Source organism: Rhodococcus ruitaii, assembly GCF_055230935.1.
In genome coordinates, this window is the sequence record NZ_JBUYWC010000011.1 from 1 (window position 1) to 113,388 (window position 113,388).

A 113,388-nucleotide genomic window follows, 5' to 3' on the forward strand; every position below is an offset into this window, starting at 1 on the left:
CCCCGGAGGGGCGTTCGTGTCGGGACCGACACACCGCCGGTCCCCGTGTCCATCGATAGGGAGATCAGCTGTCCGTCAGCGGGGACGAACGTGTCCGTCTACAGGGAGGTTGGCATGTCCGCTAGCAGGCAGCGGCGCGTCAGCCGATGTTGCTGCCGAACTGAGCACCCATTGTCGAGTTCTTCGATGTGCCCCCTACCCGATCCGTCGACCTACACTCGGGCACGCCGGTGCTGCCGTCTCGAGGAGGTCCCTGTATGAACCACGACGTACGTCCCGCCGCACCCTCGGATCTGGACTGCGCCACCCGGGTCCTCACGGCAGCATTCGACAGGTACCCGTGGACGCGATGGGCTCTGCCCGAGGACCGATACGCCGAGCGTCTCGACGAGATCCAGCGACTCTACCTCGGTCACGCATTCACCCACGGTCTCGTACTGGTGGACGAGCAGGTGCGCGCAGTCGCGGCATTCCTGCCGCCGGATACTCCCGCACCGACCGAGCAGGTCCAGCAGCGAATCGTCGAGCTGCATGGCTCCCGCTTCGCTGCACTGTCGGCTCTGTCTCTACCCGATCCTGCTGCTCGATCCTGGACGCTAGAGACGGTCGGAGTCGATCCGGCCCATCAAGGATCGGGACGGGGGACAGCGGTGACGGCGGAAGGTCTCGCGCTGCTGGACCAGAAGGGAGCGCCTGTCGCGCTCGAGACTTCGGACGAGCGGAATGTGCGGTTGTACCATCGGCTCGGATTCATCATCTCCGCGACGACGATGATCCCGGACGGCCCCATCGTGTATTCGATGACCCGCGCCGCGCAGTCCCGGTAGACGATTCCTCACTGGACCATCCCGGGTCTGATGCACACATTGCTATTTGTGTGCGACCGGTTGATCAGCACGGTGGTTAGCGTCAATACTGTTCAGTTAGTCACGAGGATGCTGCACTCCGCGGGATAGATGGGCTGCGGATGACGTTGGTGATGTGCACGTTTCGCCGACCACTCGAGGACTTTGCGTTTGACGACGCGGGGATTGGACCGGAGTCGGCGCGGCGGGTTGCTCCGCCGGTGGAGTGTGCCGATCGCGCAGCGCCACAATGCCGCGACTACAATACGGTCGCGAGGGGGAAAAGCGCTGTGCGACAGCGATCGGCGGGTGATCCGCAGGGCAGCGACGAACGACATCCGGTCCGGATCGTGCCCGCCGGCGCGGCGGCGTCGACCATCAAGGTGCGGATCGCATAATGACAACACAGGTGCCCCCAGATGGGCACCGTCGGCTACATACCCCAGGACGGCATCGACGCCTTCGTCCCTGACCGCACCGTCGGTGAGCAACTGCGGACACTCGAGCAGCAGCAGGGCAAGGGTACTGTCGCTCAAGCCTGTGAGGCGGCCCACTATCCCGTGGACGCACTCGAGTCTTTGCCGATACACAATTCGGCTGGGCAGATCCAGCGCGCGGCTATCGCTGCAGCCCTGCTCGTTGCTCCCGACATCTTGATCGCGGACGGGCCGACCGCCTCTCTGGACCGGGAGACCGCGTTCGGCGTGTGGAAATCGCTTCGCGAGTGCGCTGACAGCGGGGCGGCCCTGCTCGTGGTCACCGGCGATGTCCCAATGCTTACCGCCACCGGCTACGCAGATCTGATTGCGATCGTCGAAGAGGGACGGTTGCTCGCTACTGGGACTATGGAGGAACTGGCGGATTCCGCGAACCCGCAGGTGCAGATGTACTTCCGGCCGACAAGTGCACGATAGTCGACGCGGCCGACCAGCCCGTCGTCAGGGGACTGATCGCCATCGTGGCTGCGCGGATGCGTCGCGACGCAATCGAGAATCCGCTCGACGTTCCGGTGGAGATCCCACAGAGAACGACCCGGAGAAGAACGTTGCCGACGAGAGTCCCGCGTCTCCGGTGGGGACGCACTAGGGTGCGACCATGCCTGCCCTGCTGCACCTCGATTCGTCCGCCGACCTGCATGCGTCGGTGTCCCGGAGTCTGACCGGGCTGTTCGCCGACACATGGCGTGCGCTCGGTGCCGAGCACACAGTGCTCGTGCGGGATCTGCACTGCTCGCCGCTACCCCACCTGCCGGACGCAGGGCTGCACTACGCAGCGCGACTGCGCACCAGCGCGGAGCAACCCGATCCCGAGGCCGAGGCGTTGCAGGCCGAACTGATCGCGGAGGTCACGAACGCGGATGTCGTCGTGATCGGTGCACCGATGTACAACTGGTCGATGCCGTCGACACTCAAAGCCTGGATCGACTACATCCACGTGCTCGGCACCACCGTGCCGTTCGACACTCCGGATGCGCCGTTCGCAGGTAAGCCAGTGGTGATCGTGTCGAGTCGCGGCAATACCTATGCACCCGGCACACCGAGCGAGGGAACCGACTCGGTCATCCCGCCGCTCCAGCAGACGCTGGCCACCTCGCTCGGGATGTCGGTGTCGGTGGTGACGGCCGAACTCACGCTTGCCGAGAGAATTCCACCGCTGGCCTCGCTCGCCGGGCAGGCCGCAGCGAGTCTCGCCGCCGCACAGGACAGGGTGCGTGCCCTCGCAACGAAGCTGGGTTCCTGACCCGTCATTCGAATCGGTGCGTGGTCTGGCCGTGCGGCTTCTTGGCGAAGACCAGCACCTTACGAGGCGGGATGCGGAACACCCAGGCGAACGCGTCGGCGATGCCGAAGCCTCCCTCGCCGACCTCGAAGCGCCACGCTTCGCCGTACTTGTCGAAGTAGGTGGCGGCGATCGCGGTGAGCGCATCGTGGTCGGTGACACGCACGGCCTTGCCTTCGAGCACCACGTCGGTGCCGGTATCCCATTCGTTGTGGCCGGTGGTGACGGCAACTCTGCAATCTCGCGCGAGGTTGAGGGCCTTCTGCTCGCCCGGCCCCACCGTCAGGTGGAAGGCGCCGTCGTGCCAGACGCCGACGAGCGGCGCCACGTGTGGTCGACCGGTCGTATGTATGGTGCTGACCCAATACAACGGCGCCGACGCGAACAGGGCCTCGGTCTCGGACCATGACGTGGGTTCGGCGTCGGGCTCGCCGTAACGAGTGTCGATCGTGGTGGTCACTGCAGCTCTTTTCATACCGCTACAGACCCGCGGCAGACGGCGAACTCATCGCGACGGCGATAATCGTGCGGTGAGCGCAACCCTACGTATCAGCGACCTGTCGGCCTCCCGCGGCGAACGCACCCTGTTCGACGGGCTGGACCTGACGGTCGCACCCGGAGACGTGATCGGCCTGGTGGGCGCCAACGGCGCCGGCAAGTCGACCCTGCTCACGACCCTCGCAGGCACGGGCAGCGCCGACATCACCGGCTCGGTCACGTTGAGCCCACCCGACGCGACCATCGGCTACCTCGCGCAGGAACCCGAGCGCGTGCCCGGCGAAACCATCCTCGGGTTCCTGGGGCGCCGCACCGGCGTCACCGACGCCGAACAGGCCATGAACACGGCAGCCGAAGCGCTGGGGACTTCCGATGTCGACGACTACACCCCGGCACTCGAACGGTGGCTCACGCTCGGCGGCGCCGACCTCGCGGAGCGCGCCGAGAAGGTCGTCGCCGATCTCGGTCTCGATGTGGGGCTCGAAGCCCCGATGGTGGGACTATCGGGCGGGCAGGCTGCCCGCGCCGGACTGGCGGCACTGTTGCTGTCGCGCTACGACGTGCTCTTGCTCGACGAGCCGACGAACGATCTGGACCTGGCCGGCCTCGAACAGCTCGAGCAGTTCGTCGCCGACACCCGCACCGCGCTGATGGTCATCAGTCACGATCGGGAGTTCCTGGCGCGCACGGTGACGGGGATCGTCGAACTCGATCCTGTGCAGCAACAGATCTCGGTGTACGACGGGGGTTACGAGGCGTATCTCGTCGAACGCGACGTCGCGCGTCGACACGCCCGCGAACAGTACGAAGAGTACGCCGACACCAAATCTGCGCTCGAGGACCGCGCGCAGATGCAGCGCAATTGGCTCGAACACGGCGTGCGCAACGCGCGCCGCAAGTCGAAGGACAACGACAAGGCCGGGCGGAAGGTCCGTGCCGAATCCACCGAGAAGCAAGCGGCGAAGGCACGGCAGACCCAGCGGCGGATCGAGCGTCTCGAAGTGGTCGAGGAACCCCGGAAGGAATGGGAACTGCGCATGTCGATCGCTGCGGCACCGCGCAGCGGCACGATGGTCGCCTCGCTCGACGGCACAGTTGTGACGCGCGGAGGGTTCACGCTCGGTCCCGTCACCACGCAGGTCGAGTGGGGTGATCGGATCATCGTCACCGGCCCGAACGGTGCCGGGAAGACGACCCTGCTCCGCATGCTCCTCGGCACCCTCACACCGGATTCGGGACGTGCAACCCTCGGCTCCGGTGTCCTCATCGGTGAAATCGACCAGGCACGAGAACTTTTCGAGGGAGATGAGCCGCTCGTCGAGGCGTTCGGCCACCAAGTACCCCAGTGGCCGGACGCCGACGTGCGGACGCTGCTCGCGAAGTTCGCGCTCAAAGGCCACCACGTCCTGCGACCGGCCGCATCGCTGTCGCCGGGTGAACGAACCCGCGCGGGGCTGGCGTTGCTGCAGGCGCGCGGGGTGAATCTGCTGGTCCTCGACGAACCCACCAACCACCTCGACCTCCCTGCGATCGAACAGCTCGAGGAGGCCATCGAAAGTTTCGACGGCACACTGTTGCTGGTGACACACGACCGACGCATGCTGGAGAACACCCGTGCAACGCGCAGGTGGAGACTGGAAGGCGGGAAATTGAGCGAGGAGTTGCTGTAGATGGGCGGAAGCGTACGAGTCGACAGCTGGACGTGGTCGGTGCGGTTGTTCAAGACCCGATCGGCCGCGGCGAGCGCGTGCCGGGGCGGACACGTGCGCGTCGACGGAGTGACCGCGAAGCCGTCGACCCCCGTCACGATCGGCGCCGAAGTGCGGGTGCGCGTGCACGGGTTGGAGAAGATCGTCGAGGTCGCGCAACTCGTGAACAAGCGGGTGGGCGCACCGGTCGCGGCAACCGCGTACATCGATCACAGCCCTCCGCCGCCCCCGAAGGAAGTTCTGGCGTCGATTCCACGTCGCGACCGCGGCGCGGGACGGCCGACCAAGAAGGAGCGCCGCGAGATGGATCGCCTCCGCGGCTTCAACGAGGACTGACACCGCCCAGCACTCCCCCCATTCGGAGCGAATGAATCCTTCGTCTCGTCAGATCGAATCGGTGCGCCATTCGTTCGGGTAGGGGTGCATCGCACCGTTGCCAGGCTTGACAAAATGTTGTGTTTTTACAACACTTTGTTTTATGAGTCCGGTCCGTCGTGGGGAAACACTCCCCATCTACAACCGCATCCGCGTCCTGCGTGCGGAGCGTGGCATGAGCCGCGCACAGCTCGCCGAGCTCATCGACGTGAACCCGCAAACCGTGGGCGCGCTCGAACGCGGCAACCACTACCCGAGTCTCGACCTCGCGTTTCGCATCTGCGACGTGTTCTCGCTCCCGGTAGAGGCCGTCTTCTCTCGCACCGAGTTCACCCCACTGTCGACCGAGCTCTACAAGCCCCGGAAGGAGGCCTGACATGTCCGCCCCGTCGCTCCTCGACCGCTACGAGGACTACCGCACCCGTCGCTTCCTGGAAAATGAGCAGTTGACCGCGCACTGGCTGCCGAGGTGGCGCACTCGTCGTCGCCGTCGCGGTATCGCCATCGCCGTGCTCACGCTGATCGCCGCCATGTTCATCGTCGCCGTCACCTCGTATTTCACGATGATCGTGGCGATCGCATGGATCCCCGTAACAGCTACGTTCCTGGTGGTGTGGACATCGCTGCAGATTGTTTCGGGACGCCAGTCCGACGCACCCCGCCATGCACTCGACGAACGCGAAATCGCCGAGCGGAACAGCGCGCGATCGATCGGGCTCTCCGTGGCCCAAACACTCCTTCTTCTCCCGATCTTCGCCCTCGTCGGTGGAGCTGCAATCGATTCGATCGACCACCAGTCGCTCGCGTACTCGGCAGGCGGATTCGCACTCGCGTCGATACTCTTCAGCGGGTGCCTGCCCGCCGTTCTGCTCGCCTGGAACCGCCCCGACGACGACCCGGAGGACCAACCATGACCCTGACCATCGACACTCTCACGAAACGCTATGGCAGCACGGTCGCTCTCGACGGGGCGAGCTTCGACGTCCACCCGGGCGAGTTGTTCGGTTTCGTCGGTAGCAACGGTGCCGGCAAGACCACCACGATGCGCATCATCCTCGGCGTTCTCGCCGCCGACTCCGGCGAGGTGCGGCTCGATGGCGAAACCATCGACCTCAACGTGCGCCGCACCATCGGGTACATGCCGGAAGAACGTGGCCTGTACCCGAAAATGAAGGTGGGAAAACAACTTTCCTATCTCGCACAGCTGCACGGACTGCCGAGGCCGCAGGCCACCTCCGCAGTGCAGCGGTGGACCGAGCGCCTGGGAATCGCCGAACGCGTCGACGACACTGTCGATTCGCTCTCGCTCGGCAATCAGCAGAGGGTCCAGCTGGCAGCCGCACTCGTCCACGACCCGAAGGTCCTCGTCCTCGACGAGCCGTTCTCCGGACTCGACCCCGTCGCCGTGGATGTCATGAGTGACGTTCTCGTAGAGAAGGCGAACGAGGGTGTACCCGTGGTCTTCTCGAGTCACCAGCTCGATCTCGTCCAGCGCCTGTGCCATCGTGTGGGCATCATTTCCCAGGGGCGGATGCGCGCGGTGGGGACCGTCGACGAGTTGCGCTCCGGTGGGGAATCCCGTCTCGTGGTGCACGCCCCCCAGGCTCCGGCCGGCTGGGCGAACGGGCTCCCGGGTGTCACTACCGTCGAGCACACCGACGAGCGCACCGTCCTGTCGGTCCTGCCCGGTGTGGACGATCAGCAGATTCTCAAGACCGCACTCGAAACCGGTCCCGTCCACGAGTTCTCCTTGCACCAGCCGTCCCTGACCGATCTGTTCCGAGAGGTTGTCTCCGCATGAGTGCCCCTTTGTCCGCTCCACGGGCCATCGCGCTCGTCGCCGGCCGTGAATTCCAGACCCAGGTCCAGAAGAAGAGCTTCCTGATCAGTAACGGGATCATCCTGGTCGCGATCGTCGTCGGCATCGTGGCAATGTCGCTCTTCGGTGGCGGCGACGAGGACCGGCCCAACGTCGGTGTCGTCGGAGCATCGAGCCTGAGCGCCACCCTCGGCACCCTCGGTGAGGCAACAGGAAGCCCTCTGGACATCTCCGAACTCCCCGACGCGGAAGCGGGCCGGTCGCAGGTCACCGACGGGACACTGGATGTCGTCCTGGTACCCGGCGACGGAGGAAGCATCACCGCCCTCACCGAGTCCGACATCGACGCCACCTTGAAGACTCTGATCGACACTGCCGTCGCGCAGGAGGCACAGTCTGCTGCGCTGACCGATCAAGGCGTCGATCCGGCCGATATCGCGGCCGCGACAGCCGAGGTCACTGTCACCGTCGAGGCCATCGATCCGCCCGACCCCGAGCAGGGTGAACGCATGATCCTGGCAATCGTCGCCGTCATCCTGCTCTACATGCAGATTCTGATGTTCGGCATGTACGTCGCGATGGGTGTCGTCGAGGAGAAGTCGTCGCGCGTGGTCGAGCTGCTGCTGTCGACGCTGCGCCCGCTGCAGCTGCTGTGGGGCAAGATCTTCGGCATCGGCGCCGTCGGTCTGCTCCAGCTCACGGCCTACGGAGCCGTCGGCGTCGGCGCCGCCTTGGCCACCGACACCCTCACCATCACCGGTACCGCGATCAGCGTGTTCGCCAGCACGCTCGGCTGGTTCGTCCTCGGATTCGCGTTCTTCGCGGTGCTCTACGCTGCGGCCGGGTCCATGGTGTCGCGTCAGGAAGACGTCAACGCCACCTCCGGTCCCTTGATGTTCATCATTCTCGCGATGTTCTTCGCCGCGTTCTCGTCGATCGACAACCCCGAGGCCACGTGGAGCACGGTGCTCAGCTGGATTCCACCGTTCTCCGCGATCCTCATGCCGCTGCGGATCGCAGCGGGTGTCGCGTCGCCGTTCCAGATCGTGGGCACCATCGTGCTGATGATCGTCGTCACCGCGCTCCTCGGGGTGGTAGCCGCCAAGATCTACCAGCGCTCGATTCTGCGCATCGGCCGCACGGTCACGTGGAAGGAAGCGCTGGGTCGCTAGCGCCAATCCGAGGGGGAGGTTGTGTGCGAGGTTCTCGTAGGAATCGCACACAACCTCCCGTTCGCCGTCGTAGGAAACCTCGTAGAGTCTCCGGTGGACTTGCAGACAAGGAGGCGATGTGGCCGGCAGCAGGATCTCGGCACAGCAGTTCATCGATGCGGTGCTCGACGAGGGCAGTTTCGTCTCGTGGGACGAAACCCCGGTCGACGTCCACCCCGACGACTCCTACTGCGCTGAGCTCGAACGTGCCGCGGAGAAGTCCGGGGTCGACGAGTCGGTACTCACAGGAGTCGGCACCGTCCACGGACGCCGGGTCGCGCTGATCGCCTGCGAGTTCGCCTTCCTCGCCGGATCGATCGGTGTCGCGGCGTCCGAACGCATCGTCTCGGCGATCGAGCGCGCGACCACGGAACGACTCCCCCTACTCGCGTCTCCCACGTCGGGCGGCACGAGAATGCAGGAAGGCACGCTCGCGTTCGTGCAGATGGTCAAGATCGCCGCGGCCGTGTCAGCGCACAAGGCGGCGCATCTCGGCTACCTCGTCTACCTGCGCAACCCCACGACGGGTGGGGTGTTCGCGTCGTGGGGGTCGCTCGGGCATGTCACCGCGGCAGAGCCGGGCGCACTCGTCGGTTTCCTCGGGCCGCGCGTCTACAAGGCCCTGTACCAGGAGGACTTCCCCGAAGGGGTTCAGACCGCGGAGAACCTCCATCGGCGCGGCGTGATCGACGGAGTGATCCCGCTCGAGGGTATCCGACGGGTGGTGCACAGACTGCTGCGCGTTCTCGTCGAACCGAATCACCCCGACACCTCTGCCGAGCCTGCTCTCACCGAGGTCGACGAGGTGCCCGACATTCCGGCCTGGCAGTCGGTGATCCTCACCCGCCGCCCTGAGCGCCCCGGAATCCGCCAACTGCTGCGACACGCGGCATCGGCGCAGGTGCCGTTGTCCGGCACCGGCGAAGGTGAAACCGACTCCACTGTGATGTTGTCACTCGCACGCTTCCGCGGTGTGTCGTGTGTGCTGTTCGGTCAGGATCGCAGCGGTCAGTCGGCGGCAGCACCCATGGGCCCCGGTGCGCTGCGAGAGGCGCGACGCGCGATGCGCCTCGCCGACGAACTACGGCTTCCGCTCGTCCTCGTCATCGATACGCTTGGAGCGGCGCTGTCGAAGGAGGCCGAGGAACGTGGTCTCGCACCCGAGATCGCCCGCTGCCTTGCGGATCTGGTGACCTTGCAGACGCCGACCGTGTCGGTGCTGCTCGGCCAGGGCACCGGAGGCGGCGCCCTCGCGTTGCTTCCGGCGGATCGGGTGCTGTGCGCGCAGCACGGCTGGCTCGCACCGCTACCGCCGGAAGGTGCAAGCGCCATTGTGCACCGCGACACCACCCACGCCCCTCAGATGGCCGCAGCGCAGGGGATTCGGTCGAGGGATCTGTTGCGCGACAGGATCATCGATGGTGTCATTCCTGAACGCCACGATGCCGCAGACGATCCGATCGGGTTCCTCAAACGCGTGGGCGCTGCGGTCGCGCGCGAATTGTCCTCCCTCGCGGATGAGTCCGCCGACGATCGTTACCGCCGACGAGTCGACCGATTCCGCAATCTGGGACTACCCACCTGACCGGGGTCGCTCAGCTGCTCGCCACCACCGCGGGCACGGTGACGGCCACGATTACCGCGGTGTTCACCGCATCGACCGCCTGACGAACAGCCTTACCTGCCCACTCTCCCTCCGCTATTCCCTTGGCGCGCTTGGCAACCTGCTTCCTGTCGGCATCCGGGAAGATCTTCGGCGTCAATTTCGTGGCCGAGAGCAAAGAGATCAACGCTGCCGTATGCTGCGACGGCGTCACCCCGTCGACCAGTACGGAATACAGCTCGCTGCGCACCTGCCGTTCATGACTCTCGTCGACGGCAGGCCAGCGGCGCGTCGGGAACAGCCCGAGGACCTTGCCGCGTTCCTCGCGAACCCACCCATTCGCCACGACACGCTCCAGCATGACGTCCCACAGGTTCTTACTCAGCTTCTCGATCGCTGCTGCCGGCTTCATCGGCTTCCTGCCACCGAGAAGCGCCACCGAATCGGCCAACAACGGATCGGCGGGCGCAGTACCGCCGACCACCACTCGACCCTTCTTGCCCTTCACTCCCCCTTCATCGAGGAGGACGGCGCCCGCGAGCGCCAATTCAAGGAGCACGGCGCCAGCGAGCGCACGGGGCAGGGTGATGCTGTCGACGATCGCCTTTCCCGACTTGTCATCGAGCGCAAGAAGCAGCAGGTCGTCCGCAAGCAGTGGCATGCCCACACGGTACGTCCGTTCACCGATCGATCGATACCACCCGGCGCAGACGCTCCCGATCCTGTCCCGCGTGGCCAACGACGTCGAATAAGGTGGTCGCGGTCACGTCGACGTCGAGGAAGGACATGAACCGATGAGCTCGTACCAGGACGCGTTCCGGCGAAGTGTGGACGATCCGGAGTCGTTCTGGCTCGCCGCCGCGCAGGACATCGAGTGGGACACCGCACCGACCCGCGCGCTCGACGACGCGCAGGCTCCGTCGTACAAGTGGTTTCCCGATGGCAGTCTCAACACCAGCGTGAACGCCCTCGACCGGCACGTCCGCGCCGGTCACGGCGACCGACCGGCACTGATCTGGGATTCGGCGATGGTGCCCGCCAAGCGCACCTACACATACTCGGAACTACTCGACGAGGTCGCCGCATTTGCGGGGGCGCTGCGCGACCAGGGGGTCGTCGCCGGAGACCGCGTCATCATCTACATGCCGATGATCCCTGAGGCCGCCATCGCGATGCTCGCGTGCGCCCGCATCGGAGCTGTGCATTCGGTGGTGTTCGGCGGGTTCGCGGCGAAAGAACTCGCGACCCGCATCGACGACGCGCAGCCGGTACTGCTGGTGACGGCGTCCGGCGGTCTCGAGCCGGGTCGCACCATCGAGTACCTGCCCATGGTCGAACAGGCACTGACGTTGTCGCAGACGCCGCCGCACTCCGTGATCGTGAAGAACCGCGAGCAGATTCCCGGTTCCGCAGCCGACTACAAGACGTCCTCGGCCGCGTGGTTCGACTGGAACGCACTCATCGCCGACGCGACCCCGGCCGAGCCGGTGACCGTGGCTGCGACCGATCCGCTCTACATCCTGTACACCTCGGGTACCACTGGGAAGCCGAAGGGGGTCGTCCGCGACAACGGCGGGCACGCCGTTGCACTCGCCTGGTCGATGCGCAACATCTACGACATTGCCGCCGGCGACGTCTGGTGGACCGCTTCCGACGTCGGGTGGGTGGTCGGCCACTCGTACATCGTGTACGGACCGCTCTTGGTCGGGGCGACCACGATCATGTACGAAGGCAAGCCCGTCGGGACCCCCGACGCGGGTGCGTTCTGGCGGATCATCTCCGAGTACGGAGTCAAGGCACTGTTCACCGCCCCCACCGCCATCCGGGCGGTGCGTAAGGCCGATCCGGACGCCGAGGAATTGAAGAAGTACTCCGTCGACTCTCTGAACACGCTCTTCGCTGCCGGCGAGCGCCTGGACCCCGACACGTACGAATGGGCGACGAAGGTGCTCGACCGTCCGGTTGTGGACCACTGGTGGCAGACGGAGACCGGTTGGGCGATCGCTGCGAATCTGCGCGGTCTCGACCCGATGCCGCTGAAGGCAGGCTCCCCCACCGTCCCTGTCCCGGGATACCGCGTCGAGGTCGTCGACGGTGAGGGCAAGCGGGTCGGGGCCGACTCCGAGGGCAATATCGTCGTGAGGTTACCGTTGCCGCCCGGCACTCTCACCGGGCTGTGGCGCGACGACGACCGCTACCGCCGCTCGTATCTCGACACCTTCCCCGGCTATTACCTCACGGGCGACTCAGGATTCATCGACGGTGACGGCTACGTGTTCGTGCTCGGACGCTCCGACGACGTCATCAACGTCGCCGGCCACCGCCTGTCCACCGGCAGTATGGAGGCCGTGGTGGCCTCGCATCCCGCAGTCGCCGAGTGCGCCGTCGTCGGTATCCGCGACGAACTCAAGGGTCAACGCCCGTCCGGATACGTCGTGCTCAAGGCCGGTGTCGACATCGACCACGACACGCTTCGCCAGGAACTCGTGGCGATGGTCCGCGACCAGATCGGCGCGGTCGCGACGTTCCGCGACGTGACGGTGGTGGAGGCGCTCCCGAAGACCCGATCCGGAAAGATCCTGCGAAAGACCATGCGGCAGATTGCCGATCATGAAAAGTACACCGTGCCGTCGACGATCGAGGATCCTGCGGTACTCGAAGTCCTGAAGAAGCAGATCGGCGGCTGACGGCTCGACGTCGCCGCTGTTCGAGTCAGCGGCGACCTCTCCAGACGATCAGTGCGACGGCCACGATCAACGCAGCCAGCAACGGGTCGAGCGTGGTCGCCAAGCCCAGGACGCCGGCTGCGATGAGGGTGACGAGCCCCAGGTACAACAGGAGCGCTCCCGCGCCGAACACTCCCACTCCGATTCCGATACGGCTGCCCTTCGATTTCACTTCGTCGAGGGCATGGGTGACCTCAGTAGCACCAGTGTGGACACCTGTTCGGTGAGGCGCTCAGTGAGTTCCACGGCGGACAAATCCGATGGTTGCTCCGCGACGTGGCATGGGCGGTGGGAGTGCGCAGTCATGGTTTGCTTCGTTCCGTATTACGGCCGGCTTCGCTACTGCGGGCGGTATCGGGAGCGCCGTGCCCCGCTCGCAGCCGTCGGCCTTGTTCGATGAGGTCCCGATGCTTTGCGTCGTTCTTCTCGATGACACGTGTGTCGCGTTCGGGCAGTTGAAGGGAGCGCTCCGCTTCGATTCCTGCCTGCAGTTGGCGTCCGCGCTCGAGTTCCGCGTCGAATTCCGCGCCGAACAACAACGCAAGATTCGTGATCCACAGCCACAGAAGGAAGATCACTGCACCAGCGAGCGATCCGTACGTCTGGTTGTAGCTGCCGAAATTGGACACGTAGAACGCGAAGAGCACCGAGGCGACGATCCAGGTGAGAATCGCGATGAGCGAACCGAGACTGACCCACCGGAATTTCGGTTGCGCCACGTTGGGTGTCGCGTAGTACAGCACTGCCACGATCAGCACCACGAGGATCAGCATCACCGGCCATTTCGCGATGTTCCACACCGTGACCGCGGTGTCACCGAATCCGATGGCGTCGCCGATGGTGTGCGCGATGGGCCCGCTGACCACCAACATCAGCGCTGTGGCGCCCGCCGCGACCAACGCCAGCGCCGTCACGACCAGCATCAACGGCCGAAGCTTCCAGATCGGCCGCCCCTCGTCGATCTCGTAGATTCGGTTCATCGCACGACCGAATGCACCGACGTAGCCGGACGCGGTCCACAGGGCGCCGACAACACCGACAAGCAGTGCAATGCCGGCGGTCGGCGCTTCGATCAGTTGCTCGATGGGGCCGCGCAAGGTGTCTACCGCCGACGACGGCCCGAGGTCCTCGACCATCTGCAACAACGTGTCGACCGTGGTCTGTCCCTGCCCGAACACGCCGAGCAGCGACACCACGACGAGCAACGCCGGGAACAGCGACAGCACGGCGTAGTAGGTCAGTGCCGCCGCCAGATCCGTGCATTGATCCCGACTGAACTCACCGACCGTGCGGCGGACTACGTATTTCCACGACGGAGTTCTCAGGTCTGTCGGAGAGTCGGGTTTGCGCGGGTCTTCGGGTGACGGCGTGCGTGACGTCGCTGCCTTCCGATCCTCTTCGTCCGTCATGGCCACCGAGTACCGCGCCAGCGGGGGCCCCAAACTCGTATCTCGGCGTACGCTTTGCTCATGTCCGGCAGGGTCAGTGGGACCGCGGGCGGTTTCTCGGCGATTGTGTCCCGCCTCGACTACCCCATGTTCGTCGTCACGGTACGAGCGGTGAACGAGCGCAGTGGGTGCCTGGTCGGCTTCGCCACGCAGACGGCGATCCACCCGCCTCGCTTCCTGGTGTGCCTGTCCGACAAGAACCGCACGTTCCGTGTGGCGGCAGCAGCCGAACACCTGGCGGTGCACGTTCTCGATCGGTCGCAGCTTCAGCTCGCCGCACTGTTCGGGCAGCAGACCGGCGACGAGGTCGACAAGTTCGCACAGTGTGCATGGAGCGACGGGCCACATGGACTTCCGATCCTGGACTCCGCAGCGGCATGGTTCACCGGCAGGATCGTCGGCCGGGCAGAGTTGGGTGATCACGTCGGGTTCCTGCTCGACCCTGATCAAGGTGAGTTGCACGACGAGCTGGATGATCTCGTGACGTTCCAGAACGTCCGGGACATCGATCCGGGGCACGGCGCGTGACGTGACGGCTGAAGCACAGTCGTGGTCTGATCGAGGGTATGCGGCGACTCGACGACCCCTCCACCTCGGCTCCACACCTCGACGACGCCGACCTTCGCGCGTTGTACGCGTATCCGTCGGATCTGACCAGGCCGTGGATCCGCGTCAACTTCGTGTCCTCACTCGACGGCGCGGTCGCTGTGGACGGACGTTCGGGTGGACTCGGGTCGCCGGCCGACAAGTCGGTGTTCGGATTGCTTCGGGAGCTCGCCGACGTGATCCTTGTCGGTGCGGGAACCGCTCGCACCGAGAACTACGGCGGAGCGCGGACGAGTGACACCCTACGTGAACGCCGAACCGCAGCGGGATTGTCAGCGGTACCACCGATTGCAGTGGTCACAGCATCGGGCAATCTCGATCCGGGAATGCGGCTGTTCACCGACACGGCCGTGTCGCCGATCGTGTTCACGAGCGGCGCGGTGCCCGAGAAGAAACGCCGCGCACTTGCCGACGCCGGCGCAGACGTACGTGTCGTCGCCGCCGACGACGACATCGGCGGTGATGCCCTCGTCGCCGCCGTGACCCGAGCGGGGTGGAGGCGGGTCCTGTGTGAGGGAGGCCCCCGGTTGTTCGGTCGGATGATCGCCGACGGGGTCGTCGACGACCTGTGCCTGACCTGGGCACCCGTGCTCGCTGCCGGGTCGGCAGACCGTATCGCTCACTCCCCTGGCTCCACTGTCACCGCGATGCGTCGCACTCATTTGGTGTGCGATGACGACGGCACGCTCCTCACTCGCTGGGTACGCGAATCTCCCACCGACTAGCGCCTGCCAAGTTTTCGGTCGAAACCGCCCGGATGTGCTGGCATCGGAGCTGCCCCCGTTCTAGCGTTGCTGTGCGATCAGGTCTCGGCCTGTACCCACTTGCGAGGAGGGCTGCGTGCGCACACTGACCTATTACGTTGCAACGACACTCGACGGATTCATCGCCGACCCCTCGGGTGGCTTCGAATTCTTCCCCGGCGAGGGCGATCACATGTATCACCTGATCGAGGAGTACCCGGAGACACTACCCGTGCACGTCCGGGGACAGCTCGAGGTCACCGCAGCAGGCAAACATTTCGACGCGGTCGTGATGGGCCGGCGTACGTGGGAGCCCTCGCTCAGCGCCGGCCTCACCAGCGCCTATCCGCACCTTCAGCAGTACGTCTTCTCGAGGACGCTGGCACAGGCCCCCGACGACACCGTCACCCTCGTGGCGACCGATCCCCTGGAGTATGTCCGCAACCTGAAGAAGCAGGACGGCCGGGGAATCTGGCTGTGCGGCGGCGCGACACTCGCCGGTGAGCTACTCCCCGAGATCGACGAGCTGATCCTCAAGGTCAACCCGATCATCGTCGGCAACGGTATACCGCTGTTCCGAACCGGATTCGAGCCGCGCTACTTCGAGCTGTCGGAAAGCAGGGTGTTCGACAGTGGCGTTGTGGTCAATCGCCTCGCTGCAAAACGGTGAGGGGCGAACAGACGTAATCCGGCGGCGCGGAGACAAAAACCAGGTGCACATGCCGGCGCTCGTCACCTATCCTGCGCGCGGGAACTGCCGCCGTCGATGTCGCCGGGTCAGAACGAACGCAGCCGGGTCAGAACGCGGCGGGCGAGACATCGAGTGTCGTACGGTCGAGGCTCGCGAGCAGATCGAACTGCGGACCCGTCTTCGGCAGCTCGAAGCGGTAGAAGTAGCGCGCAGCTGCGCGCTTGCCGTCGAAGAAATCGCTCTCGCGGTCGCCCACGGCGAGCAGCTGCTCGAGCCACATCCACGCCACGATGACATGCCCCACCGCTTCGAGATACACCGTCGAATTTGCCAGTGCCACTGCAGGATCTCCGTCCGACCACAACGCGGAAGTAGTTTCCGCGACGCGTTCGGTGGCGGTTCGCAGTTGCTCTGCGTACTCGGTCGCCTCACCACCGGCAGCGAGCGCCTTTGCTACGGTGGCTGAGATCGCCTCACCGAGCAGCGCCAGCCCTGCACCGCCCTGCATGACGACCTTGCGCCCCAGGAGATCCATCCCCTGAATCCCGTGTGTGCCTTCGTGGATGGGGTTGAGCCGGTTGTCTCGGTAATACTGCTCCACGTCGAATTCGCGGGTGTAGCCGTAGCCACCGAGAACCTGGATCGCGAGACTGTTGGCCTCGAGGCACCACTGCGACGGCCACGACTTGGCAATCGGGGTGAGCACGTCGAGGAGCAGCCCGGCCCTGGCGCGCGCGTCGTCGTCCGGTGCGGTGTTCTGTTCGTCGACGAGTTTCGAACAGTACAGCCCCAGGGCGAGCGCACCTTCGACGTAGGATTTCTGGGCGAGTAGCATCCGCCGGATGTCGGTGTGCTCGATGAGCGGAACCTGCGGCGATGCAGGGTCTTTCGCTCCGAGCGGTCTCCCCTGGGTGCGGGTGCGTGCGTACTCGAGCGACTGAAGGTACCCCGCGTAGCCCAGCGACGTCGCGAGGAACCCGACGCCGATACGCGCCTCGTTCATCATGTGGAACATGTACTGCAGGCCCTTGTGGGGTTCGCCGAGGAGGTACCCGACAGCGCCTGCCTCCCCACCCGGCCTGAAGGTACCTTCCCCGAGGTTGAGCAGGGTGTTGGTGGTGCCGCGGTTGCCCATCTTGTGGTTGAGGCCCACCAGCGCAACATCGTTGCGGTCGCCCAGCGTGCCGTCGTCGTCGACCAGGAACTTCGGCACGATGAACAGCGAGATACCCTTGACCCCCGCGGGGCCGCCGGGGATCTTCGCGAGCACCAGGTGGACGATGTTCTCGGTGAGCTCGTGGTCTCCGCCGGAGATCCACATCTTGGTTCCGGTGATCCGGTAGGTGCCGTCGTCGGCCAGGACCGCCTTGGTGGTGATGTCGGCGAGCGACGACCCCGCTTGCGGCTCGGACAGGCACATCGTGCCGAAGAACCGGCCCTCGAGCATCGCCGGGACGAACTTCTCGATCTGCGCCGCGCTACCGTGCGTGACGAGCAGGTTCGCGTTGGCGGCAGTGAGGAACGGGTACGCCGCTGTTCCGGCGTTGGCGGCCTGAAACCATGCCATCGATGCGCGCAGTAAGGTCATGGGCAACTGCATTCCACCGAGGGACTCGTCGAATCCTCCCGCGATGAGCCCGGCCTTGGCGAACAGGTCCAGCGCGGCCTTGACCTCGGGGATGATCTCGACGCGGCCGTCCTCCCCGATCCGCGGCTCCTGGGCGTCGGCCTTCTTGTTGTGTGTCGCGAAATGCTTGGAAGCGAGATCGGCGCTCAGATCGAGAACGGCGTCGAACGTGTCGCGCGAATGCTCGGCGAAGCGCTCCCGCGACGTCAGCGATTCGACATCGAGCCAGTCGTAGAGCAGGAAGTCGAGGTCGCGACGGGACAGGACAGGAGCGGGCACGGACGATCCTTTCAGGGACACGATGTTCAGGGGACACGATGTTCAGGGGACACGATGTTCTCGAGAACTACCCCAGTAGACCAACGAGAGATGCATGATGTCCAGCGAGAGCAACGTTCCTTCGAGACGCGATACAGGACCTATGAGCAACGAGATCGTGGTCGAACGCGAGTCGATCATCGGTGCACCGAATACGGCGGTGTGGGCACGTGTGACGAGCGCCGAGGGCATCAACGACGAACTCGCGCCGGTGCTCGCGATGCGCATGCCGCGGTGGGCACACACCCTCACCGAGGACACTGTGCCCCTCGGGCAACCGCTCGCGCGGGTCCCTCTGCTCCTGTTCCGCGTGTTGCCGGTGGACTTCGACCACCTGTCCATCGCCGCACTCGAACCCGGACGTCACTTCCATGAGAAGTCGACGATGCTCCTCATGCGCAGATGGGAGCACGAACGCACGCTCTCTCCGGTTGCGACGGATCCGCTCGCGGTAGACCGCACGAGGGTCCACGATCGGCTCACCTTCGAGCTGCGCGGACCACTGTCGCGGATTCCTGGTGCAGATGAGCTCGCGCGACGCATCGTCGGCGCACTGTTCGCGCACAGGCATCGACGGCTGGTCAGGTTCTTCGAATCGCCGGACACCGATCGGTCTTCGTAGAAGCGGAGCAACGGACAGAAGCAATCTTCGCGAAGACCTGTGTCTGTCCGTTGCCGTTGTAACCATCGTCTTTCCAGAAGGAATCAGGCCGGACGGCGTGCGATCACGGCGCCGATCTCGCCGAATACGAGTCTCGGACGGCGTGGATCGGTGCATTTCCCGCGTTTTCCATGCGGTCGATGATCGCCCACCGGGTGCTCCGAACCCACCCCTGGGGTTGGTTCGACCCAGAACGCCGAGGGCGCATTCTTGTATCAGTGACCACCCCGCGCCAAGGAGAGACGAATGATCAAGCACCACAAAGCTTTCGCCGCCGCCCTCATGATCGCAGCAGTCGCACTCGGCGGGGCAGCCACCGCCTCCGCCGATTCGATGTCCGATCACGACGACGACCACAAGAGGGGCTGTGCCATTTTCGTCGAGAACCATCGCGGAGACGTCGAGATCGAGTACGTCCGGACCGGCACCCGCAACGGCGACTTCGTGTGTCGCATCAACGGCGAGTGGGAGCACCGCTGACCGCCACGACGAGAACTACCGGGCAAGACAGACAGGCCCCGCATCACGATGGATGCGGGGCCTGCGAACGTGATTCTGCGTCAGCGCACTGCGCTGATCAGTTGGTGCCCATCAGGTCGATGACGAACACCAGGGTCTTGCCGGACAGCTGGTGCCCCGACCCCGCAGGACCATAGGCGAGCTCCGGCGGCACTGTCAGCTTGCGACGTCCGCCGACCCTCATGCCGGGGATGCCCTCCTGCCAGCCCGGAATCAGACGAGCGAGCGGGAACGCGACGGACTGGCCGCGGCTCCACGACGAGTCGAACTCGTCGCCCGTGTCGTACTCGACACCCTTGTAGTGCACATCGACGGTGGCGCCGGGCTGTGCCTCGGCACCGTCGCCGATCTCGATGTCCTCGACGACCAACTCGGCCGGGGCCGGGCCCTCAGGCTTCTCGATCACCGGCGGCTCCGGCTGCACCTGCACGCCGAGCAGGTCGATGATGAAGACCAGGGTCTTGCCGGACAGCTGGTGCCCCGACCCCGCAGGACCGTAGGCGAGCTCCGGCGGAATCGTCAGCTGGCGGCGCCCGCCGACCTTCATGCCGGGGATGCCTTCCTGCCAGCCGGCGATCAGACCGGCGAGCGGAAAACGGATCGACTCGCCGCGGCTCCACGACGAGTCGAACTCTTCGCCCGTGTCGTACTCGACGCCCACGTAGTGGACGTCGACGACTGCACCCGCTACAGCCTCGGCACCGTCACCGACGGTGATGTCCTTGACCACCAGTTCGGTGGGGGCGGGCCCCTCCTGGAATTCGATCTCCGGTTTGGTCATAGGTCCAGCTCCCTCGTCGAACAGTCGATCGTCGAACTCATGGTCGAGTGCACGTCAGCGTGCGTCGAGTCCTCTGTAGTCGCGCTCGGTGTACCCGGTGTAGATCTGCCGCGGACGGCCGATCTTCAGGGTCGGATCCGAGTGCATCTCACGCCAGTGCGCGATCCAGCCCGGCAGACGACCCAGCGCGAACAGCACGGTGAACATGCGGTCCGGGAAGCCCATCGCACGGTAGATCAGACCGGTGTAGAAGTCGACGTTCGGGTACAGCTTGCGCTCGATGAAGTACTCATCGGTCAACGCGGCTTCCTCGAGTTTCATGGCGATCTCGAGGAGTTCGTCGCCGGCGCCGAGCTTGTTGAGGATCTTGTCCGCGGTCTTCTTCACGATCGCGGCACGCGGGTCGTAGTTCCGGTAGACGCGGTGCCCGAAGCCCATGAGCTTCACGCCGTCTTCCTTGTTCTTGACCTTGCGGACGAACTCCGTGACATCGCCACCGGACTTCTGGATTTCGTCGAGCATCTCCAGAACGGCCTGGTTGGCGCCCCCGTGCAGCGGACCCCAGAGGGCATTGATGCCACCGGAGATCGACGTGAACAGGTTGGCATCCGACGAGCCGACCAAGCGCACCGTCGACGTCGAGCAGTTCTGCTCGTGGTCGGCGTGCAGGATCAGCAGCATCTCGAGAGCCTGCGCGACATCGGGGTCGATCTGGTACGGCTCGGCCGGGAAACCGAACGTCATGCGCATGAAGTTCTCGACGAGTGTCAGCGAATTGTCCGGGTACAGGAACGGCTGACCGACCGACTTCTTGTAGGCGTAGGCCGCGATCGTCGGCAGCTTGGCCATCAGGCGGATCGTGGAGAGCTCGACCTGTTCCGGATCGTCGGGGTCGAGTGCATCCTGGTAGTACGCGGACAGCGCATTGACTGCGCTGGAGACGACGGGCATCGGGTGCGCGTTGCGCGGGAAACCATCGAAGAAGCGCTTGAGATCCTCGTGCAGCAGTGTGTGCCGACGGATCTGATCGGTGAAGACGTCCAGCTGCTCGGTGGTCGGCAGCTCACCGTAGATCAGCAGGTAGCTGACCTCGATGAAGGTCGACTTCTCCGCGAGCTGCTCGATGGGGTAACCGCGGTAACGCAGGATTCCCTTCTCACCATCGATGTATGTGATCGCCGACGTGGTGGAGGCGGTATTGACGAAACCGGGATCGAGGGTGGTGTACCCCGTAGCCGCAAGGAGCTTGCCCAGCTCGATGCCGTCATTGCCTTCCGTCGCCTTGGCGATAGCCATTGTGTGCTCGCCACCGGGGTAGCTGAGGGTGGGCTGTGTGTCATTCTCAGCGGGCACGAAGGATCCCTCTCAAGCTCAGACCTACCAGAAACTTTCCGAACATTCACGTAGAACCTAACGGTTCCGTGGCCACAGCGCGGAGGCAGGGTCGGTAGAAAGTCCCCGAACGGTGCGTCATACCCGCTGTCGGCGGGAGCTCGACGTCGCCCTCCGAATCTTCGACGTGACGCCTGTTCACGCCACTCACCAGTGCCGATCGTACCCGTGGTGAGGAAGAACTCACTCTCGGGAGCTGTAGGCCCGGAGGCCCCACCGTCCGCTCCACCGTTCCCCGGACTGCAGCACGAGCAGGTCGATACCGAGATTGAGCGCGTCGGGCGGGCACGTCATCGGGGCGAGCGCAAGAGTATCGGCATCATCGATCGTCGTCGCCCGGAGCCATCCGAAACTTCGACCGGTCCAGAGCTCGACGCCTCGACCGTCCGGTCCGCACAGTCGATGCCGGGAGTTGCCGTCGAGGTCCTCATCTAGGGCACTGAACGGAACATCGAGGTGCACGCCCTCGAGCGACTTCGGCCGGGTGAAGTCGTATTCGGTGTTCGTGACGGACTGCGAGTACGCGTCGGGCAGGCTCCGCGCGCGGTCGAGCGGCATCCTCGTCCCGGCTGCCAACTGCAGCGTGCACTCGTCGAGCGGGTTGTCGCCGGCCCGCAGGTACGGGCGTACACCCAACCCGAACGGCGAGTGGTATCCGCCGACGTTCGTCGCGGTGTGAGTGACGGTCAGGCCACCCGAACTCACTTCGTGCGCGATCGTCAATCGCAGTTGGTACGGCCAGCCCTTGTGCAAGCCGACTTCCAGTGTCTGCTGAATCCTCGAGTCGGTGCGCGCTGTCACCTCCCAGCCCCGATGCCAGACCAGGCCGTTGAGTGCAGCACCTCGCTCCGGATCGGTGAGGGTGAGCTGGTGCTCGATCCCGTCGAAGTAGAAGTGCCCGTCGCGGATGCCGCCCGGCCACGGAGCGAGCACCGCGCCGCCGCAGTCCCGTGGAGGTTCGTGTCCAGCCGAGGTCTCGACCAGCCGATAGCGTTGCGCCGATCCAGGGGTGTCCGCTCTGGGTGTATCCGAATGGTCGTCATAGTCGAGCGCGAGCAGCGCAGCACCGGTACCGGACACCACGGCCCGGTATCCGCCGCCCTGGATCGAGTGGTGGATCGGCTCGGACATGATCAACAGTGTGCCCCGGTGGGCACCGTCTTCACGGCCGATTCAGCCTGTCGATTCAGCCCGGGTTGTCGCGACGACAACTGCACACTCGCCTCACGGTTGCAGCCGCTGCGTGTGCCACCTGCCGTCGACGAGTCGGGTGCGCACGCGGTTGTGCATTCGGTTGGGTCGCCCCTGCCAGAACTCGACGAAGTCCGGGGCGAGACGGAAGCCACCCCAGAACGGGGGCACAGGAATGTCTTCGTCAACGCCGAACCGCTCACCGGCTTCGACGAGCGCATGGTCGAGGTCGGCGCGCGACGCAACGGGCTGCGATTGCTGCGATGCCCACGCACCCAGCTGAGAGCCACGCGGCCGGGTCCGCCAATAGGCTTCTGTCTCCTCGGCGGAGACACGGACGACGGGGCCGCGGATGCCGATCTGCCGATGCATCGGAAGCCACACGAACGTCGCCGACGCGTACGGCACCGCGTCGAGGTGGCGGGCCTTGTCGGAGCCGAAGTTGGTGAAGAAGGTGACACCGCCGGCGTCGATTCCCTTGCACAACACCGTCCGGGTTGCGGGGTGCCCATGTTCGTCGACTGTGCCGAGGACGATGGCGTTCGGTTCGGGAACACCGGCGGACACTGCCGCCGCCAGCCAGCGTCGGGCGTATGGAAGCCAACCGTCATCGAGGTCGTCGGGACCGAGATCGTCGTCCGAAGACGCCTCCGCCTGAGCGGCGAGGGTGTAGTTCACCCGCATCGACGCGAGTGAGTCCTGAGGGTCCTGCTGCACGAATGTGTAGGGTACTCCGCCCGCCCCGCGGATCCGTACCTCCCGGCGGTCGGAGACGATGATCGGCGACTAGAGTCCTATTCGACGACCGGATGAGTTGCCGATCACAAGACTGCATACTCATTCCACCGGCAGTGCCGCCCTGATCGGGCCGCACGTGAACGAGGAGAGCCACACCGTCATGGCACCACATGCCTCCGTACCCGAAGATTTCGTCGCCGGACTCGAAGGCGTCGTCGCCTTCACCAGCGACATCGCCGAACCCGACAAAGACGGTGGCGCACTGCGATACCGCGGCGTCGACATCGAAGAACTCGTCGGCAAGGGCGTGACTTTCGGCGACGTGTGGGCTCTGCTCGTCGACGGCGAGTTCGGTCGCGGATTGCATCCGGCCGAACCGTTCCCCCTGCCCATCCACACCGGCGACGTACGCGTCGACGTCCAGGCCGGTCTCGCGATGCTCGCCCCGATCTGGGGCTTCTCGCCGCTGCTCGACATCGACGACGCGACCGCCCGCGACAACCTCGCCCGATCCGCGGTGATGGCACTGTCGTACGTCGCGCAATCGGCGCGCGGCATCTACCAGCCCGCCGTGCCCCAAAAGCGTGTCGACGAGGCGCAGACCGTCACCGAACGCTTCATGGTGCGCTGGAAGGGCGAACCCGACCCGAAGCACGTCGAGGCCATCGACGCCTACTGGGTGTCCGCCGCCGAGCACGGCATGAACGCCTCCACCTTCACCGCCCGCGTCATCGCCTCCACCGGCGCCGACGCCCCGGCCGCGCTGTCCGGCGCCGTCGGTGCGATGTCCGGCCCGCTGCACGGTGGTGCACCCGCACGGGTGCTGCCGATGATCGAGGACACCGAGCGCACCGGCGATCCGCGCGCGATGGTCAAAGGAATCCTCGACCGCAAGGAAAAACTCATGGGCTTCGGCCACCGCGTGTACCGCGCGGAGGATCCTCGTGCCCGCGTGCTGCGCGCCACAGCCGAGCGTCTCAACGCGCCCCGCTTCGAGGCCGCTGCGGCCCTCGAACAGGCGGCGCTCGCCGAGCTGCGGGAGCGTCGCCCCGACCGCGCGATCGAAACGAACGTGGAGTTCTGGGCGGCCGTCATTCTGGACTTCGCCGAGGTGCCGTCAGCGATGATGCCCGCGATGTTCACGTGTGGCCGCACCGGCGGCTGGTGCGCACACATTCTCGAGCAGAAGAAGCTCGGCAAGCTGGTCCGTCCCGCGGCCATCTACACCGGTCCCGACCCCCGGGCCGCAGAGACCGTCGCGGGGTGGGATTCGATCACACACCGGTGATCAGCGAGGCAGCGCGGTTTAGACTGCTCCTGCACTTGTTCCTCGACGCTTAGGACACGCTTTCCGATGGCTGACGCTTCACCGATCATTCCCGCTGATCTCAAGCCCGCAGACGGCCGCTTCGGCTGCGGCCCTTCCAAGGTCCGCCCCGAACAGTTGCAGTCGCTGGTCGACGTCGGCGCTTCGGTGTTCGGCACCAGTCACCGCCAGAAGCCCGTCAAGGACGTCGTGGCTCGTGTCCGCTCGGGTCTGCGCGAGCTCTTCTCGCTGCCCGACGGTTACGAGGTCGTCCTCGGTAACGGCGGCACCACGGCATTCTGGGATGCCGCAGCGTTCGGATTGATCCGGGAACGTTCGCAGCACTTCACCTACGGTGAATTCTCGTCGAAGTTCGCGACCGTCACCAAGAACAACCCGTTCATCGGCGACCCGATCGTCGTGAGCGCCGATCCGGGTTCGGCACCCGAGATCGTGGCCGACTCGTCCGTCGACCTGATCGGCTGGGCGCACAACGAGACATCGACCGGTGTTGCTGTGCCGGTGTCGCGCCCCGCCGGCTCCAGCAACGCGTTGATCGCGATCGATTCCACGTCGGGTGCGGGTGGTCTGCCCGTGAACATCGCCGACACCGATGTCTACTACTTCGCGCCGCAGAAGTGCTTCGCGGCCGACGGCGGTCTGTGGGTTGCGCTGATGAGCCCGGCAGCGCTCGAGCGCGTCGCCGAGATCAAGGCGTCGGGCCGGTTCACACCGGAGTTCCTGTCGCTGCCGATCGCCGTGGACAACAGCGGCAAGGACCAGACCTACAACACACCGGCGCTCGCAACGCTGCTGTTGTTCGCCGATCAGATCGAGTGGATGAACAGCAATGGTGGGCTGGACTGGACGGTCGCGCGCACGAAGGATTCGTCGTCGCGCCTGTACGAGTGGGCTGAGGCTTCCGAGTTCGCCACTCCTTTCGTCACCGATCCGGCCCTGCGATCGCAGGTCGTCGGTACTATCGATTTCGTCGAGTCCGTCGACGCCGCCCAGGTCGCGAAAATCTTGCGCGCCAACGGAATCGTCGATACCGAGCCCTATCGTAAGCTGGGCCGGAACCAGCTGCGTGTCGGCATGTTCCCGGCGATCGACCCCGCCGACATCACGCAGCTGACCAAGAGCATCGACTGGGTCGTCTCCCAGCTCTGATCACCCTGATCTGCTCTTCGCAGAACTCACCCCGGGGCCGGACCCACACGGGTCCGGCCCCGGGTCCTTCCCGAAAACTCTCAACTACACATCGAGACATATTCGGCAAACCTAGGACGATAACGCCTGTGCGCGGAATTTTCGTGACCCGACACGGCGTGGCGCGGCGTGTCCACCTCCCGGATCGAGGACAACTCCGATAATCTCGTGCAAGTCGATCGCGAGCCGGCGCGAGGAGGTCAGTGTGCGAGAACTGAAGGTGGTGGGTCTCGAGCCGGATGCCAAGCATGTCGTGCTCGCGGATCCCACAACGGGGGACAGGTTCCGCATTCCGGTCGACGACACACTTCGCGCCGCATCGCGCGGCGACCTCGCCCGCTTGGGCCAGATCCAGATCGAAACCGCCAGCACTCTCCGCCCGCGAGAGATTCAGGCCCGCATTCGAGCCGGCGCGTCCGTCGAGCAGGTGGCCGAGGAAGCCGGTATCCCGATCTCGAAGGTCGAACGATTCGCCTATCCGGTACTGCTCGAGCGCTCCCGCGCGGCCGATATGGCACAGGAAGGGCATCCGGTACGCCCCGACGGGCCCACCGTGCAGACACTCCTCGAGATCGTCACGCAGGCGTTCCGTTCGCGCGGGCACAACCTCGACGACGCGACATGGGATGCCTGGCGCGACGACGACGGGCATTGGGTCGCTCAACTCCAGTGGCAGGCCGGCCGCTCCACCAATGCTGCGCACTGGCGCTATCAACCCGATGCACACGGTGGCACGATCTCGGCACTCGACGACGTCGCAGCCGACCTCGTCGACCCGGATTGCGGTCGCCCCTTGCGTTACCTGACGCCGGTGTACTCCTCACGCGACACCGACGACACGGTGGAGACCGAGACCGAGCGGTTTGTCGCCACATCGGCCGATACGGTCGCCATCGACCTGCAGCCGGAACCCTCCGATCACGACAACACCGTGGTGGAAACGAGCCGGACGATACCCGCCGTCACCGAGCACGACAGCGACGACGAGCGGGCTACGAGCGCGTCCGGCAAGCCGGCAGCCGGTCCGAGCAAGGACAAACGCGGCAAGCCGGCACTGCCGTCGTGGGACGACGTACTGCTCGGCGTCCGCAGCAACGGACGCGCCTGAGAGGCAACACCGATGACGGCGGTGGTGTCGACACTCTGGTATGTCGATGCCCCGGATCCTGCTGCAGTACTGCGCAATTCCACTCCCGATCGCGACACTGCCCACGCTTTGCTCACACGGTTGTATCCCGATCGGCATGCCACCGCGGGCGGTCGAGCAACGCTCGCGCAGGTAGCTGCGGGGAAGAAGGCGGACGACGCCGAGTTCGATGACAACACGGTCTTCGTCGGCAGCTTCCCGGGTATCACGGTGGTGTGCAGCCGTGAACTCACCCATCGCCGCCCCTCCACGATGGGAGCCAACTGGCTGCACACACTCGCGTCCGAGAACACCTACCTGATCGTGTCCGACGCTGGTGGAGGGTGGGGCTCCTTCGGGGCATGGGAGCAAGGCACCCTCCGGCGCGCGTTCGGGGCCGGTGCCATCGAGTTCTACGAGGACGAGGGCATTCCGTTCGTGTGGGAGCGCCCGTACTGGTCGGGCGAACACCCCATGCGGTGGCCGGTCGACTCCGTGCCGCACCCCGAAGCGCTGCCCTTCCATCCCCGCCGCCTCGTCGAAGCCGCCAACGCCGCATGGCTCGGCTTCCGGTATGTCGGTCGCGCGGACGACGAGCCCGGGCCCGGCGACATCGAGGTATGGAGTTTCACTCTGCACCGCCCCGGAGAGCCGGCTCCGTCTGCCGCATCGGCCCCGCAACAGGCCACGCGCCCCTGGTGGCGTCGCGCTGTGGGCCTGTAATTCACGACATGCTCACCGGAGCAGCAGCACACACCACGCCACCGGCACAGCCGCAGCAATCCCCAGAGCAACCCACCGCCACACCGGTCGCCTTCGCCAGTCCAGGAGGGTCGGTGTGGCCCCGGCAGCGACCACCACATTCACCAGCACCGCCACCGCAGGATGGATGTCGGCAAGCACCTCCCCGATCGCGATGAGCGTGACCGCCGTCATCGCGAAGACGAATGCGGTCAGAGTCAGCCCCGTCGACCATGGGGTCGGCGAGGGCACGGACGGCGCACTCACCGAGGAATCCGAACCCGCTCGTAGAACGCCATCGCTGCGGCGGTCGCCACATTGAGAGAATCGGTTCCCGGCGCCATCGGGATCCGGGCACGCACATCGGTGGCACGCATGGCGTGCTCGGTCAGCCCGGGCCCTTCCGCGCCGAGCAGCAACGCCACCTTCTCCCCCGTCATCGCCGCGGCGAGTGGTATCGCCCCCGGATTCGGGGTCAGCGAAATCAACTGGAAGCCGCGGTCACGCAGCATATCGAGATCGTCGGGCCAATCGTCCATGTGTGCGAACGGGACACGAAGGACGTGCCCCATCGACACGCGCACCGCGCGCCGATACAGCGGATCGGCGCAGCCCCTACCGAACAGCACGGCATCGACACCGAGCCCTGCCGCGTTGCGGAACATCGAGCCGATGTTCTCGTGATCGTTGACACCCTCGAGCACGACAACTGTGGTGGCTTTCTCCATCACCTCGACGACATCGAGCGGCTGGGGTCGATGCGCGACACCGAGTACTCCGCGGTTGAGGTGGAAACCCACCACCTCTGCCATGACGTCCGCGCCGGTTCGGTAGAACGGCACATCGGACGACACTCCCGCCCATACCCCCGTGGCGTGCAGGTCGTCGGCGAGTTCACCGAGACGACGATCGACACCGAGCATGGCGTGCAACGGGAATCGGGAGTCGAGCATCCGCTCGACGACCAGCACGCCTTCGGCGACCACCAGCCCCTTTCCCCCGGGCAGGTCGGGACGCCGGTCCGACGAGTTGAGGTCGCGGAAGTCGTCCAGCCTGGGGTCGGCGGGATCGTCGATGTCGATGACGTGAACCACCACGCCATTGTCCCAGCCGGAAACACGATCGCCGCATCGGAGTGTCGCTATTCTTCTTCGACTACCAGTTCCGTCAGGATGACGACCGCGGCACGCAAGGTGGCGACACTGGTGTCGTCGAGTTTCGCGAGACGTTCGGTCAACCACTCTTCGCGCGCCTGGTGCTCATCGGCGAGCAGGCTGTCTCCCGCAGACGACAACTTGACGATGATCTGCCTGCCGTCGGTGGGGTGCGGAGTGCGCTCCACCAGACCGAGTTCGTTCAGCGACGCGATCACACGGGTCATCGACGGCGGCTGAACGCGTTCCCGGGATGCGAGCCCCCCCGGTGTCATAGCGCCCTCCGTCCGCAGCGTCTGCATGGCCGACAGCTGTGTCAAGGTGACTCGGGAATGGCTGCGCTGCCCCCGTAGATGACGCGTCAAACGCACCACAGCAAGCGCGAGGTCGCCTGCGAGTGCCCGTGTGTCCGAGATCATGGCGAGCACAATACGGGACAGACCGGACCTTCGACCCGGCCCTGTGTCACGTGAGCAGTTCTGTGAGCGGGTCGATCGAGAAGTACAGCGCGAACAGCGCGGCCACGACCCACAGCAACGGATGAACGGTGCGTGCCTTGCCGCTCACCGCGTGGAGGACGACCCAGGTGATGAAGCCGACGCCGATGCCGTTGGCGATCGAGTAGGTGAAGGGCATGGCCATGATCGTCAGGAACGCGGGAAGGGCGATCTCGAACTTCGTGAAGTCGATGTCGCGGACCTGGCCGATCATGAGGGCACCGACGACGACGAGTGCGGGTGCGGCAGCCTCGATCGGCACGACCTCGTAGAGGGGGGTCAAGAACATCGCGAGCAGGAACATCAGGCCGGTGACAACATTGGCGAGCCCGGTGCGGGCCCCTTCCGCAATGCCCGACGCGGACTCGACGAACACAGTGTTCGACGATGCGGAGGCGCCACCGCCGACGATGGCCCCGGCGCCTTCGACCACGAGGGCCTTACCGATGCCCGGCAGGTTGCCGTCCTTGTCGGTGAGGTTGCCTTCCTTGCCGAGGCCCGTCATGGTGCCCATGGCGTCGAAGAAGTTGGCGAGTACGAGGGTGAAGACGAGCAGCGATGCGGCGATCACGCCGATGCGGGTGAACGCGCCGAGCAGGTTCACCTCGCCCACCAATGCCAGGTCGGGGAGGCCGATGAAGGAGTCCGGGGCGGCGGGGAGGCCGAGGTTCCAGCCCTTCGGATCGGTCCCCTGCGAGGGCCCGACCTCCGCGATGGCTTCCACGATCATCGCGAGGATCGTGGTGGCGACGATGCCGATGAGCAGGCCACCGCGCACCCTCCGCACCACGAGGACACCCATGAGCAGCACACCGACGACGAAAACGAAGGTCGGCCACGACGCGATGGAACCGTCGATGCCCAGTCCGACGGGGACGGTGGTGCCGGCGGCGTCGGGAATGCGCCGCACGAATCCGGCGTCGACCATGCCGATGAAGGCGATGAACGCCCCGATACCGGCCGCGATCGCCGCCTTGAGTTCCTTCGGAATCGCGTTGAACACAGCCGTGCGGAAACCGGTGAGGGCGAGCAGCACGATGATGATGCCGTCGATGACCACCAGGCCCATCGCCTCCGGCCACGTCACCTGGGGAGCGATCGTCACCGCGAGCAGACTGTTGATACCCAGTCCCGCTGCGATCGCGAACGGATAGTTCGCGACCACACCGAAGACGATGCTCATCAGACCGGCCACGAGCGCGGTGACCGCGGCAACCTGGTTGACCGGCAGGATGTTGCCGAGGACATCGACCTTCGCGGTGGCGTCGTCTGCGGAAAAACTACCGAGAATCAGCGGATTGAGCACCACGATGTATGACATCGCGAAGAACGTGACGAGGCCGCCACGTACTTCCCGCGAGACCGTCGAACCTCGTTCGGTGATCTTGAAGTATGTGTCCAGGAAGGATGATCTCTTGGAATGGGTGCCTACGGACATGTCCACTTTTCCGCTCGTCGAGTACGGTGCGTCGCAACGGGAGAAGATTATTGCAGCGGCGAGGATCTAATCTGCAATTCATGAGAGATTCAGAAATGATCGCCGGTCGGATCCGGACCCTGGCCGATCCTCGTCCCGCACTCGCCGCCGGAACCGCGTTCTGGGTGATCGCCGCAGTCGTGGTTCTACTCGTCGGCGACCGCTGGCCGGACGCCCTGCCCGTCTGTATCGCCGGAATCATCGTGGGCCTCTTGGGAACTACCCTGTTTCTCGTTCAGCGTTCCGCGGCGCGTCGCGGTCGGCGAGGTGCGCAGGTGGGCCTGGACTGATCCGGGCGATGTGTCCGGCAGCTCGGGTCAGCCGCGTGCACGCCTGCCCTGGACCCAGGTGAGCAACCACACCCACAACAACGCCCAGCCGACACCGAGAATCCACCCGGCGAGGACATCGGTCAACCAGTGCGCCGCGAGATACACGCGGCTCAGTCCCACCAGCACCGTGAAGGCACCGAGACCGACGATCGCGGCGGTCCGGCGACGATCTCCCCGGGGCCAGGTCCGCATCACGACGACGGCGAGCGTCGTCGCGATCACAGCGCTCATCATCGCGTGCCCCGACGGGAACGACCACGTGCCGAGGTCCATCAACCGTTCGGGCTCGGGCGGGCGCGCGCGGACAGCGAGATTCTTGATCGCTGTCATCACGGGCCATCCCGTGGCCACCGCTCCGCCGACGAGTAACGCGTCGGCCGGCCTGGAGGCACACAGCAGGAGCGCTACCGCAATGGCGGCCACCACCGCGTTCGCGACCCCGCCGCCGGCGTGAGTGATCACGGTCATCACCGTGGTGAGCTCCGGACTGCGAATACCGACAACCCAGTCGAGTGTCGTCCCGTCGACCGTCACGAGCTGCGCGACAACCCGGCGATCGCGCCCGGCAGACCGGGGCGCGTGCAGTGAACGGTGCCGGCCGCGTCGATCCACCACGGCACGTCGCGGTCGCCGGTGATCGCGCCGGTGCAACACACGGTGAGCCGCTCGTGCACCACCAGCGGCCTCGCCGGCAACGGTAGTCCCATCGTCACCGAGGCAAGCACCGCATCCGGTTCACGCCGCCACGTCGTGCTCCGGCCCGGTCCGGTCGGTTCGCCCGACATCACGGCCGATGCGGCGGCGACGTCGAGCAGTTCGGTGAGCGCGGCCGCGGCGGTGTGGTCGACGGCGACGAGCCGATCGGCCGGGATCACCGCAGCGAACCACGGCAGGTCGGCCACGAGAGCATCTGCGGCATCGACGACAGCACCTGCAAGGCTGCGGACCCCGGCCGGGAGGATCACCGTGTCGAGATCGACGGTGCCTGCCGCGTAGGACCGCGCGAGCGCGGTGTGTGCGGCGACGACAACTGCCGGGTCGGGGCGACGCTCCGGGTCGGCGAGCCGATCGAGCAGGATCTCGGCGAGGTCTGGATCGTCGATCCCGGTTCCGGCCAGGCACGCGCGGAACGCCCCCGCATCGGGATGTGTACACGGATCGAGCAGGCCTTCGAATACGGCATCGTCCACGTACCGGAGGTGGCCGAGCGGCTGCTCACCCAGGACGGCATAGTGACGCAGCCACCACGCGGTGTAGCCGTTGCGGTCGGTGAGTGTCGCGGCGGTGTCGGGCTCCACGGCCAGCAGCGTGAGGGCCCGGTCCCAGCGGGTCTCCTCGACGAGATCGAGATCACGCACCGCGACCAGCGTGTCGGGGTCGGTGTCGATGGTCTGCCACCACGCGTCCTCATCGGGCAGGTCGTGGTCGGGTCCGGTCGGTAACTCGGCGCGCAACACGGTGAATCCCCACCCCACGCCGATCGCACGCAGCGCGTCGGCGCCGTACTTTTCGACGAGATCCACGTCGACGGTGCCGAACGGCGAATCCTCGACGAGAGCCTCCGCGAGGGGGGCGTCCGGGAGGAGCAGCTCGTCCGCGGGGACGAGTTCGCCGTCCGTGTCGGGCAACAGCAAGGCCCCGAGTTCACGGGGCACAGCACCAGCGGGAACCTGCGCGACGAGCGTCAATACGACATCGGCGAGGTCCCTCGCCTCCTGGTCGTCGAGGTCGTGGTGCACGTCGTCCACGGCTGCGGCGAGGGCCGGATCACCGAGCAGATCCTCGGCGGTCACGGTGCCTGCGCCGAGACGGGTCAGCAGCGGGTGCGCTGCATCGGGGTGCACGAGCCGCACCCACGGCAACGAGACGGAGCCGAGGTCGTGCAAGACCGTGGTCCGGGGGCCCGTCACGGTCCGTCCGTCGGACAGCGGCACCGGCAGCGCCGCGAGTTCCTCCGCGGTGACAGCATCGACCACCAGCGGTGTCAGTGCCTCGTACAGGCGGTTCCACCAGGCCGGTTCCCGCGACTGCCCGGCAAGCAGATCGGCGACTCGTGCGAGACCGATGCGGTGCACGTCGACGGCAGCGAGCGCAGCCGCGTGTCGCGGCGAGCACAGCGCCGGGGAGATCAGTCCGGGCACGACCTCGTCGAGAGCGTGCGCCAGGGCGTCGTCCAATCCGGTCAGTGCAGTCGCGCGGTCGGGTGCGAGGTCGTCTCCGCCGTCTGCTGCGGGGAGCCACCTGGTGCGCCGCAACTCTTCGACCAACGCTTCCCGGATGCGCCCGTCGACCTCACTCCGCGCGAAACCCGGTGTCGGTATCAGCGCGAGTCGCTGATCACCGGGCAATGCGGCGACGAAGTCGGCGTATCCCCGAACGAGATGTTCGACCGGCGCGCCCGGCAGCATCCGTCGGCGGTCCGGTTGCATCGGAACGTCGGCGACGACGAGCGCCGGCAACGACAGTTCCTCGTCCGATCGGGTGGGTGCGCGGAGCACGTCGTCGCCGACAGCCCGGATCACGCCGTCGACAACGGGCACGAGCCATCGTGCAGAAGGTCCGCGATGCTCCCACCAGCAATGATCACCGATACGGAGTTCCCGAAGCCCGGACTCGACGACACGTTCGGTACGGACGAACTCGTCGTCGTCGATGACGATCGTCTGCAGTGCGGGCAATTCGAGCAGCAGATCGATCGCCTCACGACGGAAATCGTCGAGCAGCGTCTCGGCGTCGATTCCGGGCCGGACATCGAGTACCACTTCGGTGTCGCTCCCCGCGACCGGCGCAGCCGTGCTCGGCCACGCCAGGCGCAGGGTCGGCACACCGTCGGGGACAGCCAATCCGTGTTCGGCCAGGACCTCTCGGGTCTGCGCAGCAGAGAACCTGATGCACCCGGTACTCGAGCGCACCTCGACCTCGTCCGAAATCGCGAGGACCGCAGTGAATCCGACTCCGAATTGCCCCACACCCCCGGTCTTGCTCGACGCACGCAACGCCGTCAGCGCCTGCACACCGGTGTCGTCGAGGGGCGCTCCGGTGTTGGCGATGTGCAGACAGGTACCGACCTGCCACACTCGCAGGGTCCCCGCGATTCCGGCACGACTCGCCGCGTCGGCCGCGTTCTGCGCCAGCTCGGTCAGAACCCGGTCGCGGTATCCGGAGCGGACGAGATCCGCTTCGGTAGCGATATCCTCCCGAAGGCGCGTCGGCGACGATGTCCACGCGGCCACGAGACCGTCACGTAGCGCCGCGGTGTCGAAGGGGTCCGTGCGCATACCGCGCACTGAACGTGCGCCGGCGGTGTCGGCGACGTGCACGTCAGTCGGTCTGTTCCGACTGTGTGTTCTCGGCGGGTGCGTTCTCGGCGGATGCGTTCTCGGTGTGCGCTGCAGCAACGTCAGGGAGCTCGACGATTTCGACCGCGCCGTCGTCGTACGCGTCGAACTGCGGCGAACCCGCACCGGTCGGCAGGGTGGTATCGGAATGCGCACCGCAACCGAAACCCGCGTGCACCACATGCCCGTCGGCGGCGAATTCGTTTCCGCACACACCGAACGCAGCCCGCAGCGACCCCGCGAGCGGTAGGTAGAACCCGCACAACATGCACGTCGACGGTGCGGCCTTGGCCATCTCCGAATGGGGGCCGTACTCACCGTCGAACCATCGCTGTGCTGCGACGAGCCGGCCTTCGAGACTCATCACCTGCTTACGGCCGAGCCCGATCTCGCCGGCAGTCTCGTCGACGTCGGGATCGCCGGAGGCGGTGTAGCCCGGCACGAGCCGCTCGTCGTCCGGTGCGGGGGCCAGCAGGTCGCCGGGGCCCAGGTCGCCGGGGCGGATTCGTTCGTTCCACGGCACCCAGTCGGGCGCGACCAGAGATTCGGGGCCCGGCAGCAATACGAGTTCACTGACGGTGACGTGATCGGATTCGGGTGCCGCGGCCACCACGACAGCCCACTGCCAGCCGTGATATCCGGGCAGGTCGGCCGCGAAGCGGTGCGTGGCTGCGCATTCGTCCTCGGCAGTGACACCCAGATAGGTGCCGACAACGCCCTCGTCGAGCTCGATCAAGGCAACCCGAGCTACCTCCACGGCCTGGGCGAGCACCGATCGGACGGCCGGATCCACCGATGGAACCGTTCCGGGGGCAACGGCTGAAGATGCAACGCTCACAAGCTCCATTGTGCCGGACCGATGCCCCGGCATGGTGCCCGGCCATGAGAAGACACCTGAGACGGCGGTGCAGAGCCGGCGGAAGTCCGTGAAGAAACGACAGAAGACTGTGAAGAAATGGCAGAAGTCTGTGAAGAAGTGGCAGAAGCCAACGGGAAGATGGGCACATGACGCGTCGATCGGCCACCTTCGTCCTCGCCCTCCCCGTCCTCCTGACCGCGGGCTGCAGCGACACCGTCGTCGACGAACCCGGTTCGCCTGCGGACGAACTACGCGTCGAGATCGTTGCAGAGCATCCCCACGATCCGGCGGCGTTCACCCAGGGTCTCGAAGTCGACGCCGGTGAACTGTTCGAGAGCACCGGGCGCGAGGGATCATCGTGGGTGTCGGTCCGCCCGCTCGACACACTCACCGAGCGCACCCGGGTGCCGCTCCCCGACGACATGTTCGGCGAGGGCATCACCGTTGCCGACGGGTTGGTGTGGCAACTCACATGGAAAGACGGCGTGGCGTTCGTCCGCGACCGCGACAGTCTCACCGAGCTGCGGCGTGTCGACTACGACGGCGAGGGCTGGGGCCTGTGCGACCAGCCCGACCGCCTGGTGATGAGCGACGGCTCTGCGGACCTGACGTTTCGGGATCGTGGCACGTTCGCGGAACTCGGGCGGGTGACGGTACATCGCGACGGTCGCGCCGTGTCGAATCTCAACGAGCTCGAATGCACCGACGACGGCGCCGTCTACGCGAACGTGTGGACATCCGAAGAGATCGTGCGGATCGACCCCGAGACCGGTCGGGTCAGCGCAGTGATCGACGCGTCTAGCCTGCTCGAGCGATTTTCCGCCGCTGATCGTGACGGTGTCGACGTGCTGAACGGGATCGCCCACATCCCGGGCACGGACCGCTTCCTCGTGACCGGAAAGTTGTGGCCGACACTGTTCGAAGTCCGGTTCGTCCCGTAACCCCGCGACACGAGCGACGCCACACCCGGCCCGACTGCACAACAGGTACGCGGTGGTGAAGAATCGAAGAGTGACCGAACGGGAAGAGCGACCTGCCGACAAGGCGGACGATCGTGCCCCGGGTTCTCGGCATCCGGGGTACAGCAACTATCCGCCGCCGCGGCGCGCCTCTGCGCGCCGCACACCGTTGCCGCCTTTACATCCGACCGACGAATCACACCGCTCGGGTTCGGAAGGCACCGGCGCATCCGCGGCCGCGAAGGACGTCCGGTCGGGTGCCAACAGCCGGTCGAGTGACAACGAGGGCCCCCGCGCACCGCGGATGCCTCGCAAGCTCACTGTGACGCGTGTTGCGGCCTTCCGAAGCCGCGAGCTCACCCACAAGGGCATCGCCACATTCCGTCGCGCCGCGACCGCTGACGGCGCCGACAAATCAGGCCTGACAGCGCTGATGTATGCGACCATGGCGAACTTCGCGGCCGACGCCGCGATGGCGGTCGCACTGGCGAACACACTTTTCTTCTCGGCCGCCACCGGCGAGGACAAAGCCAAGGTCGCGTTGTATCTGCTCATCACGATCGCGCCGTTCGCCGTCATCGCCCCGCTGATCGGTCCGCTCCTGGACCGGCTCCAGCATGGGCGTCGAGTGGCGCTGGCGACGTCGTTCGGGTTGCGGACCGTCCTCGCCGTCATCTTGATCTTCAACTTCGACAGTTGGGCGTTGTATCCGGCAGCACTGGCAATGATGGTGCTCAGCAAATCGTTCGCGGTGCTCAAGTCCGCGGTCACCCCGCGCGTACTGCCACCCGAGATAGACCTGGTACGTGTCAACTCCAGACTCACCGTGTTCGGCCTGGTCGGAGGAACGCTCGGCGCCGGCGCGATCGCCGGCGCGGCGGCGTGGGCGTTCGACTCGGCAGGCGCACTGTGGCTGTGCGCCGCGATCACCGTGCTCGGCGCGTACCTGAGCATGCGGATTCCGGCGTGGGTCGAGGTCACCGAGGGCGAGGTACCCGCGACACTCTCGTACCACGGGTCCGATACCCGCACCGAGGTGCTCGACACCAAGACCCTCGACACCAAGGCCGAGGTGATCTCGTCCAGCGGCAAGAACCGGCAGCCGCTCGGCCGCACGGTCGTCACCGGCCTGTGGGGTAACGGCACCATCCGTGTGCTCACCGGCTTCCTCACCCTGTTCATCGCGTTCGTGGCGAAGAGCGCCACCGAACAATCGCCACTCATGCAGGCCGCGATGCTCGGATTGGTCGGCGCTGCCGCCGCAATCGGCAACTTCGCGGGGAACGCGACCGGCGCACGAATGGCGCTGGGCCGCCCCGCGCTGATCGTGGTGCGATGCGCCGCCGCAGCGGTTGTCGTCGCAGCGATCGTCGCCGCAACGGACAATGTGTTCGCCGCTGCCTTGGCCGCGTTGGTCGCTGCGTGCGCGAGTGCGCTTGCGAAGGTGTCGCTGGACGCGTCGCTGCAGCAGGACCTGCCGGAGGAATCGATCGCGTCCGGTTTCGGCCGGTCGGAAACAGTCCTTCAGCTGAGCTGGGTTCTGGGCGGCGCAATGGGGGTGCTGCTGCCCACCGAGCTGTGGATCGGCTTCTCGGTCGTGACGCTGGTGCTGGTCCTCGGTTTCACCCAGACCCTGCTCACCTACCGTGGGAAGACGTTGCTGCCCGGCTTGGGCGGCAGGAGGCCCGAGCATGCCTCCACCGAAACTGCCGACGAGCGCCGAGTGCGCGAGAGCGGGCAGCCGACACGAAATGGGAGCCGATGAATCTGCAAGCCCGGACGAAGAAGGCGATCGCGTTGATCGCGATAGTCCTGGTGGTGGTCGCTGTGGGGATCGGCGCGGTGGTCTGGAAACTCGTCGACTCGGCCGAGCCCCGGCTGCCCGAGATCACCGCCTACGGAGACGGCAGCTCCGTCACGGTGCCCCCGACGCAGCACTGCAACATCAACCTGGAGAACTGCGTCGAGAATCCCATCACCCAGCTCTCCGTCCGCGCCGGATATCCGCTTCAGTTGTCGCTGCCGCCGGGGATCTCCGATGCACCGTGGCGCCTGATCGCCGTGTACGGCGATCTTCAGACAGGAGAGACGTTCCTCGACGGGATCATGGTCGAGCCGGGACAGCAGCGCGCAGTCACCGTGCCGAGCGATCCGAGTCTGCAGTTGCTCGGCGTGGAGGTCCAACTGCCCTCCGCTGTGGTCGACGAGACGGGCGAGCCGATCGCCCATGCAGTGTGGGCCGTGCAGACATTCTGAGGCGCGCAGCCGGGATGGGCTTACCGACGCACGATGCCGTATCCGTTCGGATGCGGCATTGTGCGCTTGTTCTCCGGTGGTCTGTCTCTCAGTGGTCGAGTTCGCGGGCGATGGCGCGCATGACCTCGGAGATCCGCTGCCCCGCCTTCCGGTCCGGGTAGCGCCCACGGCGCAGGTCGGGTTGGACCGCGGCCTCGAGGAGCTTGATCATGTCCTCGACCATGCCGTGCAGTTCGTCGGGTGAGCGTCGTTCACGCGCCGGCGCCTCACGCCGCCCGGACTGCTGCCGCAGCGATGGCTGCTCGAGCAACGCGACCTTGAGGGCCTGGGGGCCACGACGACCGACTGCCATCCCGAATTCGACGCGCTGGCCTGCTTTGAGGCTCTCGACACCTTCGGGGAGGGCGGACGCGCGGACATAGACGTCCTCGCCTTCGTCCTGGGACAGGAAGCCGAAGCCCTTCTCGACGTCGTACCACTTCACCTTGCCGGTCGGCACCGCGCTCACCTGCTCCTGGACGGCCGTGCCCCGAGGACACGATATGGACATGCAAAACAACGCGCCCCAACCTCATCGAGCGGGACGCGCAGACGAAATTCAGTGTACCCCGAGGCCGATACCGCCCCCGACCGCCGGCGACTACCGTAGGCGCCGTGGGTAACTCTTCTTCCGATTCCGCTCATGCGCCTCGCAAGGGGCTGTTCAACGCCGCGATCGTGTGCTTCGTGGTGGGCATCGTGGCGGTGGTCGCAATATTCCTGACGCCGATCGTCACCGACGGCAAGCCGGGCCTCGTCCTGTTCCTACTCACCCTCGCGTGGCCGCTCGGCTTCGCGCTGGCCATCGCGTTCGCCCTGCAATCGGGCCGACGCGCGAAGGGCGGTAACGGCTCATGAGAGTAATTCTCAACATCATCTGGCTCATCTTCGGCGGCTTGTGGCTTGCACTCGGATACTTCCTCGCCGGCATCATCTGCTGCATCCTCATCATCACGATCCCGTTCGGTATCGCCGCGTTCCGGATCGGCGTCTACGCACTGTGGCCGTTCGGGAAGACGACGGTCGACAAACCGACAGCGGGGGCGGGATCGCTGATCGGGAATGTGATCTGGGTCGTGATCGCCGGCATCTGGCTGGCCCTCGGGCACATCGCGACAGCACTCGCCATGGCCATCACGATCATCGGTATTCCGCTCGCAATCGCGAACCTCAAGATGATCCCGATCTGCCTGATGCCGCTCGGGAAAGACATCGTTCCCGTCGACGCCCGCCCGACATACATGTGACCTTACTCACATAACGAGCTGATAACGGCACGGGCTCGAATCGGGTTTGGCGGCCCACTCGCCCGACTACCAGCGAGTTCGCTGCCGCATCAACCCTGCACAGCTCCGAGACCACGAACGGTCGCGCGTTATCAATTAGTGACACTCGCCCACCCGAACCGTTACCGTCGTCAGCGGTCGGACCACCTGGTCCAACCAACCCGGGCCCGCCGCGCCAAATTCCTGTCCCGCGGAAGTCCGGTTATCCCGACAAACGATCCACGAGGGACAGGAAACGGGGGACCCAACCGGTCTCCCTCGGAAGCACCCGGCCCCCGCCGGACGCTTCCCGGAGGCCCGGCCGGTCGCTCACGCGACAGGCCTTGGGGTGAAGCCGGAACGCTCGCCGAGCGCAACGGCCGGACTACCTCTTCAGTCCGAACCCGACAGCTGACCTCGTAGGCGCGTGCGGAGAGGAACAGAACCGACATGAGCGGACGCCATCGCAAGCCCACCAATACCGGCCGGACCGTCGCGAAATTCGCGCTGACCGGCGCCGTCCTCGGAGTCACAGGTGTCGCATTCAGCGGCACCGCCGCCGCAGCCCCGGACTCCGACTGGGATCGCCTCGCACAGTGTGAGTCCGGTGGCAATTGGGCCATCGCCACCGGCAACGGCTACCACGGCGGCCTGCAGTTCTCGCCGAGCACCTGGAACGCCTACGGCGGCCAGGAGTACGCACCCACCGCCAACCAGGCCAGCCGCGACCAGCAGATCGCTGTCGCAGAGCGTGTCCTCGCAGGCCAGGGCTGGGGCGCATGGCCGTCCTGCTCCTCGAGCCTCGGACTGTCCAGCGCTCCGACACAGCGTGACGCACCCAGCGGCACCACCCAGTCGACACCTTCGCCGGTCACCGAGGATCGTCAGATTCCGCAGCTCCCCGGAGACCCGGCACTGCCCGCCGAGGCCCAGGGCATCGTCGACGGCTTCGAACAGGGCGTCGACGCCCTGCAGTCCGCCGGTATCGCGCTCGACCCGGCCGTGCTCGACGCCGTCCGCGCGGTTCTGCCCCAGTAGGCAGCACGCCACGAACGAACGAAGAACCCCGCACCGCCGATTCGGTGCGGGGTTCTTCGACGTGGGGAGTCCGACAGTCGAGGAAATCTCGATGTCGAGGAACTCAGCGGTTGATGACGGTGCGGGGATGCGTGTACGGAAGCTCGTCCGCCGGGACCGGGAACTCGGCGTCCTCGCCGTACGGGGAGAGCGGACCCGAACGCGTCGACGACAGTTCGGTGACAGCATGGTCGCCGTCTGCCAACTCCGGCCATCCGCGATCAACGTAGAGGTTCTTCGATTTGTCAGCCATGACGCCCATTTTGGCAGGTGAGTTCGTGTTAAGCCATCTCAGGTCTCTAACCTTGACCGGATGACACCCACCATGCCCGCCCCCGACACCGGATCGGACTCGCTCGCCCGGTGGCTGTCCGATCGCCGCGACACCGAACTCGTTGCTCTCCTGCGCGCGAGACCCGATCTGGTGGTGCCCCCGCCCGCGACGATGACCGTGCTCGCGAACCGCGCACGCCAACGCGCGTCGGTGTTCCGCGCAGCGAGCGACTTCACCACAGCCGAGTTCGGGATCATCGAGGCATTGGCCCGGCTCGGGGCCGTCGACGACGGCGTGACGAGGAAAACCCTCGTCGACAACTTGCGGGGACGAATCCCCGCCAAAGCCGTCGATCGGATTCTCGACAGGCTGCGCTCCGTTCTCCTGGTGTGGGACACCCCCGACGGGCTGCGTCTCGTCGCGGCCGCCGTGGAAGCCGTGCCGTGGCGGGTCGGACGCACACCCGAAACGGACGCGTTCACCCGCGAAGAGCTCGACGCGATACTCGCCGAGCTCGATCCCGCGCAACGCAGCATTCTGGACACCCTGGCGCGGACATCGCCGATCGGGCGCACCCGCGACGCCGCACCCGGTTCCGACGAGACCCGTCCCGTCCAGAAGCTCCTGACGTCCGGGTTGCTCACCCGCATCGACGACGAGACCGTCGAACTCCCCCACCGGGTCGGGCAAGCCCTGCGCGGTGAAGCACCGTTCGATCCGGCATCACTGACTTCCCCGAGCTTCACGGCGAACAGCAGAGCCCTCCCAGATACGAACAGCACGGCAGCGGGCGCCGCCCTGGAACTGTTGCGTCGCTGCGAAGACCTGATCACCGCGCTGGGCAGGCAGCCCGCCCCGGCACTGCGTTCCGGCGGCCTGGGGGTCCGCGAACTCCACCGGCTCGCGAAGGCGTTGGATCTCACCGACGAGCACGCCGCCTTGCTCGTCGAGGTGCTCGCGGCGGCGGGACTCATCGCGCGCGGTAACCCCGACCCCGCTCCGCCCGGAGACATCGACGACTATTGGGCTCCCACCACCTCGGCCGACGGATGGCTCACCGCAACCACCGCGCATCGCTGGGCGGTACTCGCCGGTGCGTGGCTCGACGCGCCGCGACGACCGTGGCTGGTCGGACGCCGTGACCAGAACGACAAGCCGATCGCAGCGTTGTCCGACGAAGTGAACTCCCCGACCGCGGCCTACGATCGCAGACTGCTCCTCGAGGTACTCGCCGACCACAGCACGTCCTCTGCTGCCGAAGTGCAGGCCATAGCGGCATGGCGGCGACCGCGGTCGGCCGGCCATTTCGGTCACGAGATGGTCACCGAGACGCTCCGCGAAGCCACTGCACTCGCGCTGGTCGCCCACGACAACCTCGGCTCCCCCGGCAAAGCCCTGCTCCACGGTGGTGACGCCGACGCCGAGATGGCAGACGCACTCCCAGAGCCTGTCGACCACGTCCTCGTCCAGGCCGACCTCACCGTCGTCGCCCCTGGCCCGCTCGTCCCGGAACTGGCCGGGCGGGTCGCACTGGTCGCCGACGTCGAATCGGCCGGCGCCGCCACCGTCTACCGGGTCAGTGAGGGCAGTGTGCGCCGCGCGCTCGACGCGGGCATGGGTGCAGGTGATCTGCACGCCCTGTTCTCAGCCCATTCCCGCACGCCTGTTCCCCAATCACTGACCTACCTGATCGACGACGTGGCGCGGCGACACGGTCGCCTGCGCGCCGGTATCGCGTCGTCGTTCGTGCGCGCCGACGATCCGGCGCTACTCGCGGAGGTGCTTGCGGCACCGGTCGCCGCAACGTTGGCGTTGCGTGCGGTCGCGCCGACGGTGGCCATCTCGCAGGCCCCCCTCGCCGAGGTGCTGTCCTCGCTGCGCGAAGCGGGCTTCGCGCCGGCGGGCGAAGATGCATCGGGTGCGGTCCTGGATCTGCGTCCGCGCGGCGCACGGCTGGTCGTGCCGCGGTCGCGTCCCCGATACGCGGGCCCCCTGCCCCCCAATGACGAACAGCTCGAAACGCTCGTGCGCACCCTGCGTTCCGGCGACCGTGCCGCCTCCGCCCCGGCGAGCACCCCGGTGCGTGGAGACGGTAGCCGCACGGGCGGTGCGGCCACGATGGCGTTGCTGCAGCTGGCTGTACACGCGAAACGCAGCGTGACGCTCGGATACGTCGACGCTCAGGGCACGGCCATCCGGCGCATCGTGGATCCGGTCAGTGTCGCGGGCGGGCAACTCGAAGCATTCGACCCCGCGACCGGCTCGGTCCGCAGTTTCGTGCTCCACCGCGTCTCGTCAGTCGCGCTCGTGGACTGAACCCGTCGCTCGTTGTCACGTGGCAGACGCCGCATACGTCCGCGCGATCTACGCTCAGATCACCCGTAGTGGCGCACTGCACCCTGGACAGCCGCGGACCCAAGATCAGCAGATCGGTGTCCGCACCCGGTACGGGCGGCATACACCTCCTGCGTTGACCGAGTAGTGAGTCGACACCGCTGCAGGACCGATACTGCGGCGGGACCGATACTGCGGCGGGACCGATACTGGTGATGGCCGCATACGGGCCGCGCAGGTAGCGCGCCGTCCTGCTCATCTGGACAATGGAGGAGTTCTACTTTCTCTCACCAGGAGGCTTCGTGGCCGACGGACCGCTGATCGTCCAGTCCGACAAGACCGTGCTGCTCGAGGTCGACCACGAGCAGGCGAACGCGGCCCGGCAGGCCATCGCTCCCTTCGCGGAACTCGAACGCGCACCCGAGCACGTCCACACCTACCGAGTCACGCCGTTGGCGTTGTGGAACGCACGTGCAGCCGGCCACGACGCCGAGCAGGTCGTCGATGCGCTGGTCACCTATTCCCGCTTCGCCGTACCGCAGCCGCTGCTCGTCGACATCGTCGACACCATGGGCCGGTACGGCCGCCTGCAGCTGGTGAAGAACCCCGCTCACGGACTCACGCTCGTCAGCTTCGACAATGCGGTACTGGCCGAGGTGATGCGCAACAAGAAGATCGCGCCCATGCTCGGCGCACGCATCGACGACGACACCGTGATCGTGCATCCCAGCGAACGCGGTCGCCTCAAGCAGATGCTGCTCAAGGTCGGCTGGCCGGCGGAAGACCTCGCAGGGTACGTCGACGGCGAGGCACACAACATCGCCCTCGACTTCGTGACACATCCGTGGCATCTGCGCGACTACCAGGAGATGGCTGCAAGTTCCTTCTGGGACGGCGGTTCGGGTGTCGTCGTACTTCCCTGCGGTGCCGGCAAGACGATGGTGGGTGCAGCCGCGATGGCGAAGGCCGGCGCGACCACCCTGATCCTTGTGACGAATACCGTCGCGGGCCGTCAGTGGAAGCGTGAACTGATCGCCCGCACCTCGCTCACCGAAGAGGAGATCGGCGAGTATTCGGGTGAGAAGAAGGAAATCCGCCCGGTCACCATCGCCACCTATCAGGTGGTCACCCGCAAGACGAAGGGCGAATACCGCCACCTCGAGCTGTTCGACTCCCGAGACTGGGGGTTGATGATCTACGACGAGGTGCATCTGCTTCCGGCACCCGTGTTCCGGATGACGGCCGACCTGCAGTCACGACGTCGTCTCGGCCTCACTGCCACCCTGGTCCGCGAGGACGGACGTGAAGGCGACGTGTTCTCGCTCATCGGCCCCAAGCGGTACGACGCACCGTGGAAAGACATCGAGGCACAGGGCTGGATCGCACCGGCCGACTGTGTGGAGGTGCGCGTGACACTCACCGACGCCGAGCGGATGGCGTACGCCGTGGCCGAACCGGAGGAACGCTACAAACTGTGTTCGACGGCGCGCACCAAGAACGCGGTGGTCAGATCGATCCTCGACCGCCACCCCGACTCCCCCACCCTCGTCATCGGCGCCTACCTCGACCAGCTCGACGAACTCGGTGAGGCTCTCGACGCGCCGGTGATCAAGGGTTCGACGCGCAGCAAGGAACGTGAGGAGCTGTTCGATCGGTTCCGCAACGGCGAACTCCGGGTACTTGTCGTGTCGAAGGTGGCGAATTTCTCGATCGACCTGCCGGAGGCCTCGGTCGCGGTACAGGTGTCGGGCACATTCGGGTCGCGGCAGGAGGAGGCACAGCGCCTCGGTCGGTTGCTGCGGCCGAAGCAGGACGGCGGGCAAGCGCACTTCTACTCGGTGGTGTCCCGCGACACCCTCGACGCCGAGTACGCCGCGCACCGTCAGCGATTCCTGGCCGAGCAGGGCTACGCGTACCGCATCACTGACGCCGACGACCTGCTGGGACCGCAGATCGGCTGATCAGGACCTGTCGAGGCGAACGAGTCGATACTCCTGTTCGGGTCGTCCGGTGCTGCCGTACCTCAGCTCCATCCGCAGGTCCCCTTTCGCGACGAGTGCCGCGAGGTACCGCTGAGCAGTCGCGCGCGACACCCCCGTCGCCATCGCGACCTCACCCGCCGACATCGGGTGCGCGGACTCCTGAAGCGCCTTCATCACAAGCCGTTTGGTGACCGAACGCGCAGGCGGTGCGACGGTACCGGAGGTCGGCAGCACGGGACGCAGCGCCGCGAGTGCCGTATCGATCTCGGTCTGTGTCAGTTCTGCCGACGACGCGATGCGCCGGTACTGCGCATACGCGGCGAGCCTGCGTGCCAGTTCGGTGTTGGAGAACGGTTTGACCAGGTAGACCAGGGCCCCGGACGCCAGCGCCCGCCGCACGGTGGTTCCCTCGCCCGCCGCGCCCAGGACGAAACTGTCACAGTCCAGTTCACGGATCAGATCGACCCCGGAGCCGTCGGGTAGATACACGTCGACGAGTGCGAGGTCGACCGGGGTTTCCCGCGCTGCGTTCCGCGCCGCCGCCACACTGCCCACCGTGTTCACTACCGTGAATCCGGCGACCCCCGACGCCACCTGCGCGTGCAGGTCAGCGACGCGGAAATCATCGTCGACGACGAGCACCGTCAGATCTGATCCGCCCACCGTGTGTCTCCTTCGTCGAGCACTCCGGCGAGGAGCGCGTGGAACACCGCGCCGCCGGTCGGATTGCCCGGGGTTCGACGTCCGCCGCGGTCGACCAGTCGCACGTCTCCTCCGTGGTCGCGTGCGATCTGCCGGGCCAGTGCCAACCCCATCCCACGTCCGCCCGGAACCTCACTGTCGGTATGGGTGGTGACACCTTCCTCGAACACGTCGGAAAGCCCGGCAGCCACACCGTGTCCGGTGTCGGCGACCGTGAGATGCAGATCCGCGCCGTCCTCGACGAGTTCCACCTCCACTTCCGCCGGGTGTCGACCGCTCTCCCTGGCCGCCTCGATCGCATTGTCCAGCAGATTCCCGAGAATGGCCGTGACGTCGACGGGAACGCGTACCGCACCGTGCACCCACGTGTTCTCCCCCAGGACGAGGCGGACCCCGCTCTCGCGAGCATGGGCTGCCTTTGCGGTGAGGAACGCATGTAGATAGGGGTCGGCGAGGGCGTCGACGCCCTCGAGTTGTTGCCCTGAAGGCCCCGACCCGATGATCTGGGCGATGAAGTCGGTGGCCTGCTCGGTACGACCCCGTTGGAGAAGTCCGTTCACCAGGTGGAGTCGGTTGGCGAACTCGTGGCGTTGGGCGCGGAGCGCCGTCGTGAGCGACTGCACCGCCCCGAGTTCACGAGTCAGGTTTTCGATGTCGGTTCGGTCGCGCACCGACATCACAGTGCCCAGGTCCTTCCGGTCGCGCACCACCCGCCTGGCCACGGCGACGACGACCCTGTCCCCGGTCGTTGCAGCGATCGGTGTGGACTGCGCCTCCTCCAGGATGTCCATCAAGCGCGGACTGATCCCGATCGCGTCGACGGGATCTCCGGCTCCCCCGTGCAAATTCAGCAACCGGCGCGCTTCGGAGTTGACCACGGTAACGGTGCCGCTCGTGTCCGTGGCCACCACACCGTCGGAGATGCCGCGAAGCACCACTTCCTGCTCGCGGACGAGTTCGGCCAGCTGATCGGGCTCGAGACCGAGTGTCAGCGTCTTCCATCGATTCGCGAGCAGAATCGACCCGACGGTCCCGAATGCCAAGGCTCCGAGCGCGACGAGCGCCGCGTAACCCAGATCGCTACGCAGATCGGAATGGACACGGTCGGTGGAGATTCCGACGCTCACCTCCCCGACCACACGATCCGAGGCCGGATCCGTCACCGGCACCTTCGCCCGGACGGACTGCCCGAGAGTTCCGGACTCGCTGACCACCACTTCGCGTCCCGCCAGCGCTTCGGCCGGGTCCGTGCTCACTCGCAGTCCGAGCAGTCGTGGGTCGGGATGCGCGAGCCGAAGTCCCATCTCGTCGGTGATCACCACGAACAGTGCTCCGGTCGCGGCCCGTACGGATTCGGCATCGCTCTGCAGTTCCCCTCCGGCGAGTTCCGGGTTGTTCGGGCCGACCACACCGTCGTCGGCCGCCGCCAGCCTGGTCACCTCGCTGCGCACGGTCTCGTCGGTAGCGACAGTCCTCGCAATCGCGAGAGCTCGTTGTCCGTGCTCATCGGTGACTCGGCTCTCCGTGGTCGTGGCGAACACCGCGAACCCGATTCCGAGCGTGACTGCCACCACCGCAGATTGAAACAACAACACCTGCGTGCGGAGCTTCACAGTGTCCTCGGATCCGTCGGCACAAACCCAGTGTGGACTGCGACGTGGCTCAGCCGAACGGAATCTGCCCGATGAGCACTGCGGTCACAAGCATCGCGAGCGACACGAGCACCGCTCGCCACAATACTTTCCTGTGGTGGTCGGCGAGTTGCACACCGGCCAGCGTGACGAGGAGCAGGATGGCGGGGACCAGTGGGCTCTGCATGTGTACGGGTTGCCCGGTGATCGACGCACGCGCCATTTCGACGGGCTCGATTCCGTATTGCGCCGCGGTCTCCGCAAGCACGGGCAGCACCCCGAAGTAGAACGCATCGTTCGTCATGAAGAAGGTCATCGGGATGCTCAGCACGCCCGTGATCACGGCGAGGAACGGCCCCATCGAATCCGGAATCACACCGGTGAGCCACAACGCCATCTCCTCCACCATGCCGGTGCCCTGGAACACGCCGGTCAGGACGGCCGCGGCGAACACCATGGCCACCACCGATACGATGCTCGACGAATGCCGCACGATGGCCGCAGACTGGTCGACGATCCTGGGGAAGTTCACGGCCAGGGCGATGCCGGCGGCAATCATGAACAGGACAGGAATGGGCAGGATGTCCAGGCCCAGCACCACCAGCAGGGCTACGGTGAGGGCCGCGTTGAACGGCAGCAGCCGTGGGCGGAGGGTGGGGCGGTTCGGGTCGAGACCGTCCACGAAGCCGTCCGTGCCGTCTGCCGAGTCGCCTCCGCCCGCCCCGCCGGAACCACCGGAACCACCGGAACCACCCGATCCGACACGCGCCGGGATCCGTTCCGAGGTGAGGACGAGTGTGCCGATCCGTCGCCGCTCCATGAGTCCGAGGTGGAACGAGAAGCCGAGGACGACGATCAAGCCCACTACGAGCGACGGGATCATGGGAACGAACACGTCCGACGGCGACAGTCCCAGCGCACTCGCGGCACGAACGGTCGGTCCTCCCCACGGAATGATGTTCATCGTGGCATTCGCGAGGCCCGCAACCACGGTGAGGACGACGGGGCTCACCTTCAGTTTCAGGTAGAGGGGAAGCATCGCCGACACCGTGATGATGAACGTCGTGGAGCCGTCGCCATCGAGCGACACGACCATCGCGAGTACGGCGGTACCCACGACGAGCCGCGCCGGATCGTCGCGCACCAGCCTGAGGATGAGCCGCACGAGCGGATCGAACAGCCCGACGTCGATCATGATGCCGAAGAAGATGATCGCGAAGAACAGCAGTGCCGCGGTCGGGGCGAGGGATTCGATTCCTCCCACGATCATGTCGCCGATATCGGTTCCGGCACCCGCGATCAGGCCGAACGCGACGGGCACGAGGATCAGGCCGACAACGGGAGTAGCTCGCTTCGACAGCACGAGATACATGAAGACGGCGACCATGAGGAAGCCGAGGCCTACCAGCATCGGGATACCCACTTTCTTGCGATCGGGGCGGGGTGCGGGGCTCGGGAACCGAGCAACCATCCGGGTGTGACATCAACTGGAGCAAGTGTGTGGTGCATCACGTGAACCCGTCGCGTTTGCGTGCGATAGTCCCGTTGTGCGCATTGTGCTCGAGCTGGGGCCCCACCGCGTCCCATAAACTGGGCGGGTGCGCCGATTCGAGTTCCCCGTCGACCTGCCCCATGCCAAGAGCGTGAACCAGACGCTTGCCGAGGTCCGCAGCCTGCGGCGTTCCGGCATCCTCGTCGCGGTGTTGTGCGCCGCGGGAGCCGCGTGGCTGCTCTATCTCGGTAGGTCCTGGTCGTACGTAGTCGGCGCAGTACTGGTCGTCGCAGCGTTCACGTCGCTGTGGGTGGCACTGTGGGCGCCGCGCAAAGTCGGCACCATCGAGCAGCTCTACCATGACAACCCGCTTGTCCCAGCCGTCGTGGCGACAACACGTGCGCGTGGTATGACACTGCTGGCCCTGATCGACATTGCGAAACCGGAAGCCGGAACCCACCACTACGCGTTGGTCACCCGCGGCGTCCAAGCAATTCCCGGACAGCGCGCACGTGTCGGCGATCAGGTGCCGTCGGTCGCGGTGTTGTCCGACCGGTCGACGAACAACAAGTCGGAAGTGTGGCAGATGGCCAGCCCCATGCCGATCGCATGGGGTACGCGCGACACGAAGGTTCTCGCGGAAGCGGCCAGTGCGATCAACGATGCCGAGTGGCAGCTACTCGCGAACAAGCTGAAGCTCGCCGACGAGATCAATGCGACCGACGGCCGTCGCATGGAGCTCGAGAGCAGCGACCTTCCGCCGGAGTTGCGCTGACGGTAGTTTGGGGCCGCTATGAGAACCCGGATCCTCACCAACGGCGGCGTGACGTTGTCGAGGCCTGTCCCGCAGGACATCGACGTCATCACCGAGGCCTGCCAGGACCCTGCGATCGCTGCGTGGACGAATGTGCCGAGCCCGTACACGCGGGCCGATTCCGTGCACTTCGTCGGCGACATCGTGCCCACGAAATGGGCGGACGGCTTCCCTGACTGGGCGATTCGCACGAGTCTGCACGGTCGGGTGTGCGGAATGGTCGGGTTTCTCGAATGTGGTGCTGGAGCCCCGGAAATCGGCTACTGGATCGCTCCTGGTGCACGTGGACACGGTATGGCGACCGCCGCCCTGCAGCTCGCCTGCGACTTCGCTTTCGCTGCAGACGGAATGGGAGTCTCGCGGATCGAATGGCGTGCATTCGTCGGCAACCGTGCGTCGGCGGCGGTCGCGCGGCGCGTGGGATTCCAGTACGAAGGCATCGCTCGCCACGGCACAGTGCAACGCGGCATTCCCCGCGACGTGTGGGTCGCCGGGCTGTTACCCGACGATCCCCGCACGCCCACCGGCACTTGGCCTGTGTGAAACCGGGAGGATCGCAAAGCAGATCACGCGAGGTGTGGAAGCACTTCTCTCTCGAGCAGCTCGAGGCCGGATGTGTCGTACGCAGCGTCGGGCACGTAGAAGATCGCGTATTCGAGGCCTTGCTTCTTCAGTGCCGTGAGGTTCTCGACGATCTGCTCGGGAGTACCCACCGCGGGCATGCCCCGGAATGCGTTGAGCGCGCCGTCGGCCTTCTCCGCGCCGACGATCGGTTCGAGGCGGCTCCGGAGTTGTTCGAGCCGGTCCTGGACTTCCCTCTCCGTCCGGCCGATGGCGACGTTGTAGTTCGCCGAACGCACGATAGCGTCGAAGTCGGTGCCGACGTCGGCGCAGTGTCCACGCAGGATCTCCGACTTGTGCGCGAAGCCTTCGGGCGTGCCGTCGAAGTTGGTGTACTGCGCGTACTTCGCGGCGATCTTCAAGGTGACCTTCTCGCCGCCACCCGCGATCCACAGCGGGATTCCGCCGTCCTGCAGCGGCAGAGGTCGGCTGATCGCCCCGTCGACCCGGTAATACTTGCCGTCGAGGGTCGCAACACCGTTGGTCCAGGCCTGCTTGAAGATCTGCACACCTTCGTCGAGGCGGCCGAGCCGCTCCCCTGCGGGTGGAAACCCGTAGCCGTATGCGCGCCACTCGTGCTCGTACCAGCCGCCGCCGATACCCATCTCGATGCGCCCGCCGGAAATGATGTCGGCAGTGGCCGCAACCTTCGCGAGGTACGCCGGGTTGCGGTAGGTCATCGCGGTACACATCTGCCCGATGCGCACACGCTCGGTGACGGCCGCGAAGGCCGACACGAGCGACCATGCCTCGTGGGTCGCTTCCTCCGACGGCGCCGGCACCGTGTGGAAGTGGTCGTACACCCAGATCGACTCCCACGGCCCTGTGTCTGCTCGTTGCGCGAGATCACGCATGACCTGCCATTGATCGGCAGGTTCGATACCAACGAGGTCGAGTCGCCAGCCCTGGGGAACGAAGTATCCGAAGCGCATGAGAATCCTCTCCGACGATGATCGGTGCGGCGCAACCAGGTCAGGCAGTAGCTGCGTGCCGACGATCAGCGTACCGACTTTCCGGGCGGTCGAGCCCATAGTGCCCGCGCAGTGTCGTCGCGGTGTAATCGGCCCGGAACAGTCCGCGTTCCTGCAGGATCGGTACGACCAGCGCCGTGAAGTCTTCGAGACCACCGGGCAGGTACGGCGGCATGACATTGAACCCATCTGCCGCATCGTTGATGAACCAGAGCTGGATCTCGTCGGCGATCTGCTCGGGCGTGCCCGCGAAAGTACGGTGTCCGCGACCACCACCGAGCTTCGCGATCAACTGCCGCACGGTGAGACTTTCGTTCTCGGCGAGATCTCTGACCAACTGGTAGCGGCTCTTGTTGCCCTGGATCTCGTCGATCGGAGGCAACGGTGGCAGCGGCGCGTCGAGCGAGTGCTCGGTGAGGTCGACACCGACCATACGCGAGAGCTGGCGCAGCGAATACGCAGGTGAGATGAGGTCGGTGAATTCCTGCTCGAGTGCCTTCGCCTCGTCTTCCGTCGCGCCGATGAACGGGACGATGCCGGGAAGGATCTTCAGCGACTGCGGGTCGCGGCCCGCCTTGATCACGCGGGTCTTCAGATCGCGGTAGAACGCCTGCCCCTCGGCCAGGGTGCGCTGCGCGGTGAACACGGCTTCCGCGTACTCGGCGGCGAAGTTCTTGCCGCTCTCCGACGATCCTGCCTGCACCAGGACGGGACGTCCTTGCGCCGACCGCGGGGAGTTGAGCGGGCCTCGGACCCGGAACCGTTCACCCGCGTGATCGACCGCATGGACTTTAGCTGGGTCGGCGAATCGACCTGCCTCGGAGTCGAGTTCGATCGCGTCGTCCTCCCAGCTGTCCCACAGTGACACCGCGACGTCGACGAACTCCGATGCCCGGTCGTAACGTCCTGCATGATCCGGGGTCTCGTCGTAACCGAAGTTGCGGGCTTCGTCCTCGCCGCCTGAGGTGACGATGTTCCAGCCGGCACGACCACCGCTGATGTGATCGAGAGACGCGAACTTCCGGGCCAGGTTGTACGGCTCGTTGTATCCGGTGGAGGCGGTAGCGATGAGCCCCACATGCTCGGTCACCACAGCCATCGCGCTGAGTAGCGTAAGCGGCTCGAAGATCGCCGTCGCGTTGTGCTCGATTCGGGGTCCGATTGCGAGACCGTCGGCGAAGAACACCGAATCGAGCTTGCCGTGTTCGGCGATCTGCGCGAGTTCCTGGAAGTGCTTCACATCGAGGACGCGGTGGGCCTCGGTGCGCGGGTGCCGCCACGCTGCTTCATGATGTCCGACTCCCATCAGGAATGCGTTGAGATTGAGTTGCTTCGGAGACTGAGTCATGACTTCCTAACCGGGGCAAGAGGGTGGATGAAGGATGCGCTCTACTGCGTGACACGCCAGCTCGAGAGACGACGTTCGATCGTGATCAGAATCCCGTTGAAGACGAGGCCGACGATGGAGATCGCGATGATGCCGGCGTACATGCTCGGAATCTGAAAATTGAGCTGAGATGCGGTGATCAGATATCCCAGACCCGCCTTGGCGCCGACCATCTCAGCGGCGATGAGCACCAGGATCGACGAGGCCGCAGCCATGCGGATACCCGTGAAGATCGTCGGTACCGCAGCGGGGAGGATCACCTTCTGAAACAGCCGGTACGAGGGAAGTCCGAGCGAGCGTGCAGATTTGACCAGAAGCGGATCCACCGTGCGCACACCCGAAATCGTGTTGAGCAGGATCGGGAAGGCGCTCGCGTAGATCACGAGCGCAATCTTCGAGGTCTCGCCGATGCCGAGGATGAGGATGAACACCGGCAGCAGCGCGAGTGCGGCCGTGTTGCGGAAGATCTCGAGTATCGGATTGAGCGTATCGGCGACGGGTTTATACCAGCCGATCGTGACCCCCAGCGGAACCGCCATCACGAGCGCGATCGCGAATCCGGTGAGCGCCCGAGACAGGCTCGCCCCCAGATGCTCCGCGAGCTGGCCATTCACGACCAACTCCCCGAACGCATCCAGCACGGTGGTGAGCGGAGGCAGAAACACCCCGTCAACGAGACCCACACGTGGCGCGATCTCCCAGAGCGCGAAGAACGCAACGATGGCGACGGCCGGCTTGAAGATTCTCCAGGCGGCTGCACGGACGCGATGCACCACGCTCGGGGAGGAAGCCACGTTCAGCGTGTCCACCTTCCGTTCGACTATGGGCGCAGACGATTCGACCGGCCTGGTCAGTGTGGCACTAGTGCTGGGCATGCTTCACCTTCTCCGTTGTGATGGTCGGTACGACTGCCGCGGTTTCGATAGCCTGACCGCGCTCCACCTCGGAGTGCAGTTCACTCCAGATGTCATGGCGGTGACGACGGAATGCGTCGCCGGACCTGACGTCGTCGACGGTGCGGTCGATCTCGATCTCGACGATCGTCTTGATCCGTCCGGGTCGCGACGTCAGAACCGCGACGCGCTGCCCGAGGTAGACAGCTTCGTCGATGCCGTGGGTGATGAACAGAATCGTCATTCCGGTTTCCCGCCAGATCCTCAGAAGCTCGTCCTGCAAGGACTCACGGGTCTGTGCGTCGAGCGCGGCGAACGGCTCGTCCATCAGCAGCACTTCGGGGTCGAAAGCGAGGCTGCGCGCGATGGCAACACGTTGCTTCATGCCGCCGGAGAGTTCGTGCGGGTAGCGGTCGCCGAAGCCGTGCAGGCCGACGAGTTCGAGGTAGTGCTCGGCGAGTTCACGTCGCGTTTTCTTCGGGAGCCCTTTGGCTTCGAGACCGAACTCGATATTCGAGCGGGCGGTGCGCCACGGCAGCAGAGCGTACTGCTGGAAGACGATACCGCGGTCGAGTCCCGGACCGGAGATCTCCCGTCCGTCCAGAAGGATTCTCCCCGACGTCGGATCGCTCAGTCCGCCGAGAAGGTCGAGCAATGTCGACTTGCCGCAACCGCTGGGTCCGACGAGGACGAGGAATTCACCCTCGGCAAGGTCGATGCTGATGTCGTCGATCGCCGTGAATCGGTCGTTGGTACCGCGAACGTCGAACTGTTTGGTCACGTGCTCCAGTCGGAGCTTCGGTCTCACGTTCGTCACTGCACTGTCGTTCGTCACTGCACTGCCTCCTCGACGGGCTCACCGTTCGGGCCGCTGTTCGGGTCGTAGGCGCCGTTGGCGTAGGGGTTGAATTCGTTGGTGTAGACGTCGGAGATCGTGAACGTGCCCTCTTCGAGTTCACCGTTGCGGGTGAGCCAGTCCAGCCAGGTCTGTATTTCCTGCTCGGTGACCACGCCACCGGGGCCGGCGATTCCGGGACTCTTCCAGTACCCGACGAGTTCGGTGTTCTCGTTCCGACCGCGGGCGTTGATGATCTCTTCGAACGTGGCGACCACTTCGTCGCGAGGAGTGGTCTGTGTCCAACGGATCGCGCGGGCGGTGCCGTGCACGAAGTCCTCGACGGCGTCGCGGTTCTTCGCGATGAAGTCGTCGCGGAACACGTAGGTGCCGTAGCTGAACGACCCGAAGAGCGACTCGTCGGTGAACAGAGGGCGGATGCCGCCGCGTTCGAGGGCGGTCTCGCGGAAGATGCTCCCGAGCGTCCCGACGTCGATCTGGCCTTCGCGCAACGCCTGCTCGGTGTTGACGGGGGGCACCACGGTGAGCTGGACCTGTGCGATCTCCTCGGGTGTCAGCCCCTCCTGCGCGAGCCATTCGCGGGTCAGGAACTCATGGTGTGCGCCGAGGGTGTTCATGCCGACCTTCTTGCCGATCAGGTCGCGCGCGGTACGGATCGGGCTGTCCTCGAGCACGTAGTACCCGGTGAAGCTCGCCTTGTCCGATCCGTAGGAGGCCAGCACTCCGGTCAGTGGGGCACCGCCGGTCTGCGCTTTGATGACGGCACCGTTGAACGCGGAGCCGAACTCGATCTGATTGGTCGCGGTGTTCTGCAGCGACTGCGGCCCGTTGCCGTTGTCGCCGATCCATTCGAGTTCGACGTCTTCGTAGTAGCCGAGCGTGTCGGCGAGCTCGGGGAAGCCGACCTGGGCCGGCGAGCCTTCGTACCGCAGGACGGTTTTACCGTCGGCGGTCACCGTGGTGTCGGAGTCCGCGGAGCACGCGGCGGTTAGGGAAGCCAGTGCGAGAACTGCTGCGGCTGCGGCGACGGCGGTCGTGACTCGTCGGCGCAGCGTGAGGTGAGACATCGTGTCGAGGTGTCCTTGTGTCGGCCCGTATGTGCGGGCACCGGTTTCGGGAATGCGGTTGCGGTTGTCAGCGACAACACGGACAGCTACGCACGACGATTCCCCCTCGGCTCGATGACAACGACACCAGCATCGCGACCGACCCCAGTACCCACAATGGTTCGACTCAGGGTGAGTGAAAGGAGACGGGGACCGGTTCCTTCGTCCCGGGGTCAGCGCAGTTGTACCCGGATCGGGACCGATTCCCAGGATCGGAGGGTGTTGTTGAGATGCCGCCGCACCGGTCCGGCGATCTCGATCGCTTTCACTCGGGCGGCAAGGGCGGTCAACAATGCCTCCGATTCGAGGCGGGCGACATGCTGGCCGACGCACCGGTGGATGCCCATCCCGAATCCGACATGCCCCGATGGGTTGCGTGAGAGATCGAACGCGTTCGGGTTCTCCCACCGGCGTGGATCACGGTTGGCCGCGCCGAGGAACATCAGAATCTTGCGGCCGTCCGGGATCAGTGCGCCGCCGACCTCGATGTCGCGGGTGGCGGTACGGAAGAACGTCTGAACCGGAGATTCCCACCGCACGGCTTCGTCGAATGCCGTCCGGGCGAGCATCGGGTCGGCCCGCATCCGCGCCCACTGATCCGGGTGGGTGGCGAAGGCGTACAACACCGCGGCCAGGCCGTTGACGGTGGTGTCCACCCCGGCCGACAGCAGCGAGCGCACAATGAGTGGAGCCTGTTCGTAGGTGATGTCGCCGCGGTCGGCGGACGCCCAGATCTGCGCCCCGAACCCGTCGTCGGACAGCACGTCGCGGGTGCATTGCGCGTTGACCCACCCGGAAAGCTCCGCGACGTGGGGCGCGCCTTTCTCGACGAGGCTGTTGACCGGGCCGAAGGCGTTGAACAGGTGATCGCCGTAGGGAAGGAGGTTTTCCCGTCCGGCGTCGGGGATGCCGACGGCGTCGGGGAACACCCGCAGCGGGAACTCGGCCGCGAGCCGGGTGACGGCGTCGAATTCCGTTGCTGAGCCGAGGACCTGGTCGACGAGAACCTCGGCGTCCACCAACCATGAGGCGCGCAGCTTCTGGAGCGCTCGCGGACCGAGGATTCTGCTGAGCACCGACCGGGGGGCATCGTGGTGCGGCGGGTCGGCCTCGAGCAGCAGGCTCGGCGGCCGCCAGGGCGTTTCGTAGCGGAAGTTGCTCAGCCCGACACCGGCGGCCGACTGGAATCCCTGCCAGTCGGCCAGCGCTGCGTGCACCTGCTCGTAGCGGCCCATCGCGAACACCTCGTAGCGGTCGAGGTACACCACCGGCCCGGCGTCACGTAGTTCGGTGTGGAGGGGCAACGGGTCTTCGAGGGTGTCGAGGCCGAACGGGTCGACATGACTGACCGGCACATGGGGAGCTGGAGCGACTGCGGTCACGGCAAAAGTCCTTTGTCGGAGTGGATCTCAGAGATCGAGTACGAGGCGATCGGAGCAGGCGCGGGAGACGCAGATCAGCATGCAGTCGCCGGCCGAGCGCTCGTCGTCGTCGAGAATGCAGTCGCGGTGGTCCGGTGTACCGGACAGGACAGTGGTCTCACAGGTGCCGCACGTCCCCTCGCGGCAGGAGGACAACACGTTTACGCCGGCACCCTGCACCGCATCGAGAACGCTCATGCCGGAGTTGACAGTGACCGTCAGCCCGCTGCGGGCGAGTTCGACTTCGAATGATTCGTCCCGTGCCGGGGCTCCCTGCACCTTCGGAACGAACCGTTCCATCCGAATCTTGCCGGCAGGCCATTCCGCACACCACTTTTCGACCGCGCTCAACAACGGTTCCGGGCCGCAGGCATACACCTTCGCGTCGGTGGCAGCGGTCGCGGTGAGCCAGGTCGGCAAGTCGAGGAGCCCGCACTCGTCTTGCGGCGCCACCACCACCTGCTCGCCGTAGGCGATGAGTTCGTCGAGGAATGCCATCGACGCGCGGGTTCGCCCGCCATAGAGGAGTTGCCAGTCGATGCCCATCAACTCCGCCTGCGCGATCATCGGGATCAAGGGGGTGATGCCGATGCCTCCTGCGATGAACAGGTACTTCGGTGCAGGTGCCAGGGGGAAGTTGTTGCGGGGGCCACCCACCCCCACTGTGTCCCCTTCTGTCAGTGTGTTGTGGATAAATGCCGATCCGCCGCGGCCGTCCGGCTCGCGCAGCACTCCGATGCGGTAGCTGTGAGCGTCCCAGCGGTCACCGCACAGGGAATACTGACGCGTGATACCCGAGGGCAACATCAGGTCGATATGCGCGCCCGGCGCCCAGTCGGGCAACCGCCGGTTGTCGGGATGCCGCAGGGTCAATGCCACGACACCCTCGGACACAAACCTTTTCGCGGTTACCCGCAATGCGGAGTCCACTGGGGCACTGGAAGGAGCAGGACTTGCTGGCATCTGATACTCCTTGATCTCGTCTTCAGATCGAGGGTCCTTCCTGCGGCCATCGCGTCACCAGATGATTCTCAATAGATGAGAGGAATTTTGTGTGTCCGGTCACTATTCTGCGCGCATGTTGGAGGTCATCACACGCGAGATACCTCGAGCGGTGGCCTGCAATGCGGGGATCTGCGCGTAGGCGGAGTCGTCGTTGGGAACGATCAACGCCACCGCCGCAATCACGGCGCCCCGGGCATCCCGGATCGGGACGGCGATTCCGGTGGTCTCCGGATAGATGTGACCGGCGCAGAACGCGTATCCCTGCCGGCGCACCTCCGCCAGCGCAGACCGGAGCTGCCGCGCGGTGCGGATGGTCTTGTCGGTGTAGACCTTCATAGGCTGGCCCATCACCCGTTCCTGCAGATCAACCGGGCCGTAGGCGAGCAGGACCAAGCCTGAGGACGACGCGTGCAGCGGCAGCCTTCCTGCGATCCGGGAGTAGTTGATCGCCGCCCCGGCGGCAGAGAGCCGTTCGATGAACAACACCTCGTCGCTCTCGAGGACCGCGAGCTGGGTGTGCTGACCCACCACCGCGTGCAGGTCTTCCATGAACGGCATCGCCACTTCCCGCAATCCCACTGCGGCGGAGGAACGTGAGGCCACCTCCCATAACCGCACGCCGATCCGCAATCGCCGGTTCTCCCGTTCGAGCCAACCGCAGCCGACCAGTTCCTCGATCAGGCGCGAGGCGGTCGCGATGTGCAGACCGGATCGTCGGGCAATCTCCGAGACGGTCAGCGTGGAGTCGTCCAGTCCGAACGACTCCACGATGCGTACCGCCCGGGCGAGCACTGACTCACCCGTGTGAACACGTGCCATGAAATCTCCGCCTTCCTGCCTGAGATTGCCACCACAACCGAGCACACCATGAACTCGCTGCGGGTCATCCATGTCGTGTCCTACCGGCGTTCATGAATCGAACACCCCACACGTTTGTGATGTGGCACATGCTCGCCGCAGTGTCTACGTCCTGGTCAAGTTACCGCTGTAGACGTGGTATTCGGACGAGCCGCCAGACAGTCGGGCGTCTGGTCGCGGGGCGCTCGAAGGTCAGTGCATGTGACTCCCGCCGTTGATGTCGATGGTCGTTCCGGTCAGGTACGCGGCATCATCGGAAGACAGGAACGTAATGACGGATGAAATCTCACGTGTCGTTGCGGTGCGCCCGAGCGGGATACTCTGCGCGATCGCGGTCTCCTGCGCCTCTGTGCTGCCAACACGAATATTGGTGTCCACGGCTCCCGGGGTGACCGCGTTGATGGTCACTCCGGTGTCTTCGAGTTCGCGAGCAAGCGCCTTTGTGAATCCGAGGACTGCGGCTTTCGCTGATGAATACGGCACCTTGCCGAATACGCCCCCGCCGCGCTGCGCGGAGACGGAAGACATGGTCACGATTCGTCCCCAGCCCTGTTCGATCATGTCCGGCAGAAATGCCTTTGTGACCAGGTAGGTTCCGGTGGCGTTCACGGCGAAAACCTTGTTCCACAACTCCAGCGTGGTGTCGAGGAACGGAACCGGAGAGGTGATTCCCGCAATGTTGGCGAGCGCACCGACCGGCGGCAGGGACCCGGCATCGACCTCTGCCCGGGTCGCGGCGTGGGCCGTCTGTACCGATCCTTCGTCTGACACGTCGATCGCATGACCGAACGCGGGCACGTTGTACGTGCTACCGATCTCGGCGGCGACCTTGGCGGCCGCTTCGCCGTCGAGATCGAGAATGACGACAGCCCAGCCATCTTCGGCGTAGCGCTCGGCTGTGGCGCGTCCGATTCCCTTGTCGGAAGTGGCGCCCGTGACGACTGCGGTGCGAGCCTGGGTATTCATAGTGCGTCTCCTGGTTGTGGTGCGATCAGTTGCGTGAAACGAGAATCTTCGTGATCAAATGTGCGGCGTCCGATGCTGCGGCAGGACGTTCACCGTCGGTGACATCACGGGTTTCGAGTTCGAGGGTGTAGTGCCCGTCGAAGCCGGTGGCTCGTAGCGCCTCGATGCCAGCGTCGAAGTCGACATCACCCCGGCCGACACTGCGATTGATGTTGCCCGGCTCGTCGACAGCGTGATCGCGGTCGAGTTCGACTCGGCCGCGGGTGGCGTCTCTGATGTGAACGTGGGTGATGCGCTCGGCGAAGGCGTCGACGAACAGCACGGGATCTGCGCCGGAGGCCACGATGTGGCTGAAGTCCATGACGATCCCGATGGCGGGGTCGAGACACGCGGTCAATGCGGTGGCTCGATCGAGGTTGCAGCACAGCCGGTACACGTGCAGCGACTCGGTCCAGACCTCGACGCCGTAGCCTTGGGCTCGTTCGAGGACGGTACTCATGTTGTCGGCGACGCGGTCCAAATCCGCCCGAAGACCTACCAAGGGTGCGTGGTCGAGCGCACCGTTCGGGAGTACGAGCGCACGTGCATCGGTCGCTTCTGCCAGCTCCAACAGGCGGGTGAGGCGATCGGAGCTCGGCACATCGACACGGGGATCGTTCAGGTCGCCTATATCGCAGTTGATGGATCGGACGGCAAGCCCGGACTGTGCGACAAGATCGGCGACCTGGTCGACCTCCGCTGTCGTCAGCGCGATCGGGACATGATCACAGACACCGGGGAGCGAGCCCAAGTCGACCTCGGCGAAGCCGAGGCGGCCGATCTGGGATAGCGCACTCGCCAGCTCGAGGTGACGGAACGAGATTGTCGAGCATCCGAGTCGCGCGTCGATCATCGTCGTCCTCCTGGTATCGCGTCGGTGATGCGGACCACAGTAGATCCAACTAACACCAACAGTCAACCGTCGTCGGTTGACTGTTGACAGTCCCAGTGAAGTAGGTCACGCTATACGTGTTGACAGTCGACGGTCACTTGGACGAGTTTTGTAACCACTACCTCTGCAGGAGCGTTCCCATGAGCAAAAATGCTCTCGAGATGCGTGGGCCGGTCCACGGCACGAAAGACGCCAAGCGGGTCGCCGTCGGATCCTCGGTCGGTGCCGTCATCGAAACCTACGACTTCATCGGATTCGGCACCGCGGCCGCGCTGTATTTCGGCACGGCCTTCTTCCCGAGTGAGAATTCGGTGACCGGCACCCTGGCCGCTTTCGCCACCCTCGGCGTCGGCTTCGCGGCTCGCCCACTCGGCGGTATCGTCGGCGGCCACCTCGGCGATAAGGTCGGTCGCAAACCGGTCCTGGTCGGATCGCTGATCCTGATGGGTCTGGCAACCTTTGCGATCGGCTTGCTTCCGACCTACGCCCAGGTAGGCGTCATCGCCCCGATCCTTCTGGTCGTGGTACGCATCATCCAAGGCCTCGCATTCGGAGCCGAATGGGGCGGTGCGATCCTGATGAGCTACGAACATGCCCCGTGGCGCAAGAAGGGCCAATTCACCGGCATCGTGCAGGCAGGGTTTCCCGTTGGACCGCTCCTGGCGAACCTGGTGTTCCTCGGTAGCGTGCACCTCGGCGGCGACTGGGCATGGAGGGTTCCGTTCCTGTTCAGCATCGTTCTCGTCGCAGTCGGGCTGATCATCCGCTCCAAGGTCCCTGAGTCCCCAGTCTTCGACGACGTCAAGGAAGCCGGCGTCACCGCTTCCCCGATCAAGGAAGCAATCAAACAGGACTGGCGAAACATACTGCGGGGCATCGGTCTTCGCGTCGCGGAGACAGCGGGTTACGCCGTGTCGATCACCTACATGATCTCCTACCTGCACACCGAGAATCTGGCATCTACATCCGAAACGATCACCGCGCTGTGCATCGCATCGGGTATCGGCATCTTCGCCACCGCCGGCTGGGCAGCACTCACCGACCGCATCGGCCGACGCCCCCTCTACATCGGGATCTGCATCTTCGCCGCGATGTTCGGCATCCCGATGTTCTTGCTCGTCAACACCGGTTTGTTCGTCTTCATCGTCGCCACCATCATCCTGTCCTACGCCGTCTGCCAGAATGCGCTCGCCGGAGCCCAGGGCGCCTGGTTCCCCGAGCTGTTCACCGCATCTCGTCGTGCATCCGGCGCCTCACTCGCCTACCAGATCTCGGCCATGATTTCCGGCTTCACGCCATTCGTCACCACGCTGCTGTTCGTCTGGCTCGGGTGGCTCGGTCCGGCGCTGCTGTTCATCGCCTTGGCGCTGATCGGGCTCGTCTCCGCCCTCGCGACCAGGGAGACCTGGGGTCCGACCGAACGGCGACTCGCCGAGATGGCGGAACTCGAAACCCCCAAGCCCTCCGACGTCCCTACCCGTGAGAAGGAACTTCTGTGACAACGACAAACCCAGCACCGGAAACAGATTCGCCGTCGCGGATCGAGAACGCTGCCCGATTCGCCTACCGTATGCGCCACCATGTCCTCGACATGGGCGAAGCCCAGGGACAGGGTTACGTCGGACAGGCGCTCGGTGCCGCCGACATCTTCGCTGCCGTCTACTCCGACCGCCTGCGCTACCGACCCGAGGACCCCCACTGGGAGGAACGCGACCGCTTCCTTCTCTCCACCGGGCATTACGCCATCGGCCTGTATGCCGCGCTCGCCGAAGCCGACATCGTGCCAGTTTCGGAACTCGAAACCTACGGCTCCGACGACTCCCGGCTCCCGATGTCCGGAATGGCCACCTACACGCCAGGGATGGAAATCTCCGGCGGATCCCTCGGCCACGGACTCACCGTCGCCGTCGGCATGGCACTCGGTCTGAGACTGCAGAATTCTCGGTCACGCGTGTTCAATTTTCTTTCCGACGGTGAACTCGACGAAGGCTCCACCTGGGAAGCCGTCATGGGAGCCCATCACCACCGCCTCGGCAACCTGATCGCCATGGTCGACATGAATGCGCTCCAGGCCGATGGGCCCACCGAAAGCGTTCTCGGAATCGAGCCCGTCCACGACAAATGGACTGCCGCCGGATGGAACGTCCAGCGCGTCGACGGTAACGACCCCGCAGCCTTGTCGCGAGCGTTCGACTCCGCCTGCGCCGCCGCGCAACCCATCGGCACCCCGTCTGTGATCATTTGCGACACCAAGATCGGCTACGGAGTTCCGCTGCTCGAAAACCGCGAAAAAGCCCACTTCATGCGTATCGACGAAAACGAGTGGAGCATCTGCCGTCAGCAATTGACCGACCGCTTCACCGAGACCGCGTATCTACAGGAAAATGAGGTTCAGGCATGACCGCCACTTCCCCGAAGCTCAAGACTTCGGCGATGATCGCATCGTTCGTCGACCCCGGCCAGCGCACTACATCTGCACCGTTCGGACACGCGCTGGTACAGGCGGCCGAGAGCAACGACAAGATCGTCGGGCTGAGCGCCGACCTCGCGAAGTACACAGATATGCACATCTTCGCGCAAGCCTTCCCCGACCGGTTCTTCCAGATGGGCATGGCCGAGCAATTGCTCCTCGGCGCGTCCGCCGGCATGGCCGAGACAGGGTTGATCCCGTTCGCGTCCACATATTCGGTGTTCGCTGCGCGCCGCGCTTACGACTTCCTGTGCCTCGACATCGCCGAGCCGAACCTCAATGTCAATATCGTCGGCGGCCTCCCCGGCCTGACTACCGGCTACGGCCCAAGCCATCAAGCCACCGAAGACATCGCGATCTTCCGCGGCATGCCGAACCTGACGATCGTCGACCCCTGCGATTCGATCGACATCGAACAGGCCGTTCCGCAACTCGCTGCGTCGGACGGGCCGACCTACCTGCGGTTGCTGCGTGGCCAGGTCGCCACCGTGCTCGATGAGTACGACTACACATTCGAACTCGGCAAAGCGAAAGTGATTCGGCCCGGCAACGACGTGGTCCTCGTGTCCAGCGGGCTCATGACGATGCGGGCACTTCACGCCGCGACCAACCTCGAAAGGCACAACGTCGATGTCGCCGTCGTCCATACCCCGACGATCAAACCGTTCGACGCCGCCACCGTTCTCGCCCAGCTCGACACTCCGCGGCTTGCGTTCACCCTCGAGAACCACACCAAGATCGGTGGGCTGTTCGAAACCGTCGCTGCGGCAATTGTCGAACGCGGACTCGGCAAGAAGGTAGGGTCGATCTCGCTGCCCGACCAGTTCCTCGACGCCGGAGCGCTCCCGACCCTGCACGAGCGGTACGGACTGTCCACTTCGAGCATCGAAGCTCGCATCCTCAGCGAACTGTAGGTCGACACCACCATGAGGCTGCGGTCCGAGAATCGACGCACCGGTACACTCCCTGTCAACAGCCAGCGGTCAACTGTCTGCAGTGAGGCGTCACCAGCGTCTCTATCGAAAGGAGATCCCACGGTGGGGGAACCCGGCGCACTTCTCGGATTGCAGAAGACCAACCTTCGGCAACAAGCTGTCACCGCGCTGCGTACCGCCATCACCAGCGGCGAACTACGTCCACGCAGCGCACTGGTGGAAACTGAGCTGTCCGAACGACTCCAGATCAGTCGCGGCACACTGCGCGAAGCTCTCCGCCAGCTGCAACAAGAGGGTCTTGTGGTCGTCGGCGCTCGGGGGCGCCTCCACGTCCGGCACCTCGATACGAAAGAGATCGAGGACATCTTCGCCGTTCGCGCGGCGCTCGAAGCCCTCGCAGCATCGACCATCGCAGTGCATCACGATCGAGCGAAAATCATCTCCGAACTGCGTGCGGCGTTGGACCTGATGAGCAAAGCGCCCAAAGACGAGACTCTCGACGATCGCATTGAAGCCGACCTCGACTTCCACCGCCTCCTCTGCCGATCCGCAGACAACGAGACCCTGTTGCACTCATGGACCAACCTTGAAGGGTCGATCCGCATGTCGATCATGTATGCCGGCCGCGAAAAAGCCGTCGGCAATATGGACGCGGACCGCCACCACGAGATGGTCGACGCCATCGACACCGGGGACCTCCACGCTGCCGCACAGGCCGTGCGAACTCACATGGATTGGGCCGCAAGCAATCTTGTTGCCTAGCCTGCGTGGCACGATCAGATGTCGGACGTCGAGCCCTGAATAAGCCTGAATCGTCGGGGAGCGCGTGGTGGCCATTCCATCTGGGTGGGCGCCTGATCCGAGTAGGCGCGCCGAGATCAACTCACGTTTGCCGTACTGGCGTTTATGACCAGGGCGGCGATCACGAGGTCCTGCACGGGAGGTGTGAGGTCCCCGGGATGAAGACCTTCCCTGACCATGCGCTCCGCCCCGGCACGAATAACGCCTCCGAGCAGCCAGGCAGTTAGCTCAACATCGCCGTGTGGGCGAAATTCGCCGCTTCCCATACCGTCCCTGATGACTTTCTCCACGGCCTTCGCGACGGCACCGAAAGGACCCTCTCGATTCTCGATTATTTCCATCGGCACGGTCGGCCCGGGGGTGGGCTCGAGCATCAGGCGGATAGCGCTGTCCGTGAACGCGTACATCAGCTCGTGAATAATCCCCCGCACACGTTCGGTCGCCGACTCTTGGGAGTGGGCAATCACGGTGATCCGTTCCAGCACCGGGCCACTCGCCCGCTCCGCAACAGCGAAGGTGAGCGCCGTCTTGTCAGCTGCATAGTTGTACAGGGTGTTGCGCGCCACACCGGCCCTGGTGGCGATATGGCCGAGGGTGATACTCGCAAAGTCTTGCTCGGTGAGCAGCTCCCTCAACGCATCGGTGATGTCCGTCCACACGCGTTCGTTGTGTTCCTCGAGGCTGGTGGCTTTGATCCTGGGCATGGTCCCAGTATCACCTCGAGCTCGTGGTCATCTTCGCAGGCTCCTGGTAGGCGTTGGCGTTTACTCCCTTGATGCGCTGAGCCAGTCCCAGGCCCTTCACTATCAGGGAACGCGCGGCCGCGACACCTGGCCCCGAGGGCACGAAGAACTGCTGCATGAGTCGAGCCAGACGCAAGTGCATGGTGATAAACGGGCGCATCCCGCGCTCCCACGACGTCAGGGCAGCTTCGAGATCGTCCGGGTCTTCGCGCAATGCCGCTCCCAGCGCGGCGCCGCCGCGCATGGCTGAGGAGGCTCCCATGCCGGAGTAGAGGGTCAGACACCAGGCAGCGTCGCCGACGAGCACGACGCGTCCCGTGTGCCAGGTCGGCATATGGACCTGGTTTGCGGAGTCGAAAAGATAGTCCGGCACCGTCTCCAAGGAATCCAGCGCGTGGCGCACTGCTGGATGCTCCATGCCCGCATACGCGGCGCGCAGGGATTCGATCCGAGGACGCGCGAACTGGCCGTCTATGTCCTTCGTGCGATACGTGAGCAACACAGTGGGGGTTCGATCAGCGAACCCGAAGACCCAGGCAGCGCGACCAGCCTGCGCGTCGATCATGCCGTCTTGCGGCCCGTAGCCCGGAACCTGTTCACCGAGCTCGAAGGCACAGATGATCGAGTTCCACTGCTTGATGTATTGGGAATGCGGGCCGAAGGCCAGCTTCCGCACGGTGGAACGCAAACCGTCCGCACCGACGACCAGTCCGAATTCCTCGTCGTACTCCGTTCCGGTCAGCTCGTCGAACAGGGTGGCGGTGACGGAGTCCTTCCGCTCGATGATCCTCACCGGACCAGTGCCGTAGCGAACCTCGACCGTGGGGGCCTCGACATCGTCGGGATCTCCTTGCAATGTGCGCCAGAGCGCGGCCTCGATGTCCCCACGCACGACCGCATACGGCGCACCGGGCCGGTCGAGGAAGCCTGCCCCAGCAGTGCTGCGGCCTTGCCGGTCGACGTTCCAGTCCGTGCCGTCGCTGGCGTTACGGACATGGAGATGCTCCAGCACCCCCAGTTCGGCAGCAGCCTTCTTGCCCGCGGGGAACACGCCCACGAAGTAACCGCCCGTCCGCCGCTCCGGCGATCGTTCGATGATCACGGGGGTCCAGCCGGCGTCACGCAACCCAATTGCAGCCGACATGCCGGCAATCCCTAGGCCGACCACGAGCGCGCGCTTGTTGCTCCTGTGTTGCATCGTCTCAACCTCTCACTTATGCGACAGTTTGTCGTAAAAAATTATTACGACAAACTGTCGCAAACGCAAGTGACATGGATGTGACGTGCGCCATGAGGCCCGTCGTGCACAGCGAGACACCCGACCTTCTCGGACATCGCCTCACGACCTCACCTCACCGGCACCGGCACCGGCACCGGGCGGCTCGCAGGCCAAGCGTTGTCATGGCAGATCCGAACGAGCACTGGCCGATGTGCCTGTCGCCGCGTTGAACGGTCGGTCCACATCGCCGAACTGGAGGCGGTGTGGTCGACCAGCACGTCACGAGTCGGACTCGCCGGCGATGCCGAACTAACAACGGGATCTTCGTCGCGGCGCTCCTGGCCTTCCCCCATGTTCTATCTGGTCAACCTCGGCAACTCCGCGGTTCTCGTGACGGCGGTCGGTGCCTACCTCGCGTTGGTAATGTCCACTGCCACAGGCGTCGCACCGGTGATGCTCACCGAACTGCGCTACACCGGTGTCTCCACCAGCTACCAGCTGGCCCAAACACTCGGCTCAGGATTGCCCCCGCTCATCGCGGCCTCACCGCTGGCTGCTGCCGGCAGCCACCTGCCCGATCGCCATCTTCCTGATCATGGTCGGGCTCCTCAGCGCATGGGCAGCCAACGCCCTACCCGAACTCAACAAGCGCGATCTGTATACCAGCCGCACCGCATCCGGCACCGCACCATCACTGCCCGAGAAGGAACTCCATACCTGACCAAAGCCAGTCGTCCGCACCTCCGAGATCGGACTCAGGGACTGGCCGAGCCCCTGCCACAACACGTCGCTCGATAGAATCGCGACTGCAAGAATTCTGGGCGGCATCGATGCGAAGAGCGGATTCAGTGACCGATATCAGACGGACGACGGTGATTCTGGATACGCTCGCGGAGAGTAACTCTCCGCTGTCCCTCAGCGAGATATCCTCCCGTACAGGTCTCCCACGATCATCCATCCATCGGATCGTGCAATCGTTGGAACAGGAACTGTATGTCGTTCGAGCGGCCGGCAGGCAGGGATACGCACTGGGTCCGGGGTTGCTGAAGTTCGGACTGAACGCACATCTGGGGCTATTGGCGGCCAATCGCGGAACCTTGATTTCCCTCGCGCGTGCCGTCAACGAGGATGTCGAGCTCGCAGTCTTCAGCGGCCGTGAGGTGGTCGTGGTCGACCAGCTCGCAACAGCGGAGCGGCGCAGGAGTATCACCCGGGTCGGCAAGAGTTTCTCCCTGCACGCGAGTGCAATCGGCCTGTCGCTCCTCGCTCAGCTCCCGGATAAGCGTATTCACGACCTCGTGCCGTCGAGCTTGCGGCAGTTCACGGCGAATACGATCACGGACGTCGGAGCACTACAGCAGCGGATCGTCCAGATCCGCGAATCGCATGTCGCCGTCGACTTCGAAGAACACGACATCGGCATCTGCGCGATCGCGACCGCAATGCCTGGTCCGACTGGTGCCCTGCAATCGATCTGCGTCGTAGTCCCCACACGCCGCATGAAGGCGAAGATGGGGTCCGTGGTCGAGCGACTGAAGGAAATCAATGAATCGATCGAACCCGCACTGGTGCCTACTCAGCTCTCGAACCGTCCGAAAACCTGAAGGGATCGGACCGCCTCGTACTGCAACGTCAGGTGCGCTGTCGTTACGTCGTGGAGCACGAGATCCTCCACACGACATGTTCAAAGACGAACACAGAACAGCACATTCGACTCAGAACTCCAGTTCCACCGCTTCCCTACGTGAGCAATGGCGCCTGCCCGAGCCGGTCCAAGCGATTCCTACGCAGGGCTTTCGAGACGGACTGATGTGAAACAGATTTCAGATGCTGGACCAGGTGCGAACCCAACCGTGACAGGACGGGATCCGCGGTGCCGGGCTCGGAATATTCGGCGACAACGTGGTCGACGATGCCATCACGATGGAGATCCACGGATCGGACCCGTTGGAGGGCAGCCACCTCCGAGGCTCGATCTATGGTACCGAACATGATGACGCTGGCCCCCTCCGGGGGAAGCGGTGCCAACCAGGCGTTCTGTGCGGCGATTACGACGTCCGCGGGCAGAAGTGCCAGCGCGGCGCCACCTGCACCCTGGCCCAGCAGTACCGAAATGGTGGGGACGTCCAACGAGATCAAATCGGCGACGCACCGAGCGATCTCCCCTGCCAGACCGCACTCCTCCGCATCCGGGCTGAGATCGGCACCGGGAGTGTCTATTACCGTGACCAGGGGGAGCGAGAGTTCGGAAGCCAAACGCATTCCCCGACGGGCCGTACGCAGACCAGCCGGCCCGAGAGCGCGAGACGCGGTTTGGAACCGGCGGTCCTGCCCCACAAGCACGCAGGAGGTGTCCCCGATGCGAGCTATTGCCAGCAGCACGCTGGGGTCGCACTCCCCTTCGCCGGTCCCGCGCAGCGGTACCAACTGTTGCGCTACGTGCTCGATCAGCTCGTGGATCCCGGGGCGACCGGAACTACGAGAGACGGTGATCGAGTTCCATGCCTCGATGTCGTCGATGGACTCGACGGGCATCTCACCGACCCTCACCTCGCCACCTTCCTGCGCCGGAGCCAGCAGGTCGAGGACGCGCGCGAGGTATTCATGCGCGTCCTCGACCGGCACGACCGCGTCGATCAGGCCGCATCGGTACAGGTTCTCCGCTGTCTGCACGTCAGCGGGAAAGTCGTGTCCACGGAGCGCGCGATACACACGCGGGCCGAGAAATCCGATGAGAGCTCCCGGCTCGGCAATCGTGATGTTCCCCAGTGATCCCCACGAGGCGAAGACCCCTCCGGTGGTGGGATGGCGCAGGTACACGATGTAAGGCAGATGCGCTGCCTTGTGCGCATTGACCGCCTCGGTGATCCGGATCATCTGAACGAACGCGGGCGTGCCCTCCTGCATCCGCGTGCCACCGGAGACCGGAAGAGCAAGCAAGGGAAGCCCTTCTGCTGTAGCTCGGCGAACAGCTGCCACGATTCGATCCGCGGTACGCAGACCGATGGATCCTCCGAGGAAGCCGAACTCGCCGGCCACGATTGCCATCGGGAAACCCCCGAGGATCGCAGTTCCGGTGGTGATGGCCTCGTCCAGACCGGTTCGCTCCCGCGCCTGGCGCAGTTCGACGGCATAGCTGTCACCGCCGACCGGCTCCATGATCGGAGCGTCCCAACAGTTCCAGGAGTTCTGATCGACAATCCTGGTGAGCACCTCGGCGGCACTGAAGCGAATCATCGCGGTTCGCCTGCCAGCCAGTCGGCCACCGTCTCGTTGTCCGCACCCAGAACCGGCGGTGCGGCGTGCACCGTCCGAGTCGACTCGACACCGTCGAGAGTGAAGAAGCGCAGCGGGGGGCCGGGCAGCGTCAGACGACCCAGGGTGTCGTGCTCGACATCGATCATCAGACCCTGGGATCGTGTCTGTTCCCAGTCGTAGACCTCGTCGATCGACCGGATCCTCCCGGCTGGCACACCGATCTCGTCGAGGCGCGCGAGGAGCTGCTCCATCTCGTACTGTGCGAACACCGATTCGACGAGTTCGTTGACGGCTTTGCGATTGTCGACACGCTCGGGATTCGTCGCCATGCCTTCGGTGTCGGCGTCCAGGCCGAACCCGTCGCACAGGCGCTGCCACAGGCCTTCGCTGCCCACTGCGATCTGCACTGCGCCGTCAGCGCAGCGGAACAACCCGTAGGGGCAGATGGAGGGGTGGTGGTTGCCCTGCGCCCGACCGACCTGTCCCCCGACAGTCCACTTGGTGCCCTGGAATCCGTGGACGCCGACCATTGCCGCGAGCAGCGACGTCCGCACGATCTGGCCTCGACCGGTGCGGCGACGCTCGTGCAGCGCCGCGAGAACGCCGTATGCGCCGTACATTCCAGCGAGCAGATCCGCGACGGGCACACCAACCTTCTGGGGGTCGTCCTGGTCCGAGCCCGTGACCGACATCAACCCGGCCTCACCCTGTGCGATCTGGTCGTATCCGGATCGCCCTCCCTCCGGGCCGTCGTGTCCGAAGCCACTGATGGACAACACGATCAGGAGGGGGTTGAGCTCGAGCAATCGCTCGGCAGAGAATCCCAGCCGGTCGAGTACCCCGGTGCGGAAGTTCTCCAGGAGAATATCGGACCGCTGGATCAACGCCTCCAGCGTGTCGCGACCCGACCGGCTCTTCAAATCCAGGGAGACGGACTTCTTGTTGCGATTCGCAGACAGGAAATAGGTCGACTCGCGACTGCCTTCTGCCGGCTGGACGAAGGGCGGGCCCCATCCACGGGTGTCGTCACCACCGTTCGGCGTCTCGACCTTGACGATGTCGGCGCCGAGGTCGCCGAGCATCATCGCAGCGTGCGGGCCGGCCAGTGCCCGGGTCAGGTCCGTGACGACGATTCCGTCCAACGGTCCTCGGGCGAATTCTTGGGAGGGAGGGGCAAGCATGGAGTACCACCAGACGATGTGCGGGTAAGGCGGGCAGACAGCAGGATTATCCGAGGACGGCAGCGCCCGGTCCGGTCGATGACGATTGCCCGGACCGCGGCTGTCGGTCCTGTTCGAGAGTGCGCGGGCTCCGGTCGCGGCGGGTTACCGCGTTCCTCCGATAGGAGTACGCAACACGCCGAGTTTGTCGACCTCGACCTCGACGACATCTCCGTCGTTGAGCAGCCACGCCGGCTTCCGGACGTAGCCCACACCCTCGGGAGTGCCCGTCGCGATGACATCGCCCGGGTTCAGCGTCATGGTCCGGCTCACCAACGACAGCACCTCGCCGACCTCGAAGATCATCGACTTGGTGCTGGCGTCCTGCACGACGGTGCCGTTGACGCGGGTCTGTAGTCGCAGGCCGTCCCGCAGGTCGCCGACCTCGTCAGCGGTGACCAGCGGTCCCATCGGACCGCTCTTGTCGCCGTTCTTGCCCAGCGTCCACTGTGCGGTCAGTTTCTGCGCCTTCCTCGCGGTGAGGTCGTTGAATGTCGAGTACCCCAGCACGGCCTTGCGCGCGGTCTCCGGGTCGGCGTCGACGAGGTGCGCACCCACGTACGCCGCGATCTCGCCTTCCCAGTCCAATCCGGCCTCGTTGGCCGGGACGGGCACGGCAACGCCGCCGACACTCAGTGAAGCGGTCCACCGACCGAACAGGGTGGGGTACTCCGGAGTCGTGAAGCCGCCCTCGTTGGCGTGGGCGTGATAGTTGAGTCCGACGCACAGGATTCGTGCCGTGTCCGGCACCAGCGGAACCTCCGTCACCGCGTCGAGCGGCAGGGCTGTGCTGTCGTCGGCCGCATTCTTCTGCTCGATGTAGCGCTGCGGATCCGACCAGAAGACCGACTTCTCCGCCAGAACGATCACCCGGTTGTCGACTACGCGAGCAACGTTGACTCCCGAACCCTCCGAGTCACGGATTCCAATCAGTTTCATAAGTGCTTTCTCTTCTTTCGGTGACCAATGTGCATCGTGCGAAATCAGGTGGATTCAGTGCATAGCCAAGAACACGAAGCCATGCGATGACCACACGGTAGGAAGTCGCGGCCGCCGAAGGAAGACTCTTGTCCCGATTTTCGGGACAGTGACCTTCTCGATACTCCCCCTTCGGGCCTACCGTGTCCTCGAGTTCATCGGACTCCCAGTCCCAACCCAAGCCTGCCGAGAGTCTGAACTGGATCGAACAATCCACTTTTTCAACGTCTTTCGAGAGGACAACCACCGTGTCCGAACTGTACGAGGCACCCGCAACGGCAACCCGGATGCTGGTGACCGCAATGGGCCTGATCGACACCTTCACCCCGTTGCAGCGCGAGCAGGCCGTCATCGACGACCTGAACGACCCCCGGCGGTTGAACTGGGACATCATCCCCAAGCCGGACCGCACCGGCATCCCGCTGCACCAACTCGACCGCCACCAGAAGGTCCTCGTCTGGGATCTGATCCGGCAGGCCGTCCCCCTGCGCACCTTCACCAAGATCCTCGCGATTCCGCCCCTCGAGCACGTGCTGCGCGACTACGAACACCAGTACCTGGGACCGGCCCTGCAAACCTGGCGCACCTCGGACTCGTACTTTCTCACCTTCTTCGGCCGGCCGGGCTTCGAAGACACCTGGACGCTGCGGTTCCTGGGGCATCATGTCTGCGTCAACGTGACGATCATCGACGAACGGTGGGTTGCCGCAACACCCATGGCGCTCGGTGCGCAACCAACCGAGTACGATGGCGTGCTCAAACCACTGGCGGACGACGAGGGCTTCGCGTTCGACCTTCTCGGGAGCCTCGACGAGGAACAACTCGGCCAGGCCGTCATCCATGACGTCTCCCCGGCAGACTTCGTTACTCGACAGGTCCCGCAAGTCGGTGCCTACGAGTACCCCGACCACTACGACCTCGGCATGCCGGGCTACTCCATCACCGATGCCGACCGCGTGGCACTGAAGTTCACTCGGGAGACCCCGTCCGGCATCAGCGGCGCCAAGCTCACCGACGAGCAGCAGCAGATACTGCTGACGCTGGTCGACTGTTACCTCGATCGACTGCCCCAGGAGGCGGCCGAACGGCATCGCCGGCAGCTCCGCGAGGACGGCATCGACCAGATCCACTTCGCCTGGGCCGGATCCATGAAACGCGGTGTCCCACACTACTTCCGCGTTCAGACTGCGCGGTACCTGATCGAGGCGGTCAACTCCGTCGGCGGCGGCAACCACCTGCACACCGTGCTGCGGGACTTCGACAACGACTTCGGGTTCGACACCCTCGCCTCCCAGGCCGGCACCGACGGGAAGTGGGGTAAGATCCACCTGCTCAGCCGTTCGATCTCCAGCGCCACCGCCGACCCGAATCTCGAGCCCTGAGCCGATGTAGTTCGAGACACGTTCCTGCTGTGCGGAGTCGACCAATGACGTCGCAGCCCCATCCGAACCCGTAGGCAGCATCCGTTCACAGTCGCCGCGCCGTTCGTGTGGCGACATCCCCGAGGTCACGGGATACGCGCCGACTTATCCGGGCCCCTGCTGCGACGGCGGGATGGGGAAGGCATCCGCCGGGGCGCGGGCACCGACGAGGCTCAGCGCTTCTGCCACACGTTCGTCTGCGTCCGCGATCCGGGCCGTGCGTGGCTCTCGGTGACCGCCAGGATGAACCCGCAGATCAAAGCGGCGATCACCGGGATCAACGAGGAGGCATGGACGGCCGCGGGCGGTCCGCCACCCTCAGCCGTCGCCTGACCATCAGCCCTGCACGGCACGACCGAGGACACCAGTGGAAAGGCCGGGCGAACCGGCGACCCACCTCTGCCCGAATGCGATGCAATGATCTACGACCTCGAATCCGCAATCCACCGCCCCCAAGGCTGGAGCTGGCCCGGATTTCGAGTGCTGTTCCTGCTCTGGTTGTCCGGCCCCAGCGACGCTAAGCGAGTGGCCGCCCTCTCCGGCATGAGTCGCGCTGCGGTATCTGCGCTGGTGAACACGCTCGAGCGAGATGGCCTCGTTGCCCGGCGCAGGTCGGATCGCGATCGCCGCGCCGTCGAACTCAGCCTCACCGCAGCCGGAATCGACGCAATCACCAGCACATATGCTTCGCATAACAAGCGTGAACAGACCTGGGTCAGTGTGTTGACCGACTCCGAACAGACCACCCTCATCGGACTCCTCGAGAAGCTCGCCACCGCCTCGTCCGAGATGGGCATGCGAACGCGTTGACGATGCACAAACAGGACCATGAAGACCCGCAGCGGATTCGTGGGCCGGATAGCCGGGTGCGGACGGTTTCGGTTCTCGACCGACTACGCGCGGTAGGCACGGCCGCCTCGACCGTCCGCACCAGCCTCAGTTGAGGCGGTAGATGGACTTCAACTGCTGGTAGGAAGCTAAGCCCTCGGGGCCGAACTCGCGGCCGATTCCGCTGGACTTGATCCCGCCGAACGGTGCTGTGAGTTCCGGACCGTAGCCGTTGATTCCGATCGTCCCCGTCTGCACTGCCGATGCAACGGTCAGCGCGCGGTCGTCGTCGGAAGACCAGACACTACCGCCGAGACCGTACTCGGAGTCGCTCGCAATACGGACCGCGTCCTCGTCGCCATCATGCGGGATCACGGTCAGCACCGGGCCGAAGATCTCCTCTCGCGCGACGGTGGCCGAGTTGTCGAGATCTGCAAATAACGTCGGCTTGACGAACCAACCTCGATCGAGACCGTCGGGGCGACCCCCACCACCGACGACGACCCGAGCACCCTCTCGGGTTCCGATGTCGATGTAGTTCGAGACACGTTCCTGCTGTGCGGAGTTGGCCAACGGGCCGATCAACGTCGACTCGTCCAGCGAATCGCCCACGGTCGCGCTCTGCATCAACGCGGCGAACACATCGACGACCTCGCTGTAACGCGACCGGGGTGCAAGGATCCGAGTACCCAGGTAACAGACCTGCCCGTTGTTGGCCAGCGTGCTACCGAACAGCGATTGACCGATCTTGCCGAGATCGAGGTCCGCATCGTCGAGAATGATCGCGGCGGACTTGCCGCCGAGCTCGAGCGTCACGGGTCGCAGGAGTTTCGCGCAGGCCTGCGCGACCGCCCGGCCGCCTCCGGTCGACCCGGTGAACGCAACCTTGTCCACACCGGGATGAGCGACCAGGTACGCACCCAGCTCACGACCACCGGGCAGCACACTGATGATGCCCTCCGGAACACCAGCGGCCTCCGCGGCCTCCGCGGCCAAGTACGCGTCGAGCACGGTACCCGGCGAAGGCTTGATCACCACAGCGCAGCCCGCGGCGAGGGCAGGAGCCAGCTTGGTCATTGTCAACGACTGCGGCACATTCCACGGCACGATCGCCGCAACGACTCCGATCGGCTGGCGACGGACGATCGTGGACGCGACGAACGTCCCTTCGCGGATCTCCTCGGCGGGCTGGGCCCGAATCAACCCAGCGTAGTAACGCAGCAGGATAGGAGGAATCGGGCCCTCCATCTGCCGAGCGATGGAGATCGGCATCCCGTTCTGCTGGGAGATCACAGTGCATATCTCCTCGCTTCGCTTCTCGTACTCGTCGGCGAACCGCTCGAGTACGTCAGCACGGCGCGCCGGCTCCCAGTTCGCCCATCCCTGAGGATCGTCGAACGCACGACGCGCGGCCGCAACAGCAGCGTCGACATCCGCGCCGACGGCCTCCGGGACTGAGCCGATCGGATCCTCCGTACTCGCGGACAGCACCTCGATCCGCGAACTCCCGGCAGGCGCTGCCCAGCGACCCCCGATGAAGAGTGAAGAATGGTCGATTGTCATCAGTGTCCACTTCCTTGAAAGGGCACGCGCAGTGCGCGCCTTCGAATGGGGAGCTATGCGGAACTCACGCCGGTGACGCTGCCGCAGATTCGTCGGGCGACACCGTGCCGAGCAGATGGACGCCCGCCTTGCTGCTACGAACGGGGGACTCGCCCCGCTCCACGTTGAGCGGGTCGCGGCCGGCCTCGACGTCATCGATCGCCTGGCTCAGGAGCCGCCGCAGCATCACGACACCCTTGTCTGCGGTGACGAGGGTTTCTTCGGAGTGCTGAGTGATGGGGCCCTGCGAAAGCTGGGCTTCCGCGTCGCCGGGATAGCGCTGGAGTTCTTCCTCGGTCATCTCGAACGGGAACTTCCCGTTCTGCTTGATCCCGAGGAGGAGTCGGAGGAGCCGGTCGATGCCGGTGGCGCGAGTCACCATGAATGCGCGAAACGACGTGTCGTCCGACGGGACGAAGTACACGAGGGCATCGGGCTTACCGACCTCCACCTTCACGAAGTCCGGGAGGACAAGAAGGTTCGGCAGGTGCGCTTCCGCACAGGAGTCGAGCTCGAGGACGGTCCCGTCCTCGGCCTCCCTCTCCATCAGCTGCTGGTAGTACACACCGTAATCCGTACGTTCCCACGTCAGTGTGTCCATGATCGTGTAGGGGTCGAATGTCGAAACGGGCAGCCCGTCCGGCTCACCGACCCCTTCGAACTGCTGTCCGCTGTGATGGTAGTGCAGCCAGGTGGCATGCGTGGTGTCCATGCCGTTCTCGTACGCCTGCAACCAGTTGCATTCAGTCAGTGCACCGAGCACCTCGAACCCCGGAGCAGGGATCGAGGAGAAGTACGATTCGCCCGGCCCGAGGTCGTCCATGAACTCGTAGCGCGGCAGTTCCGGCTTGAGCTCCGATGGGCCCATGTAGACGTACACCAGGCCGTACCGCTCCTCGACCGGGTACCACGGTTGACGAGCGGCGTCACGACGGCGACCGAGGCCGGGCTCACACGCCTGCTCCAGGCAGTGGCCCTGCACATCGAACTTCCAGCCGTGATAGCAACACCGAATTCCGTCTTCCTCGATGCGCCCGTAGAACAGGCTGCTGCCTCGGTGTGCGCACCGTTCGAACACCACACCGGCGCGGCCACTGCCATCACGGAACACGATCAGGTCCTCGCCCAGCACCTTCGCGCGGTGCGGCAGCTCACTGGTCAGCGCTTCCGAACTGGCGATCGGTTGCCAGTACCGGCGAAGCGTCTCCCCCATCGGCGTACCGGGACCCACCTCGGTCAGCCGGGCGTTGTGCGAAGACCGGGGCCGCCCGTAGCCGGTTCCGGTGTCCAGGTCGGTTGATACGGAAGTCATTGAAGTTCCTTTCGATTCGGTCCAACGGCCGGCTACGCCGGGGATGCGCCCGGTGCGGGCATAGATACAAACGGGTTACTGGCAAGGGTTTCCTTGCTCACTGTGTCGGGCTCGAGCACTTCGGCGCGAAGGAAATCGACCACAACCGAAGTGGCTGTCTCGGAATAGCGCGGGGTCAGATCGAACTCGTGGTCCTGGCCCGCGAACAGATGGATCTCACTGCGTGCCCCGACGTTCGTGAGTGCCGTGAACAGGTCGAAGCCGGCGGTCGGGGGAATGAACCGGTCACCCGCCCCGTGCAGCAGGATCGTGGGCGGAAAGCCCGGCCCGATGTGGGCGAGCGGGCTCGCGGACTCCGCCTGCTCCGGAGTGGCTTCCGGCCCGAACAGCATCTGTGCCGGAAGCTGACCGGGCGCCGGCGTCGCCGACACCGCCGAAGGCGGGAAGTACGCCGCCACAGCCGCGGGCTTCGCCGCCCCCTCAAGTGCTCCTGCGGCGATCAGAGCAAGCTGAGCCCCTGCACTGTGTCCCTGCACCACAATGCGAGTCCCCGCCCCGCCGAGCAGGTCGAGATTGCTGTTGGCCCATTGGATCGCAGCCTGCGCATCGTCACACGGCGCAGGCCATGGTGCGGCGTCCAGCAACCGGTACCCGACCGCCACTGCTGTCACACCACGGGCTGCGAGCAGCCGGCAGCGGGCATGCACACCGGACCGGTCACCCTGCGCGAAGGCTCCGCCATGGAACACCAATACCGCAAGCCCGAGGTTGCGAGACGGCGCTGCCGGGAATACATCCAAGCGCTGGCGGTCGTGACCGCCGGGAACATAGTCGTACGAAGTGAAGTCAGTCATTGTCAACCGATCTCTGCCGCGCGAAGACGAGGAATGACCTCTCGCCCGAACAGCTCGTGGTTGCGACGCAATTCGGGCTCGTCGAAGATGTTGAAGGTCGCCAAGAAGTGCTCGGCTCCGAGGAGCGTGCACTGCCGGATGATCTCGTCTGCCACCTGCTGGGGCGTTCCGTAGATCAACTCGTCCTTGGTCAGCGGAGCCTCGTGCGCATCAGGCAGCCGCATCGACTCGCCACTGAACCTGAACAACTCTACCGCGCCATTCTTGATGTCGGCTGCAGCGCGTTCCACGTCAGCCTCATCCTCGACGAGCGAGATCGCACGCCGAATACCGACCTGGTCCGGACCTGTGGGATTGCCCGCATTCGCAGCAGCTTCTTGATACGCCTCGAACGCCGGGACGAGATCCTCCGCGTTCTTGAACCCGCTACACATCTTGAGGCCCCGTTCACCGGCACGACGCGCGGACTCTTCACTGGTTGCCGCAGTCCAGACAGCAGGATCGGGTTGAAAGAAGCCGGGCGTGATGCAAATCCCGTCGAACTCGAAGTGTTCACCCCTGTGGGACACCACTTGCTTTGCAATCGCGTCTTTCAGGACCTTGATCGTCTCGGCATGAATCTCGGCGGCTTCTTTCGGCGCGATGCCGACGAGCGCGAGCTCCGGTGGAATCCCGCTGACAACGCCCATCTCCAGACGCCCCCCGGTCAAATGGTCGAGCATCGCGAACTCCTCGGCAACCCGCCACGGTGTGGTGTACGCAGACACCGTGCCGAGGACACCCAAACGTAGGGTGGACGTGTGCGCTGCAAGGTTTGCAATCACGAGGTTCGGAGAAGGGCTGTAGCCGGGGCCGAAGTGGTGCTCACTGAAGAAGATTCCCTCCCACCCGAGAGCCTCGTCATCGACCCACAGATCGAGATAGGAGTGAAACTGGTCCCGTACCTCGGCCGGGTTCTCCCGACGGTACGGATCATGAATGGCATTGAAGAATTCGAATACCCACGGCTTGATCACGTTGCACCACTTTCATTGTCCTGTAGTCGATTGCATGGTCATGCGGCCTTGATCGGCGCGGGCGCCGCTGGATGATTCACTCAGATCACTTGGCCGACGCAAAGCTCAGATCGTCAACTCGGTCTCAACCTCGATGAGCGCGGGCTTTCCGCTTGCCAACGCCGCCTTGAACGCGACCGAGAGGTCGTCAACCGTGTTCACCGCCGTCGCGGCCACCCCGTATCCCTCCGCAATCTTGACGAAGTCGATTCCGGGCACGTCCATTCCAGGAACCTCGCCCGTCCCGAGCACCCCGGCGAACCAACGTAGGGCACCGTACGTTCCGTTCTTCAGCACGACCACGATGACCGGGATCTCATAGTTCGCTGCGGTCCAGAGCGCTGTGATGCCGTAGTTCGCCGATCCGTCGCCGATGACTCCGACAACTTGACGTTGCGGGTCGGCCAGCTGCGCACCGACCGCGGCGGGAAGGCCGAACCCCAGTCCGCCTCCGGCACCGATGAATACGCTTCCGGGCTCCGAAGCGTCCAGCTGCGACCAGAACTCCGACATCGTCGATGTGGATTCCGCAACCCATACTGCGTCGGCCGGGGCCAGGGATCGCAGTTCCCTGAACAGGTGTCCCGGGTTGACCACCTCGCCTGAGAGCGCAGGAAGGGTGAATTCTGGCAGCGCAGGTAGGGGTTCACGCCGACCGGGCTTCACCGTGTCCGCGAGTCTGGTGAGCGTGTCGGGGATGTCCGCAACATAGGCTTCCCCGGCCGGCGCACGGGTGGCCTCCGCAGGGTCACACGTCACGTGCAACAGCCGCACTCCGGGTGCCACGAAGTCGCCCGGGTCGAACTGGTGGTAGCGGAACACTGGGGCTCCGATCACCAGGACCACGTCGTGACCGTCCAGCGCGGTCGCCAGCGACCGTACCGACGCCGGCAAGATACCCCGGAAACTCGGATGTCGGGTAGGAAATGGGAGGCGGGGAGGAACTGGGGCCACCCACACCGGGCCGCGAGTGCCCCGGCAAGCCTCACCGCTTCCCCGTTCGCTTCCGCTGCGTCCACGTCGGGACCCAGGACGATGACCGGGTTGTCCGCCGCGTCGAGCGCCGATACCAATTCGTCCAGCTGCGCCGCGCTGAGGCAGCCTCCCGCGGAACTCCTGCGGCTGAGTAGGTGCGATGACTCAGGACTGGCTTCGCGGCCCCAGTCGTCGTAGGGAATCGACACGAACACCGGTCCCTTGGCCGGTAGGTTGGCCGTGTGAACGGCCTGGCTGATTGCACGAGGCACGTCTTGCGCCGAGGCCGGTTCACAGCTCCACTTCACCAACGGGCGCGCCAGGTTCTCGGGCTCGACGATCGCGAGCAGCGGCTCGGACCCGACAGTGCTGCGAACCTGCTGGCCCGCGGTGATCACGAGGGGGCTGTGCGAGTTGACCGAGTTGGTGAGTACACCCATCGCGTTGCCTGTTCCCGCGGCGGCATGGAGATTGACCATGGCCGTCCGACCGGTCACCTGGGCGTATCCGTCCGCCATGGCCAGAACGGCACCCTCGTGGAGCCCGAGAATGTATCGGAAGTCATCGGGAAGCCCGGCGAGAAATGGAAGCTCGTTGGATCCCGGATTACCGAAGATCGTCGTCAATCCGTGCACGCGGAGTAGGTCGTAGGTAATATCTCGCACACTCGTCATCGAACGGTCATCCTTGTCGCGGTCGGGTACGCAAGCGCGGGATCGCGCTCGCTGGTTCTCGAGGTATGGGGTGCGCTCGGCACGGCGGTCACGACCATCAGAGGTCGAGTTCGATTGTTGGGCTGAGGGATCGGGTTCAGCGGACAGCAACTTGACGACGCACTCGCCGCAAATCCCCTGATGACACGAACGGCAGTCCCCTCCTCGGGCTGACCGAGTGCCTGATGCATGCCGAGTCGCTGCTCGGCAGCACCGTCGTCGAAATGCAGGACAACGCGAGGATGGTCTCGAAGCAACTCCGCGAAGGACACGTCCGCTGCGGAGCGCACACAGTACTGCAGGACGTAGTCGCCACCCGTGGCGTCGAGGTGCTTCGCCATCGACAGCAGCGGTGTGATGCCGATCCCGCCGGCAAACAGCAGGTGCCGGTCAGCGGATGAGACGCGGAAGTTGCTACGGGGTGGCGATATCGTGACCGTGTCGCCGACCTCGGGTCGTTCGAGATACAGGTCGATGTGCGCACCGTCCTCGTGGTCGGAAAAGCCGCACTTATCGGCGGGCTGGAGGTCGAGCACGACAACACGCTCAGTGGTCATCGCTCGACCGACGATGACGGCATTCAACAACGCTGACACTGGTCTACCTGCCTGAAATCATGTGGTACAAATCATCGAGTGCGTTCGCACGTGACCACCATCGCATGCACCGAACGACGGTCGACGAAACAATCACCGGGATTCCGCAGGACGCAAACGCTCAGGTCCTCGCCTCGCCGATACCGACATACCGAACCGACGACTGCGCTCCCCTACCCCACGTCCGGTGTCATCGACGAACAGAACCACGCACCGGCCCGGAGGTCCCGGGACACCTTTCATCTCACAGAGGAGAACATCATGGCCGATCTGGATAGCAAGGTAGCCATCGTCACCGGCGGAGGACGCGGCATCGGCCGCGCCCATTCGCTCGCCCTGGCGCGCGCCGGCGCACGCGTGGTCGTCAACGACCTCGGAGGCGAGTTCAACGGCGATGGAGCGGCCGACAGTGAGCCTGCGCAAACCGTGGTAGACGAGATCGTCGCCGACGGCAGAAAAGCTCTGGCCGACAACACAGATATCTCCGACTGGGACGCAGTGGAGGGAATCGTCACGAAGGCGGTCGACACGTTCGGCCGACTCGATATCATTGTCAACAACGCCGGCGTGGTTCGTGGCTTCGGCAGCATCGACTCCATCACCCGGCACGACTGGGAACGCTCCATCGCCGTCTCCCTGACCGGTACCGCCGCGCTGACCCACTGGGCAGCGGCGCACTGGCGCAAGGAAGGCCCGGAGAACGGCCGCCGGGTCGTCGATACCGCGTCCAGCGTCGGACTCTCACCACGGCCTGGCAATCCGGCGTACGTCGCGGGTAAGGCCGGGGTGGCCGGTCTGACCATCGCCTCGGCGATCGAACTCGCCGAACTCGGCGTTCGGGTCAACGGAATCGCGCCGGTCGCCAGGAGCCGCATCAGCCAGACGATCAGCAGCGAGCTGATGCGCCCGGTGGAGGGAGGATTCGACCGGATGGACCCGGATCATTCCGCGCGACTCGCGCTGTACCTGGCCTCACCTCGATGCCGATTCACCGGCCGAGTGTTCGGCGTCGTGGGTGACGGCGTGACCCTGTACGAGGGGTGGACGGCCTCGCATCATGTCGACAACAGCGAGCAGGCGTGGACCTTGGACGCGCTCGAGGAAGCCCTGTCCGGTCTTCCCTCCCAGCATCACGGAAAGACGCAGGGACTGACGGGTATCGATCCCTACATCGTGCCCCCGGAGACCGCTGTCGACCAGTTGGCCGGAACAACATAGAGCAACGCCCGGGGTTACCTCCGAATCACCACAACCCGGTGGTGTACTTGCAGATCACTCCGATCCGCAAGTTCACCACCGGGTTGAGATTGTCGGCTACGCCGGAACGATCGTCACCGGAAGTTCGTCGAAGCCACGCAGGAAGTTGTTGAGCATGACACGGGGTTCGCCCGCAAACTCGATCGACTTCACGCGGCGCGCAAATGTCGCGAGCAGGGCATCTGCCTCGAGGCGGGCGAGAGGCGCACCGACGCACTGGTGAATTCCCCTGCCCAGCGCAACGTGTCCACTGGCATCGCGCGTGATATCGAATTGATCCGCGGTCTCGCCCCACCGGTCCGGATCCCGGTTCGCCGCACCGAGCACCAGCATGATCTTCTGTCCTTCTCGCACTGCGACGCCCTCGATCTCGGTGTCGGCTTCGGGGGTGCGGAACAACTGCCGCACCGTCGATGTGTGTCGCAAGGTCTCGTCGAAGGCGAACTTGCCCAGGTTCGGCTGGTCACGCAACAGCGCCCACTGGTGCTGGTTGGCAGTCAGCAGGTAGAGGGTGTTCGCCAGGCTGTGAATGGTGGTGTCGATTCCGGCGCCGATCAACGACCGCACCAGGTTGGGCGCCTGGTCCTCGGTCAGCTCACCCCGATCGACCGCCTCCCAGATCAGTCCTCCGAAGCTGTGCTCCGCAACCTTCTCTCGCTGGCAGCTTTCCCCGACCCAGGCGATCGCAGGCAGCAGATCACCCATCTCTTCCAGCGCCCGCTTCGCGCGAGGGGTCTTCGGGCCCATGTTCTCGAAGAGCCACTTGCTGTATCGCAGCAGATTCTCCCGGCCCTCCTGCTGTACGCCCATCACCGCATCGGGAATGACCTTGAGCGGGTATGCTTCGGCGAACTCGACCTGCGCGTCGAATGTTCGAAGATCGAGGAGTCGATCCACGATTTCCTCCGCCGACGCCTGGAACTGTTGACGCATCTTGCGCAAATTGCGAGGCGAGATCACTGATGTCATCACGGCCTTGATAGCAGTGTGGCTCGGCGGATCGTTCTCCTGGAGCAGTCCCGGCTCGCGGAAGTTCTCCGTCTTCTTCAGGTCAAGAATTCCACCGCCCCGACTGTTCACGAACATGTCGGGGTTCTCGAAGACAGACATCACGGTCGAGTAGCGACCGATCGCAACCAGATCGAAACCCTCGCTCTGCTGCACCTTCACAACGGGGCCTGCATCCCGGACTGCGCGATGGTAGTGGTCCGGATCTCGCAGAACATCGTCGGAGAACGGATCGAAATCCAAGGCGGGCATAGTAATAGTCATGGGCTGTAACTCGACCTTTCGTGTGTGGGTATCAGAGGTCCAAGATCAGTCGACGGCATGCGGCACGAGAGACACAGATCATCATGACCTCGCCCTCTTCCTTCTCTTCCTCGCTCAACAGCGCGTCGCGGTGGTCGATCTCGCCTGACAGCACGCCGGTTTCGCAAGTACCACAGGTTCCTTCCTGACACGACGACAAGACCCGAATTCCCGCTTCCCGCACCACGTCCAGAATCGAACGGTCCGCAGGCACATCCAGGGTCAACCCCGAGTCGGCGAGTTCAACGGTGAACTCGGTGTCTTGACTCGTGTCGTATTCGATCGGTGTGAACCGCTCGAAGCGCAGGCTGCCGGGGGCCCACTCGGTTCCTGCTTTCTCGACTGCATCGAGAAGACCGGCCGGACCGCAGGCATACAGCAGTTCGCCCGGACGAGGTGTCCGCAGGAGATCGGACAGATTCGGCGTTCCCTGCTCCGAGTCGATGTGCAGGGTCACACGTTCGCCGTAGGTAGTGCGCAGCTCATCAGCACGAGCAAGGTTTTCTCGGGTGCGGCCACAGTAGTCCAGCGTCCATTCCCTGCCTGACTCCTCAGCCTTGCGGATCATCGGCAGGATCGGCGTGACGCCGATACCCCCGGCGACAAAGCGATACCACGGCGCATCGTTCAAGACGAAGTGATTCCGAGGACCGCGCACGCTCAGGGAGTCGCCGTCAGCGAGATCATCGTGGATGTAGGACGATCCACCTCGACTCTCGTCCTCGCGGAGGACCATGATCGTCCACTCCGCGTCTGCGGTTTCACCGCACAGGCTGTACTGGCGCTCGATGCCGTTCGGCAAGAGAACGTCGATATGCGCGCCTGGATCCCAGGACGGAAGCGGCTTTCCCTCGGCGTGCGCCAGACGCAGCTCAATGATCTTGTTCGCCATCTGTCGGTGTCCCGTCACTACGACGGGGAACTCCGTGTCCGCGGCGGGGACTACTGATGCAGGCATGGTTTCTACCACCGTCATGAGAACTCCGTTAACTTGGATGAATTCCTTCCAAAAGGTAGCCGTGATTGTTCACCTCCCGCAGCGACCCCTTCAGGGATTCCGCCAGATCGAATCATGTCGAGACCGGCGATGTGACCGGCCGAACATCCGGCCGCGACCACTGCCAGGCAATCGGGAGCAATTCCTCCGCGTGGAACTGCGGCGACGGATCGATATTTGCGCTCCCTCTCCGTGTACTGTCCTGCCTGTTCAACCCCGTCCGGTCGAGCCGGGCGCGTGGGTCGAGACATCTCGCTCTGACGCCCGATGTGGGCAGAGCGCACGGAACGACCGTCTCGTGCGAATCAACGACGAGTACCGATTGGTGGAACCATGAGTATCGAGGATGTGCCGGACTACAGCCGACTCCTTCGTCTGGACGATCGAGTGGTGGTGGTGTTGGGGGCCGGCGCAGGCATGGGCAGGCAGAGCGCACATGCACTCGCCCAGCAGGGTGCGCGAGTGGTGTGTGTGGACCAGCATCTTCACCTCGCGCAACGAGTGGCCGACGAGGTCGGAGGCCTCGCAGTCGCGGCGGATGTCACCGAACGGGCCGGGATGACCGGGGTTATCGAGCAGGCCGAGGCACTCGGGCCCGTGACCGGCTTGGTCGACGTCGTGGGAATCGCGACGATCAAGCCGCTCGCCGACTGCACAGACGCGGATTGGGATCGTCAATTCGATCTCACCGTGCGTCATGCCTTTCTGGCGTTGCAGATCGGCGGACGTGCGATCGCGCAGTCCGGCGGCGGAAGCATGGTGTTCATCGGCTCCATTTCCGGTCACACGCATGCAGGAGGGGAGACGGTGTACGGCGCTTCGAAGGCTGCGTTGCACCGCCTCGTCGCCTCGGCGGCACGTGAACTCGGTCCCCAACAGGTGCGGGCGAACGTGCTGGCGCCGGGATTCACCCGTACCCCCAGACTGAACGAACTGCTCAGTGCCGAACAGTGGGACAGGGTGAACGCCGGCATCCCGCGGGGATCGGCGGGCACACCCGCCGAGATCGCCGCGTCGGTGCTTTTCCTGATCTCGGATCTTTCGTCCTACATCAACGGCGAGGTCGTCACCGCGGATGGTGGCGTGACCGGGGTTGTCGAAGTGCCGTTCTGAATGCTCGTTCAGGAGCCGATGGGCCAGCGCCGATATCCGGGCTCGGTCACAGCCACTGCGGCGGTGTGGCGTCGGATCCGGCGGTGAGCCCGACCGCCCCGCGCCCGGCGGCCCATCGGACCACCGAAGCGAGCGGGCCGGAGACGGTGACAGCCAGATCCAGTTCCGGGTGCACCGCGACGGACTCGCGGCCGTCGACCGAGAGTGCCAGGCCGGTGCCGAGTCCCTTTCGGCGCCACATACCGACGATGTCGTCGAGCAGCGACTCGAGCACGACCGGTGGGAAGTCCCCGAAACGTCCCCCGTTGCCCAGATCGACAGCGTGAATCCACACCTCCCGGGTACGCATCCACGCAGTTTCCTCGGCAGGGACGAGACGGCCCTGCGCCGTACGCACCCGCGCCGACCACGCCGACTCCGGCAGATGCCGCCACTTCTCGTCGAGCCGGGAAGCGGTGTGCGTGAACAGGTTCCGGAGCGCGGCCGGGCCCTGGGTCGACCCCTCGTCGATCTCGCCGCCGCGCTGCTCCGGGGAGGAGTACATCGGGGTCTCCACCCCGGTCGCCGCCCAGTCCGTCAGTCTGCACAATGCCACCGCGTTGTACCCGACGTGCGCGACCAGGTGCTTCCGGGACCACCCAGTGAGCGCGGTCGGGAGACCGAGCTGCTCGTCGGGCAGCTCGGCGAGACGCTGCGCAAAGTACGCGGTACCGCGGCGAGCTATCAGCAACCGCTCGGACAGGTCGAGATCGTTGAACCCCACAGCCGGCGCCCCTACTTGACGATCGTCTTGTTCTTCACCGAACCGAGGCCCTCGATGGTCACCTCGACGGTCTCCCCGTCCTGCACGTACCGCGCGGGCTTGCGCGCATGACCGACACCACCGGTGGTGCCGGTGATGATCACGTCCCCCGGCTGCAGCGTCACGATGTGCGAGATGTACTCCACCAGCTTCGCCGGTGTGAACACGAGGTCGTCCGTGGTCGCCGACTGCACGACCTCGCCCTCGAGCCGGGTCTCGATCTTCGTCCCCAACGCGTAGTCGGTATCGAGGATCGGACCGAAACCGCTGGACTTCTCGAACGTCTTACCCTGGTCCCACTGCAAGGTGCGGTACTGGTAGTCGCGCATCGTGTAGTCGTTGATGACCGAGTAGCCGGCGATGTACCCGGCGGCGTCGGTCTCGGACACCTGGTAGGCCTGCTTGCCGATCACCGCCGCCAGCTCTGCTTCCCAGTCGATCTGGCCGGCCGCGTAGGCGGGGACGATGACATCGTCGTACGGCCCGGTGAGCGCTTCCTTGAACTTCGAGAACAGGGTCGGGTACTCCGGCAGATCTCGACCCATCTCCTTGATGTGCGTGGCGTAGTTGAGTCCGACGCACACGATCTTGCCCGGGCTCGGGACGACAGGAGCCCAGTCGGCCCCGTCGAGGCCGACGGTCACGCCGGACGCATTTTCGGCCAACGAACTCCAGTTCGCGTCGTTGAGCAATGCGGACAAGTCCGCGTAGCCGTCGATCACGGTGGCAGTGGTGTTCGAGTCGAGACGGACGGCGACGGTGGTACCGCCGCGGCGGAGGGTGGCAAGTCGCATGAATCAGGCTCCTTCGGATATATGAGTGCGATTGAAGTGCAGGCGTTCGACGATCGGCGCGTCGGAGAAGGCGAACAGGTCGATGCCACCATCGGTGTCCAGGGACCACTCCACCCACGACGGCACGGCGATCATGTCGCCCTTGCCGACGACGTGTTCGACGCCGCCGAGCAAGAACCTGCCACGCCCCTCGAAGACCTGGAAGACGGTCGATCCCACGTCGCGACGCGGCCTCGAGCCTGCACCGGCCCGAAGCCGGTGGAACTCGGCACGGATGGTCGGCATGACGTCACCACCGGTTGTGGGGTTGGTGTAGCGGACGGCGGCGTGACCCGGTTCCGGCGTCGCGGCATGCCCCTCGTCCTCGAGCGCCAACTGCTCGGTCAGCGCGCGGTCGGTGTGTTCCCACCGGTAACAAGCGATGGGAGAACTCGTCCGACGGTCCAGGCCGACGAGCGGACGCAGACCCGGATGCGCCCACAGCCGCTCGGACCGCGAGATGTCGGGGGTCGACTCATCGGTGACTCCGTCGGAACCGAATTCGAAGAATCCCGTGTCGGTGTAATGCACGAACGGGATGTCCAAGCCGTCGATCCACGCCATCGGCTGATCGGTCTCGTTGTGATGAGCATGGAAGTTCCAGCCGGGGGTGAGCAGGAAGTCGCCTCGACGCATCGCAACGGGATCACCGTTGACGACCGTCCAGACGCCCTCGCCCTCGACCACGAACCGGAAAGCGTTCTGCGCGTGCCGGTGTTCGGGGGCGGTTTCCTTCGGGCCCAGGTACTGGATCGCGGCCCACAACGTCGGCGTCACGTACGGAACGCCACCCAGGCCGGGGTTCGCCAGCGCGATCGCACGGCGCTCACCGCCACGACCGACCGGAACCAAATCACCGGCCCGCTGGGCCAGCGGGTACAGGGTGGACCACTTCCAGACGAACGGCACCGCTTTCGAAGCGGGCGCCATCGGCATCAGATCACCGAGCTGGGTCCACAGCGGATTCAGGTTCTCAGACTCGAAATCCGAGTAGAGCTGCTGGAGTTCAAGATCTTCAGCGGGGGTTGATTCGGTTGTGTGGGCCACGAAACTCCTAGGTTTGACGTTGCGCCCACGGCCGAGAGGCCCGTGGGCCCGGTGACCGATTCGAGTCGGTCCTCACGAGTTGCCCTGGTAGGTGTCCACCTGAGTACCTGCGGGTGGCTCAGGAGATTGCCTTGTTCCGCACGCTGTCGAGGAAGTTCCTGCTGTTTCCGTCGTACTGATCGTGCTCGATGTAGTGGCCGAGGCCCGGGAGCTTGATGTACGTGAACGACATTCCGGACGAAAGTCGCGATTCCAGCGTTGGCACGATTCCGACCTGCGCGGCTGCTCGCTTCACTGCCTCGAGATCGTCCACCAAGACCGCGGTGTGGTGGAACACGAGCTGGAAATCCTCGCTGTCCGTAAGGAACTCGGACCACAAGTCGACCAGCCCGTCAACCGGCTCGAGCACCTCTATGCAGATATCCCGCCCGGCCGAGAACGCACAGCGAAGGCTCGCCGTCCCCGTCCGACCGTCCGCGGTCGTCGCGGGAAACGACGGCTCGAACGGAACGAACTCCTCGACGCCGAGCTCCTTGGACAGGACGTCGATTGCTCGCTCGCGGTCGTTGGTCACATATCCCAGCTTGTAGAAGCCAGGATGCGCCACAAAGCCGGCAAAGGAAACGTCGGTCATTCGCACAACTCCGTTCATCGGTCCGACAGGAGCGATGCCCGCCGGTAGCTATAGTTGAGGCTTCCCCGGCGTCCGCCGGGTGCCTACCTACCTGCGCCGTTGGTCCGCCGAGCAGCTCTTCCCCACCTTAAGGTCCTCGTCCGGCGGGAAGCGGCCCGCGCAGGCGGATTCCACGGCGCGGAACGCCGGTAGTCCCCGTGTCAGACGCGGGGCACACCTCGACTGTCTGGTCCGCCACCAATGTGTCGGGACCTGCCTCCGCCCGTCGATCGCCTCGTCACCGAGGCTCGGCGCCCAGCGCCGCCAGCGACGACCCGGTCGCGGTCCGGTAGTTCTCCAGGATCTTCCGGATCTCCTCGGACCCGATGACCTCTTCGACATCGGTGAACGGACGATCGCCAGTGCGCTCGTACACCTCACGCAACAGTGCATCCGGAGGATTGGTCCTGTTGAGCCGGACCACCTCCGCGGTCCGAGCGAGTCGCTCGTGCTCGTACCGCCGCAATGCATCCTCGACCGCGCCCGACTCACACAGGGCATCGGTGAGGGACCTCGTGTCGAGGATCGCTTGTCCCGCTCCGTTGGATCCTCGGGGAACCATGGGATGAGCGGCATCGCCGAGAAGGGTGATCCGGCCCTGCGTCCAGAACGGCAGCGGATCCTGGTCGACCATCGGGTACTCGAACACCTCGTCGGCGCCCCGGAGCATTGTCGGCACGTCGAGCCACTCGAACGTCCAATCCAGGAACGGTTCGATGAACTCGGTGTTCGTCACCTTGCGATTCCAGTCGCGGTCGGCGCGCTGCGGCACCTTCAGCTCCGCGACCCAGTTGACCAATTGGGTCCCGTCGCCGTAATCGAGTATCGGGTAGATCACGAGCTTGCCGGTCTCGAGCCAACCCGCACGGATCATGCTCGCGCCGTCGAGGATGCTCTCCATCCGCGTCGTGCCACGCCACATTGTGTAGCCGGTGTAGAGCAGCCCCTCATGCTCGGGATGCAGATGCTTGCGAACCACAGAGTGCACGCCATCGCACCCGACGACGGCGTCCGACGTCCACGTGCTCTCGACGCCCTCGGAGTCGACGCTGGTCACCGTGACGCGGTCGCCCCGGTCCTGCACATCGGTCACGCGCGCATCGAGAACCAGGGCGTCGTCCCCCAGACGCTCCCGGACCGTGCGGGCGAGCAGGAGCTGCAACTCCCCCCGATGGATGGAGTACTGCGGCCACGGGTACCCCGCCGAGTTGCCGGCCGGATCGGAGTGGATGAGCTGCCCGAACCGGTTGTAGAACACCGACGCGGACGCGCTGATCGAGATCCGCGCCAGTTCGTCGGCCAGTCCCAGCGCGACCAGTTCCTTGCTCGCGTGCGGAAGTATGTTGATGCCGACACCGAGTGGGTGCAGCGCGGGAACCGCCTCCAGTACCTTGACCTGGACACCAGCGCGCTGCAACTGCAGAGCCAGCGTCAGCCCCCCGATACCTCCGCCGATGATGAGAACTTCACCGCTTGCTGCTGACATCGCCCTGCCTTTCACCATGATTCTCCTGCCCGAGCACTGGGCACCTTCAAACCCTCTGGCACAACCTCGAGGAAATGCCCCGCGAGGTCAGGAATTCCGCAGAGCGACACGGAGCGCGATCAATCCCGAGTGCAAGAATTCCCTATAGCGGAATCACGTCTCCGCTATAGGTCGATCTACCTCATCGATTCCATAATGGAGAACGTGAGCGGAACTAAACTTTCGTCAGTCGACAACGCACTCCAGGTACTCGAAATGCTGACGAGGTCGTCCAGCCTTCGAGTAATCGACGTCGCCGATCACCTCGGTGTCGCACGATCGACCGCCCACAGAGTCCTGTCCGCCCTGCTTGCCCGCGGTTTCGTTGTGCAGGACGCACGAAAGATCTATCGTGCCGGACCTGCGATCGAGAGAATCCGGCAGGTCCGCGGCGCCGGTCCGCAGACCACACGGGATGTCATTCACGGACATCTGACGAGCCTCGCGTCCTCGGTAGGCGAGACATGTCATGTCGCCGTCCTCGAAGGAAACGGAACCCGCTTCATCGACAGTGTCGAATCTCGACACGCGCTCCGGGTGGGAACCCGCACCGGTGTGCTCCTTCCAGCGCACAAGACCTCGATCGGCATGGCACTACTCGCGGAACTCCCCCTCACCACCCTGCGCGCGATGTATCCACGAGGTGTCACCGGTGACGCGCGCGACGCCCGCCAGACCTGGGAAACCCTCGACCGCAAACTTCGGGGTGTGCGACGAGCGGGCTACGCGCTGAACATCGGCGAGAGCGACGCCGGTATCGCCGCGGTGGGCATGTGCCTACGCGATCCACACGGCCGAGCCTTTGCCGGGATCGCTGCAGCCGTGCCGACATCCCGATTCGAGGACAGCTCGATACCGCTATTGGTAGCGAATCTGACGGACACCGTCGAGACGATCCGCGAGGACCTCGTCGCCTATAACAAGATCGGCACAGAACCAGAACCGTCCGGCGACCAATGCACTATCTGATCGCCGAACGACCGTAACGACCGGCTTTTACCGTCGCGACCTGCCTCTTCGGTCAGGGAACGCCGTTCGCGGAGTTCCCCGCCCACTGGGTCTGTTAGCCCACTGCTAGCCCGTACTCTCTGCGTTCGGGAAGCGATCCGCCAGATCGGGCGCATCGGCCTCCGACACCACACCGGCCTGCACGAAGAGATCGACATTCGGCTGCATTTCGGCAGCGGTGATCCGCGCCTCCAACGGAATCGGCCACGTCATGTTGCCGATCAGTTCACGATCGATGCCGAGCCGCTCGGCGAGCTCGTCGAGCGCGGCCGCCTGGTTCTCGTTCATCCACACGGCTGCCTCGTCCAGCGCGTCCTGGAATCCCATGGCCGCGTCCGGATTCTCCTCTGCCCAGCTGCGAGTCGACTGGTAGATGATGCTGGCCATCACCTCCTGATCCGGGGCAATCAACCGCAGGGCCTCGTCCTGCACATCCCACAGCACGATCCAGGCAACGTTCGAGGGGCAAACCGACGTTGCGTTCCAGGGTTCGCCACGGCAGTAGAGCTGCGTTGTAGTCTTGGAACACGGTCACCACTTCTTCTGGGGGTCTGGTTATTTCGGATCCGTCGTACAGTGCCCTCCCCGACGTGGCGTGCAGAAGACCTCCGAGGACCCGCAGCAAGGTGGTCTTTCCCGTCCCGGATCTGCCGACGATCCCGACTACTTCGCCGTGCTGGACCTCGAGGTCGATGCCTTCGAGAATGTCGAGCGACCCCCGCGCAGTCGCGAGCGACACTCCGACATTTTCAATCGAATAACATTGGGCAGCAACTACTTCCGAGCATTCATCCGGTGGAAGAACCGAGGACTGTTGGCTCGAGGACATCTCATCACTCCTGTGCAAGTCTGGTGGTCCGACTCCAGGCCGGACCACACGATCAGTGACTCTTGTTCGTGACAGTTCGCCGTCGCTCGTCATACCGCGGGCGGCATATTGCGCAGGCCATACCACTCCAGAAGCCGAACTCCCAGGTTCACCATGTAGCCGATCAGCCCGATGATGACGAGGATGCCCCACACCGACGCGGCCTGGAACGTCTGCTGCTGGATGAGGAGCAGACGCCCGATTCCGTCGGCGCTACCGAGTAGGTCGACGAGCAGAGTGACGATCAGTGCTTGCGGCAAGGCCGTCTGGACCCCAGTCAGGATGCCCGGCGTCAGCGAGGGCATCAGGACCTTGTACATCGATTCGGTCCGGGCAAGCCCAACACTGCGCACCATCTCCAATCGCACGGCCGGCACCTGGTGTACCGCGGCGGTCGTACTGAGCAGAATGGGCCACACGACGCTGAGCACCACAATCGTGACGCCCGCCGTGGTGGTCAGGCCGAGAACCAGGCCTGCGACCGGCACGATCACCGGCGGAGGCAAGGTACGGAAGAAGTCGGTCACCGGCATCAGCGCCCGTTCCAGGCGAGGGTTCAACCCCAGCACAGTCCCGACAACGACTCCGACGACCGTGGCCACCACCATCGCCACAGTGAAAGTGACGAGCGTCGACTGCAGTGCCGGGCCGAGTTCCCCCGAATCCCACAATGCCCTGGTGGCATCCCACCAACTGCTCGGCGCGGGGAACGACAGGTCGTTCGGGTCGCCCACGATCTGCCACACCGCCAGGACCGCGGCCAACGGCAAGAACCCCAGCAGTGGCCGCGTGACGCGCCACATCGAGGACTGGGACGGTGTCCGCGGGCGGGTCTCGAACTCGAGAGTGCTCATGCGATGCTCCTCAGTGCGGGGCTGCCGGGCATGATGGCGCGAACACCATTGAGCAGAGCAACATTGAGCAGGTAGCCGACGATCCCAGTCAGGACCGCATAGGCGAAGAGGACATCGGGTTGCAAGCTCTGCTGAGCCGCAACGAGGGCCCATCCGATTCCGGCCGGATTGATCATCATCTCGGCGATGATCGCCACCACGAGAGCCGTCACCACACCCAGCCGAAGTCCGATGAGGATCGACGGTGCCGCAGATGGGATGACCACCTTCCAAATCCGCTCGGTTCGAGAGAGGTGCAGTACCCGGCACACCTCCACGAGGCGCCCGTTGAACTGTGCAACCCCGCCGATCGTGCTGATCAGGATCGGCCAAGTCGCAGCGAACGTGGCAACCAGCACCTCGGATTCCAGTGCCGGGCCGAGGAGAAGGAGCACGACCGGCATCAGTGCGGTGGCAGGAATCCCGCGCAAGAACTCCACAGTGGTCGACGTCAGTGCCCGCGCGACCTTCGACAGGCCCATCAGCGTTCCGAGGCCGACTCCAATCACCAAGGCCGCCAACGAAGCCAGTAGCGTCACCATGAGCGTGTGCCCCAGGTGAGCGAGCATGTCGCCGTTCACGAGTTCGTCGACCAGTGCGACGAGAACCTCGGTCGGCGCAGGCAGATAGGTGAAGTCGATGATGCGGGTTTGGACCAGCACCTGCCACAGAACCACGATGGCAAGAACGACGAGCCAGCCGGAAAGGTTCATGCGGTCCGCTAACCGAGACGGCGTGAACCGGCCGCCTTCCACTCGAGTCCGGCTGCTCGCCGAATTTTTCGACGACCCTTGGGTACTGGAACGATCACCGTCTGCACCCTCGGAGAGAACCTCAACTTCCATCGCGTGCTGTTCTCCTTCGAATGACGCTGGCATCGGACAGCGTCAACGTACGGGCACGTGTGACTCGACTCACTTTCGATGGCAAGGATTCCTCAGTACGGAATGGCCTTCTGGCCATCTACCACTCGAACTGTCCTCGGCGACCCTTACTCCCTGGTCCGAACACACTCGACTCATCGACCAATTACGAGGAGTCAACGTTGTGAGCCCAGGCGTGACGGAGACCCTCATGGTGGCCGCGAGCCACGACGATCGGTTTCGGGAAGCGACAATCGTGAAACAGGGGTCAAGCGACCGGGCAAGCCCGTGGACATCGCCGAAGCAGTCGTCTTCCTCGCCGGACCGGACGCGGGATTCATCACCGGACAGACACTGCTGGTGAACGGCGGGGCGGCGTTCGGCTGAACCCGGGCAGCGGGACGATTTCGGCCCGCGGAATCCTCGGGCGCCGTGGAGACCACTCCGCGATACTGGCCTAGTTTATGGACATGATTGATGGCCTACCAGTTGTAGATGCGATCGTCCATCCCTACAACCTGTCCAAAGCAAACGAGAAGACTCGGCACGCCGCGTACATCACCAAGATGCTGTCCGGCGCAAACCACGCAGCCCTCGGCCCCGGTTACCGGATTCCGCGGGAAATGTACGAGCGTGAGTGGCCGATGGAGGACATCGTCATGATGTCCTTCATCGAGAGCCACGCCGATCTGGCTGCCTATCATGTGCTCCCGATCGGCGCCTACCACGACGGAATCTGCGGCATCGAGAAGGCGCTCGAGATAAAGAAACGTTGGCCGCAGCGCTTCACTCTGTACGCCGGCGTCGATCCGATGCAGGGCAAACCGGCGCTCGATGAATTCGAGCGACAGTACGAACTGCTCGATGCTCCGCCCGGGCTCAAGCTCTACCCCAACAGCTGGGTGGGCGAGGAGATGCTCGGCTGGAAGATGAACGATCCCGAGATCGCCTTTCCGCTGTTCGAGAAAGCCCAGAGTCTCGGCACCAAGGTCGTGGCGATCCACAAAGCACTCCCCCTCGGCCCGGTGGAACTCGAGTACTATGCGACAGACGACATCGACCGTGCAGCCATGGCCTTCCCCGACCTGCAGTTCGAGATCGTCCACGGAGGAATGGGCTTCCTCGACGAGACCGCGTGGCAGGTGGCTCGGTTCCCGAACGTGTGGATCAATCTCGAAAGCACCGCCACGATGCTCACCACCAAGCCCCGCTCCTTCGAGCAAGCCATGGCCACCTTGTCGAGTCGCACCAAGAAGGCATACGACAAGATCATGTGGGGAACGGGATGTATGGTCACCCATCCACGTCCACACCTGGAGAAGTTCGCCCGCGAGTTCGAGTTCAGCCAGGAACGCATCGAGGGGTGGGGACTACCGCCGCTGGACCGCGACGCCAAGCGCAAGATCCTTGCGGAGAACTACGCGGCGATGCACGGCTTCGACCTGCAGGCCCGACTCGACGCCATCAAGGGCGACGAGGTCGACCGGCTGCGCGCGACCTTCACCGAGACTCCGGCACCCTATTCCCAGACCACCCTTGCGGACTACGTGAGCTGAAACCTTCTCTACGGAAACCGAATGGAGGGGCTGCCCGAGCCGGGCAGCCCCTCCATTCGCGTGGGGAATCAGTGCTGGGGAGTCACTCCTGACACTCAGCAGCGTCAATGTTTGATGTCGACCAGCGGGAAGGACCGGTGGCTGCGCAGCGCGGACCGCGCATGATCGGCAACCATCTCGGGAAGCCATTCTGCAGCGAAGTCGACTTCGACATCGACCTCGTCGACCCAGTCGATCGCACCGACCTCGGCGCGGATCTTCGCCTCCATGATTCCCAACTGCATGCACACATTGCTGGTGAGCTGCAACTTGATTCGAGCCGCGGACCCGTGCCGCTCGGCACTCAGCACCAGCCCCATATCGATCAGATCGATCGGAACCCCGGTCGCGATGCTGCACGGATCCGCGATGCCGTGCAACGTCAGCGCGAGGTCCGGATCGAACATGCTCTCGTCCGGACGTTGGGGAGCTTCGCCCAGGTGACTTACCAATTCCATGTCACAACTCCTTGCCCTGTGCTCGCAGATTACCCAAGGCGGAGGTGTAGAGCCGCTCGAACTCCATCTTCGTCTCGCGAATGAACTCGAGGTGGGGCATCTTCCAGTAGGAATCCGGGAAGTCGTTGCCGTAGGTTCCGTCGTCGGAGAAAACTTCCATCTCCCAGTAGCTGCGGTAGCCTGCCGCGAGCAAAGCTTCGATGATCGGGCCGGCTGTCGCTCGTCCCCGGCCCGGCAGTTCGCGGTCGAAGCCGCTCCGCTCCTCCACTCGGGCATCACACACCTGGACACTATTGATGTAGTGCCCGTACTCAGCGATCCGCTCGAGCAGATCCGGCTCGGGCCAGCTGTGGAAGACATCGAACATGATGCCGATGTTCGGGCTGCCGATCTCGCCGATCATCGCGGCCATGTCCGGAAGCGTGTGGACCGGGCACCCGCGGCGCTCGGCAAGCAACTCGAAGCCGATCAACACGTTGTGCTCCTCGGCAACTTTCGCGATCGTCTTCAGGTTCGGCACCAGTTCTTCGATCGGACCTTTTGGATTCGTCGCGTCTCCACTGGTCCCGGGGGCCACTGCGATCACCGCCGGCATGAACTTGGACAGGCGTTCGATGCTGCGGCAGATGAGCTCGGTCCGGGCCGCCGGTTCCTGCGGAGTGCCGGGCAGATCGAACGGGATCCCCAGCACGGAGTGCCGTTCGGGCACCGCTGTACTGGTGGCGATACCACGCTCAGCCATGAAGTCCAACAGCTTGTTGTCGTCGCCCGGAGCGAACTTGCCCTCCCACAACCCCACTGCCGACGCGCCCACCTGTGCAGCCTGGTCGACGTCGTCGTACGCCGAATTGTGCGGGGTCGAGTAAGAACATACGGCGAACTGAGGCCGCTCGATGTCCGGGAACGAGCGGGGTTCGAGTGGGGTCATGAAAATCTGCCTCCGGGATCATATTGTTTTCGACTACGCTAGCGAGACCTGAGCGACCCGATCGCCCTCGATCGAGGAGTTCCGCAAAGGGGAATCCGTCTCGATACACGCCCCCCAAGCTCCGGCGAACAGCGCTACTGCGTCAATCTCCCGATGAGCGACGGCCGGACGTTGCGCCATGCGGAACTCGGGCGGCTACGAGTCACTGGATGCGGAGCTCTCCGTAGGGTTCATCGAGAGGACCCGAATGAAACCGACTACACCAAGGACACCGAAGATGCCAGTGCCGGCCGCAGCGCCAGGAAGCGTCCCGATCTACAGCCGATTCGTCAACATCGGCGGTATCCGGACCCACTACCTCGACGCCGGCGACGGACCCACCATCGTCCTCCTCCACTCCGGAGAGTACGGCGGCTGCGCCGAAATCTGCTGGGAATACAACATTGCGGCACTGGCCGAGACGCATCGCATCATCGCCCCCGACTGGCTCGGCTTCGGCCAGACCGACAAGATCCGCGACTTCGTGTCCGGCTCGGAGCGAATGGTCCGGCACATGGTCGCCTTCCTCGAGACCATGGCGGTCGACGACGCCGACTTCATCGGGGCCTCGATGGGCGCGACGACGCTCCTCCGCGAGGCGTCGTCCGGGCGGTGTCGCTTCCCCGTTCGGCGGATGGTCACTGCCAGCGGTGGCGGTTTCGTCCCCGACAACGATGACCGGCGCAAGATCCTCGACTACGACGGCTCCCCCGAAGCGATGAGAACAATCCTCCAGGCCAACTTCGTGGATCCCGTGTGGTACACCGACGAGAACTATGTGAACCGCCGCGTCGCTGCGAGCACGGCACCCGGCGCCTGGGAAGCCGTCGCTGCCGCGCGTTTCAAGTCCCCACTGATACCGCCGCGGTCGCAGTTCGGACAGCCGGACTCAATCGCTTACGAGGCGATCGAGTTCCCGACCCTCGCCATTGCCGGCGGGAAGGACCTCCTGCGCGAGCCCGGATACCACACGGTGCTCGAACGGATACCGCACAGCGAGGTCGTCGTGATCGAAGACGCCGGCCATCTGTTGCACATCGAGCGCGCCGACAGGTTCAACGAGTTGGCGATCGAGTTCTTGAATCGACCCTGACGCACGACCGGGCGGGGGTATCGACGTGCAGTTTCCTGCAACTGCGCGAGACCTTCCGGTGCGGTGCGGAACGCACGTCTCCTTCAGGAACAGATCGCAGCGACTTCAAGAGTTGACAAATATTCATCACAAATGGATGGTTAGCGCGGAATCGCTACTCGAGCTAGGAAGACCTTTGACCACAAAGTCCTCGACCACCACACTCGAACAGACCGAAAGGCTGTGGATCGAGGCGATGCTCGCCCCGACCACCGAGCTGATGGCGTCGCTTCTCCATTCGCAGTTCATAGCTGTCCATGGCCCAATCGGCCACATCGAGGGGCCAGAGCAGTTCCTGGCCGACACCGCTAAGCGTGCTACGCCTCAGCGCATTACAGTCCTCGACGCTACCGTGCGGCACTTCAATGACATGGCGACCGTGAGCTGCATCCAGGAGATGCACGTTCCCTTCGCGCCGGGAGTGCCTCCGTTCGCCATCCAAGCCGCGGTCACACGAGTCTGGGTATATGAGAGCGACGCCTGGAAACTCGCCCACCTCCAGATGGCGCGGAGAGTGACACCGGGCTGAGAAGCCCGGCCACGCTCGAACGATGCTCAGGACCGCACCGGCCAGAGCCAACACAACCCAGACCGCCAAGGCCACGGCGCCTGCTCCTGCGCTCAAGACCGCGCCGGTCGGCGACATCACGACGGTGAAGGCCGCGGCGGCCGAGGACGGAAGGTACTGCAACAGCGAATCCCAGCTGTCCGGCAGGAGACCGCTCGCGATGGCGGGCAGCACCAGGACACCCGCGATCAACGTACCGATGCTCGCCGCCACTCCCCGCAGCATGACGCCCAACCCCAAGCCGATGAGCGCGATCGCGGTGAGATAGCCGGCCATGCCGAGCACGGAACGCAGTACCTCCCCGTCGCTCAGCGAAACCGTTTCTCCCCCACCTGCCGACAGGATTACCATACCGACGCCGAATGCCCCGACCACGCCTATCAGAGATGTAATGAGGGAGACGGCGGACAGCACAACAGCTTTCGCGACAACCACCTGCCAGCGACGCGGCACCGCGGCCACCGTCGCGGTGATCATCCGGGAACCGTATTCACGCGCCCCGGTCAGCGCGCCGATCACCCCGAGGAGCAGCACTGCGAAGTTGGCGCCCGTCAATACAGTCTGCAGAGCGCCGGCATCGCCGAATCCGGGCGGACCTTCTCCGTCCGGCGGAGCCACCGATCCGGTGGAGACAGCGGCGGCGATCGCGCCGAAACCGACCAGTATGAGGACCACCGCGCCCAGACTGATCCAGGTGCTGCGCAGGCTCCGAATCTTGATCCATTCCGAGACAATCGCCCTACCGAGCGTTTGAGGTTGGCTGGGGACGCGAACTCGCGTCGCGACCGCCACTTCTTCGGTTTCGCGGGTGATGGTCATCCGGCTGCCTTTCCCGGTGCGGTGGCGACGGTCGCGGAGTACTCCACGCTGCCCTTCGTGAGTTCGAGATAAGCCGCTTCCAACGAAGCCTCGACCGGCGCGAGTTCGTGAATACGGAGTCCGTGCTCAGCAGCCACGTCGCCGATGGCCGAGGAACTCAGCCCGCGCACCTCGAGACGGCCGTTCTCCCGGGAGGCCAGCACGCCGTGGCACAGGCCCGCGCGACCCGGTGGTCAGCGCCCACACCGGCCACGGGAACCTCCTGCGCAGGGTCAACAGCGCGCAAGCCACCACGAGCAGGGTGACCAGCGCCGGAGTCAGCGTCGTGTCGAACGGCTCATGGTCGGAATCGCTCAGGTACGACCCGATCGCCGCCGCCCCGACGAGCACCGCAAGGCCGACGTCGAGGAGCACTGGATGGGCACGCAATCGGCTGGACACCTCGCTGAGCCTGTCCCACACCATGTCTCAACTCCTACGGGTGCGGCACCGGCTGCCGAGACAGGTACCAGGTCAGCCCGAACCTCGAAGCGGAGAGGAGGCAATGGTGGCCGACACGAGTGCGCGCTGCTCGGCGATCGCGCGCCCACCCATTTCGACGGTGCCGACGTAGGAAGCCGATCCTGGTACGCGGCGAAGGCACTGCGACCGATGTTTCATTGACCGGACGCCCCCGGCCGTCTACATTGATGAATGTTCACTATTTTTGCTTCCGGGCTCACACCACAAGGCGGCCGGTAGCACCTGGGCGAGCCACACGCCTGCCCATCAGCACCCGGCCCGCTTTCGCACTCCACGCAATCAGGAGTTGATCTGTGCCGACTGCTCGATTCCCCAGGAGAATCATGAACTATGCCGCCCTCCCGACCACAAGTTCCCGCGTCGCCGACGCCACCTTGGCCGAGTCCGACCTCGAGATCGTCTTCCGAACACTCACCGGAACCTCACCGAGCGCAGAAGACTCGGCAGTGATACGGGAGGCACTCCGAATGCTGGACATCCCCCCATCCCCACAGCGGAACCCTCTACCGGTTCCCCATCCAGTACTACCTCGCGGAGTAACGGCCCGCACGGGAGTCGACACAGGTGGTTACCAACGAATCGTGAAAGTGGCCTGATGATCTCCACTTTCTTCCTTCGGCCTGCCGGTCATGCACTGACCCTCGTGCTCGTAGTTGCCGACTCCATCCTTGCGCCACAAATACCGGAGTTACCCGACTGGGACGAAACATTCGTCCCTCCTCACGGCTGATATCGATAGCGCCTCGCCTGTCGGCAACACCCCTCGGCGCAGCGGACGTAGTTGCGCACAGCTACCACCCCGCGGGATCGCGATCGCACGACCTCGCAGGGTGCGAATATATGGCATCCCGAATCGAGCCGGACGCCGCAGTAGTCAATACTCCTGTTGCTCCATATGTTTCACAACCACTTCACATGTTTCGCAACTGCGATCACCGCGTGTCTCTACCTCCGGCCGCATCGCCGTCGGTCGCCGCTACGAGGTGGCCGGCTCTTGGGCCGGCAGTCCGAAGAACCGACCCTGGTGGAAAAGTAGTGACTGCGTCCCCGGTACCGAATCGAGACCGACCACATCGCCGATCACGATGCAATGATCACCGGTTTCGTACACCTCAGCCAGCCGGCAGTCAACCCACGCCGCGACACCCTCGAGCACCGGCGAACCGGTCCCCGGCGATGGCTTCCAACTCACGTCTGCAAACTTGTCGACGCCCTGAGCCGCGAACGCGCCGGCGAGGTGCGCCTGATCAGCGGTCAGTACGTTCACACAGAAGTTCCCTGCTTTCCGTACCCGGGGGAGGCTCGTCGACGAGAGCGCCGCCAGGAACCCCGCTCGCGGCGGGTCTACCGAGAGCGAGAGGAAACTCCCGATGGTCAATCCCGTCGGCCCCTCATCATCGACTGCCGTCACGACGGCGACGCTGAGCGGCAGCAGCGACAGAACCTCGCGGATAGACAGAGTCGGCGTAGCCTCCTCTCCAGCGCTATCCTGGTTCGGCCGATTCGGATCTGTGGAAGCCATTGCTGAGCAGTCCTTTCTGAATGTTTGGCGTGCAGCTTGCTCCGGACGACCGAGTGCACCGAGCCGTACCGACCATCAGAACGCACTGTTGGTGGCGGTAGAGCCGTGAACGTGCGGAAATCTCGGTCCGTGCCCGGACTCGGAGTGGGTCTTGCGGGACCGAAGTCGCTTACCAGCCAATCGTGGTAGATTGATGAATATTTGTCAAGAGTTACCACCCGCACCCCGCCCCCGGAGTGCGGGGCCCGACTTCTGCCGTGTTGTAATGTAAGACACCAGTTCACGCTAGGCACGATGAATACTCTGTGAGATGAGCGGGTTGCTCGTGGTCCACGCAGCTCATTCGTTCCGCGGCGCATGCGATCTGCTGACCGGCGAAACGCTGAGCACTCGGGCTCAGCATCGACGAGGCAACCGACTCGACTCGTATTGGATCACACGAGTTCCGACTCCTCATGCGTTCCTGAGGCATTGACGAATTTCCCATCACTACCTAGCATCCTGCGAGGCCACAGTACGCCAGGCACACGTACTCTTTCGCAGCCATAGCCATAGCCGGACCAAGCCGTCAGCAACGCACACTCCTCTCTTTGGCATGAAAGGCCCGATCCCGTGATGACTTCGGTCCAACCTCGGAACATCCATCCCCGAAACTGGAGTGTCCGCGCAAAAGCAGCGGTGATCGTTGCGGTGCCATTGCTCGTACTCAGCGGGTTCGGCGCAATACAGATCTCCGGCGAGGTGCAGCGCGCATCTCGGTCAGCAGCACTAGCCGAGCAGATCTCGGCCCTGCCGGCAGTCATGGCCTATGCGACCAGCGTCGGAGCAGTGGTGGGGGTCGCAGACTACGGGCTACAACAGACGGAGGAAAGCGCACTCTTCGATGATTACAGCGCCCAGGTAGCGGAGCTTTCGAATCGGGAGGATCTCGACCCCGATGTAGCCGAAGAGATCGGCCGAATCTTGGATGTCGGCAGCGAACTCATACGAGTCTCCGCTTCGGACGGCAGTACCGTGCCGATGAGGACCGAGCAGTTGCGCGCGTTCGGCATGCAAGTGGAACACACGGTGCGTGCATTGGTCGGTCAGGCAGAGAATGCCGCCGCTTTCAGCGAGTCGGAGCGTTTGCTGGATCTGTGGCAGGCACGCTTCCTGCCCTTCGATCAGGCCGCCGCGTTCACTCGACCCGCTCTGGATTCGGACCTGGCACGCGAAATGTTGGAGACGGCGTTCGCTATCGAACGCGGCGTGTACTCGGCGCTACGCGGTACGGAGGAAGACCAGGAGGCCCTCGAGGAGTTGCGAACAGCGGCACAGACTCGTCATGCCATGCTCCTGAACTCGGACTCCGCAGCAGTCGACATCCAGGCCCTCTCCGGCTCCCTGCTCACCAGCGTGGAAACCGGCGGTCGGCTGATCGACGCATCGGTCGACCGGATCGTGACCGCGCTGAACGAGCAGCGCGACGCAGCACAAGCTGCGGCGATCCGCACCGCCATCTTCGTCGCGATCGCCGTCGCGTGCGCGGTCGCCGTCGCTCTTGTCCTGGCAAGGCTGTTGATTTCGTCGCTGCGTCGACTACGGGACGACACCGCCCGCGCCGCCTACCAGGAGCTACCCGCAGCGGTCGCCGCGATCCGAGAAGGATCCGATCCCGCTACCGTCGCAATCACTCCCATCGGCATGGACACCGCAGAAGAGATCGGAGAGGTCGCCCGTGCCGTCGACGGGGTCAGCGCCCAGGCAGTACGGCTGGCAGCCGAACAGGCTGCGCTACGTCATCAGATCACCGCCATGCTCGAAACCCTCGCACGCCGCAATCGCTCCCTGGTCGACCGCCAATTGAGCCTGATCGAGGCACTCGAATTCCAGGAACGCGATCCGGAACGGCTACAGCGACTGTTCGAACTCGACCACCTTGCCTCACGTATGCGCCGCACCGGCGAATCACTCCTGGTTCTGGCCGGAACTCGCAGTCGCCACGCATCCCGTGCCGCTACCCCACTCGAAGACATCATGCGCGCGTCGGTCTCACAAGTCGAGCACTATGAGCGTATCCGGCTCGGAGCCGTACCCCCCGTCACTCTGTCCGGCGGTGTAGTCGATGACCTGATCCACCTGCTCACCGAACTACTGGACAATTCGCTGCGTGCCTCGGACCCGAGCACGTCGGTGTTCTTGGTGGTCTCTCCTGCGACCGAGAATGGTCTGCTGCTCGAAGTCATCGATCGAGGAATCGGAATCCCCCCTACGGAATTGGAGCGAATCAATCGAAGACTTGCCGAAGGCAGCGAGACCGATGCGCAGGCTGCTCGGCACATGGGCCTATACGTAGCAGGCCAGGTTGCTCAACGTCACGGGCTGTGGGTACGACTTCGCCCCACCACAGACGCTGGTTCGGTACGCGGGATCACCGCAAGCGTGTACTTGCCTTCGGCGGCATTCCACGGACAGGGGATCAAAACCGAGTGGACGACCGTCGACCGTCCACGTCGACTTCCTGATCTCGACGTGGCGCTCGAAACCGAAGACAATACTCGCCGTGGTTCCTTCACCCCCAGCCCTACCGACGGATAAATTCAATTCCACTGTGAGATACACGGAGTGAACGACCCAAGAAGATCATGCGCGAGTGGTCGCCGAGTTCAGCCTCGAGCGGCCACTTGCCGCCCCGAGCGCTACCGGCCACACCAGATGGGCGCGCGCTTCTCCGCGAAAGCGGTCGTCCCTTCCTTGGCATCCTCACTGGCGAGAACGGCGTCCAATTCACTGCTGTTCATCGCCCACGTCTGCGGGCTCCAATCGGACCCGAAATCGCGCCGGTGTGCCATCAGACGTTTGCTGGCGGTCACCGCGAGCGGGGCGTTGTTCGCGATCGTCTCCGCCAGCCGCATTGCTGTTGGAAGGACCCGATCCGGTGCTGTGACTTCGTTGACCAGGCCCCACTGCAGGGCCGACTGCGCCGAGATCGGTTCGCCTGTCAGTATCGCAGCAGCGGCGAGCTTGGCGGGCATCTGATCCGGTAGACGGAGGGCTCCCCCTGCGCCCGCGATCAGGCCACGGGTTACTTCGGGAAGACCGAGGGTCGCCGCCTCGCTGATCACCGCGAGATCACAGGCCAGAACAATCTCTGTGCCGCCGCCGAGAGCGAATCCGTTCACCGCTGCAATCAGCGGGGTGTCCACATAGTGCTGGACAAGTCCGGCGAAACCCCACTCCGGGTGGTCGGGTGCCAGAAATGAATGCCCTGCGGCCACTGCTTTCAGATCGGCTCCTGCACAGAACGCGCGGCCGGCACCGGTGATGACGCCGACGCGGAGGTGCGGATCGGCATCCAGCTCGTCCAGTGCTTTTCCGAGCGCTGAGGACACTGCAGCATCGACCGCATTCATCGCCTGAGGCCGATTGATCGTGATGATGCCGATAGCGCCTTCACGGCGGAAGAGCACGACATCGTCGTGGTGGGTACCGGTCTTCACAGTGGTTCCTCTCTCGAAGATCGCCCGGGGATGTACGCGCTGCAGTCCCGGGCCTGAACATCACCTCGTACAGCCTCCCCGAAAAATAAAAGTGATGCAACATTTACAAATATTGAGGCTTCATCTACCGTGGGGCAGGACGTGCCGACCGCCTCGGGTGCCCGCATTTTCGCCGAGATCCGGACCTCGGGCGTCGTGCAACGAACCCGACACCCATACGTTCCCACCGATGCACACGCACCGGTCATGCCGAGGAAGTGGCCAACACATGAGCTCGACACTGCTCTCGCGTCATGATCTGGAGTTTCTGCTCTACGAGTGGCTCGATGTAGAAGCACTGACCGAGAACCCCCGATACCGTGACCATTCGAAGGGCACCTTCGATGCCGTCCTCGACGTGTCGGAAGCATTGGCCGAGCGCCTGTTTCGCCCTCACAACCGCGCCGCAGACCTGAACGAACCGCACTACGACGGCACCCGTGTACACATCATCGACGAAGTCGGTCAGGCACTGACCGCGTTCGGCGAGACCGGACTACTGGCCGCAACCGTGGACGAGGCAGTCGGCGGCATTCAGCTCCCACATGTCGTACATCGAGCGTGCTTCGCATGGTTCCAGGCCGCCAACATCGCGACGTGCGGGTACCCGATGCTGACGATGGCAAACGCCAATCTACTTCTCGAATTCGGCACGGCCGAGCAGATCGACACCTATGTCACCCCGATGCTCGAGGGTCGATACTTCGGCACGATGTGCCTGTCCGAACCGCACGCGGGCTCGTCGCTTTCGGATCTGACCACCCGAGCGATACCGGACGGGTCCGGGCGCTATCGCGTGATCGGTCGCAAGATGTGGATCTCCGGGGGCGAGCACGAACTGAGCGAGAACATCGTCCACCTCGCGCTGGCCCGAGTTCAGGGTGCGCGCGCGGGCGTCAAGGGACTCTCACTATTCATTGTCCCGAAACATCTTGTCGGCAAGGATGGTTCACTCGGACAACGCAACGATGTTGCCCTCGCCGGCCTCAACCACAAGATGGGCTATCGCGGTACGACGAACACGATGCTCAACTTCGGCGAGGGCGTGTTCACCCCCGATGGGGACGCAGGAGCGATCGGATACCTCGTCGGCGACGAGGGCCGCGGCCTCGAGTACATGTTCCACATGATGAACGAGGCGCGCATCGGGGTCGGCGCGGGTGCTGCGGCGCTCGGCTATACCGGCTACCTGCAGGCCCTCGAGTACGCGCGCACGCGCCCGCAAGGGCGTCGTGCAGGCCAGAAGGACCCGACCACCCCCCAGGTACCGATCGTCGAGCACGCGGATGTACGGCGGATGCTGCTCGCCTCGAAAGCCTATGCGGAGGGCGCGATGGCGCTGGTTCTCTACTCGGCGAAGTTGCTCGACGAAAGCACCACCGCCGACGACGAAGCAGTACGGTCCGACGCTACCCGCCTGCTCGACGTGCTCACCCCGATCGTCAAGAGTTGGCCGTCGCAGTGGTGCCTGGTGGCGAACGATCTGGCGATCCAGATCCACGGAGGTGCCGGCTATACGCGCGATCACGACGTCGAGCAGCTCTACCGTGACAACCGCCTGAATCCGATCCACGAAGGCACCCACGGTATTCACGGACTGGATCTGCTCGGACGCAAGGTTGTTCTCGACGGCGGCGCTGGTCTCGAACTGCTCGCGGCGAAGATCCGCGACAGCGTGCACCGCGCGCCGGGCGACCACGCACAGTGGGCGAAAGCGCTGTCCGCACGCGTCGACCGGCTCGTGGACATCACTGCGACGATCTGGCGTGACGGTGATGCCGAAGGTGCCCTGGCGAACGCCACGATCTATCTCGAAGCTGCGGGACACGTGGTGGTGGCCTGGATGTGGCTCGAGCAGGTCACCGCTGCGCACGGCCGCACCGGGACCTTCTACGACGGCAAGCGCGCCGCGGCCCGCTATTTCTTCACCTACGAACTTCCCAAGGTCGATGCCCAATTCGACCTGCTGGCGACCGTCGATTCCCAGTTGATCGAGCTCGACCCCGACTGCCTGTGAATCCCTGTCTCTGCACCTACTTCCAGAAGAGCGAGTTGTCCCAATGAACGATGCCGTCATCGTCGCCGCCGTCCGCACTCCCGTCGGTAGGCGCAACGGTTCGCTGTCCTCTGTTCATCCGGCGGACCTGTCCGCCCACGTCCTCGACCACCTCGTCGGCCGCACCGGCATCGACCCGGTGATCGTCGACGACGTCGTGTGGGGCTGTGTCAGCCAGGTCGGAGAACAGACCTTCGACGTCGCCCGCACCGCGGTGCTCTCCGCCGGCTGGCCCGAATCGGTGCCGGGCACCACCGTCGATCGCCAGTGCGGATCATCGCAGCAGGCGGTACATTTCGCGGCAGCCGGGCTGATCGCCGGTCAGTACGACGTGGTCGTAGCCGGTGGGGTCGAATCCATGTCGCGCATCCCGATGGGCTCGGCGCAGGCCACCGGAAACCCCTTCGGTCCCCGCTATGTCGAACGCTACGGACCGGAGGCACCCAATCAGGGGTTGGGTGCCGAGCAGATCGCCGACAAGTGGGCTCTCTCGCGCCGGCAACTCGACGAGTTCGCCCTCGCGTCGCACGAGCGTGCCGCCGCTGCCACCGATGCGGGCCTGTTCACCGACGAGATCGCTCCCATCGACGTCGACGGCACGCACGTTGCTCTCGACGAAGGTATCCGCCGCGGCGGCACCATCGAGAAGATGGCGTCGCTGCGTCCCGCATTCCGCGAGGACGGCACGGCGACCGCCGGTAACGCCTCGCAGATCTCCGACGGGTCCGCCGCGCTGCTGATGATGACCAGTGAGGCCGCCGCGAAGTCCGGATTGACGCCGATTGCGCGGGTGCACACCGCGGTGGTGGCAGGCACCGCTCCGATGCCGATGCTCACCGGCCCGATCCCGGCCACCCACAAGGCTCTCGCCAAGTCAGGGCTCAGCATCGACGACATCGGGGTCTTCGAGGTCAACGAGGCCTTCGCCTCCGTGACCCTGGCGTGGGCCGCCGAGTTCGGCGCGGACCTCGCGAAAGTCAACCCTCGGGGCGGCGCCATCGCGCTCGGACATCCGCTCGGTGGTTCCGGCGCCCGACTGATGACAACGATGCTGCATCACATGCGCGCCAACACCATCCGCTACGGACTGCAAACCATGTGCGAAGGTGGCGGACAGGCGAACGCCACCATTCTCGAACTTCTCTGACACCCACCGCTTTCGGAAGGCACGATCATGCAGAACCTTACATTCGATTTCAGCGGTCAGACCGTCGTCGTCACCGGCGGAGCCCGCGGCATCGGCCTCGAGCTGGGCCGATTTTTCGTCGGTGCGGGCGCCGACACCTACCTCATGGACTACGACAAGGACGAGGTCGGCAAGGCGGCAACCGAGATCGGGGCACGCGCGCTCCACGGCGACGTGTCCAACTCCGACGACATCGAGCGCGCCGTCGATCAGGTCGTCGCCGAGACCGGTCGCGTCGACGTCATCGTCAACAACGCCGGAATCCTGCGCGACAAGGTGCTCTGGAAGCTCACCGACGAGGACTGGGATCAGGTCCTGTCCATCCATGCCGGCGGCACCTTCCGTCTCACGCGGGCCTGCGTCCCGCACTTCCGCGCGCAGGAATACGGCCGGGTCGTCAACGTCACCTCGTACACCGGCCTGCACGGCAACACCGGCCAGGCGAACTACGGCACCGCCAAGGCCGGGATCATCGGCTTCACCAAGACCGCTGCAAAGGAACTCGCGCGGTTCGGGGTCACCGTCAACGCCATCTCCCCCAACGCCGAGACCCGGATGGTCGCCTCCATCCCGGACGGGAAGAAAGCCGAACTCGCCGCCGCCATCCCCATGGGCCGATTCGGCGACGCGTCCGAAATGTGCGCTGCGGTAGCGTTCCTCGCGTCCCGTGAAGCCGGGTACATCACGGGTGTGGTGCTTCCGGTCGACGGTGGAATCTCGATCTGATGCCCACACTCACCTACGGCGAACTGAGTACGGCCGCGGGCACCGACCTCGGCCGCAGCCGGTGGATCGAGATCAATCAGCATCGCATCGACACGTTCGCGCACATCACCGAGGACCACCAGTGGATCCACGTCGATCCCGAGCGCGCGGCACGCAGTCCGTTCGGAAGCACGATCGCGCACGGTTACCTCACGCTGTCTCTCGTGGCCGGGTTCCTCGACGAGATCCTCCACCTCGAGGAGGTCGGGATGTCGGTCAACTACGGCACCGACCGTGTCCGGTTCCCCCGGCCGGTTCCCGTGGGAAGCCGAGTCCGCGGGCACGGAGAGATCACCTCGGTCATCGCGGTTCCCACCGGGCTGCAGGCCACCGTGCGGGTCACGGTCGAGATCGACGGCGCCGACAAGCCGGGCTGTGTCACCGATGTCCTGATCCGGGTCATGCCGGACACCGAAACAGATCCCGCCTAAGCTACATTCGAGTTCAGCCCCCAGCGGGTGGCGCGGGGAGAATGGAGTCCACGTGAACGATGACCGGCCGGTCGACGCCACCCGGCGTCCACCCACCCCGAAAGGCCGTGACACCCGCGAGCGGCTGCTTGCCGCTGCGACGTCGCTGTTCGCACAGCACGGCTACTCCGGGGTGCGCATCACGGACATCACGACGGCGGCCGAGCTGTCGGCCGGTGCGTTCTACCGCTACTTCAAGGACCGCCGCGAGATCATGCTGGTGCTGCTCCGACAGCTCACCGACGAGGCCTTCGACTTCGTGCGCGTTCCCTGGGACGAGGCAGATCCCATGGATTCGGTACTCCGGTCGACGCAGCTGTACTTCAAGTTCTACGAGTCGCACCGGGCGCTGTTCGGAGTCCTCGTCGAACTCGGTCAGACCGATCCCGAGGTGAAGGAGCTCTGGGCGTCGTCCCGGAGGGCCTTCTATTCCCGCATCGCGCAAGCGCTGCGTCGCGGAACGGAGAGCAACAAGCTCCGCGGCGACGTCGACGTCGACGTCGCCGCGGAGCTGATGGGTGCCATGACGGAGTTCTACGCCTTCCAGCGGTTCGTCCTTGCCGACGGGGTCGTCAAGGACGTCTCCAATGACGAGGTCGCACGGTCTCTGGCCGAAATCTGGACGGCCGGAATAGTCCGACAGAGCTGAACCGAATCTCCGAGTCCCGCTGGGACGGCAGCGAGATCTCACCGGCCGTCCGCGGGGATGTCGGCGCTGATCAGTCCGCGAGCTGGCCGAGCAGGGCGAAGCCGTAGTCACCGCCGTTCGGCATGCGCATCAGCGTGTGCACGTGCTCGGGGATCGGCTCCAGCGGACCGGTGAATCCCAGTCCGGGATGGTGATCGAACTCGATGACCACCGAAGGACTCTGTATCCGGTAGTAGAACGGAAGTGCGGCCGGGTCTCCGATCCAGCTGATGTAGGTGGACTCGTCGAAGTACCGCATGATCTGTTCACGGCGCTGATCGCGATGCCCCTCGGGAATACGTGTCAGATACACCTCGATCAGATCGACCAGCAGCTTCTGCTGCTCGACCGTCAGTTCCGCCGGCGTGATCCCCTCGTACGGGATCACCGCGTTGTCCCTGCCGGAACCCGCAAGCTGTCGGCCGTCGATGAAGCCCGCCCGCTCGGGAGGCAGATCCGCGGACAGCATCGACGGGTAGGTCACGGCCTTCTCTCGCTGCTCGGCGGTCAGAGTCCTTCCCAATGCGAGGGCGGCATTCTCCTCGTCCTGGAACAGCTGCAGCCCCTCGTGAGGACCGCGATCGACGATCTTCAGCTCGGCGCCGAAGAACAAGGGCTCGAGGACCAACTGGTCGTTGACGAACAGGGCGTTGATGACGACGTGCAGACCGCTGAACTGAAAGCCCCACGGCTGACCGTCGTTGTTGGGCTCACCCCAGATCGTGATCCACACCGCGTACTCGTTCAATGTGTCGCGGTACATGTTCCACACGATCCCGGCGGCCTCGGTTGCCCGCATCACGTCACGCATGAGCGCATAGCCCTCCGGCCCCAGCGCACACCGTGCCATCTCGAGCGCCAGGTCGCGCTGTTCTGGACGCAGATCGCTCAGGAGAATCCCCTCGGGCATCCACAGCGGAGAACCGTTGAACCACGAACGGCGCTGCCAGTGATCGACCGGCTGCTGCACGAAGATCCGGAGGTCGGACTGGTCGATCGAGTCGAGGAAGGTTCTCGCGGCGTTGACTGTCGAACTGTTGTCCACCCCTGACGGATCGAGTGGGTAGACCTCTGGTGTCGTGGCGCCGTCGGAGGTGATACCGACGAAGGGCGCTGCGGTCCCCTGTCGAACCATCTCCACGAACTCGGCCGGGGGTGTGTCCGGCGGAGGAGGCGTGAAGATGCCGTGGTGGGTTCGGACACCGGGGACCGGACCACCAACGGTGTAACCGAAATACTTTCGCGGCGATTCGGCAGACATCGGGGTGCCCATCGCGACCTCCTTGGTTTGGGTAAACTACGGGGGGACAGATAATTTCGCTCTTCGGACCATTGGATCACAGCGCGGGCTCGCTCTGGCCGAAGTCGATCGTGGGTCTTGATCACCCGCGACTCTTCCGGTATTCGATGAGTACCGGTTCGAGCTCGGAAGGCGTTGTACTGTGCAGAATGACACCGTCGACGCCACACGCGAACTGACTCCTGACGATCTCCACACACCGGCGAACCGAGCCTGTTGCCACAGAGTCGTTCCAGTCTCCAGGAAGCATTGCGGCAATGTGGCCCAACTGGTCAGCCGTCGCCTTGCCGTCGATCGGCTCGGTGAAGGACGCGACAAGGGGGTCACTTCGGAATCTCGAGAGCACCTCGGGAGACCAGCCGTAATCCGCGATGAAGTCCTCGCCCAGATACTGCAGGTAGTTGGCCAGCCGCCCGACCGTCCTCCGCAACCGGACCTCCTCGGGAAGATGATCCCCGGCAGTGACCACGCACGCCCAGATCCGAATCGAACT

112 protein-coding genes, 5 pseudogenes and 1 riboswitch (1 of these 118 only partly in view) are annotated in these 113,388 nt (G+C 64.8%); of the genes and pseudogenes, 52 read left to right on the forward strand and 65 right to left on the reverse strand.

Features of this window, described 5'->3' with window-relative positions; genetic code table 11:
- Positions 1-257: 257 nt before the first annotated feature.
- Positions 258-827: a GNAT family N-acetyltransferase gene (locus ACZI8W_RS15395; protein WP_463369374.1), complete on the forward strand. Its 570-nt coding sequence runs from the start codon at positions 258-260 to the stop codon at positions 825-827.
- Between the two features lie 293 nt (positions 828-1,120).
- On the opposite strand, the pseudogene ACZI8W_RS15400 reads toward ACZI8W_RS15395, so the two are convergent.
- A pseudogene (locus ACZI8W_RS15400) lies at positions 1,121-1,266 on the reverse strand (IS4 family transposase); the annotation flags it as partial.
- Here ACZI8W_RS15400 and ACZI8W_RS15405 point away from each other — a divergent pair.
- Both ACZI8W_RS15405 and ACZI8W_RS15410 read left to right on the forward strand, forming a co-directional pair.
- Positions 1,265-1,759: an ATP-binding cassette domain-containing protein gene (locus ACZI8W_RS15405; protein ID WP_463369375.1), complete on the forward strand. Its 495-nt coding sequence runs from the start codon at positions 1,265-1,267 to the stop codon at positions 1,757-1,759. The pseudogene ACZI8W_RS15400 and the gene ACZI8W_RS15405 sit on opposite strands and share 2 nt — an antisense overlap.
- Before the next feature lie 181 nt (positions 1,760-1,940).
- Positions 1,941-2,585 carry an FMN-dependent NADH-azoreductase gene (locus ACZI8W_RS15410; RefSeq protein WP_463369376.1) on the forward strand — a complete coding sequence of 215 codons (645 nt, stop codon included), beginning with the start codon at positions 1,941-1,943 and terminating at the stop codon, positions 2,583-2,585.
- Positions 2,586-2,589: 4 nt separating this feature from the next.
- On the opposite strand, the gene ACZI8W_RS15415 is transcribed toward ACZI8W_RS15410, so the two are convergent.
- A complete protein-coding gene (locus ACZI8W_RS15415) occupies positions 2,590-3,084 on the reverse strand; it encodes a pyridoxamine 5'-phosphate oxidase family protein (RefSeq protein WP_463369377.1) in 495 nt (164 codons plus the stop codon).
- Between the two features lie 70 nt (positions 3,085-3,154).
- Here ACZI8W_RS15415 and ACZI8W_RS15420 point away from each other — a divergent pair, with 70 nt between their 5' ends.
- The 7 genes from ACZI8W_RS15420 (at position 3,155) to ACZI8W_RS15450 (ending at position 9,821) form a co-directional block, all read left to right on the forward strand.
- Entirely contained in the window at positions 3,155-4,792 is a 1,638-nt protein-coding gene (locus ACZI8W_RS15420) for an ABC-F family ATP-binding cassette domain-containing protein (protein WP_463369378.1), read from the forward strand.
- On the forward strand, positions 4,793-5,167 hold the full coding sequence (locus ACZI8W_RS15425; RefSeq protein WP_463369379.1) for an RNA-binding S4 domain-containing protein: 375 nt from the start codon (positions 4,793-4,795) through the stop codon (positions 5,165-5,167).
- Positions 5,168-5,309: 142 nt separating this feature from the next.
- Positions 5,310-5,582: a helix-turn-helix transcriptional regulator gene (locus ACZI8W_RS15430; protein WP_054806144.1), complete on the forward strand. Its 273-nt coding sequence runs from the start codon at positions 5,310-5,312 to the stop codon at positions 5,580-5,582.
- 1 nt (position 5,583) lies between these two features.
- Positions 5,584-6,120 carry a hypothetical protein gene (locus tag ACZI8W_RS15435; protein ID WP_463369380.1) on the forward strand — a complete coding sequence of 179 codons (537 nt, stop codon included), beginning with the start codon at positions 5,584-5,586 and terminating at the stop codon, positions 6,118-6,120.
- The gene (locus ACZI8W_RS15440; RefSeq protein WP_463369381.1) at positions 6,117-7,007 is read left to right on the forward strand and encodes an ABC transporter ATP-binding protein; all 891 of its coding nucleotides are present in this window, start codon (positions 6,117-6,119) and stop codon (positions 7,005-7,007) included. The genes ACZI8W_RS15435 and ACZI8W_RS15440 overlap by 4 nt, the downstream gene beginning before the upstream one ends.
- Entirely contained in the window at positions 7,004-8,197 is a 1,194-nt protein-coding gene (locus ACZI8W_RS15445; RefSeq protein WP_463369382.1) for an ABC transporter permease, read from the forward strand. Before ACZI8W_RS15440 ends, ACZI8W_RS15445 begins: the two co-directional genes overlap by 4 nt.
- Positions 8,198-8,315: 118 nt before the next feature.
- A complete protein-coding gene (locus ACZI8W_RS15450) occupies positions 8,316-9,821 on the forward strand; it encodes a carboxyl transferase domain-containing protein (RefSeq protein WP_463369383.1) in 1,506 nt (501 codons plus the stop codon).
- A 10-nt stretch (positions 9,822-9,831) separates the two neighbouring features.
- Here the strand turns inward: ACZI8W_RS15450 and ACZI8W_RS15455 are convergent, their stop codons facing one another.
- On the reverse strand, positions 9,832-10,500 hold the full coding sequence (locus ACZI8W_RS15455; RefSeq protein ID WP_463369384.1) for a GOLPH3/VPS74 family protein: 669 nt from the start codon (positions 10,498-10,500) through the stop codon (positions 9,832-9,834).
- 133 nt (positions 10,501-10,633) lie between these two features.
- Here ACZI8W_RS15455 and ACZI8W_RS15460 point away from each other — a divergent pair, with 133 nt between their 5' ends.
- The gene (locus ACZI8W_RS15460) at positions 10,634-12,526 is read left to right on the forward strand and encodes a propionyl-CoA synthetase (RefSeq protein WP_463369385.1); all 1,893 of its coding nucleotides are present in this window, start codon (positions 10,634-10,636) and stop codon (positions 12,524-12,526) included.
- Positions 12,527-12,551: 25 nt separating this feature from the next.
- Here ACZI8W_RS15460 and ACZI8W_RS15465 read toward each other — a convergent pair whose 3' ends face one another.
- Together ACZI8W_RS15465 and ACZI8W_RS15470 are read right to left on the reverse strand one after the other, a co-directional pair.
- Positions 12,552-12,737 carry a phage holin family protein gene (locus ACZI8W_RS15465; RefSeq protein WP_463369386.1) on the reverse strand — a complete coding sequence of 62 codons (186 nt, stop codon included), beginning with the start codon at positions 12,735-12,737 and terminating at the stop codon, positions 12,552-12,554.
- A 130-nt stretch (positions 12,738-12,867) separates the two neighbouring features.
- Positions 12,868-13,974, reverse strand: a complete 1,107-nt coding sequence (locus tag ACZI8W_RS15470; protein WP_463369387.1) for a YihY/virulence factor BrkB family protein — start codon at positions 13,972-13,974, stop codon at positions 12,868-12,870.
- Between the two features lie 60 nt (positions 13,975-14,034).
- On the opposite strand from ACZI8W_RS15470, the gene ACZI8W_RS15475 reads away from it, so the two are divergent.
- The 3 genes from ACZI8W_RS15475 (at position 14,035) to ACZI8W_RS15485 (ending at position 16,032) form a co-directional block, all read left to right on the forward strand.
- On the forward strand, positions 14,035-14,541 hold the full coding sequence (locus ACZI8W_RS15475; RefSeq protein WP_463369388.1) for a flavin reductase family protein: 507 nt from the start codon (positions 14,035-14,037) through the stop codon (positions 14,539-14,541).
- A gap of 38 nt (positions 14,542-14,579) precedes the next feature.
- A complete protein-coding gene (locus ACZI8W_RS15480; protein ID WP_463369389.1) occupies positions 14,580-15,344 on the forward strand; it encodes a pyrimidine reductase family protein in 765 nt (254 codons plus the stop codon).
- 115 nt (positions 15,345-15,459) lie between these two features.
- Complete coding sequence (locus tag ACZI8W_RS15485) at positions 15,460-16,032, forward strand: dihydrofolate reductase family protein (protein WP_463369390.1); 573 nt, start codon at positions 15,460-15,462, stop codon at positions 16,030-16,032.
- A 127-nt stretch (positions 16,033-16,159) separates the two neighbouring features.
- On the opposite strand, the gene ACZI8W_RS15490 is transcribed toward ACZI8W_RS15485, so the two are convergent.
- Complete coding sequence (locus ACZI8W_RS15490) at positions 16,160-17,959, reverse strand: acyl-CoA dehydrogenase (RefSeq protein ID WP_463369391.1); 1,800 nt, start codon at positions 17,957-17,959, stop codon at positions 16,160-16,162.
- 154 nt (positions 17,960-18,113) lie between these two features.
- On the opposite strand from ACZI8W_RS15490, the gene ACZI8W_RS15495 reads away from it, so the two are divergent.
- Both ACZI8W_RS15495 and ACZI8W_RS15500 read left to right on the forward strand, forming a co-directional pair.
- Positions 18,114-18,620, forward strand: coding sequence for a hypothetical protein (locus tag ACZI8W_RS15495; RefSeq protein ID WP_463369569.1), 507 nt, complete (start codon positions 18,114-18,116; stop codon positions 18,618-18,620).
- Positions 18,621-18,905: 285 nt separating this feature from the next.
- Entirely contained in the window at positions 18,906-19,139 is a 234-nt protein-coding gene (locus tag ACZI8W_RS15500) for a hypothetical protein (RefSeq protein ID WP_463369392.1), read from the forward strand.
- Positions 19,140-19,236: 97 nt separating this feature from the next.
- On the opposite strand, the gene ACZI8W_RS15505 is transcribed toward ACZI8W_RS15500, so the two are convergent.
- The 5 genes and pseudogenes from ACZI8W_RS15505 to pdxH form a co-directional block, all read right to left on the reverse strand.
- Positions 19,237-19,602 (reverse strand): FKBP-type peptidyl-prolyl cis-trans isomerase, encoded by a 366-nt coding sequence (locus tag ACZI8W_RS15505; RefSeq protein WP_463369570.1) that lies wholly within the window; start codon positions 19,600-19,602, stop codon positions 19,237-19,239.
- A gap of 9 nt (positions 19,603-19,611) precedes the next feature.
- Positions 19,612-19,959, reverse strand: a pseudogene (locus ACZI8W_RS15510) (FKBP-type peptidyl-prolyl cis-trans isomerase); the annotation flags it as partial.
- Between the two features lie 54 nt (positions 19,960-20,013).
- A complete protein-coding gene (locus tag ACZI8W_RS15515) occupies positions 20,014-21,312 on the reverse strand; it encodes a citrate synthase (RefSeq protein ID WP_463369393.1) in 1,299 nt (432 codons plus the stop codon).
- Between the two features lie 222 nt (positions 21,313-21,534).
- Positions 21,535-22,482, reverse strand: coding sequence for an aldose epimerase family protein (locus tag ACZI8W_RS15520; protein ID WP_463369394.1), 948 nt, complete (start codon positions 22,480-22,482; stop codon positions 21,535-21,537).
- A gap of 93 nt (positions 22,483-22,575) precedes the next feature.
- Complete coding sequence (gene pdxH / locus ACZI8W_RS15525; RefSeq protein ID WP_463369395.1) at positions 22,576-23,259, reverse strand: pyridoxamine 5'-phosphate oxidase; 684 nt, start codon at positions 23,257-23,259, stop codon at positions 22,576-22,578.
- 181 nt (positions 23,260-23,440) lie between these two features.
- Here pdxH and ACZI8W_RS15530 point away from each other — a divergent pair, with 181 nt between their 5' ends.
- The 4 genes from ACZI8W_RS15530 to ACZI8W_RS15545 all read left to right on the forward strand — a co-directional run bounded on the left by ACZI8W_RS15530 (position 23,441) and on the right by ACZI8W_RS15545 (position 27,644).
- Positions 23,441-24,568: a citrate synthase 2 gene (locus tag ACZI8W_RS15530; protein WP_463369396.1), complete on the forward strand. Its 1,128-nt coding sequence runs from the start codon at positions 23,441-23,443 to the stop codon at positions 24,566-24,568.
- A 66-nt stretch (positions 24,569-24,634) separates the two neighbouring features.
- Positions 24,635-25,756, forward strand: a complete 1,122-nt coding sequence (gene serC, locus ACZI8W_RS15535; RefSeq protein WP_463369397.1) for a phosphoserine transaminase — start codon at positions 24,635-24,637, stop codon at positions 25,754-25,756.
- A gap of 244 nt (positions 25,757-26,000) precedes the next feature.
- Positions 26,001-26,903 (forward strand): septation protein SepH, encoded by a 903-nt coding sequence (gene sepH / locus ACZI8W_RS15540; protein WP_463369398.1) that lies wholly within the window; start codon positions 26,001-26,003, stop codon positions 26,901-26,903.
- Positions 26,904-26,915: 12 nt separating this feature from the next.
- Entirely contained in the window at positions 26,916-27,644 is a 729-nt protein-coding gene (locus ACZI8W_RS15545) for a DUF6928 family protein (protein WP_463369399.1), read from the forward strand.
- Between the two features lie 12 nt (positions 27,645-27,656).
- On the opposite strand, the gene ACZI8W_RS15550 is transcribed toward ACZI8W_RS15545, so the two are convergent.
- From ACZI8W_RS15550 to ACZI8W_RS15565, 4 genes are read right to left on the reverse strand one after another with little or no spacing between them, the layout of a single operon-like run.
- Positions 27,657-27,929, reverse strand: coding sequence for a DUF2537 domain-containing protein (locus tag ACZI8W_RS15550; RefSeq protein ID WP_463369400.1), 273 nt, complete (start codon positions 27,927-27,929; stop codon positions 27,657-27,659).
- On the reverse strand, positions 27,926-28,756 hold the full coding sequence (locus ACZI8W_RS15555) for a TrmH family RNA methyltransferase (RefSeq protein WP_463369401.1): 831 nt from the start codon (positions 28,754-28,756) through the stop codon (positions 27,926-27,928). The genes ACZI8W_RS15550 and ACZI8W_RS15555 overlap by 4 nt, the downstream gene beginning before the upstream one ends.
- A 47-nt stretch (positions 28,757-28,803) precedes the next feature.
- Positions 28,804-29,235: a MarR family winged helix-turn-helix transcriptional regulator gene (locus ACZI8W_RS15560; RefSeq protein ID WP_463369402.1), complete on the reverse strand. Its 432-nt coding sequence runs from the start codon at positions 29,233-29,235 to the stop codon at positions 28,804-28,806.
- Between the two features lie 46 nt (positions 29,236-29,281).
- A complete protein-coding gene (locus tag ACZI8W_RS15565; protein ID WP_463369403.1) occupies positions 29,282-30,751 on the reverse strand; it encodes an NCS2 family permease in 1,470 nt (489 codons plus the stop codon).
- Between the two features lie 80 nt (positions 30,752-30,831).
- Between ACZI8W_RS15565 and ACZI8W_RS15570 the strand changes: the two genes are divergently transcribed.
- Entirely contained in the window at positions 30,832-31,080 is a 249-nt protein-coding gene (locus tag ACZI8W_RS15570) for a DUF2530 domain-containing protein (protein ID WP_463369404.1), read from the forward strand.
- A gap of 27 nt (positions 31,081-31,107) precedes the next feature.
- On the opposite strand, the gene ACZI8W_RS15575 is transcribed toward ACZI8W_RS15570, so the two are convergent.
- The 3 genes from ACZI8W_RS15575 to ACZI8W_RS15585 are packed head-to-tail and all read right to left on the reverse strand — an operon-like array spanning position 31,108 to position 35,307.
- Positions 31,108-31,656: a phosphatase PAP2 family protein gene (locus ACZI8W_RS15575; RefSeq protein WP_463369405.1), complete on the reverse strand. Its 549-nt coding sequence runs from the start codon at positions 31,654-31,656 to the stop codon at positions 31,108-31,110.
- Positions 31,653-34,400 (reverse strand): sacsin N-terminal ATP-binding-like domain-containing protein, encoded by a 2,748-nt coding sequence (locus ACZI8W_RS15580; protein WP_463369406.1) that lies wholly within the window; start codon positions 34,398-34,400, stop codon positions 31,653-31,655. The genes ACZI8W_RS15575 and ACZI8W_RS15580 overlap by 4 nt, the downstream gene beginning before the upstream one ends.
- 43 nt (positions 34,401-34,443) lie before the next feature.
- The gene (locus ACZI8W_RS15585) at positions 34,444-35,307 is read right to left on the reverse strand and encodes a DUF3027 domain-containing protein (RefSeq protein ID WP_463369407.1); all 864 of its coding nucleotides are present in this window, start codon (positions 35,305-35,307) and stop codon (positions 34,444-34,446) included.
- Between the two features lie 158 nt (positions 35,308-35,465).
- On the opposite strand from ACZI8W_RS15585, the gene ACZI8W_RS15590 reads away from it, so the two are divergent.
- The 3 genes from ACZI8W_RS15590 to ACZI8W_RS15600 all read left to right on the forward strand — a co-directional run bounded on the left by ACZI8W_RS15590 (position 35,466) and on the right by ACZI8W_RS15600 (position 38,534).
- Positions 35,466-36,260, forward strand: coding sequence for a glutaminyl-peptide cyclotransferase (locus tag ACZI8W_RS15590; protein ID WP_463369408.1), 795 nt, complete (start codon positions 35,466-35,468; stop codon positions 36,258-36,260).
- Positions 36,261-36,330: 70 nt separating this feature from the next.
- Positions 36,331-38,043, forward strand: coding sequence for an MFS transporter (locus ACZI8W_RS15595; protein ID WP_463369409.1), 1,713 nt, complete (start codon positions 36,331-36,333; stop codon positions 38,041-38,043).
- The gene (locus tag ACZI8W_RS15600; protein ID WP_463369410.1) at positions 38,040-38,534 is read left to right on the forward strand and encodes a DUF2771 domain-containing protein; all 495 of its coding nucleotides are present in this window, start codon (positions 38,040-38,042) and stop codon (positions 38,532-38,534) included. The genes ACZI8W_RS15595 and ACZI8W_RS15600 overlap by 4 nt, the downstream gene beginning before the upstream one ends.
- An 88-nt stretch (positions 38,535-38,622) precedes the next feature.
- On the opposite strand, the gene ACZI8W_RS15605 is transcribed toward ACZI8W_RS15600, so the two are convergent.
- Complete coding sequence (locus ACZI8W_RS15605) at positions 38,623-39,033, reverse strand: cold-shock protein (RefSeq protein WP_463369571.1); 411 nt, start codon at positions 39,031-39,033, stop codon at positions 38,623-38,625.
- Between the two features lie 155 nt (positions 39,034-39,188).
- Here ACZI8W_RS15605 and ACZI8W_RS15610 point away from each other — a divergent pair, with 155 nt between their 5' ends.
- The 3 genes from ACZI8W_RS15610 to ACZI8W_RS15620 all read left to right on the forward strand — a co-directional run bounded on the left by ACZI8W_RS15610 (position 39,189) and on the right by ACZI8W_RS15620 (position 40,876).
- Positions 39,189-39,431, forward strand: coding sequence for a hypothetical protein (locus ACZI8W_RS15610; protein WP_463369411.1), 243 nt, complete (start codon positions 39,189-39,191; stop codon positions 39,429-39,431).
- On the forward strand, positions 39,428-39,820 hold the full coding sequence (locus ACZI8W_RS15615; protein ID WP_463369412.1) for a YccF domain-containing protein: 393 nt from the start codon (positions 39,428-39,430) through the stop codon (positions 39,818-39,820). Before ACZI8W_RS15610 ends, ACZI8W_RS15615 begins: the two co-directional genes overlap by 4 nt.
- A 218-nt stretch (positions 39,821-40,038) precedes the next feature.
- Positions 40,039-40,280, forward strand: a riboswitch (cyclic di-AMP (ydaO/yuaA leader).
- An 8-nt stretch (positions 40,281-40,288) separates the two neighbouring features.
- Entirely contained in the window at positions 40,289-40,876 is a 588-nt protein-coding gene (locus ACZI8W_RS15620; protein ID WP_463369413.1) for a transglycosylase family protein, read from the forward strand.
- A gap of 103 nt (positions 40,877-40,979) precedes the next feature.
- Here the strand turns inward: ACZI8W_RS15620 and ACZI8W_RS15625 are convergent, their stop codons facing one another.
- The gene (locus ACZI8W_RS15625) at positions 40,980-41,168 is read right to left on the reverse strand and encodes a hypothetical protein (protein ID WP_463369414.1); all 189 of its coding nucleotides are present in this window, start codon (positions 41,166-41,168) and stop codon (positions 40,980-40,982) included.
- A 60-nt stretch (positions 41,169-41,228) separates the two neighbouring features.
- On the opposite strand from ACZI8W_RS15625, the gene ACZI8W_RS15630 reads away from it, so the two are divergent.
- Complete coding sequence (locus ACZI8W_RS15630) at positions 41,229-43,505, forward strand: helicase-associated domain-containing protein (RefSeq protein WP_463369415.1); 2,277 nt, start codon at positions 41,229-41,231, stop codon at positions 43,503-43,505.
- Between the two features lie 320 nt (positions 43,506-43,825).
- The gene (locus ACZI8W_RS15635) at positions 43,826-45,484 is read left to right on the forward strand and encodes a DNA repair helicase XPB (protein WP_463369416.1); all 1,659 of its coding nucleotides are present in this window, start codon (positions 43,826-43,828) and stop codon (positions 45,482-45,484) included.
- On the opposite strand, the gene ACZI8W_RS15640 is transcribed toward ACZI8W_RS15635, so the two are convergent.
- From ACZI8W_RS15640 to ACZI8W_RS15650, 3 genes are read right to left on the reverse strand one after another with little or no spacing between them, the layout of a single operon-like run.
- Entirely contained in the window at positions 45,485-46,168 is a 684-nt protein-coding gene (locus ACZI8W_RS15640; protein ID WP_463369417.1) for a response regulator, read from the reverse strand.
- Entirely contained in the window at positions 46,150-47,820 is a 1,671-nt protein-coding gene (locus tag ACZI8W_RS15645; protein WP_463369418.1) for an ATP-binding protein, read from the reverse strand. The genes ACZI8W_RS15640 and ACZI8W_RS15645 overlap by 19 nt, the downstream gene beginning before the upstream one ends.
- A gap of 49 nt (positions 47,821-47,869) precedes the next feature.
- Positions 47,870-49,249, reverse strand: coding sequence for a CitMHS family transporter (locus ACZI8W_RS15650; protein ID WP_463369572.1), 1,380 nt, complete (start codon positions 49,247-49,249; stop codon positions 47,870-47,872).
- A 187-nt stretch (positions 49,250-49,436) separates the two neighbouring features.
- On the opposite strand from ACZI8W_RS15650, the gene ACZI8W_RS15655 reads away from it, so the two are divergent.
- On the forward strand, positions 49,437-50,105 hold the full coding sequence (locus ACZI8W_RS15655; RefSeq protein WP_463369419.1) for a DUF3239 domain-containing protein: 669 nt from the start codon (positions 49,437-49,439) through the stop codon (positions 50,103-50,105).
- An 18-nt stretch (positions 50,106-50,123) separates the two neighbouring features.
- Positions 50,124-50,687, forward strand: coding sequence for a GNAT family N-acetyltransferase (locus tag ACZI8W_RS15660; protein ID WP_463369420.1), 564 nt, complete (start codon positions 50,124-50,126; stop codon positions 50,685-50,687).
- A gap of 23 nt (positions 50,688-50,710) precedes the next feature.
- Here the strand turns inward: ACZI8W_RS15660 and ACZI8W_RS15665 are convergent, their stop codons facing one another.
- From ACZI8W_RS15665 to ACZI8W_RS15710, 10 genes are all read right to left on the reverse strand, one after another.
- Complete coding sequence (locus tag ACZI8W_RS15665) at positions 50,711-51,697, reverse strand: LLM class F420-dependent oxidoreductase (protein ID WP_463369421.1); 987 nt, start codon at positions 51,695-51,697, stop codon at positions 50,711-50,713.
- A gap of 40 nt (positions 51,698-51,737) precedes the next feature.
- Positions 51,738-53,084 (reverse strand): LLM class flavin-dependent oxidoreductase, encoded by a 1,347-nt coding sequence (locus ACZI8W_RS15670; protein WP_463369422.1) that lies wholly within the window; start codon positions 53,082-53,084, stop codon positions 51,738-51,740.
- A 41-nt stretch (positions 53,085-53,125) separates the two neighbouring features.
- A complete protein-coding gene (locus tag ACZI8W_RS15675; RefSeq protein ID WP_463369423.1) occupies positions 53,126-53,998 on the reverse strand; it encodes an ABC transporter permease in 873 nt (290 codons plus the stop codon).
- Entirely contained in the window at positions 53,985-54,851 is an 867-nt protein-coding gene (locus tag ACZI8W_RS15680) for an ABC transporter ATP-binding protein (protein WP_463369424.1), read from the reverse strand. The genes ACZI8W_RS15675 and ACZI8W_RS15680 overlap by 14 nt, the downstream gene beginning before the upstream one ends.
- Complete coding sequence (locus ACZI8W_RS15685) at positions 54,848-55,939, reverse strand: ABC transporter substrate-binding protein (protein WP_463369425.1); 1,092 nt, start codon at positions 55,937-55,939, stop codon at positions 54,848-54,850. Before ACZI8W_RS15685 ends, ACZI8W_RS15680 begins: the two co-directional genes overlap by 4 nt.
- A gap of 212 nt (positions 55,940-56,151) precedes the next feature.
- Positions 56,152-57,360, reverse strand: a complete 1,209-nt coding sequence (locus tag ACZI8W_RS15690) for a cytochrome P450 (protein ID WP_463369426.1) — start codon at positions 57,358-57,360, stop codon at positions 56,152-56,154.
- Between the two features lie 27 nt (positions 57,361-57,387).
- Entirely contained in the window at positions 57,388-58,362 is a 975-nt protein-coding gene (locus tag ACZI8W_RS15695) for a PDR/VanB family oxidoreductase (protein WP_463369427.1), read from the reverse strand.
- Between the two features lie 102 nt (positions 58,363-58,464).
- Positions 58,465-59,223: an IclR family transcriptional regulator gene (locus ACZI8W_RS15700; RefSeq protein WP_463369428.1), complete on the reverse strand. Its 759-nt coding sequence runs from the start codon at positions 59,221-59,223 to the stop codon at positions 58,465-58,467.
- 231 nt (positions 59,224-59,454) lie between these two features.
- The gene (locus ACZI8W_RS15705) at positions 59,455-60,228 is read right to left on the reverse strand and encodes an SDR family NAD(P)-dependent oxidoreductase (protein WP_463369429.1); all 774 of its coding nucleotides are present in this window, start codon (positions 60,226-60,228) and stop codon (positions 59,455-59,457) included.
- A gap of 25 nt (positions 60,229-60,253) precedes the next feature.
- Positions 60,254-61,120, reverse strand: coding sequence for a sugar phosphate isomerase/epimerase family protein (locus tag ACZI8W_RS15710; RefSeq protein WP_463369430.1), 867 nt, complete (start codon positions 61,118-61,120; stop codon positions 60,254-60,256).
- Positions 61,121-61,299: 179 nt separating this feature from the next.
- Between ACZI8W_RS15710 and ACZI8W_RS15715 the strand changes: the two genes are divergently transcribed.
- From ACZI8W_RS15715 to ACZI8W_RS15730, 4 genes are all read left to right on the forward strand, one after another.
- A complete protein-coding gene (locus ACZI8W_RS15715) occupies positions 61,300-62,658 on the forward strand; it encodes an MFS transporter (RefSeq protein WP_463369431.1) in 1,359 nt (452 codons plus the stop codon).
- Between the two features lie 71 nt (positions 62,659-62,729).
- Positions 62,730-63,560, forward strand: coding sequence for a transketolase (locus ACZI8W_RS15720; RefSeq protein WP_463369573.1), 831 nt, complete (start codon positions 62,730-62,732; stop codon positions 63,558-63,560).
- The gene (locus ACZI8W_RS15725) at positions 63,557-64,543 is read left to right on the forward strand and encodes a transketolase family protein (protein WP_463369432.1); all 987 of its coding nucleotides are present in this window, start codon (positions 63,557-63,559) and stop codon (positions 64,541-64,543) included. The genes ACZI8W_RS15720 and ACZI8W_RS15725 overlap by 4 nt, the downstream gene beginning before the upstream one ends.
- Positions 64,544-64,666: 123 nt before the next feature.
- Positions 64,667-65,326: a GntR family transcriptional regulator gene (locus ACZI8W_RS15730; RefSeq protein WP_463369433.1), complete on the forward strand. Its 660-nt coding sequence runs from the start codon at positions 64,667-64,669 to the stop codon at positions 65,324-65,326.
- Positions 65,327-65,442: 116 nt separating this feature from the next.
- On the opposite strand, the gene ACZI8W_RS15735 is transcribed toward ACZI8W_RS15730, so the two are convergent.
- Together ACZI8W_RS15735 and ACZI8W_RS15740 are read right to left on the reverse strand one after the other, a co-directional pair.
- A complete protein-coding gene (locus tag ACZI8W_RS15735; RefSeq protein ID WP_463369434.1) occupies positions 65,443-66,069 on the reverse strand; it encodes a TetR/AcrR family transcriptional regulator in 627 nt (208 codons plus the stop codon).
- Positions 66,070-66,079: 10 nt separating this feature from the next.
- Positions 66,080-67,306 (reverse strand): FAD-dependent monooxygenase, encoded by a 1,227-nt coding sequence (locus ACZI8W_RS15740; protein WP_463369435.1) that lies wholly within the window; start codon positions 67,304-67,306, stop codon positions 66,080-66,082.
- 499 nt (positions 67,307-67,805) lie between these two features.
- On the opposite strand from ACZI8W_RS15740, the gene ACZI8W_RS15745 reads away from it, so the two are divergent.
- Positions 67,806-68,048 (forward strand): hypothetical protein, encoded by a 243-nt coding sequence (locus ACZI8W_RS15745; RefSeq protein ID WP_463369436.1) that lies wholly within the window; start codon positions 67,806-67,808, stop codon positions 68,046-68,048.
- A 109-nt stretch (positions 68,049-68,157) separates the two neighbouring features.
- Positions 68,158-68,931 carry an IclR family transcriptional regulator gene (locus ACZI8W_RS15750; protein ID WP_463369437.1) on the forward strand — a complete coding sequence of 258 codons (774 nt, stop codon included), beginning with the start codon at positions 68,158-68,160 and terminating at the stop codon, positions 68,929-68,931.
- Positions 68,932-69,067: 136 nt separating this feature from the next.
- Here the strand turns inward: ACZI8W_RS15750 and ACZI8W_RS15755 are convergent, their stop codons facing one another.
- The 3 genes from ACZI8W_RS15755 to ACZI8W_RS15765 all read right to left on the reverse strand — a co-directional run bounded on the left by ACZI8W_RS15755 (position 69,068) and on the right by ACZI8W_RS15765 (position 72,744).
- Positions 69,068-70,564, reverse strand: a complete 1,497-nt coding sequence (locus ACZI8W_RS15755; protein WP_463369438.1) for a carboxyl transferase domain-containing protein — start codon at positions 70,562-70,564, stop codon at positions 69,068-69,070.
- Positions 70,561-71,766, reverse strand: coding sequence for a CaiB/BaiF CoA transferase family protein (locus tag ACZI8W_RS15760; protein WP_463369439.1), 1,206 nt, complete (start codon positions 71,764-71,766; stop codon positions 70,561-70,563). The genes ACZI8W_RS15755 and ACZI8W_RS15760 overlap by 4 nt, the downstream gene beginning before the upstream one ends.
- 144 nt (positions 71,767-71,910) lie before the next feature.
- Positions 71,911-72,744 (reverse strand): fumarylacetoacetate hydrolase family protein, encoded by an 834-nt coding sequence (locus ACZI8W_RS15765; RefSeq protein ID WP_463369440.1) that lies wholly within the window; start codon positions 72,742-72,744, stop codon positions 71,911-71,913.
- A gap of 287 nt (positions 72,745-73,031) precedes the next feature.
- Here ACZI8W_RS15765 and ACZI8W_RS15770 point away from each other — a divergent pair, with 287 nt between their 5' ends.
- Both ACZI8W_RS15770 and ACZI8W_RS15775 read left to right on the forward strand, forming a co-directional pair.
- Positions 73,032-74,165, forward strand: a complete 1,134-nt coding sequence (locus ACZI8W_RS15770) for a DUF3500 domain-containing protein (RefSeq protein WP_463369441.1) — start codon at positions 73,032-73,034, stop codon at positions 74,163-74,165.
- Positions 74,166-74,618: 453 nt separating this feature from the next.
- A pseudogene (locus tag ACZI8W_RS15775) lies at positions 74,619-75,014 on the forward strand (MarR family winged helix-turn-helix transcriptional regulator); the annotation flags it as partial.
- 126 nt (positions 75,015-75,140) lie between these two features.
- Here the strand turns inward: ACZI8W_RS15775 and ACZI8W_RS15780 are convergent.
- The 7 genes from ACZI8W_RS15780 to ACZI8W_RS15810 all read right to left on the reverse strand — a co-directional run bounded on the left by ACZI8W_RS15780 (position 75,141) and on the right by ACZI8W_RS15810 (position 82,139).
- Positions 75,141-76,595, reverse strand: coding sequence for an aldehyde dehydrogenase (locus ACZI8W_RS15780; protein WP_463369442.1), 1,455 nt, complete (start codon positions 76,593-76,595; stop codon positions 75,141-75,143).
- Positions 76,596-76,659: 64 nt separating this feature from the next.
- Positions 76,660-77,946, reverse strand: coding sequence for a Rieske 2Fe-2S domain-containing protein (locus ACZI8W_RS15785; RefSeq protein WP_463369443.1), 1,287 nt, complete (start codon positions 77,944-77,946; stop codon positions 76,660-76,662).
- Positions 77,947-77,978: 32 nt separating this feature from the next.
- On the reverse strand, positions 77,979-78,800 hold the full coding sequence (locus ACZI8W_RS15790) for an alpha/beta hydrolase (RefSeq protein WP_463369444.1): 822 nt from the start codon (positions 78,798-78,800) through the stop codon (positions 77,979-77,981).
- 2 nt (positions 78,801-78,802) lie between these two features.
- Positions 78,803-79,816: an LLM class flavin-dependent oxidoreductase gene (locus ACZI8W_RS15795; protein WP_463369445.1), complete on the reverse strand. Its 1,014-nt coding sequence runs from the start codon at positions 79,814-79,816 to the stop codon at positions 78,803-78,805.
- 105 nt (positions 79,817-79,921) lie between these two features.
- Entirely contained in the window at positions 79,922-80,749 is an 828-nt protein-coding gene (locus tag ACZI8W_RS15800; protein ID WP_463369446.1) for a thiamine pyrophosphate-dependent enzyme, read from the reverse strand.
- On the reverse strand, positions 80,689-81,504 hold the full coding sequence (locus ACZI8W_RS15805) for a thiamine pyrophosphate-binding protein (RefSeq protein WP_463369447.1): 816 nt from the start codon (positions 81,502-81,504) through the stop codon (positions 80,689-80,691). Before ACZI8W_RS15805 ends, ACZI8W_RS15800 begins: the two co-directional genes overlap by 61 nt.
- Entirely contained in the window at positions 81,501-82,139 is a 639-nt protein-coding gene (locus ACZI8W_RS15810; RefSeq protein ID WP_463369448.1) for a ferredoxin reductase domain-containing protein, read from the reverse strand. The genes ACZI8W_RS15805 and ACZI8W_RS15810 overlap by 4 nt, the downstream gene beginning before the upstream one ends.
- A gap of 261 nt (positions 82,140-82,400) precedes the next feature.
- Here ACZI8W_RS15810 and ACZI8W_RS15815 point away from each other — a divergent pair, with 261 nt between their 5' ends.
- Entirely contained in the window at positions 82,401-83,357 is a 957-nt protein-coding gene (locus tag ACZI8W_RS15815) for an SDR family NAD(P)-dependent oxidoreductase (protein WP_463369449.1), read from the forward strand.
- Between the two features lie 96 nt (positions 83,358-83,453).
- Here ACZI8W_RS15815 and ACZI8W_RS15820 read toward each other — a convergent pair whose 3' ends face one another.
- Both ACZI8W_RS15820 and ACZI8W_RS15825 read right to left on the reverse strand, forming a co-directional pair.
- Positions 83,454-84,647, reverse strand: coding sequence for a cytochrome P450 (locus ACZI8W_RS15820; RefSeq protein WP_463369450.1), 1,194 nt, complete (start codon positions 84,645-84,647; stop codon positions 83,454-83,456).
- A gap of 52 nt (positions 84,648-84,699) precedes the next feature.
- The gene (locus ACZI8W_RS15825) at positions 84,700-85,665 is read right to left on the reverse strand and encodes a PDR/VanB family oxidoreductase (RefSeq protein WP_463369451.1); all 966 of its coding nucleotides are present in this window, start codon (positions 85,663-85,665) and stop codon (positions 84,700-84,702) included.
- A gap of 372 nt (positions 85,666-86,037) precedes the next feature.
- On the opposite strand from ACZI8W_RS15825, the gene ACZI8W_RS15830 reads away from it, so the two are divergent.
- Positions 86,038-86,817: an SDR family NAD(P)-dependent oxidoreductase gene (locus tag ACZI8W_RS15830; protein WP_463369452.1), complete on the forward strand. Its 780-nt coding sequence runs from the start codon at positions 86,038-86,040 to the stop codon at positions 86,815-86,817.
- A gap of 46 nt (positions 86,818-86,863) precedes the next feature.
- On the opposite strand, the gene ACZI8W_RS15835 is transcribed toward ACZI8W_RS15830, so the two are convergent.
- From ACZI8W_RS15835 to ACZI8W_RS15855, 5 genes are all read right to left on the reverse strand, one after another.
- A complete protein-coding gene (locus tag ACZI8W_RS15835; protein WP_463369453.1) occupies positions 86,864-87,580 on the reverse strand; it encodes a maleylpyruvate isomerase family mycothiol-dependent enzyme in 717 nt (238 codons plus the stop codon).
- Between the two features lie 11 nt (positions 87,581-87,591).
- Positions 87,592-88,413, reverse strand: coding sequence for a fumarylacetoacetate hydrolase family protein (locus tag ACZI8W_RS15840; protein WP_463369454.1), 822 nt, complete (start codon positions 88,411-88,413; stop codon positions 87,592-87,594).
- Positions 88,414-88,416: 3 nt separating this feature from the next.
- Positions 88,417-89,499, reverse strand: a complete 1,083-nt coding sequence (locus ACZI8W_RS15845) for a cupin domain-containing protein (protein ID WP_463369455.1) — start codon at positions 89,497-89,499, stop codon at positions 88,417-88,419.
- A 118-nt stretch (positions 89,500-89,617) separates the two neighbouring features.
- A complete protein-coding gene (locus ACZI8W_RS15850) occupies positions 89,618-90,133 on the reverse strand; it encodes a VOC family protein (RefSeq protein ID WP_463369456.1) in 516 nt (171 codons plus the stop codon).
- A gap of 277 nt (positions 90,134-90,410) precedes the next feature.
- Positions 90,411-91,658, reverse strand: coding sequence for a flavin-dependent oxidoreductase (locus ACZI8W_RS15855; protein ID WP_463369457.1), 1,248 nt, complete (start codon positions 91,656-91,658; stop codon positions 90,411-90,413).
- Positions 91,659-91,862: 204 nt separating this feature from the next.
- Here ACZI8W_RS15855 and ACZI8W_RS15860 point away from each other — a divergent pair, with 204 nt between their 5' ends.
- Positions 91,863-92,666, forward strand: coding sequence for an IclR family transcriptional regulator (locus ACZI8W_RS15860; RefSeq protein ID WP_463369458.1), 804 nt, complete (start codon positions 91,863-91,865; stop codon positions 92,664-92,666).
- Positions 92,667-92,771: 105 nt separating this feature from the next.
- On the opposite strand, the gene ACZI8W_RS15865 is transcribed toward ACZI8W_RS15860, so the two are convergent.
- The 4 genes and pseudogenes from ACZI8W_RS15865 to ACZI8W_RS15880 all read right to left on the reverse strand — a co-directional run bounded on the left by ACZI8W_RS15865 (position 92,772) and on the right by ACZI8W_RS15880 (position 95,179).
- A complete protein-coding gene (locus ACZI8W_RS15865; protein ID WP_463369583.1) occupies positions 92,772-93,149 on the reverse strand; it encodes a substrate-binding domain-containing protein in 378 nt (125 codons plus the stop codon).
- Positions 93,150-93,171: 22 nt separating this feature from the next.
- Positions 93,172-93,627: pseudogene (locus ACZI8W_RS15870) on the reverse strand (ATP-binding cassette domain-containing protein); the annotation flags it as partial.
- A complete protein-coding gene (locus ACZI8W_RS15875) occupies positions 93,624-94,427 on the reverse strand; it encodes an ABC transporter permease (RefSeq protein WP_463369459.1) in 804 nt (267 codons plus the stop codon). The pseudogene ACZI8W_RS15870 and the gene ACZI8W_RS15875, both read right to left, overlap by 4 nt.
- Positions 94,424-95,179: an ABC transporter permease gene (locus ACZI8W_RS15880; RefSeq protein WP_463369460.1), complete on the reverse strand. Its 756-nt coding sequence runs from the start codon at positions 95,177-95,179 to the stop codon at positions 94,424-94,426. The genes ACZI8W_RS15875 and ACZI8W_RS15880 overlap by 4 nt, the downstream gene beginning before the upstream one ends.
- 234 nt (positions 95,180-95,413) lie before the next feature.
- Between ACZI8W_RS15880 and ACZI8W_RS15885 the strand changes: the two genes are divergently transcribed.
- Both ACZI8W_RS15885 and ACZI8W_RS15890 read left to right on the forward strand, forming a co-directional pair.
- Positions 95,414-95,716, forward strand: coding sequence for an SDR family oxidoreductase (locus ACZI8W_RS15885; RefSeq protein ID WP_463369574.1), 303 nt, complete (start codon positions 95,414-95,416; stop codon positions 95,714-95,716).
- 83 nt (positions 95,717-95,799) lie between these two features.
- Complete coding sequence (locus ACZI8W_RS15890) at positions 95,800-96,885, forward strand: amidohydrolase family protein (RefSeq protein WP_463369461.1); 1,086 nt, start codon at positions 95,800-95,802, stop codon at positions 96,883-96,885.
- Positions 96,886-96,989: 104 nt separating this feature from the next.
- On the opposite strand, the gene ACZI8W_RS15895 is transcribed toward ACZI8W_RS15890, so the two are convergent.
- Both ACZI8W_RS15895 and ACZI8W_RS15900 read right to left on the reverse strand, forming a co-directional pair.
- Positions 96,990-97,382, reverse strand: coding sequence for an iron-sulfur cluster assembly protein (locus ACZI8W_RS15895; protein ID WP_463369462.1), 393 nt, complete (start codon positions 97,380-97,382; stop codon positions 96,990-96,992).
- A gap of 1 nt (position 97,383) precedes the next feature.
- A complete protein-coding gene (locus tag ACZI8W_RS15900) occupies positions 97,384-98,310 on the reverse strand; it encodes a sugar phosphate isomerase/epimerase family protein (RefSeq protein ID WP_463369463.1) in 927 nt (308 codons plus the stop codon).
- Between the two features lie 277 nt (positions 98,311-98,587).
- Here ACZI8W_RS15900 and ACZI8W_RS15905 point away from each other — a divergent pair, with 277 nt between their 5' ends.
- Together ACZI8W_RS15905 and ACZI8W_RS15910 are read left to right on the forward strand one after the other, a co-directional pair.
- A complete protein-coding gene (locus ACZI8W_RS15905) occupies positions 98,588-99,442 on the forward strand; it encodes an alpha/beta fold hydrolase (RefSeq protein ID WP_463369464.1) in 855 nt (284 codons plus the stop codon).
- Positions 99,443-99,701: 259 nt separating this feature from the next.
- On the forward strand, positions 99,702-100,010 hold the full coding sequence (locus tag ACZI8W_RS15910) for a nuclear transport factor 2 family protein (RefSeq protein ID WP_463369575.1): 309 nt from the start codon (positions 99,702-99,704) through the stop codon (positions 100,008-100,010).
- Between the two features lie 246 nt (positions 100,011-100,256).
- Here the strand turns inward: ACZI8W_RS15910 and ACZI8W_RS15915 are convergent.
- The 4 genes and pseudogenes from ACZI8W_RS15915 to ACZI8W_RS15930 all read right to left on the reverse strand — a co-directional run.
- Positions 100,257-100,868 (reverse strand): annotated as a pseudogene (locus ACZI8W_RS15915) (ABC transporter permease); the annotation flags it as partial.
- Positions 100,865-101,005: a hypothetical protein gene (locus ACZI8W_RS15920; RefSeq protein ID WP_463369465.1), complete on the reverse strand. Its 141-nt coding sequence runs from the start codon at positions 101,003-101,005 to the stop codon at positions 100,865-100,867. The gene ACZI8W_RS15920 and the pseudogene ACZI8W_RS15915, both read right to left, overlap by 4 nt.
- Positions 100,995-101,333 carry a hypothetical protein gene (locus ACZI8W_RS15925; protein WP_463369466.1) on the reverse strand — a complete coding sequence of 113 codons (339 nt, stop codon included), beginning with the start codon at positions 101,331-101,333 and terminating at the stop codon, positions 100,995-100,997. The genes ACZI8W_RS15920 and ACZI8W_RS15925 overlap by 11 nt, the downstream gene beginning before the upstream one ends.
- Before the next feature lie 1,033 nt (positions 101,334-102,366).
- Positions 102,367-102,912, reverse strand: a complete 546-nt coding sequence (locus ACZI8W_RS15930; RefSeq protein ID WP_463369467.1) for a flavin reductase family protein — start codon at positions 102,910-102,912, stop codon at positions 102,367-102,369.
- 615 nt (positions 102,913-103,527) lie between these two features.
- On the opposite strand from ACZI8W_RS15930, the gene ACZI8W_RS15935 reads away from it, so the two are divergent.
- Positions 103,528-105,489, forward strand: a complete 1,962-nt coding sequence (locus ACZI8W_RS15935) for a sensor histidine kinase (protein ID WP_463369468.1) — start codon at positions 103,528-103,530, stop codon at positions 105,487-105,489.
- Positions 105,490-105,590: 101 nt separating this feature from the next.
- Here ACZI8W_RS15935 and ACZI8W_RS15940 read toward each other — a convergent pair whose 3' ends face one another.
- Entirely contained in the window at positions 105,591-106,391 is an 801-nt protein-coding gene (locus ACZI8W_RS15940) for a crotonase/enoyl-CoA hydratase family protein (RefSeq protein ID WP_463369469.1), read from the reverse strand.
- A gap of 268 nt (positions 106,392-106,659) precedes the next feature.
- Between ACZI8W_RS15940 and ACZI8W_RS15945 the strand changes: the two genes are divergently transcribed.
- From ACZI8W_RS15945 to ACZI8W_RS15965, 5 genes are read left to right on the forward strand one after another with little or no spacing between them, the layout of a single operon-like run.
- Positions 106,660-108,447: an acyl-CoA dehydrogenase gene (locus ACZI8W_RS15945; RefSeq protein WP_463369470.1), complete on the forward strand. Its 1,788-nt coding sequence runs from the start codon at positions 106,660-106,662 to the stop codon at positions 108,445-108,447.
- 43 nt (positions 108,448-108,490) lie between these two features.
- Positions 108,491-109,633, forward strand: a complete 1,143-nt coding sequence (locus tag ACZI8W_RS15950; RefSeq protein WP_463369471.1) for a thiolase family protein — start codon at positions 108,491-108,493, stop codon at positions 109,631-109,633.
- A 27-nt stretch (positions 109,634-109,660) separates the two neighbouring features.
- The gene (locus ACZI8W_RS15955) at positions 109,661-110,398 is read left to right on the forward strand and encodes an SDR family NAD(P)-dependent oxidoreductase (protein WP_463369472.1); all 738 of its coding nucleotides are present in this window, start codon (positions 109,661-109,663) and stop codon (positions 110,396-110,398) included.
- A complete protein-coding gene (locus ACZI8W_RS15960) occupies positions 110,398-110,868 on the forward strand; it encodes a MaoC family dehydratase (protein WP_463369473.1) in 471 nt (156 codons plus the stop codon). Before ACZI8W_RS15955 ends, ACZI8W_RS15960 begins: the two co-directional genes overlap by 1 nt.
- A gap of 52 nt (positions 110,869-110,920) precedes the next feature.
- The gene (locus ACZI8W_RS15965; protein WP_463369474.1) at positions 110,921-111,556 is read left to right on the forward strand and encodes a TetR/AcrR family transcriptional regulator; all 636 of its coding nucleotides are present in this window, start codon (positions 110,921-110,923) and stop codon (positions 111,554-111,556) included.
- A 70-nt stretch (positions 111,557-111,626) separates the two neighbouring features.
- Here the strand turns inward: ACZI8W_RS15965 and ACZI8W_RS15970 are convergent, their stop codons facing one another.
- Together ACZI8W_RS15970 and ACZI8W_RS15975 are read right to left on the reverse strand one after the other, a co-directional pair.
- Positions 111,627-112,868 carry a DUF3500 domain-containing protein gene (locus tag ACZI8W_RS15970; RefSeq protein WP_463369475.1) on the reverse strand — a complete coding sequence of 414 codons (1,242 nt, stop codon included), beginning with the start codon at positions 112,866-112,868 and terminating at the stop codon, positions 111,627-111,629.
- 109 nt (positions 112,869-112,977) lie between these two features.
- A protein-coding gene (locus ACZI8W_RS15975; protein WP_463369476.1) for a TIGR03857 family LLM class F420-dependent oxidoreductase crosses the window boundary here: on the reverse strand, positions 112,978-113,388 show its end. It continues 639 nt past the right edge of the window; only the last 411 of its 1,050 coding nucleotides appear in the window; the start codon falls outside the window, past its right edge; it ends in the stop codon at positions 112,978-112,980.

Bases quoted from the DNA above. Each gene is read 5' to 3' on its own strand.
- ACZI8W_RS15410 (WP_463369376.1), top strand. From the start codon at position 1,941: ATGCCTGCCCTGCTGCACCTCGATTCGTCCGCCGACCTGCATGCGTCG.
- ACZI8W_RS15625 (WP_463369414.1), bottom strand. From the start codon at position 41,168: ATGGCTGACAAATCGAAGAACCTCTACGTTGATCGCGGATGGCCGGAG.
- ACZI8W_RS15955 (WP_463369472.1), top strand. From the start codon at position 109,661: ATGCAGAACCTTACATTCGATTTCAGCGGTCAGACCGTCGTCGTCACC.
- ACZI8W_RS15590 (WP_463369408.1), top strand. From the start codon at position 35,466: ATGACGCGTCGATCGGCCACCTTCGTCCTCGCCCTCCCCGTCCTCCTG.
- ACZI8W_RS15760 (WP_463369439.1), bottom strand. From the start codon at position 71,766: ATGCTTGCCCCTCCCTCCCAAGAATTCGCCCGAGGACCGTTGGACGGA.
- ACZI8W_RS15755 (WP_463369438.1), bottom strand. From the start codon at position 70,564: ATGATTCGCTTCAGTGCCGCCGAGGTGCTCACCAGGATTGTCGATCAG.
- ACZI8W_RS15780 (WP_463369442.1), bottom strand. From the start codon at position 76,595: ATGACAATCGACCATTCTTCACTCTTCATCGGGGGTCGCTGGGCAGCG.
- ACZI8W_RS15620 (WP_463369413.1), top strand. From the start codon at position 40,289: ATGAGCGGACGCCATCGCAAGCCCACCAATACCGGCCGGACCGTCGCG.
- ACZI8W_RS15615 (WP_463369412.1), top strand. From the start codon at position 39,428: ATGAGAGTAATTCTCAACATCATCTGGCTCATCTTCGGCGGCTTGTGG.
- ACZI8W_RS15685 (WP_463369425.1), bottom strand. From the start codon at position 55,939: ATGTCTCACCTCACGCTGCGCCGACGAGTCACGACCGCCGTCGCCGCA.
- ACZI8W_RS15765 (WP_463369440.1), bottom strand. From the start codon at position 72,744: ATGAAACTGATTGGAATCCGTGACTCGGAGGGTTCGGGAGTCAACGTT.
- ACZI8W_RS15395 (WP_463369374.1), top strand. From the start codon at position 258: ATGAACCACGACGTACGTCCCGCCGCACCCTCGGATCTGGACTGCGCC.
- ACZI8W_RS15910 (WP_463369575.1), top strand. From the start codon at position 99,702: ATGGCGTCGCTTCTCCATTCGCAGTTCATAGCTGTCCATGGCCCAATC.
- ACZI8W_RS15665 (WP_463369421.1), bottom strand. From the start codon at position 51,697: ATGCGCTTCGGATACTTCGTTCCCCAGGGCTGGCGACTCGACCTCGTT.
- ACZI8W_RS15900 (WP_463369463.1), bottom strand. From the start codon at position 98,310: ATGACCCCACTCGAACCCCGCTCGTTCCCGGACATCGAGCGGCCTCAG.
- ACZI8W_RS15825 (WP_463369451.1), bottom strand. From the start codon at position 85,665: ATGCCTGCATCAGTAGTCCCCGCCGCGGACACGGAGTTCCCCGTCGTA.
- ACZI8W_RS15430 (WP_054806144.1), top strand. From the start codon at position 5,310: ATGAGTCCGGTCCGTCGTGGGGAAACACTCCCCATCTACAACCGCATC.
- ACZI8W_RS15715 (WP_463369431.1), top strand. From the start codon at position 61,300: ATGAGCAAAAATGCTCTCGAGATGCGTGGGCCGGTCCACGGCACGAAA.
- ACZI8W_RS15650 (WP_463369572.1), bottom strand. From the start codon at position 49,249: ATGCTGGTAGGCCTCGGCTTCCTCATGGTCGCCGTCTTCATGTATCTC.
- ACZI8W_RS15785 (WP_463369443.1), bottom strand. From the start codon at position 77,946: ATGACTTCCGTATCAACCGACCTGGACACCGGAACCGGCTACGGGCGG.
- ACZI8W_RS15405 (WP_463369375.1), top strand. From the start codon at position 1,265: ATGGGCACCGTCGGCTACATACCCCAGGACGGCATCGACGCCTTCGTC.
- ACZI8W_RS15925 (WP_463369466.1), bottom strand. From the start codon at position 101,333: ATGGTGTGGGACAGGCTCAGCGAGGTGTCCAGCCGATTGCGTGCCCAT.
- ACZI8W_RS15905 (WP_463369464.1), top strand. From the start codon at position 98,588: ATGCCAGTGCCGGCCGCAGCGCCAGGAAGCGTCCCGATCTACAGCCGA.
- ACZI8W_RS15565 (WP_463369403.1), bottom strand. From the start codon at position 30,751: ATGTCCGTAGGCACCCATTCCAAGAGATCATCCTTCCTGGACACATAC.
- ACZI8W_RS15660 (WP_463369420.1), top strand. From the start codon at position 50,124: ATGAGAACCCGGATCCTCACCAACGGCGGCGTGACGTTGTCGAGGCCT.
- ACZI8W_RS15545 (WP_463369399.1), top strand. From the start codon at position 26,916: ATGACGGCGGTGGTGTCGACACTCTGGTATGTCGATGCCCCGGATCCT.
- ACZI8W_RS15935 (WP_463369468.1), top strand. From the start codon at position 103,528: ATGACTTCGGTCCAACCTCGGAACATCCATCCCCGAAACTGGAGTGTC.
- ACZI8W_RS15735 (WP_463369434.1), bottom strand. From the start codon at position 66,069: ATGCCCAGGATCAAAGCCACCAGCCTCGAGGAACACAACGAACGCGTG.
- ACZI8W_RS15435 (WP_463369380.1), top strand. From the start codon at position 5,584: ATGTCCGCCCCGTCGCTCCTCGACCGCTACGAGGACTACCGCACCCGT.
- ACZI8W_RS15750 (WP_463369437.1), top strand. From the start codon at position 68,158: ATGCGAAGAGCGGATTCAGTGACCGATATCAGACGGACGACGGTGATT.
- ACZI8W_RS15500 (WP_463369392.1), top strand. From the start codon at position 18,906: ATGATCAAGCACCACAAAGCTTTCGCCGCCGCCCTCATGATCGCAGCA.
- ACZI8W_RS15840 (WP_463369454.1), bottom strand. From the start codon at position 88,413: ATGCGACTTGCCACCCTCCGCCGCGGCGGTACCACCGTCGCCGTCCGT.
- ACZI8W_RS15520 (WP_463369394.1), bottom strand. From the start codon at position 22,482: ATGTCCGAGCCGATCCACCACTCGATCCAGGGCGGCGGATACCGGGCC.
- ACZI8W_RS15585 (WP_463369407.1), bottom strand. From the start codon at position 35,307: ATGGAGCTTGTGAGCGTTGCATCTTCAGCCGTTGCCCCCGGAACGGTT.
- ACZI8W_RS15600 (WP_463369410.1), top strand. From the start codon at position 38,040: ATGAATCTGCAAGCCCGGACGAAGAAGGCGATCGCGTTGATCGCGATA.
- ACZI8W_RS15440 (WP_463369381.1), top strand. From the start codon at position 6,117: ATGACCCTGACCATCGACACTCTCACGAAACGCTATGGCAGCACGGTC.
- ACZI8W_RS15950 (WP_463369471.1), top strand. From the start codon at position 108,491: ATGAACGATGCCGTCATCGTCGCCGCCGTCCGCACTCCCGTCGGTAGG.
- ACZI8W_RS15675 (WP_463369423.1), bottom strand. From the start codon at position 53,998: ATGCCCAGCACTAGTGCCACACTGACCAGGCCGGTCGAATCGTCTGCG.
- ACZI8W_RS15580 (WP_463369406.1), bottom strand. From the start codon at position 34,400: ATGCGCACGGACCCCTTCGACACCGCGGCGCTACGTGACGGTCTCGTG.
- ACZI8W_RS15455 (WP_463369384.1), bottom strand. From the start codon at position 10,500: ATGCCACTGCTTGCGGACGACCTGCTGCTTCTTGCGCTCGATGACAAG.
- ACZI8W_RS15885 (WP_463369574.1), top strand. From the start codon at position 95,414: ATGGCCTTCTGGCCATCTACCACTCGAACTGTCCTCGGCGACCCTTAC.
- ACZI8W_RS15850 (WP_463369456.1), bottom strand. From the start codon at position 90,133: ATGACCGACGTTTCCTTTGCCGGCTTTGTGGCGCATCCTGGCTTCTAC.
- ACZI8W_RS15570 (WP_463369404.1), top strand. From the start codon at position 30,832: ATGAGAGATTCAGAAATGATCGCCGGTCGGATCCGGACCCTGGCCGAT.
- ACZI8W_RS15855 (WP_463369457.1), bottom strand. From the start codon at position 91,658: ATGTCAGCAGCAAGCGGTGAAGTTCTCATCATCGGCGGAGGTATCGGG.
- ACZI8W_RS15710 (WP_463369430.1), bottom strand. From the start codon at position 61,120: ATGATCGACGCGCGACTCGGATGCTCGACAATCTCGTTCCGTCACCTC.
- ACZI8W_RS15530 (WP_463369396.1), top strand. From the start codon at position 23,441: ATGGCACCACATGCCTCCGTACCCGAAGATTTCGTCGCCGGACTCGAA.
- ACZI8W_RS15830 (WP_463369452.1), top strand. From the start codon at position 86,038: ATGAGTATCGAGGATGTGCCGGACTACAGCCGACTCCTTCGTCTGGAC.
- ACZI8W_RS15460 (WP_463369385.1), top strand. From the start codon at position 10,634: ATGAGCTCGTACCAGGACGCGTTCCGGCGAAGTGTGGACGATCCGGAG.
- ACZI8W_RS15725 (WP_463369432.1), top strand. From the start codon at position 63,557: ATGACCGCCACTTCCCCGAAGCTCAAGACTTCGGCGATGATCGCATCG.
- ACZI8W_RS15945 (WP_463369470.1), top strand. From the start codon at position 106,660: ATGAGCTCGACACTGCTCTCGCGTCATGATCTGGAGTTTCTGCTCTAC.
- ACZI8W_RS15875 (WP_463369459.1), bottom strand. From the start codon at position 94,427: ATGAGCACTCTCGAGTTCGAGACCCGCCCGCGGACACCGTCCCAGTCC.
- ACZI8W_RS15740 (WP_463369435.1), bottom strand. From the start codon at position 67,306: ATGCAACACAGGAGCAACAAGCGCGCGCTCGTGGTCGGCCTAGGGATT.
- ACZI8W_RS15720 (WP_463369573.1), top strand. From the start codon at position 62,730: ATGCGCCACCATGTCCTCGACATGGGCGAAGCCCAGGGACAGGGTTAC.
- ACZI8W_RS15425 (WP_463369379.1), top strand. From the start codon at position 4,793: ATGGGCGGAAGCGTACGAGTCGACAGCTGGACGTGGTCGGTGCGGTTG.
- ACZI8W_RS15630 (WP_463369415.1), top strand. From the start codon at position 41,229: ATGACACCCACCATGCCCGCCCCCGACACCGGATCGGACTCGCTCGCC.
- ACZI8W_RS15475 (WP_463369388.1), top strand. From the start codon at position 14,035: ATGTCCGGCAGGGTCAGTGGGACCGCGGGCGGTTTCTCGGCGATTGTG.
- ACZI8W_RS15480 (WP_463369389.1), top strand. From the start codon at position 14,580: ATGCGGCGACTCGACGACCCCTCCACCTCGGCTCCACACCTCGACGAC.
- ACZI8W_RS15700 (WP_463369428.1), bottom strand. From the start codon at position 59,223: ATGGCACGTGTTCACACGGGTGAGTCAGTGCTCGCCCGGGCGGTACGC.
- ACZI8W_RS15880 (WP_463369460.1), bottom strand. From the start codon at position 95,179: ATGAACCTTTCCGGCTGGCTCGTCGTTCTTGCCATCGTGGTTCTGTGG.
- ACZI8W_RS15445 (WP_463369382.1), top strand. From the start codon at position 7,004: ATGAGTGCCCCTTTGTCCGCTCCACGGGCCATCGCGCTCGTCGCCGGC.
- ACZI8W_RS15695 (WP_463369427.1), bottom strand. From the start codon at position 58,362: ATGCCAGCAAGTCCTGCTCCTTCCAGTGCCCCAGTGGACTCCGCATTG.
- ACZI8W_RS15895 (WP_463369462.1), bottom strand. From the start codon at position 97,382: ATGGAATTGGTAAGTCACCTGGGCGAAGCTCCCCAACGTCCGGACGAG.
- ACZI8W_RS15815 (WP_463369449.1), top strand. From the start codon at position 82,401: ATGGCCGATCTGGATAGCAAGGTAGCCATCGTCACCGGCGGAGGACGC.
- ACZI8W_RS15805 (WP_463369447.1), bottom strand. From the start codon at position 81,504: ATGACGAGTGTGCGAGATATTACCTACGACCTACTCCGCGTGCACGGA.
- ACZI8W_RS15930 (WP_463369467.1), bottom strand. From the start codon at position 102,912: ATGGCTTCCACAGATCCGAATCGGCCGAACCAGGATAGCGCTGGAGAG.
- serC (WP_463369397.1), top strand. From the start codon at position 24,635: ATGGCTGACGCTTCACCGATCATTCCCGCTGATCTCAAGCCCGCAGAC.
- ACZI8W_RS15960 (WP_463369473.1), top strand. From the start codon at position 110,398: ATGCCCACACTCACCTACGGCGAACTGAGTACGGCCGCGGGCACCGAC.
- ACZI8W_RS15560 (WP_463369402.1), bottom strand. From the start codon at position 29,235: ATGATCTCGGACACACGGGCACTCGCAGGCGACCTCGCGCTTGCTGTG.
- ACZI8W_RS15890 (WP_463369461.1), top strand. From the start codon at position 95,800: ATGATTGATGGCCTACCAGTTGTAGATGCGATCGTCCATCCCTACAAC.
- ACZI8W_RS15705 (WP_463369429.1), bottom strand. From the start codon at position 60,228: ATGAATACCCAGGCTCGCACCGCAGTCGTCACGGGCGCCACTTCCGAC.
- ACZI8W_RS15790 (WP_463369444.1), bottom strand. From the start codon at position 78,800: ATGACTGACTTCACTTCGTACGACTATGTTCCCGGCGGTCACGACCGC.
- ACZI8W_RS15970 (WP_463369475.1), bottom strand. From the start codon at position 112,868: ATGGGCACCCCGATGTCTGCCGAATCGCCGCGAAAGTATTTCGGTTAC.
- ACZI8W_RS15670 (WP_463369422.1), bottom strand. From the start codon at position 53,084: ATGACTCAGTCTCCGAAGCAACTCAATCTCAACGCATTCCTGATGGGA.
- ACZI8W_RS15470 (WP_463369387.1), bottom strand. From the start codon at position 13,974: ATGACGGACGAAGAGGATCGGAAGGCAGCGACGTCACGCACGCCGTCA.